At 67.2% G+C, this 115343-nt stretch carries 100 protein-coding genes and 1 tRNA gene (1 of these 101 running past the window's edge); 56 read left to right on the top strand and 45 right to left on the bottom strand.

Annotated features, from left to right (window positions below):
* The 15 genes from ON20_RS00510 to ON20_RS00440 form a co-directional block, all read right to left on the bottom strand.
* Positions 1 to 59 carry the 5' portion of an LLM class F420-dependent oxidoreductase gene (locus ON20_RS00510; protein ID WP_040832782.1) on the bottom strand. The gene continues 961 nt to the left of window position 1, outside the view, so the window shows 59 of its 1020 coding nt (coding positions 1–59); its start codon is at positions 57 to 59; its stop codon lies beyond the left edge, outside the window.
* A 148-nt stretch (positions 60 to 207) separates the two neighbouring features.
* Positions 208 to 1179 carry a cutinase family protein gene (locus tag ON20_RS00505; protein WP_051161309.1) on the bottom strand — a complete coding sequence of 324 codons (972 nt, stop codon included), beginning with the start codon at positions 1177 to 1179 and terminating at the stop codon, positions 208 to 210.
* Positions 1180 to 1193: 14 nt separating this feature from the next.
* Positions 1194 to 1736, bottom strand: coding sequence for a DUF732 domain-containing protein (locus tag ON20_RS00500; protein WP_040832781.1), 543 nt, complete (start codon positions 1734 to 1736; stop codon positions 1194 to 1196).
* A gap of 274 nt (positions 1737 to 2010) precedes the next feature.
* Positions 2011 to 3780 carry an alpha/beta hydrolase-fold protein gene (locus tag ON20_RS00495; protein ID WP_040832780.1) on the bottom strand — a complete coding sequence of 590 codons (1770 nt, stop codon included), beginning with the start codon at positions 3778 to 3780 and terminating at the stop codon, positions 2011 to 2013.
* 257 nt (positions 3781 to 4037) lie between these two features.
* The gene (locus ON20_RS00490) at positions 4038 to 5072 is read right to left on the bottom strand and encodes an alpha/beta hydrolase (RefSeq protein ID WP_083864417.1); all 1035 of its coding nucleotides are present in this window, start codon (positions 5070 to 5072) and stop codon (positions 4038 to 4040) included.
* A 427-nt stretch (positions 5073 to 5499) separates the two neighbouring features.
* Positions 5500 to 6561: an alpha/beta hydrolase gene (locus ON20_RS00485; protein ID WP_040832779.1), complete on the bottom strand. Its 1062-nt coding sequence runs from the start codon at positions 6559 to 6561 to the stop codon at positions 5500 to 5502.
* Between the two features lie 336 nt (positions 6562 to 6897).
* Positions 6898 to 7938: an alpha/beta hydrolase gene (locus ON20_RS00480; protein ID WP_051161293.1), complete on the bottom strand. Its 1041-nt coding sequence runs from the start codon at positions 7936 to 7938 to the stop codon at positions 6898 to 6900.
* A 293-nt stretch (positions 7939 to 8231) separates the two neighbouring features.
* Positions 8232 to 10154, bottom strand: a complete 1923-nt coding sequence (locus ON20_RS00475; protein ID WP_040832824.1) for an arabinofuranosyltransferase AftB family protein — start codon at positions 10152 to 10154, stop codon at positions 8232 to 8234.
* A 7-nt stretch (positions 10155 to 10161) separates the two neighbouring features.
* Entirely contained in the window at positions 10162 to 11088 is a 927-nt protein-coding gene (locus ON20_RS00470) for a decaprenyl-phosphate phosphoribosyltransferase (protein ID WP_040832778.1), read from the bottom strand.
* Position 11089: 1 nt separating this feature from the next.
* Positions 11090 to 11641: a phosphatase PAP2 family protein gene (locus ON20_RS00465; RefSeq protein WP_040832823.1), complete on the bottom strand. Its 552-nt coding sequence runs from the start codon at positions 11639 to 11641 to the stop codon at positions 11090 to 11092.
* 17 nt (positions 11642 to 11658) lie between these two features.
* The gene (locus ON20_RS00460; protein ID WP_051161290.1) at positions 11659 to 13602 is read right to left on the bottom strand and encodes a glycosyltransferase; all 1944 of its coding nucleotides are present in this window, start codon (positions 13600 to 13602) and stop codon (positions 11659 to 11661) included.
* Entirely contained in the window at positions 13599 to 14831 is a 1233-nt protein-coding gene (glf, locus tag ON20_RS00455; protein ID WP_040832777.1) for a UDP-galactopyranose mutase, read from the bottom strand. Before glf ends, ON20_RS00460 begins: the two co-directional genes overlap by 4 nt.
* 334 nt (positions 14832 to 15165) lie before the next feature.
* Entirely contained in the window at positions 15166 to 15489 is a 324-nt protein-coding gene (locus ON20_RS00450; RefSeq protein ID WP_040832776.1) for a hypothetical protein, read from the bottom strand.
* A 318-nt stretch (positions 15490 to 15807) separates the two neighbouring features.
* Positions 15808 to 16578: a MerR family transcriptional regulator gene (locus tag ON20_RS00445; RefSeq protein WP_040832775.1), complete on the bottom strand. Its 771-nt coding sequence runs from the start codon at positions 16576 to 16578 to the stop codon at positions 15808 to 15810.
* 106 nt (positions 16579 to 16684) lie between these two features.
* Positions 16685 to 18331, bottom strand: coding sequence for a SpoIID/LytB domain-containing protein (locus tag ON20_RS00440; protein WP_051161288.1), 1647 nt, complete (start codon positions 18329 to 18331; stop codon positions 16685 to 16687).
* 332 nt (positions 18332 to 18663) lie between these two features.
* Between ON20_RS00440 and ON20_RS00435 the strand changes: the two genes are divergently transcribed.
* Entirely contained in the window at positions 18664 to 20847 is a 2184-nt protein-coding gene (locus tag ON20_RS00435; protein WP_245546910.1) for an N-acetylmuramoyl-L-alanine amidase, read from the top strand.
* 214 nt (positions 20848 to 21061) lie between these two features.
* Here the strand turns inward: ON20_RS00435 and ON20_RS00430 are convergent, their stop codons facing one another.
* Entirely contained in the window at positions 21062 to 21901 is an 840-nt protein-coding gene (locus ON20_RS00430) for a Cof-type HAD-IIB family hydrolase (RefSeq protein WP_040832774.1), read from the bottom strand.
* A 177-nt stretch (positions 21902 to 22078) separates the two neighbouring features.
* Between ON20_RS00430 and ON20_RS00425 the strand changes: the two genes are divergently transcribed.
* The 8 genes from ON20_RS00425 to ON20_RS00390 all read left to right on the top strand — a co-directional run bounded on the left by ON20_RS00425 (position 22079) and on the right by ON20_RS00390 (position 31034).
* Positions 22079 to 23056, top strand: coding sequence for an ABC transporter permease (locus ON20_RS00425; protein ID WP_040832773.1), 978 nt, complete (start codon positions 22079 to 22081; stop codon positions 23054 to 23056).
* Positions 23053 to 23970 carry an ABC transporter permease gene (locus ON20_RS00420; protein WP_040832772.1) on the top strand — a complete coding sequence of 306 codons (918 nt, stop codon included), beginning with the start codon at positions 23053 to 23055 and terminating at the stop codon, positions 23968 to 23970. The genes ON20_RS00425 and ON20_RS00420 overlap by 4 nt, the downstream gene beginning before the upstream one ends.
* Positions 23967 to 25880, top strand: a complete 1914-nt coding sequence (locus tag ON20_RS00415; RefSeq protein ID WP_083864410.1) for an ABC transporter ATP-binding protein — start codon at positions 23967 to 23969, stop codon at positions 25878 to 25880. The genes ON20_RS00420 and ON20_RS00415 overlap by 4 nt, the downstream gene beginning before the upstream one ends.
* Before the next feature lie 41 nt (positions 25881 to 25921).
* Positions 25922 to 27601 (top strand): ABC transporter family substrate-binding protein, encoded by a 1680-nt coding sequence (locus ON20_RS00410; RefSeq protein WP_040832818.1) that lies wholly within the window; start codon positions 25922 to 25924, stop codon positions 27599 to 27601.
* A gap of 130 nt (positions 27602 to 27731) precedes the next feature.
* The gene (locus ON20_RS00405; RefSeq protein ID WP_438803358.1) at positions 27732 to 28385 is read left to right on the top strand and encodes a hypothetical protein; all 654 of its coding nucleotides are present in this window, start codon (positions 27732 to 27734) and stop codon (positions 28383 to 28385) included.
* A 110-nt stretch (positions 28386 to 28495) separates the two neighbouring features.
* On the top strand, positions 28496 to 29227 hold the full coding sequence (locus tag ON20_RS00400; RefSeq protein WP_040832771.1) for a FadR/GntR family transcriptional regulator: 732 nt from the start codon (positions 28496 to 28498) through the stop codon (positions 29225 to 29227).
* A 116-nt stretch (positions 29228 to 29343) separates the two neighbouring features.
* Positions 29344 to 29958, top strand: coding sequence for a sterol desaturase family protein (locus ON20_RS00395; protein WP_245546911.1), 615 nt, complete (start codon positions 29344 to 29346; stop codon positions 29956 to 29958).
* A gap of 95 nt (positions 29959 to 30053) precedes the next feature.
* Positions 30054 to 31034, top strand: coding sequence for a DMT family transporter (locus ON20_RS00390; protein ID WP_040832770.1), 981 nt, complete (start codon positions 30054 to 30056; stop codon positions 31032 to 31034).
* 61 nt (positions 31035 to 31095) lie between these two features.
* Here ON20_RS00390 and ON20_RS00385 read toward each other — a convergent pair whose 3' ends face one another.
* On the bottom strand, positions 31096 to 32655 hold the full coding sequence (locus ON20_RS00385; RefSeq protein ID WP_040832769.1) for a Rieske 2Fe-2S domain-containing protein: 1560 nt from the start codon (positions 32653 to 32655) through the stop codon (positions 31096 to 31098).
* Between the two features lie 44 nt (positions 32656 to 32699).
* Entirely contained in the window at positions 32700 to 33629 is a 930-nt protein-coding gene (locus ON20_RS00380; protein ID WP_051161285.1) for a hypothetical protein, read from the bottom strand.
* A gap of 141 nt (positions 33630 to 33770) precedes the next feature.
* Here ON20_RS00380 and ON20_RS00375 point away from each other — a divergent pair, with 141 nt between their 5' ends.
* Together ON20_RS00375 and ON20_RS00370 are read left to right on the top strand one after the other, a co-directional pair.
* Positions 33771 to 34595: a lysophospholipid acyltransferase family protein gene (locus ON20_RS00375; RefSeq protein ID WP_245546909.1), complete on the top strand. Its 825-nt coding sequence runs from the start codon at positions 33771 to 33773 to the stop codon at positions 34593 to 34595.
* A gap of 12 nt (positions 34596 to 34607) precedes the next feature.
* Positions 34608 to 35372 (top strand): lysophospholipid acyltransferase family protein, encoded by a 765-nt coding sequence (locus ON20_RS00370; protein WP_040832768.1) that lies wholly within the window; start codon positions 34608 to 34610, stop codon positions 35370 to 35372.
* Here the strand turns inward: ON20_RS00370 and ON20_RS00365 are convergent.
* The 6 genes from ON20_RS00365 to serS form a co-directional block, all read right to left on the bottom strand.
* Complete coding sequence (locus tag ON20_RS00365; protein WP_040832767.1) at positions 35362 to 35787, bottom strand: PPOX class F420-dependent oxidoreductase; 426 nt, start codon at positions 35785 to 35787, stop codon at positions 35362 to 35364. The two genes, ON20_RS00370 and ON20_RS00365, sit on opposite strands and share 11 nt — an antisense overlap.
* Positions 35788 to 35884: 97 nt before the next feature.
* The gene (locus ON20_RS00360; RefSeq protein WP_040832766.1) at positions 35885 to 38128 is read right to left on the bottom strand and encodes a heavy metal translocating P-type ATPase; all 2244 of its coding nucleotides are present in this window, start codon (positions 38126 to 38128) and stop codon (positions 35885 to 35887) included.
* A gap of 27 nt (positions 38129 to 38155) precedes the next feature.
* Entirely contained in the window at positions 38156 to 39109 is a 954-nt protein-coding gene (locus ON20_RS00355) for a DUF8832 domain-containing protein (RefSeq protein WP_083864415.1), read from the bottom strand.
* A gap of 70 nt (positions 39110 to 39179) precedes the next feature.
* A complete protein-coding gene (locus ON20_RS00350) occupies positions 39180 to 40478 on the bottom strand; it encodes an MFS transporter (protein WP_051161305.1) in 1299 nt (432 codons plus the stop codon).
* Between the two features lie 155 nt (positions 40479 to 40633).
* Entirely contained in the window at positions 40634 to 42505 is a 1872-nt protein-coding gene (locus tag ON20_RS00345) for a putative bifunctional diguanylate cyclase/phosphodiesterase (RefSeq protein WP_245546908.1), read from the bottom strand.
* A gap of 84 nt (positions 42506 to 42589) precedes the next feature.
* On the bottom strand, positions 42590 to 43873 hold the full coding sequence (gene serS / locus ON20_RS00340) for a serine--tRNA ligase (protein ID WP_040832765.1): 1284 nt from the start codon (positions 43871 to 43873) through the stop codon (positions 42590 to 42592).
* Between the two features lie 435 nt (positions 43874 to 44308).
* On the opposite strand from serS, the gene ON20_RS00335 reads away from it, so the two are divergent.
* The 5 genes from ON20_RS00335 (at position 44309) to ON20_RS00315 (ending at position 48263) form a co-directional block, all read left to right on the top strand.
* Positions 44309 to 45325: a septum formation family protein gene (locus ON20_RS00335; protein ID WP_245546907.1), complete on the top strand. Its 1017-nt coding sequence runs from the start codon at positions 44309 to 44311 to the stop codon at positions 45323 to 45325.
* A gap of 11 nt (positions 45326 to 45336) precedes the next feature.
* Positions 45337 to 45687 (top strand): metallopeptidase family protein, encoded by a 351-nt coding sequence (locus ON20_RS00330; RefSeq protein ID WP_040832763.1) that lies wholly within the window; start codon positions 45337 to 45339, stop codon positions 45685 to 45687.
* Between the two features lie 204 nt (positions 45688 to 45891).
* On the top strand, positions 45892 to 46224 hold the full coding sequence (locus ON20_RS00325) for a PE domain-containing protein (RefSeq protein WP_040832762.1): 333 nt from the start codon (positions 45892 to 45894) through the stop codon (positions 46222 to 46224).
* Between the two features lie 54 nt (positions 46225 to 46278).
* Positions 46279 to 47436 (top strand): PPE domain-containing protein, encoded by a 1158-nt coding sequence (locus ON20_RS00320; protein ID WP_040832760.1) that lies wholly within the window; start codon positions 46279 to 46281, stop codon positions 47434 to 47436.
* On the top strand, positions 47433 to 48263 hold the full coding sequence (locus ON20_RS00315) for an ESX secretion-associated protein EspG (RefSeq protein ID WP_040832759.1): 831 nt from the start codon (positions 47433 to 47435) through the stop codon (positions 48261 to 48263). Before ON20_RS00320 ends, ON20_RS00315 begins: the two co-directional genes overlap by 4 nt.
* Positions 48264 to 48323: 60 nt before the next feature.
* Here ON20_RS00315 and ON20_RS00310 read toward each other — a convergent pair whose 3' ends face one another.
* The 3 genes from ON20_RS00310 to ON20_RS00300 form a co-directional block, all read right to left on the bottom strand.
* The gene (locus ON20_RS00310; protein ID WP_040832758.1) at positions 48324 to 48986 is read right to left on the bottom strand and encodes a histidine phosphatase family protein; all 663 of its coding nucleotides are present in this window, start codon (positions 48984 to 48986) and stop codon (positions 48324 to 48326) included.
* Positions 48983 to 49897 (bottom strand): prephenate dehydratase, encoded by a 915-nt coding sequence (gene pheA, locus ON20_RS00305; RefSeq protein ID WP_040832757.1) that lies wholly within the window; start codon positions 49895 to 49897, stop codon positions 48983 to 48985. The genes ON20_RS00310 and pheA overlap by 4 nt, the downstream gene beginning before the upstream one ends.
* Positions 49898 to 50069: 172 nt before the next feature.
* Positions 50070 to 50531 (bottom strand): hypothetical protein, encoded by a 462-nt coding sequence (locus ON20_RS00300; protein WP_086008883.1) that lies wholly within the window; start codon positions 50529 to 50531, stop codon positions 50070 to 50072.
* A gap of 144 nt (positions 50532 to 50675) precedes the next feature.
* Between ON20_RS00300 and ON20_RS00295 the strand changes: the two genes are divergently transcribed.
* The 5 genes from ON20_RS00295 (at position 50676) to ON20_RS00275 (ending at position 54934) form a co-directional block, all read left to right on the top strand.
* Positions 50676 to 51452: a DUF2470 domain-containing protein gene (locus ON20_RS00295; protein WP_040832756.1), complete on the top strand. Its 777-nt coding sequence runs from the start codon at positions 50676 to 50678 to the stop codon at positions 51450 to 51452.
* Positions 51453 to 51493: 41 nt separating this feature from the next.
* A complete protein-coding gene (locus tag ON20_RS00290; protein ID WP_040832755.1) occupies positions 51494 to 52267 on the top strand; it encodes a CPBP family intramembrane glutamic endopeptidase in 774 nt (257 codons plus the stop codon).
* 137 nt (positions 52268 to 52404) lie between these two features.
* The gene (locus tag ON20_RS00285) at positions 52405 to 53772 is read left to right on the top strand and encodes an LCP family protein (protein WP_083864414.1); all 1368 of its coding nucleotides are present in this window, start codon (positions 52405 to 52407) and stop codon (positions 53770 to 53772) included.
* Positions 53773 to 53800: 28 nt separating this feature from the next.
* Positions 53801 to 54190 (top strand): ferritin-like domain-containing protein, encoded by a 390-nt coding sequence (locus tag ON20_RS33840; protein ID WP_245546905.1) that lies wholly within the window; start codon positions 53801 to 53803, stop codon positions 54188 to 54190.
* Positions 54191 to 54379: 189 nt separating this feature from the next.
* The gene (locus ON20_RS00275) at positions 54380 to 54934 is read left to right on the top strand and encodes a ferritin (RefSeq protein WP_040832754.1); all 555 of its coding nucleotides are present in this window, start codon (positions 54380 to 54382) and stop codon (positions 54932 to 54934) included.
* 126 nt (positions 54935 to 55060) lie between these two features.
* Here the strand turns inward: ON20_RS00275 and ON20_RS00270 are convergent, their stop codons facing one another.
* From ON20_RS00270 to ON20_RS00255, 4 genes are all read right to left on the bottom strand, one after another.
* Complete coding sequence (locus ON20_RS00270; RefSeq protein WP_040832753.1) at positions 55061 to 55981, bottom strand: DUF5926 family protein; 921 nt, start codon at positions 55979 to 55981, stop codon at positions 55061 to 55063.
* 72 nt (positions 55982 to 56053) lie between these two features.
* Complete coding sequence (locus ON20_RS00265) at positions 56054 to 56818, bottom strand: glycerophosphodiester phosphodiesterase (protein ID WP_040832752.1); 765 nt, start codon at positions 56816 to 56818, stop codon at positions 56054 to 56056.
* On the bottom strand, positions 56815 to 57831 hold the full coding sequence (locus ON20_RS00260; protein ID WP_245546904.1) for a DUF4328 domain-containing protein: 1017 nt from the start codon (positions 57829 to 57831) through the stop codon (positions 56815 to 56817). The genes ON20_RS00265 and ON20_RS00260 overlap by 4 nt, the downstream gene beginning before the upstream one ends.
* Positions 57832 to 57942: 111 nt before the next feature.
* Positions 57943 to 58206, bottom strand: a complete 264-nt coding sequence (locus tag ON20_RS00255; RefSeq protein ID WP_306306807.1) for a rhodanese-like domain-containing protein — start codon at positions 58204 to 58206, stop codon at positions 57943 to 57945.
* Positions 58207 to 58897: 691 nt separating this feature from the next.
* On the opposite strand from ON20_RS00255, the gene ON20_RS00250 reads away from it, so the two are divergent.
* From ON20_RS00250 to ON20_RS00230, 5 genes are all read left to right on the top strand, one after another.
* Positions 58898 to 59533, top strand: coding sequence for a hypothetical protein (locus tag ON20_RS00250; RefSeq protein WP_040832751.1), 636 nt, complete (start codon positions 58898 to 58900; stop codon positions 59531 to 59533).
* A gap of 378 nt (positions 59534 to 59911) precedes the next feature.
* On the top strand, positions 59912 to 60535 hold the full coding sequence (locus ON20_RS00245; RefSeq protein ID WP_040832805.1) for a superoxide dismutase: 624 nt from the start codon (positions 59912 to 59914) through the stop codon (positions 60533 to 60535).
* 227 nt (positions 60536 to 60762) lie between these two features.
* Positions 60763 to 61290 carry a hypothetical protein gene (locus ON20_RS00240; protein ID WP_040832750.1) on the top strand — a complete coding sequence of 176 codons (528 nt, stop codon included), beginning with the start codon at positions 60763 to 60765 and terminating at the stop codon, positions 61288 to 61290.
* A 442-nt stretch (positions 61291 to 61732) separates the two neighbouring features.
* Positions 61733 to 62470, top strand: a complete 738-nt coding sequence (locus ON20_RS00235) for a TMEM165/GDT1 family protein (protein ID WP_040832749.1) — start codon at positions 61733 to 61735, stop codon at positions 62468 to 62470.
* A 174-nt stretch (positions 62471 to 62644) separates the two neighbouring features.
* Positions 62645 to 63412, top strand: coding sequence for an SDR family NAD(P)-dependent oxidoreductase (locus tag ON20_RS00230; RefSeq protein WP_040832748.1), 768 nt, complete (start codon positions 62645 to 62647; stop codon positions 63410 to 63412).
* A gap of 112 nt (positions 63413 to 63524) precedes the next feature.
* Here ON20_RS00230 and ON20_RS00225 read toward each other — a convergent pair whose 3' ends face one another.
* From ON20_RS00225 to ON20_RS00215, 3 genes are all read right to left on the bottom strand, one after another.
* Positions 63525 to 64079 (bottom strand): hypothetical protein, encoded by a 555-nt coding sequence (locus tag ON20_RS00225; RefSeq protein ID WP_040832747.1) that lies wholly within the window; start codon positions 64077 to 64079, stop codon positions 63525 to 63527.
* A 187-nt stretch (positions 64080 to 64266) separates the two neighbouring features.
* Entirely contained in the window at positions 64267 to 66273 is a 2007-nt protein-coding gene (gene htpG, locus ON20_RS00220; RefSeq protein ID WP_040832746.1) for a molecular chaperone HtpG, read from the bottom strand.
* A gap of 9 nt (positions 66274 to 66282) precedes the next feature.
* A complete protein-coding gene (locus tag ON20_RS00215) occupies positions 66283 to 68079 on the bottom strand; it encodes a TM0106 family RecB-like putative nuclease (protein WP_438803357.1) in 1797 nt (598 codons plus the stop codon).
* 196 nt (positions 68080 to 68275) lie between these two features.
* Here ON20_RS00215 and ON20_RS00210 point away from each other — a divergent pair, with 196 nt between their 5' ends.
* The 7 genes from ON20_RS00210 (at position 68276) to rraA (ending at position 72819) form a co-directional block, all read left to right on the top strand.
* Positions 68276 to 68914 carry a DUF6474 family protein gene (locus ON20_RS00210; protein WP_040832745.1) on the top strand — a complete coding sequence of 213 codons (639 nt, stop codon included), beginning with the start codon at positions 68276 to 68278 and terminating at the stop codon, positions 68912 to 68914.
* An 18-nt stretch (positions 68915 to 68932) separates the two neighbouring features.
* Positions 68933 to 69553 carry a hypothetical protein gene (locus ON20_RS00205; protein WP_040832744.1) on the top strand — a complete coding sequence of 207 codons (621 nt, stop codon included), beginning with the start codon at positions 68933 to 68935 and terminating at the stop codon, positions 69551 to 69553.
* Between the two features lie 31 nt (positions 69554 to 69584).
* Positions 69585 to 70244 carry a YcnI family copper-binding membrane protein gene (locus ON20_RS00200; RefSeq protein WP_040832743.1) on the top strand — a complete coding sequence of 220 codons (660 nt, stop codon included), beginning with the start codon at positions 69585 to 69587 and terminating at the stop codon, positions 70242 to 70244.
* Positions 70241 to 70831 carry a copper resistance CopC family protein gene (locus ON20_RS00195; protein WP_051161283.1) on the top strand — a complete coding sequence of 197 codons (591 nt, stop codon included), beginning with the start codon at positions 70241 to 70243 and terminating at the stop codon, positions 70829 to 70831. The genes ON20_RS00200 and ON20_RS00195 overlap by 4 nt, the downstream gene beginning before the upstream one ends.
* A complete protein-coding gene (locus ON20_RS00190; protein ID WP_086008884.1) occupies positions 70831 to 71754 on the top strand; it encodes a CopD family protein in 924 nt (307 codons plus the stop codon). Before ON20_RS00195 ends, ON20_RS00190 begins: the two co-directional genes overlap by 1 nt.
* 138 nt (positions 71755 to 71892) lie before the next feature.
* A complete protein-coding gene (locus ON20_RS00185) occupies positions 71893 to 72258 on the top strand; it encodes a DUF5313 family protein (RefSeq protein WP_040832742.1) in 366 nt (121 codons plus the stop codon).
* Positions 72259 to 72330: 72 nt separating this feature from the next.
* Positions 72331 to 72819 (top strand): ribonuclease E activity regulator RraA, encoded by a 489-nt coding sequence (rraA, locus tag ON20_RS00180; RefSeq protein ID WP_040832741.1) that lies wholly within the window; start codon positions 72331 to 72333, stop codon positions 72817 to 72819.
* A gap of 59 nt (positions 72820 to 72878) precedes the next feature.
* Here rraA and ON20_RS00175 read toward each other — a convergent pair whose 3' ends face one another.
* Entirely contained in the window at positions 72879 to 73100 is a 222-nt protein-coding gene (locus ON20_RS00175; RefSeq protein WP_040832740.1) for an RNA-binding S4 domain-containing protein, read from the bottom strand.
* Between the two features lie 314 nt (positions 73101 to 73414).
* Between ON20_RS00175 and lysX the strand changes: the two genes are divergently transcribed.
* From lysX to ON20_RS00155, 3 genes are all read left to right on the top strand, one after another.
* Complete coding sequence (gene lysX / locus ON20_RS00165) at positions 73415 to 76738, top strand: bifunctional lysylphosphatidylglycerol synthetase/lysine--tRNA ligase LysX (RefSeq protein WP_040832738.1); 3324 nt, start codon at positions 73415 to 73417, stop codon at positions 76736 to 76738.
* A 109-nt stretch (positions 76739 to 76847) separates the two neighbouring features.
* Complete coding sequence (locus ON20_RS00160) at positions 76848 to 77225, top strand: DUF6479 family protein (protein WP_040832737.1); 378 nt, start codon at positions 76848 to 76850, stop codon at positions 77223 to 77225.
* A 176-nt stretch (positions 77226 to 77401) separates the two neighbouring features.
* On the top strand, positions 77402 to 78076 hold the full coding sequence (locus ON20_RS00155) for a histidine phosphatase family protein (protein ID WP_245546903.1): 675 nt from the start codon (positions 77402 to 77404) through the stop codon (positions 78074 to 78076).
* 112 nt (positions 78077 to 78188) lie between these two features.
* Here ON20_RS00155 and ON20_RS00150 read toward each other — a convergent pair whose 3' ends face one another.
* The 3 genes from ON20_RS00150 to gltB form a co-directional block, all read right to left on the bottom strand.
* Complete coding sequence (locus ON20_RS00150; protein ID WP_083864406.1) at positions 78189 to 79088, bottom strand: cutinase family protein; 900 nt, start codon at positions 79086 to 79088, stop codon at positions 78189 to 78191.
* 235 nt (positions 79089 to 79323) lie between these two features.
* Positions 79324 to 80793, bottom strand: coding sequence for a glutamate synthase subunit beta (locus ON20_RS00145; protein WP_040832735.1), 1470 nt, complete (start codon positions 80791 to 80793; stop codon positions 79324 to 79326).
* Positions 80786 to 85456, bottom strand: a complete 4671-nt coding sequence (gene gltB, locus ON20_RS00140; protein WP_040832799.1) for a glutamate synthase large subunit — start codon at positions 85454 to 85456, stop codon at positions 80786 to 80788. Before gltB ends, ON20_RS00145 begins: the two co-directional genes overlap by 8 nt.
* 995 nt (positions 85457 to 86451) lie before the next feature.
* Here gltB and ON20_RS00135 point away from each other — a divergent pair.
* The 5 genes from ON20_RS00135 (at position 86452) to ON20_RS00115 (ending at position 92601) form a co-directional block, all read left to right on the top strand.
* Complete coding sequence (locus tag ON20_RS00135) at positions 86452 to 88197, top strand: DUF4407 domain-containing protein (protein WP_051161298.1); 1746 nt, start codon at positions 86452 to 86454, stop codon at positions 88195 to 88197.
* A 78-nt stretch (positions 88198 to 88275) separates the two neighbouring features.
* Positions 88276 to 89247 carry a hypothetical protein gene (locus ON20_RS00130; RefSeq protein ID WP_174361834.1) on the top strand — a complete coding sequence of 324 codons (972 nt, stop codon included), beginning with the start codon at positions 88276 to 88278 and terminating at the stop codon, positions 89245 to 89247.
* The gene (locus tag ON20_RS00125) at positions 89244 to 90317 is read left to right on the top strand and encodes a DUF4129 domain-containing protein (RefSeq protein WP_083864405.1); all 1074 of its coding nucleotides are present in this window, start codon (positions 89244 to 89246) and stop codon (positions 90315 to 90317) included. Before ON20_RS00130 ends, ON20_RS00125 begins: the two co-directional genes overlap by 4 nt.
* Complete coding sequence (locus ON20_RS00120) at positions 90314 to 91303, top strand: AAA family ATPase (protein ID WP_051161279.1); 990 nt, start codon at positions 90314 to 90316, stop codon at positions 91301 to 91303. The genes ON20_RS00125 and ON20_RS00120 overlap by 4 nt, the downstream gene beginning before the upstream one ends.
* 2 nt (positions 91304 to 91305) lie before the next feature.
* Entirely contained in the window at positions 91306 to 92601 is a 1296-nt protein-coding gene (locus tag ON20_RS00115; protein ID WP_040832794.1) for a DUF58 domain-containing protein, read from the top strand.
* A gap of 40 nt (positions 92602 to 92641) precedes the next feature.
* Here ON20_RS00115 and ON20_RS00110 read toward each other — a convergent pair whose 3' ends face one another.
* Positions 92642 to 93478, bottom strand: a complete 837-nt coding sequence (locus ON20_RS00110) for an RDD family protein (RefSeq protein ID WP_083864404.1) — start codon at positions 93476 to 93478, stop codon at positions 92642 to 92644.
* Positions 93479 to 93564: 86 nt separating this feature from the next.
* Here ON20_RS00110 and ON20_RS00105 point away from each other — a divergent pair, with 86 nt between their 5' ends.
* Both ON20_RS00105 and ON20_RS00100 read left to right on the top strand, forming a co-directional pair.
* Complete coding sequence (locus ON20_RS00105) at positions 93565 to 94548, top strand: stage II sporulation protein M (protein ID WP_040832734.1); 984 nt, start codon at positions 93565 to 93567, stop codon at positions 94546 to 94548.
* A 746-nt stretch (positions 94549 to 95294) separates the two neighbouring features.
* Positions 95295 to 95939, top strand: a complete 645-nt coding sequence (locus ON20_RS00100; RefSeq protein WP_040832733.1) for a class I SAM-dependent methyltransferase — start codon at positions 95295 to 95297, stop codon at positions 95937 to 95939.
* Here ON20_RS00100 and ON20_RS00095 read toward each other — a convergent pair.
* The gene (locus ON20_RS00095) at positions 95932 to 96699 is read right to left on the bottom strand and encodes an SDR family NAD(P)-dependent oxidoreductase (protein ID WP_040832732.1); all 768 of its coding nucleotides are present in this window, start codon (positions 96697 to 96699) and stop codon (positions 95932 to 95934) included. The genes ON20_RS00100 and ON20_RS00095 overlap by 8 nt on opposite strands.
* A 94-nt stretch (positions 96700 to 96793) precedes the next feature.
* Between ON20_RS00095 and ON20_RS00090 the strand changes: the two genes are divergently transcribed.
* Together ON20_RS00090 and ON20_RS00085 are read left to right on the top strand one after the other, a co-directional pair.
* Positions 96794 to 97975 (top strand): NADH:flavin oxidoreductase, encoded by a 1182-nt coding sequence (locus ON20_RS00090; protein WP_040832731.1) that lies wholly within the window; start codon positions 96794 to 96796, stop codon positions 97973 to 97975.
* 186 nt (positions 97976 to 98161) lie between these two features.
* Complete coding sequence (locus tag ON20_RS00085; RefSeq protein WP_083864403.1) at positions 98162 to 99010, top strand: MHYT domain-containing protein; 849 nt, start codon at positions 98162 to 98164, stop codon at positions 99008 to 99010.
* A 411-nt stretch (positions 99011 to 99421) separates the two neighbouring features.
* Here ON20_RS00085 and ON20_RS00080 read toward each other — a convergent pair.
* Positions 99422 to 99507, bottom strand: a tRNA-Leu gene (locus tag ON20_RS00080).
* Positions 99508 to 99760: 253 nt separating this feature from the next.
* On the opposite strand from ON20_RS00080, the gene ON20_RS00075 reads away from it, so the two are divergent.
* The 8 genes from ON20_RS00075 to ON20_RS00040 all read left to right on the top strand — a co-directional run bounded on the left by ON20_RS00075 (position 99761) and on the right by ON20_RS00040 (position 110388).
* Complete coding sequence (locus ON20_RS00075; RefSeq protein WP_040832730.1) at positions 99761 to 101113, top strand: FHA domain-containing protein; 1353 nt, start codon at positions 99761 to 99763, stop codon at positions 101111 to 101113.
* 197 nt (positions 101114 to 101310) lie between these two features.
* Positions 101311 to 101778: an FHA domain-containing protein FhaB/FipA gene (locus tag ON20_RS00070; RefSeq protein ID WP_040832729.1), complete on the top strand. Its 468-nt coding sequence runs from the start codon at positions 101311 to 101313 to the stop codon at positions 101776 to 101778.
* Positions 101775 to 103298 (top strand): PP2C family protein-serine/threonine phosphatase, encoded by a 1524-nt coding sequence (locus tag ON20_RS00065; protein ID WP_040832728.1) that lies wholly within the window; start codon positions 101775 to 101777, stop codon positions 103296 to 103298. Before ON20_RS00070 ends, ON20_RS00065 begins: the two co-directional genes overlap by 4 nt.
* Positions 103298 to 104770 (top strand): FtsW/RodA/SpoVE family cell cycle protein, encoded by a 1473-nt coding sequence (locus ON20_RS00060; protein WP_040832727.1) that lies wholly within the window; start codon positions 103298 to 103300, stop codon positions 104768 to 104770. The genes ON20_RS00065 and ON20_RS00060 overlap by 1 nt, the downstream gene beginning before the upstream one ends.
* On the top strand, positions 104767 to 106233 hold the full coding sequence (locus ON20_RS00055) for a peptidoglycan D,D-transpeptidase FtsI family protein (RefSeq protein WP_040832726.1): 1467 nt from the start codon (positions 104767 to 104769) through the stop codon (positions 106231 to 106233). The genes ON20_RS00060 and ON20_RS00055 overlap by 4 nt, the downstream gene beginning before the upstream one ends.
* Positions 106234 to 106270: 37 nt before the next feature.
* Positions 106271 to 107812: a protein kinase domain-containing protein gene (locus ON20_RS00050; protein WP_040832725.1), complete on the top strand. Its 1542-nt coding sequence runs from the start codon at positions 106271 to 106273 to the stop codon at positions 107810 to 107812.
* On the top strand, positions 107809 to 109734 hold the full coding sequence (gene pknB, locus ON20_RS00045) for a Stk1 family PASTA domain-containing Ser/Thr kinase (protein ID WP_040832724.1): 1926 nt from the start codon (positions 107809 to 107811) through the stop codon (positions 109732 to 109734). Before ON20_RS00050 ends, pknB begins: the two co-directional genes overlap by 4 nt.
* Positions 109735 to 109968: 234 nt before the next feature.
* Positions 109969 to 110388, top strand: coding sequence for a CBS domain-containing protein (locus tag ON20_RS00040; RefSeq protein ID WP_040832723.1), 420 nt, complete (start codon positions 109969 to 109971; stop codon positions 110386 to 110388).
* A 66-nt stretch (positions 110389 to 110454) separates the two neighbouring features.
* Here the strand turns inward: ON20_RS00040 and ON20_RS00035 are convergent, their stop codons facing one another.
* A complete protein-coding gene (locus tag ON20_RS00035) occupies positions 110455 to 111096 on the bottom strand; it encodes an aminodeoxychorismate/anthranilate synthase component II (RefSeq protein WP_040832722.1) in 642 nt (213 codons plus the stop codon).
* A gap of 291 nt (positions 111097 to 111387) precedes the next feature.
* Between ON20_RS00035 and crgA the strand changes: the two genes are divergently transcribed.
* Positions 111388 to 111657 (top strand): cell division protein CrgA, encoded by a 270-nt coding sequence (crgA, locus tag ON20_RS00030; RefSeq protein ID WP_040832721.1) that lies wholly within the window; start codon positions 111388 to 111390, stop codon positions 111655 to 111657.
* 175 nt (positions 111658 to 111832) lie between these two features.
* Positions 111833 to 112288, top strand: coding sequence for a PH domain-containing protein (locus tag ON20_RS00025; RefSeq protein ID WP_040832720.1), 456 nt, complete (start codon positions 111833 to 111835; stop codon positions 112286 to 112288).
* Positions 112289 to 112454: 166 nt separating this feature from the next.
* Here ON20_RS00025 and ON20_RS00020 read toward each other — a convergent pair whose 3' ends face one another.
* A complete protein-coding gene (locus ON20_RS00020) occupies positions 112455 to 113345 on the bottom strand; it encodes a rhomboid family intramembrane serine protease (protein ID WP_040832790.1) in 891 nt (296 codons plus the stop codon).
* Between the two features lie 216 nt (positions 113346 to 113561).
* Between ON20_RS00020 and ON20_RS00015 the strand changes: the two genes are divergently transcribed.
* Positions 113562 to 113777: a hypothetical protein gene (locus tag ON20_RS00015; RefSeq protein ID WP_040832719.1), complete on the top strand. Its 216-nt coding sequence runs from the start codon at positions 113562 to 113564 to the stop codon at positions 113775 to 113777.
* Positions 113778 to 113825: 48 nt separating this feature from the next.
* Here the strand turns inward: ON20_RS00015 and ON20_RS00010 are convergent, their stop codons facing one another.
* Both ON20_RS00010 and ON20_RS00005 read right to left on the bottom strand, forming a co-directional pair.
* Positions 113826 to 114620 carry an ABC transporter permease gene (locus ON20_RS00010; RefSeq protein ID WP_040832789.1) on the bottom strand — a complete coding sequence of 265 codons (795 nt, stop codon included), beginning with the start codon at positions 114618 to 114620 and terminating at the stop codon, positions 113826 to 113828.
* Between the two features lie 47 nt (positions 114621 to 114667).
* On the bottom strand, positions 114668 to 115343 hold a 676-nt coding region (locus ON20_RS00005), incomplete at its 5' end, for a DrrA family ABC transporter ATP-binding protein (RefSeq protein WP_157228626.1).

The raw sequence follows: 115343 nt of genomic DNA, 5'->3' as shown, positions 1-115343 counted from the left end.
TTGCGCAGCGGGGTGCCCAGCGCGCTCAACTCACCAACCGGTGCGGCGGCTTCTGTCATGAACTCATGCTCCTGGCTATCGGAAGATTACTGCGCACCCCGGGCGAGGAAAGCGACGGGCGCACGATTATCAGCGCACTTTACCGTCTATCCCGCGCGACCCGGCGCTCCACATACTGTGTCCATTGCCGGTCATAACATCACCCGATCAGGAATGTGGCGGATGGGGCGCCGACTCGATAAGACCGGCCGCCCAATCGGCCGCCCACTGGGTGGCCGTCGTGCCGTTCGAATCGACCACGAAGCCGTTGTAGAGGCTGTGGATCGGATTGCCGACCGCCTGCACCAGGGTGCCGAGACTGCCGAAGATATTGACCGGGTTCAGCGCCTGCCGCGGGGCATCGCAGATCAGGTCGCCCGGCGCGCAGATCGTGTACGTGCGATCGGCCAGCGCCCCGAACCCCCCGCTGCGCGGACCGGTCATGGTGATCCCGGGAACGTTCAGACCGCCGAGCGCGATTTCCGCGCCGATCCCGGCCGGCACCTCACCGATCGGAATCGCCTGTCCCGGCCCCGGCTCGCCGCTGCGGCGACCATCGGCGATCAGGGTCACCCCGAGCACCAGATCCGCCGGCACCGGACCGTTGCCCGTGCCGATCTGGGCCGCGATATCGCCGGCGATCACCGCCCCTTGGGAGAACCCGGCCAGCACGTAGGTGGTCAGCGGACATTCCGCGTGGCGGGCCGCCAAGGCATCGATGGCACGCTGGGTGCCCTCGGATCGGCTGACGTTATAGGAGGCCTGGCCGTCCGGCGGGAACGCGATGGGGTTGGAGAACTGTGCCACATACGGCACGGTGTAGATCTCGAGCCGCCCCTCGGGGAACCGTTCCCGCACCGCATTGGTGACATGCAGCATCAGCGACGCCGGATTCGCGGCCGGGTCGTGCGGATTGTCACCGCTGTTGGATTCCCAGGTACCGGGAATCGACATCAACTGCACATCCGGGCAGCTCGCGGGCTGGCTGGTGGGGCGCTCGGGCGGCGGCTTCGGGCCGGGCTCCGGCTCCCGCAAGCGTCCCGCCAGCAGATACCACAGCAGCAGTATCACGATGACGATCAGCACCGCGGCCGCGAGCAGAATCAGGCATCCCGTCGGTCGCGACCGACGGGATGCCACGAAGCGACGCGCACTCACTGGCAGTAGTGCTGCTTGGCGGTGTCGATGTAGATCTGCCCTGCTTGCTCAACCGGCATCTTGGCCGGGTCGAAAGACGGATCGGAACCGGCCATCGCGTTGACGAAGGTCGCCATACTCTCCTCGGGCTCACCCTGCGCGAGCCCCTGGCAGACATAGTTGCCGATACTCAGGGCGATATCCGGGCTGGACGGGGTCACCCCCTGTTTGCCCAGCTCATCGAGGAATTTCTGCTCCTTGTTGCCGAGTTGACCGCCCTCGGGCGCGGGCACCGCCTGCGGCGGCATGGGGGCCGGACGCTCCGGCGCGACCGACGGTTCCGGAGCCGGTTCCCCCTCGGGGGCACCGGTGGCCTCGCCTTCGGGCGCCGGCGCGGGTGCCTCGGCGTTCGAGCTCGCGGACTGCGGCGCCCTGGTCGCCGAAGACGACAATGTCGGCGTACTCGTCGCCGTTGAATCATTGTCACCACAGGCGGCGAGCAGACCGGAAACGGCAATCGCCGCTACCACGCCGAAAACCTTGCCTCGGGTCCGATACATACACATCCTGTCCGTGTCCTTCGCCGCGCTTTCGGCACGGCCGGTTCGAGGCCCCTCGGATCTCGGCCGCGAACCTCTCGGTTTCACCGTCGGCCGCGGACCGGCAGGGCGCGATCACCGAGGGTAATACCCGAACGGGCTCGATGCCGGGTCGCCCTCCGAAGTGCGTGCTGCCGACAGCGCCGCCCGAGGCGTCGGACAACGGCGGAAGGCCACCCCGCCGACTCACGCGCGCCGCCCCGACAGCACCGCCCGATGTGCGAAAACGGCTTCCTCAGCGTGGAGGGTGAACCTCGGCCCGGTTGTCCCGGATAGTGACGAAACCGCCCTGGAAATTCTGCTGAACGCCCCCGGGAACGGCGAACTCGTCACCCACCGGGTACCCGAGCCTTCCGTTCTCGAACCCGACTTCCCGCCACGCGTCCATGATCGGACCGTTGAGCACCACCCAGGCGCCGGAAAGCGGGGTCCAGTAGATGTTCCCGCCCTCGAAACGGCTGAAGCGGCCGGCGTCCTTCAGCGGTAGTTCCTCGTCGGTGGGAAAACCCAGCCGACTGTTCTCGTAGCCGAGTGCTGCGTATTTGTCCAGGATGAGTCCCTGCACCCGATGGGATCCGGTGGCCGGGGAGAAATACATCGGTCCATGTTCGAAGCCCTGCACGGCGCCGTCGCGGTGCGGTGTTCTCGACTCCGGCCCGATCGGGTAGCCGGCGGGCCCGCCTTCGTAGCCCTGCCTTCCCCATTCGGCCAGGATCTCGCCGCGCACCGGCTGCGTCCCGGTCTGCGGAGTCCAGTACAGCGAACCGTACCGGAACGGCTGGAAACGTCCACGCCCGTCCGGCAGCGGCTGCTCCGGACCGGTCGGCAGCCCCAACGGGCCTCCCGGCCCCGCCGCGGCCTGGTATCCGCCGCCGATCATGCCGGCCACCGGCTGCGCTCCGCTCTCCTCGGAGAAGAACACCCGACCACGGCGGAAGTCCTGGGCAAGGCCCCCCGGCACCGAGTATTCGCCGGTGAGGCAGTCCCCGAGCCAGGAGTTCGCTCCGGCCACCACGCCGATCGAGCCGCCCGGAGCGCAGTGCGGTTCATCGAGGGGCACCCCGAGGGCGGCGGCGGCATAGGGCCAGGATTGACGCATTTCGAAATCCCAGTACGGCCAGGTGTGGGTACCCGCCGGGCGATAGTTCACCTGCACCGGAATCGACAGTTTCCCCAGTTCGGCAACGAAATTCCGGGAAGTGATCAGGGCCAATGTCTCCAGCCCCATACCGGCCATATTGGTGCTGATGCCGGGGATATCGCTGCCCCGGTCGCGGTCGCCGGATGCGCCGGTACCGCTGGAAACATAGAGACCGACGCCCCGCAGCCGTTCCGCCAGCAGAAGCGGATCGTGTTCCCGCCATTCGGGACTATCCGGCGGTCCCCACATGGCCGTGGAATCGAAACCGCCCGCATCGGCCATGGCGAGCTGGATGGCCTGCGGCATTCCCATCGTGGTGGTGGTGAGGAAACCCGAATAGGACGCGGCGTATTTCGCGAAACCGGGATTGCGGGCGGCCAAGAACATGGACGCGGTACCGCCCATCGACAGGCCTGCCAGTCCCCTCACCGCTCCGGCCCGCCACTGGCTTTCCAGCAGCGGCGGCAACTCCTTGGTCAGGAATGTCTCCCACTTGTAGTTCTTGCCGTTGTCGGGCTCCAGCCAATCGGAGTAGAAACTGGACTGGCCGCCGACCGGAAGGACCACCGTGACGTTCTTGTCGGCGAAGAAATCCACGGCGCCGGTATCGGTGACCCAGCCGCTGTCCTCCTCGGTGGCGCGCAGACCGTCGAGCATGTACAGCACCGGGAATTTCGCGTCGGGCCTGGTGTTCCACTCCCGGGCCAGCAGTAGCCGCACCTGGATCGGCGTACCCATGGACGGTGAATCCACCCACAACGCCACATGCCGGTCGGTGAGCCAGATCACATCGCGTATCGTCGCCGCCGCCGCGGCGGCGGACGGCTGGGCGACGGCCGCTGTATGGCTCGTCCCCCACGGCATCACCAGCGCGGTCGCCAGCGCCGCCAGGCATCGACGAATCGACCGCCGCCGGCGTCGACCCGCCCACGGCTCGCCCCCATTCCCGCCTGTTACCCCTGCCACACACCCGTTTGTACCGTGGTGGCACCCGGATGCCGTAGCGACGCGCGGAGGGTTGACCAGGTCGTTGCCAGGTACCGGTGCCCTCGAATACGAAAGGCGCCACCCGCTTCCCGAGGAAGCGGGTGGCGCCTTTCGAGTTGGCTACGGGTTCGAGGTCACCAGCCGTTGGTGGAGTCCAGGAACATCTTCCGGGACGCGGCGAGCTGATCCTGCCAGTACCGCCAGCTGTGCGTACCGACCGCCGGGAACTCGAAGTGGGCCGGGATGCCCAGCGAGCCCAGACGCGCCTGGAAGGCCCGGGTGTTCACCAGCGACAGCGCTTCCAGCGCCATGGCGTTACCGGTGTTGAACGCGCCGACGGCGGAGGCGGGACTGTCGTACGGGCCCGGCAGACCGCTGGCCGCCGAGATGTACATCGGCAGACCGTTCAGCTGGGGAGCGAAGACGAAGGGGTCCATCCGCAGCCACTGCGGGCTCCACGGCGGGGCCATCGAGTCGACGTTGTAGCGGCCCGCGTCCAGCATCGCGATGCGGACCGCCTCACGCATACCCGGCGCGGAGATGTTCAGATAGCCGGAGTACGAGGCGGCCGACTTGAACTGGTCGCGGTGGTATGCGGCCAGGGTCAGGGCGGCACTACCACCCATGGACAGGCCGGCGATCGCGTTGTTGACGGGTGAGACGCCGTAGTTCGCCAGGAAGGCGGGCAGTTCCTTGGAGAGGAACGTCTCCCACTTGTAGGTGAACTTCTGGCCGTTGGTATTGCTCGGGGAATACCAGTCGGCGTAGAAGCTCGACTGGCCACCGACCGGCATGACCAGCGTGATGTTGTCGTTGCGGAACTGCTCCATCGCGTTCGTCTCGAACGACCAGGCATTGCGGTCGTCACGCGCGCGCAGACCGTCGAGCAGGTATAGCGCCGCATCGCCACCGCGCGCGGCCCACTGGACCTGAACCTTGATCGGGCCCATACCGGACGGAACCATCAGTTCCTCGTAGCCACCGGCGGGAGCCCGCAGCACCGGCGCGTGCGCGGGCGCTGCGACCGCGGCGGTCGGGGCCGCGATACCGGCCGCTACCGGTAGTGCGAGTGCCGCGGCGCCGATGGCCAGAATCCGGTTACGCCAACCGCGAGGTGCACCCCGCCGCCCCGTTCTGCTCTTCGGGGCGGCCGCCCTGCCGAAACGCATGAATTCCGCTCTCTTTCTGCTGTCTGTGATGCCATCCGCCACACCGCGTGGACAGCACCCTTTTGTCGGCGAGCGCCATCGGTTCGTTACCGGTTTTCGACCTATCCGATACATCACCGCCGACGCTACAACGATCTGGTCACAGATGTGCTCGCTGGACGATATTCGACCACGCCTGCCTTAGCAAGGCCGAGGCAGCCCGGTGGCCGAAATGCGCCCATGGACACTCTGTGATTGTGTCGTGACACTACCGCCTTCGCCCGTTGATGTCTCGGCGGGATGGATTATTTGTCCGTTATCTCAATTTCCGACGGCACAACCGCGACGTGGGTGCGAACCGCCGGCAAATAGGCGTGGCCCGTTCGGACACGACACCGCCCGCCGGATGCGTTGGCGGACGCATCCGGCGGGCGGTGAGAGCGAGGCGCTAACCGATATGAGCGGACATGTCCGGAACCATCCGGTGGGCCTCGGCCTGCCAATAGGTCCAGGCGTGGATACCCAGGCCCGGGAACGAATAGACGACATTGTTCGCCCCGAGCATCATCATGCGCACTTGGAAGGCTCGGGTATTGGCCAGTGCCAGTGCTTCCAGCCCCATACCGTTGACGGTGGTGAAGTCGAATCCGTCGGCGAGCTCGGGCAGGCCGCTACCGGCCGAAATCCACAGCCGGGTGTTGTTGTCCCGCAGGCGCGGCGCGAATACGAACGGGTCCATGTTCAGCCATTGCGGGCTCCACGGCGCGGCCATCGAGTCGACGTTGTAGCCACCGGCCTCGATCATGGCCATCCGGATCGCCTCGCGCATACCGGGAGCGGAGATGTTCAGATAGCCGGAATAGGAACCGGCGAAGCTGAACTGGTCCGGATAATAGGCCGCCAACTTCAGCGCGGCGCTACCACCCATCGACAACCCGAACACCCCATTGCGGTAGGGATTGAAACCGAGTCGATCGCGCAGCGCCCAACGCAGATTCTGGGTGAGGAACGTTTCCCACTGGTACCGATAGCTCTTGCCCGGGCCACGGGACACGACGTTGAGTGCCCCCGAGCCCGATGACGAACCGGTCGGCGGAGCACCGAAGAACGAACTCGGCGCGGCCCAGTCGGCGTAGAAGCTGGACATACCACCGATCGGCATGACGACATTGATATTCCAGTCCATCAGCATCTGGGCGATATCGGTTTCCATCTCCCAGCCGTTGTGCGTCTCGGGAGCGCGCATACCGTCCAGGGCGTAAACGATCCGATTGGTGTTGCCGTCCTTGGCGCGGAAGACACGCGACCGGATCGGACCCATCGGAGAGTCGACCCAGAAATCGAATCCCGCGGGGTTCGGCGCCGCCGAGGCCGGGGCCGAACCCGTTACCGATATCCCGAGCGACAGGAATACGGCAAGAGCGAGCCCCAGCGAGCCGATTCCCCTCGTCCACCGCTTCAGCCATGAACCGGAGCGCTTCGATCTACCGGCCCTGCGCGCACTTCGCATTCGACTAGACCTTTCGCCTGGACAGCCGGACAGCAAATCTCGAGCTACGTTACCGGCCTGTTGCTCGGCATCCGGGTAGGCGAGACCGCACCGTGACGGAAACCCGAGCCCGGATACACCTTCCTGGTATTTCGATCGACAGAGAACAGCTCTATGTTGCTGGATGGTGATCTCGACCACAACTACTGCCTCTCTCCCTATGCCCATTCGTTGCCGGATCGGCCAGGAGCACCGGGTCGGTCGCGAACCCGCCACGGCGAAACGTCGACGGCGCCGCAGGGGTAGAGCCACCCCTGCGGCGCCGTCCCGGACTTCCGGCGGTCCCGCCCGATACGGCTAACCGATATGGGCCGACAGATCCGGGATCATCCGATACACCTCGGTTTCCCAATACCGCCAGTTGTGCACCCCGATGGCCGGGAAGTCGTAGGTCACATTCGTGGCCCCGAGCGACATCATCCGCACCTGGAACGCACGGGTATTGGCCAGCGCCAGCGCTTCCAGCCCCATGGCGTTGACGGTGGTGAAGTCGAATCCGTCGGCCGGGCCGGGCAGGGCGCTACCGGCCGAAATCCACAGCCGAGTGTTGTTCTGCCGCAACTGCGGCGCGAAGACGAACGGGTCCATTCGCAGCCACTGCGGGCTCCACGGCGGCGCCATGGCGTCGATATTGAAACCGCCCGCGTCGAGCATGGCCACCCGCAACGCCTCCCGCATACCGGGGGCGGAAACATTCAGATAACCCGAATACGAACCGGCATAAACGAACTGGTCGGCGTGATAGGCCGCGAGGGCGAGGGCGGCACTGCCGCCCATCGACAGGCCGAACACGCCATTGCGATTCGGATCGAAACCGAGCCGGTCGCGCAGCGCCCAGCGCAGATTCTTGGTGAGGAATGTTTCCCACTTGTAGGTGTTCGACTTCCCCATTCCACCGGCCGAACCCGAGGCCAGTCCGGACCCCGAGGCCGATCCGGTGGCGCCCTTGGCACTTCCGGTGCCGCTGAGCCCGAAGAAGTTGCTCGGCGCGATCCAGTCGGCGTAGAAACTGGACATACCACCGACCGGCATGACCACGTTGATATTCCATTTGGTCAGCTCGCGGACGACATTCGTGTCGATTTCCCACCCGCTGAGGTCGTTACCGGCCCGCATACCGTCGAGCGCGTACACCACTCGGCGGGTATTGCCGTCGGCGGCACGGAAGATCCGGGATTTGATCGGGCCCATCTCCGAATCGACCCAGAAGTCGAAACCACCCGGATCGTAGGCCGCCGACGCGGGCGCCGACGGCCCTACCACCGACACCCCGAGCGGTAGCAGAGCGGTCAGCGCCAATAGCGCCGAGCGGCGCAGCCGGCCGCGGATACCGCCCATCGCCCGTCGGCCCGGACGCGCACGGCGTCCGTTCTCACTGTGGTCATCGGAGCATGCGCGGACGCCTTCCGTGGATGCGTGCGCCACCCCCTCCAGGTGATGACCGCTCATGCTGGACATCTGTTCTCGGCCTTCCCTCATGCGGCCCGCGGCCGCGATGCATGACGAGGCGCCCCCTCGGAACAGCGGGGGCACCGACACCACGGCAGCCTAACCCGGCCGCTGTGCCCACGCGCGCCCCGAATTCCTCCTCCACCCCGGCGATTACCATGCCGGGGCGGAGGAACCGCAGGTCAGCGTATCGGCGCCGGGTGCGGATCGATCAGGCCACAACGCTGGATCTCATACTTGGGAACGCGATCGATGCGATAGGCGGCAAACCGCAGGGCATTGCGCAGATTGTGCACGAAACGGTCCCGGTCGAGGGGATCCCGATAGGACAGCTGCAAGGCGATGGTGTCCGGGCAGGACATGGCGACCCGGGCCTGGTCGACCCATTTCTCGTCCAGATACCAGGGCATCCACGGTTTGCGGTCCACCATCCCGGTGTCCACGATCACCCAGTCCGAGTACAGGCTCTTGTCATGGCCGATTCGGCCGTCGGTGAGCCGGTCGGTATGCGCGGCCAGCGGGTAGGCCAACCCCATCGGGTCCAGGACCCGAACGTCCAGGGGGACATTCATACTGGTCATCCCCAGATTCAGGAAGTAGACCGTATGACCGGCGCCGCCTTCGGGGATCGGCAGCGGCGGCGGCGCCAGATACCAGAACATGAATGACGGCGAGTTCATCAGCAGGCCCCCGTTGGGGCTCTGCTCGATGGCCTCGACCATGGGACGTATCCGGGCGTAGTCGAGATAATCCTCGGCACGGATGGGGTGGTCGTGGCCGGTATTGAGCACGTAGTAGACGCGCTCGTCGACAATCCCGGACCTGCTGATCTTGGTGCCGGTCGTGATGGCGGTGGTACCCATCGCCAGCAGCGCCCAGACGACCACCGCGGTCAGTGCGAGCGCGGGCACCCCGACCGTTGTCCCGAGTCCGCGCCCCCGAGCCGGCGCGGAGACACGGACCGGAAACACCATCACCGGAAGCAGCAGCAGGAACAACTGCGGCAGCAGCATCCGGCCGTGCATGAAATCGCCGCCCACTCGCAGCGCGTAGACGGTGAGCAGAGCACCGGCGAACAGCACCAGCGTGACCACCGCACCCGGTGACCGCAGCCGCTCCCGAACCCGGCGCAGCCGGCCACGACCGTCGCCGGCGCCGGTGACCACGCTCGACCGGTCGGCCCGCGCCGCGACGACACCCGCGGCGAGCAATACCAACAGCGGCACCCACAGGAAGTACGGGCCGACCAGGTCCCACAGATAGGTGAAACCCTGACCCCATTTGGCGCCGCCCGCGTCCTTGGCCACCGCCGTATTCGGATAGGGCAGACCGTAATAGCCCATCCGCCAGACCTGATACACCAGCGGCACCAGCCCGGCGACGGCCACGATCACCAGTCGCAGCACCGCCGGCCGCAACCGGGACTCCGGCATCGGCGCCACCCAGATCAGCAGCAGCGCCAGACCGCCCACCACGGTCATCTCCGGCCGGACCAGCGGCGCCAGTCCGGCGAGGAAGACCAATCCGAGCAGGGCCGGTACCCGGGGCCGCGCGGCCCGGCTCCAGCGCATCAGCAGCCACCACAGCAGGCCGATCCAACAGATGACCAGGCAGTTCTCCAAGCCCGAGGTGGCGTAGTCGCGGGCGGGCGGAAGCGCGATGTAGACCAGCGCGCCCGCGGGCAGCAGCAGTGCCGAGGACGTACCGCCCCACAGTCGAGCGGCACCGAGCATGGCGAACGTCACGGCCAGCACCGACAGCACCAGCGCGATCCCGAGCACCACGTACTCCAGCCGCGCCTGGGTCACCCAGCTGAAGAACCAGACGACATAGGTCCACGCGGTGCTGGTGTTGGTTTCCACTCGCTCGCCGGCATTGAACACCGGACCGTTGCCCGCCAGCAGATTGCGGACGGTGCGCAGCACGATGAGCCCGTCGTCGGCAATCCACCGACGCTGCCAACCGCCGAGGGCGAACAGGGCGGCGACGAGCACGATCCCACCGACGAAGGTGGTGCGGGATAGTCGCGCGAACCGCGACGGACGCTCCCGTTCGTCCGCGGAGCGCTCATGCGCGGGTTCGATTCGCTCTGATTCCGCTACCAGCTTTTCGTCAGGTGAGGTAGACAGCGACACCTACCGCTCCGATCCAGGCTACGGCGAGGAACTGCAGGACACGGTCCTGGAAGGCGATCTCTTCGGGCTCACCGGCCTCGCCGCCATCGACATCGACCGCATACCGCAGAATCGCGATGGTGAAGGGGATCATCGAGATCGCGAACCACTGCGTGTCGTTGATCTGGTTCTGCTCGAAGGCCCACAGACCGTAGAACACCACCACCGCGGTCGCCGCCAGGGTCCAGATGAACCGCAGGTAGGTGGGTGTGTAGTACTCCAGCGATTTGCGGATCTTGGCACCGGTCGCCAGGGCGATCTGCAGTTCGGCGTAGCGTTTGCCGGCCGCCATGAACAGCGAGCCGAACGCCATGATCAGCAGGAACCACTGCGACAGCGGTATACCCGCCGCGGCGCCGCCGGCCACCGCGCGCAGCAGGAAGCCCGAGGACACGATGGAGATGTCCAGCACCGCCTGATGCTTGAGCCCGAAGCAGTAGCCCAGCTGGATACCGATGTAGACGGCCATCACCACGGCCAGCTGCCAGGCGGCCAGGAACGAGACCAGCAGCGATCCGCCCAGCAGCACCACCGCCAGCGCATATGCCAGGTTCACCGGCACCACACCGGCCGCAATCGGGCGGTTCCGCTTGGTCGGATGCGCCCGATCGGCCTCCACGTCCATGGCGTCGTTGACCAGGTAGATACCCGAGGCGGCCATACAGAAGACCACGAAGGCGATACCGACATGGGCGAGCACGTCGATATCGGTGACCGTGCCCGCCGCCAGCGGAGCCGCCAGCACCAGGACGTTCTTCACCCACTGCCGCGGACGGACGGCCTTGACCAGGCCGCCGACCAGTGTCTTCGGCGGTCCCTTGACAACGGCTTCGGCCAGGTCGGCGCCGGTGGGTTCTTCGCTCATATCAGTCAGCGCCTTTTCTTCTTGTTCGGTCACTGTCGAGTCTCTTTTCGGCGACGAGCAGGGCTGCGGCGGACGCGGCACCGAGCGCCGAACCGGCGAGTACATCGGAGGGATAGTGGACCCCGAGCACGACCCTGGAGAGCAACATCGGTGGTACGAGCACCGCAGGCAAGGGTAGCCCGGTCAATTTTCCGAGCAACACCGCCGCCGCGGTCGTGGATGTGGCATGCGAGGAAGGGAAGCTCAATTTACTCGGCGTCGACACGTTGACCTGCACCGATGGCGCATGTGGCCGGGGCCTGCGGACAATCCTCTTGATCACGATCGAGGCCGCGTGGGCGCCGACCGCGCCGACCGCCACCCCGGCCCAGCGCCGCCGGCGCGGTCTGTCGAGCAGCGCGCCGACCGCGGCGATACCGACCCAGCCGAGCGCGTGTTCACCGAAATGCGACATACCGCGGGCCGCGGAGATCACCGCCGGGGTGCCGATCGCGCCCTGCACGGCCTCGATCACCGCCACCTCGGGTGGGGTGCCGCTGCTGCCGGCGTTCAATGCCGTGTTCACCGAGGTCACCGGTTACCGTCCTTGTTCTCGTCTGCCGCGGTGATGCCGAAGACCCGTTCCCAGGCGGCGGTGCCGGTCAGTTTCGGATGCGCGGCACGATAGCGCTGCTGCATCTCGGGGAAGCGCGCGGCCAACTCCTTACGCAGCCGCATGGCCTCCCTGAACAGGCCGTACGCCTGCCGCGGATCGCGTTTGCGGTACACCACACCGCGCCCGTCGGCGGTGGTGACGGTGACGCCGTCGACCTGGGAGAGCAGGAACCAACGGGCGTCCAACGTCGGCACGTTCAACTGCGGGCGCTCATGGTGTTCCGCTTTCGCCGGCCGCAGATTGTGCAGGAGGCCCTTGCCCAGCCGGGCGACCTTGGCGATCGGATTGGGCGGTTCGCCGACCGCGCCGACACCGGACCCACTGGCCTGCGGCAATGCGGTCGACGACGGCAGGATCACCGCGTCGGGATACTGTTTGCGCAGGTCGTGCACGGCGCCGAGGGCGCTGGGCAACAGTTCGAACAAGCGGTCCGGTCCGGCCAGGAAATCGTGGATCGCCAGGTTCTGGATGGCGACCGTCGAGTACTCCAGGCAGAGCAGGTGTTTGATCGTGGCCTTGACCGTGTTGACGATCATGCGCCGGCCGTTGCCCGGCTGGTGCAGCGCCGCGACCACCAGGCGGTTGCGCAGGTGGAAATAGGCCTGCCAGTCGATGGCGTCGTCCTTGTCGCTCCAGGCCATATGCCAGACCGCGGCGCCCGGGAGGGTGACGGTCGGATAGCCGGCGGCGCGGGCCCGCAGCCCGTACTCGGCGTCGTCCCATTTCAGGAACAGCGGCAGGGGCTGGCCGAGTTCCTGGGCGACCCGACGCGGGATCACACAGGTCCACCAGCCGTTGAAGTCCACGTCGATGCGCCGGTGCAGCAGTTTGGAGTTGTCCCGGTCGCGCAGTGGATATTTGGCGAAATCGTGGTCGTATTCCACGTTCGGCGCGGCGGTCCACATGAAGATATTGCGGTCGACCACCTCCCCCATCACGTGCAGATGCGAACGTTCCTGCAGGTTGAGCATCTGGCCGCCGACCAGGACCGGCGATTTCGCGAAACGGGAGAACGCCAGGGCACGCAGGATGGAATCGGGTTCGATCTCGATATCGTCGTCCATATAGACGATGTATTCGGCCTCGGTGGTCTTCAGCGCCTCGTACATGACGCGGCTGTAGCCACCGGACCCGCCCAGGTTGGGCTGGTCGTGGATGGCCAGTCGATCGCCGAGTACCGCGGCGGCCTCCTCGAACCCCGGTTCGTCGACCACCTTGCGGGTGCCCTGATCGGGGATGATGACGGCCTCGATCTTCGCCAGCACCAGTGGATCGGCGCCCAGCGCCCGCAGAGTGGCGACGGCGTCGGTGGGGCGGTTGAAGGTGGGCATACCGACCGCGATGGTGCCTTCACCGGGCGCCTCGATCGGCGCGTACCAGCCACCCGCGACCAAGGTGACCGCGGTGTCGGTGGTGATGTCGAACCACAGCCAGCCGCCGTCCTCGAATGGGCCCAGATCGGCTTCCATTTCGACAAATACCGTTTCGGCGCCCGGTTCGACCGCGAATTCCCGTCCCTGGACGTGGATCCGGGATCCATCGGCCTTGGAGCGGTACAGGTCGACACGACCGTGCCCGGCCAGCTCCAGCCGCAGCACCACCGAGCCGAGAACGGACCATCGGCGCCAGTAGCCGGCGGGTAGGGCATTGAAGTAGGTGCAGAACGACACCTCCGATTCCGCGCCTACCGACAGGGAGGTGCGGGTGCCGGCATGCGCGCGACGCGCATTGGTCGCCGATTCCTCCAGGTAGAGGGCGCGCACATCCAGCGGTTCGCCCGGTCTGGGCAGGATGATGCGCTGCATCAGCGACTTCGCGCGAGTTTCGGTGTCGGTATGCGCCAGTGATGCGGAGGTCATGCGTCTCCGTTCTCCTGGGCCAGCGGCGCACCCGATTCCAGGTGCGGACGCAAAGCGTTGTCGAACATATTCAGCGCGCTCGCGATCGCCATATGCATATCCAGGTATTGATAGGTGCCCAGGCGGCCGCCGAACAGAACTTTCGACGTGGCGGTCTCCCGCTTGGCCAAAGCGCGATACGCGGTCAGCTTGGCCCGGTCCTCGGGAGTGTTGATCGGGTAGTACGGTTCGTCGCCGGTCTTGGCGAAACGCGAGTATTCGCGCATGATGACCGTTTTGTCCGTCGGGTAGTGGTCGCGCTCGGGGTGGAAATGGCGCGGTTCGATGATGCGGGTGTAGGGCACATCCGAGTCGTTGTAGTTCATCACCGAAGTGCCCTGGAAGTCACCGGTGGGAAGCACCTCGGTCTCGAAGTCGATGGTGCGCCAGCCCAGCTCGCCCTCGCGATAGTCGAAATAACGGTCCAGCGGGCCGGTGTAGACGACCGGCGCGTCCGGGTTCTGCGCGCGCAGTTCCTCGCGCACATCGAACCAGTCGGTGTCCAGCCGGACCTCGATCAATTCACTGGCCGCCATATTCTCCAGCCACTTGGTGTAGCCGTGAGCCGGCAGGCCCTCGTAGGTGTCGTTGAAGTAGCGGTTGTCGAAGGTGTAGCGGACCGGCAGGCGGGTGATATTGCTCGCGGGCAGGTCCTTGGGGTCGGTCTGCCACTGTTTGGCGGTGTAGTCGCGGACGAACGCCTCATACAGCGGACGGCCGATCAACGAGATGGCCTTTTCCTCGAGGTTCTGCGCGTCCTTGGTCTCGATCTCGGATGCCTGCTCGGCGATCAGCGCACGCGCTTCGTCAGGGGCGAAATAACGGCCGAAGAATTGCGAGACCAAACCCAGCCCCATCGGGAACTGGTACGCCTGTCCCTTGTGCATGGCGAAAACCCGGTGCTGGTAACCGGTGAACTCGGTGAACTGCGTGACATAGTCCCAGACCCGCTTGTTCGAGGTGTGGAACAGATGTGCGCCATATTTGTGCACCTCGATACCGGTTTCCGGTTCCGGCTCCGAATAGGCGTTACCGCCGATATGCGGCCGGCGATCCAATACGAGGACTCTCTTGCCCAGTAGGTTGGCGGTGCGCTCGGCAATGGTCAGCCCGAAAAAACCCGAGCCGACGACGATCAGGTCGAACTGTGCGTTGTTATCTGAGTTACCCGGAGACGATGCGGCGGTCACGGGAGCCCAGAGTATCGGAAGCTGTTCGGACCGCCAGTCCGAGCCGGAGGGTCCGACCTATTCCCAGGTCCGCCGGGGGAGACGGGATGCAGGGGTGAGGCAGGCGGCATCCGAACGAACCGGACCGTCGAACGACGATGCCTGCCCCCGGTTCCCGGGGATGGGCACCGAATGGCAGGTCGGTACCGTCAGCCGTAGGTCGGATAGGGCGGTTGACCGTACCCACCGCCGACCGGAACCGGCATCCGACCCGCGTCGATCCACCGCTTGGTGGGCCCGACCAGGGCCAGTATCAGAGTGATCACCGCGAAGAGCCAAGTGACCAGGCCGATGTTCACCCGGCCAGGACGCCGCCGAGCACCGCCACGGGCAGATACGCCGCGCTGCCCATGATGACCAGAGTTCGCCCGGTACCGCTGCGGCGGACGAGCATGAACCCACCGAGCAGCAAAAGCAGGGCCACGAGGCCGTAGAGGACGGCCACGAAGAGGTCCGAGCCGTCGACCCCGGTGAGGTCGATATCGATATCGCTGCCGCTCGAACCGCTGCTTCCGCGCCTGCGCGCGCCGGTCGCCAGGGAGCTGTCCGTTCGATCGAACGCGGAGAAGACCGTGCCGACGGCGAGCAGTGCGCTTGCCAACCCACCGAGGATCGCCATGATCCCGGACGTGATCCCCGTCCCGCCGTACGGCGACCGCTACGGATATCCGTACCATCCCGACGCCGGCGGGTAGCCCGGCGAGAGGTTTCTCGGCGGTGCGGGATATCCGGGGTGATGTGGACGGCCGGGACCGCCATATGGATGACTCATCGGAATTCCTCCCCCGGCGAATGCAACCTCCACACTCTGCCACAGGGGAACGCGCGGACACAGCACGCTACGGCGAAGGCGCCCGCACCCCGGCGGGAGTGCGAGCGCCTTCGCGCTCATCGCGAGTGACCGGCATCATCACGTGCCACCGGCCTTCCACGGGGACTACGAGAGATTGCTCTCGGCGTAGACCCGCATGGCGTCACGGACGAACTCCGTGGTCCCGGCGCCGTGGACCTCGTAGTTCGCCGCGAAACGCTCATCGGCCACATACATTTCGCCCAGCCCGGCGAATGCCTGCGCGTCGGGCCGCTTACCGTGCCACCCCTTCCCGACCCACTCGTAGTGACGAGCCGCGATGGCCTGTACCTCGGCGCTGTCCGGTGCCAGCCCGGCGGTATGGGCCCGGCCGTAATCGGCCGCGATATCGAGATGGGTCTGCTGGAACGCCTGCTTGTCCGCCGCGCTCAGCGAACGCCACCAGCGGTCGCCGGTCTCGTATGCCTCCTTTCCCCAGCGCTCGATGACCTCGTCCTTGTATCGGCTGTGGTCGAACCCGTCGAAAACCTCTGCAGCCACGAGTCGTTCACCTCTTTCCATCTTGTTCAGCGTGGTGTGCACCGACTCGATCCGGCGGCGGATCCGATCCTGCTCCTGCCGTAGCAATCCCAGGTGGGTGTGCAGCGCGGCGGCGGTATCCTGCTCTCCGGCAAGGACTTCGGCGATGACCGACAGTCCGAGCCCGAGGTCGCGCAACAGCAGAATGCGTTGCAGCCGCACCAGCGAGTCCTGGTCGTAGTAGCGGTACCCGTTGGCGCCGATCCGGCTGGGCGGCAACAGCCCCAACTGCCCGTAGTGGCGCAGTGTGCGGCTGGTGGTACCGGCCGCCTTGGCCAGATCCTGGATGGACCATTCGTTCCGGGACCGCGCTCCCACGACCTGTTCCCCTTTCCGTTCGCGTCGGTACCACCAGCGTGCAAGTTGACGCTACGTCAAGGTCAAGTCCGAATTCCGAAGAGTTCTCGGTCACCCTCGCGGAGGTTCATCGAGGACCGGTGCCGCCGGGCACCCCCGATTCGGGTGGACTCGCGGGCTCCTGGGGAGCCGGGACGGTCCTGGGCGGGCCCGCTGCACCCGGTTCGATCCCTTCCATTCCGGGAACCATCCGCATCAGGGTGTCGAAATCGACGACCTGAGTGCCGAGCGTGGGCGTATCGACGATCACGCCCTTCTTGAACAGCTGGTAGGTGCCCCGGTTTCCGGGCAGCCGCATCTCCGGGCCGAGCGGTTCCCCGACGACACTGGTGGCGCCGCCCAGGCGGGCGTATTCGGTTTCGATCGCTGTCGGTTGCCGCCTGGGCGCATCGGACGCACCCCCCGATTCGGCGGGCGAACCGTTCCCGGACGCACCGGGATCGCGGTTCGCCGATGTGTTCGGTTCGACCGCCGCGGGAGCATCCGGCTGGGCCCCCGCGGGAGCACCCGGTGGAGGACCGGCAGGAGCACCCGGCAGAGAACCGGCAGGAGCACCCGGTGGAGAACCGGCAGGAGCACCCGGCAGAGGGCCCGCGGGAGCACCCGGTGGAGAACCGGCAGGAGCACCCGGCAGAGGGCCCGCGGGAGCACCGGGTGGGGAATTGCTCGGAACCGGATCGACCCGTTCGTGATCGACCGGCTCGGTTTCGGCGGGCTTGGCATTCGGGTTGACGGGGACCCCGAGATCGGCCCGGAACCGCGGCGCACCCGGCACCGGGGTACCTATGGTGAGCTCGGCCGGGGTCGGCCCCACCTCGAAGACCTGGATATCGACCGGGGTACCTCCGTCGGATGCGGCGGAGTACTCCGCTCGCAGAATTCGACCCTCCCGGAGCAGAACCGTGCCCGTGGTCGAATCCACCGCGGTGTTGGTGCGCCGATCCTCCTTGGCGGTCCCGGGATAGGTCTGACAGTCAGTGGTATCGCAGGTCTGGGCGAACGGATAGCGGTGCTCGGCCAGGGCGTAGGAGCGGGAGGCGATGGCCTGCGCGCGCAGGGCCTCGGCTGCGCCGGAGTCCGCCCAGTTCGCCTGGACCTCGGCCGGGAGCACACCGAGCAGGTAGTCCTCGACATCGACCCGGTTCACCGTGTGGACGGCGCCGCCGGAGTCCGCCACCCCCAGGGAGCCGCGATAGGAGCCACCGCCGCACAGCGTCAGATGCTCGGTCGCCGGACGGTTCGGCGAGGGATCGAGGGGATAGATCCAAGGGTCGGCGGTCTCGGCCTGCCAGACCACCTCGCCCTCGCAGCCGGTCGTCACCTTGACATCGGCCCGACCGTTCGGGCGCGGGGTCAGATGGGCCACTTGCCCCGGTTTCACCAGCCGACCGGCCGCGCGCGCGCCCATATCGGAATAGGCGCTCAGATCGACGCCCTCGCGGCTCATGAGCCAGACCGATATCGAGGCGGGGCCGACGCTGCCCAGGGTGGCACCCGGATAGTAGTGCCCCAGAATGCGTTCGGCCGTCCATCCGTCACGCGCGTTGTGCATGGCGCTCAACTGGCTCAGCCCGCGTCCGTGCACGGGTTCGGCGACCGTACGGTACGCCGGGTCCGTGCTGTCGCCGGGCCAGAACAGGGATTCGGCGAGCAAACCGGCCGCGACTCCGATAGCGAGTGCCGAGCCGGCCTGGATGGTCCGCCGCCATGTCAAGCGGGATAACCAAGCCCCTACCGGCGTGTTTCGCCTACCTCGGCCCGACTGGGGGCGGTTGTTGCGGTTTTGTTGTGGCATCCGTGCACTCCCTCGTTCATCCCTACGCGGCGCGTCCGGCATGTCGTTTCGACGGGTCACGATCCGAGAGCTACATTCGAGCGATCAGGTAAAGACTCAACCACAGGTTTAGAGATGTGACGTTTGTGACTAGTGTGGTCTGTGAGACGTCTGTATGCAAGAGCGAAACATCTCACCGATCAATGGTTCGAAAACCCTGATTGGAGACGCTCGTGCTCTACCGCAAATCGAAGCGTTCCTATGTTCTCCCCGTGGCCGCGATTCTCGCGGTTGCAACTCCGGCGCTCATGCCCGGAGATTCCAACGACTACCGATCCGCCAATAACAGCGAGCCCGCGACCATCGGGACGCGACTGGTCGAGGTGGGCCTGGACAACGCTCCCGATACCGTGCTGCCGTTGCGCGAACTCGGCGGACCCGACCTCCCCGAACTGAGGCTTTCCGATCTGTATTCAGCGTCTCCGATCGAGACCGCTCCCGGCCGAACGCCCGCCGGTATCCAATTCGTCGCCGAACGGAACGCCCCGGCCGCCGACCCGAACGCCCCCGCGCCGGCTCCGGGTGTGGTCCCGCCCGAGCTCATGAACGAGGTGGGCGCGCACGTCAAGGAGCTCATCCGGGACACTCCGTTCAGCGTGGTCGCCCTCACCGCCGAAGACCTGACGAACACCACGGCCATGATCCGCGCTCGCCGGCCCGACGGCACCTGGGGTCCGTGGTACCAGGCCGAACCCATCGAGGAACAGGGCACCGCCGCGGCCGGCGGCACCCAGGGCACCGAACCGATCTACGTCGGCAACACCGAAGCGGTGCAGATCTTGGTGACCCGGAAGAAAACCGATCCGCCGGCCGACCCCGCGGTCCAACCCGTCACCACGGTCCACCCGGTGGACAAGGCCGCCTCGGGTCTCACCGCGGTGCTCATCGACCCGGGCCGCGGCGCCGGCGACGCCGATCTCGACAGCATCGCGGCCGAGTTGCCGAACGGTGGACCCCGCGTGATCACCCGCGGCCAATGGGGCGCGGACGAATCCCTCCGCTGCCAGGCACCCACCTACGACGACGGCCTGGGCGGGGTCACCATTCACCACACCGCCGGCCGCAACGACTATTCCAAGGCCGAGTCGGCCGGTATCGTCCGCGCGATCTACACGTATCACGCGCAGACCCTCGGGTGGTGCGATATCGGCTACCACGCCCTGATCGATAAATACGGGCAGATCTTCGAGGGCCGTTACGGCGGTCTGGACCAGCCGGTACAAGGGGCCCACGCGGGAGGTTTCAACCAGAACACCTCCGGAGTGGCGCTCATGGGCAACTACCAGAGCGAGACCCCGTCCGAGGCGAGTATCGAGGCCGCCGGACGGTTCGTCGGATGGCGGACCAAGATAGCCGGGCTCGACCCGCAGGGCCACACCACCATGTACTCCGAGGGCACCCAATTCACCCCGTACGCCCAAGGCGAGGAGGTGAAGCTGCCGATCGTCTTCGCCCACCGCGACGTCGGCAACACCAGCTGTCCCGGTGATGCCGCCTACGCCCAGATGGACCGAATCCGCGCTATCGCCGCGGAAACGGCCGGCAGCGGCCGACCCGAACAACACAGACGCCCCAGCCGACCGGAGATAGCGGCCCTCGCGGCACTCACCGCCAAACTGCTCGCCATGGCACGCGACAACCTCGTCGCCGAATACTGGGTTTCCACCGGCGGACCGGACGGTCCGCTCGGTCAGGCGGCATCCGAGCCGATGCCCGCGGCGCAGGGCCAGCAGTACGCCAAATTCGTCAACGGCTACGTCTACACAGCACCGGACGGCTCGGCCCACGAGGTGGCCGGCAAAATCCTGGATCGTTTCCTGGAACTGGGCGCCGACACCGGCGCGCTCGGCCTGCCGCTCAGCAATACCTACCCCGTACCCGACGGACAGCGCCTCGACTTCCAGAACGGTTCGCTGATACTCAACGAACTCACGGGCATCGTCACCACGGCGTGGAAGACCTATAACGAGACGCATCCACATCAGACGCAGGGCGATACCGCCGCGGACCTGGGCGGGGCGCCCGCCCCGGGCCCCGGATCGCCGGTACAGGACACCGCACCGGCACCCGAAACACCGGCACCCGCGACCCTGCCGCCGAGCGTGCCGGAACCAGACCGGGCTGCCGGGACCACACCTGATCCGGGGAACGGCACCGCGCCGAATGCCGCCCCCGGTAGCGCCTCGGCACCCGAAACCGACCCCACGCCGAATCAGGCACCGGCGTTCGCCCACGAACCCGGCTTCTCGGCACCCGCCGCACCCGAGACCACACAGGAACCACTCGGCGACGGGTCAGGGCAGGGCCTATCCACGTCCGAGCAGGCACCTGCCGCAGAACCATCACCCACCGGCGTGCCCGCACAGGCGGAACCCGAACCGGCCCCGGCGGGTTGAAAAATCCGGTCACGGACGCTTCGGGACGGATGACAACCGACACCTCCCGTCCCGAAGCGCTGTCATGGGCACCACACCCGGCTCGGGCGCAGGCACCGCGATTCCCCGGTTTCTCCGACCACCTCCCAACCAACAGTCGAGGTCGCGACTCCGGCGCGGGTGTCGGCCGTCACTTCGGCCGACACCCGCGCCGCTCGCCGTCGATGGACAGAGCTCAGTTCCACCAGCGTTCGAGCACTCGGGCGACCCCGTCGTCGGTATTCGACGTGGTCACCTCTTTCGCAGCGGCCATGGCCTCGGGGTGGGCGTTGGCCATGGCGACACCGTGCCCGGCCATGACGAGCATCGGCACATCGTTGGGCATATCCCCGAACGCGATCATGGTTTCGGGATGGATTCCGAGCCGCTCGGTGATCACCGTCAGCCCTGATGCCTTGGTGACACCCGGCGCGGACAGTTCGATGAGGCCGTGCTCCGTGGAGTAGGTGATATCGGCCCGGTCGCCGACCAGCGGAGCCAGCGTGGCGCGCATATTCCCGCTGTGTGCGCCCGGCAGCCGGATCAGCATTTTGATCGCGGGGGTATCGATCACCTCGTCCCGGGCGACCGCGGTGTCGTCGGGGTTGAGCCAGGCGTGTTCGTATTGGGGTGAGCTGACGAATTGCGGAGTCGCCGCGTCATGGGCACTGGCGCCCACCCGTTCGGCGGCCAGCCCGCAGCCGGGAAGTTCCTTCTCGGCGATATCGGCCAACCAGCCGAGGGTGTCCACGTCCAGTGCACGGGCCGCCAGTACCCGGTCGGCGGCGCTGTCATAGATGACCGCCCCGTTTCCGCAGACGCACAGCGGTGCGAAACCGAGTCCGTCGACCACCGGCGCGATCCAACGCGGCGGCCGGCCGGTGGCCAGTACGAACGGCACACCGTCGGCGACCAGCGCCCCGACGGCGGCCTTGGTGCGGGCGCTCACCCGTTCCGCGGGGTCGATGAGAGTGCCGTCCACATCCGTGGCGACCAGCTTCGGTTTGGGCAGTTGCAGACGTGTCACCTCTTCCATTCTGCTGTGTCCCGCGCGCGGCGCCGGCACGGTCGTCCACCGGACGGTGCGGCGGTGCCGCCGACGCGGCCGCACAGAAGCGGGCGGGCGGGGCAAACACGCAGCACAGCCGTTGCATGCGCATGCTCGGCATCCGCTCCCTATGATCGGGTGCTACACCAGCACACGAGGGGACGCATGACCGGCTTTCTGCTACGACGCGCGCTCAATTACGTCGTTCTGTTGCTGTTGGCATCGTTCCTCACGTTCAGCCTCGCCTCACTGACATTTCGCCCACTGGACAGTCTGGAGCAGCGCAATCCACGCCCTCCGCAGTCGGTGATCGACGCCAAGGCCGAGGAACTGCACCTCAACGAGCCGATCCCGCAGCGCTACCTGACCTGGGTGCGGGGGGTGACGCACGGCGACTTCGGTACCACGCTCTCCGGGCAGCCGGTGAGCGAGGAACTGCCCCGCCGGGTGGGGGTGAGCCTGCGGCTGCTGATCATCGGTTCGATCGTCGGCACCGTGCTCGGGGTACTGATCGGCGCGGCCGGGGCGATCCGCCAATACAGATTCAGCGACTATTTCACGACGGTCGTTTCACTGCTCATCCTGTCAACCCCGGTCTTCCTGCTCGCGACCGTGTTGAAATACGGGGCGCTGGAGATCAATTTCCTGACCGGTCAGCAGATCTTCCTCTACACCGGCGAAACCTCGGCCCACCGTATCGAGGGCGCCGGCGCGCAGCTGCTCGACCGCCTGCAGCACCTCGTGCTGCCCACCCTGACGCTGGCACTGGGCGGGATGGCCGGCTACAGCCGCTATCAGCGCAACGCCATGCTCGACGTACTGCAGAGCGATTTCATCCGCACCGCCCGCGCCAAGGGCCTCACCCGCGGCAAGGCACTGTACAGACACGGCCTGCGCACCGCGCTCATCCCGATGGCGACCCTGTTCGCATACAGTCTGGGCGGCCTGATCACCGGCGCGACGTTCACCGAGAAGATCTTCGGCTGGCACGGCGTCGGGGAATGGCTGGTCGATTCGATCAACGCCCAGGATGTGTACGTAGTGGTCACCGTGACCGCCTTCGCCGGGCTGGTGATCCTGGTGTCCGGCCTGCTCTCCGATATCGTGTACGCGATTCTCGACCCGAGGGTGCGTGTGGGATGACCGAAGCCGAGATCATCGTTCAGGGCGCGCCCGAGGTCGCCGCGTCGGGCAGGCGCAAGCTGGTACTGCGACGGTTCCTGCGCAACAAACCTGCCGTGGTCGGGGGCGCGATACTGATCCTGCTGTTCGTCGCGAGCTTCGCGCTGCCGCCGTTTCTGCCCTACGACTATCAGGAACTCGACTACACGGCGCTGCTGCAACCGCCCAGTCCGGAGCATCCGTTCGGCACCACGGCCATCGGCCAGGACGTTCTCGCGCAGACTCTGCGCGGATTGCAGAAATCGCTGATCATCGGCCTGTGCGTCGCCATCTTCTCCACGACCATCGCCGCGCTGACCGGTTCCATCGCCGGACTGCTCGGCGGCCGGCTCGACCGCGTTCTCATGTGGCTGGTCGATCTGCTGTTGGTGGTGCCCAGCTTCATCATCATCGCCCTGTTCGCGCCGCGCACCAAGGGCAGCGGCTCGCTGGTGCTGCTGATCATCCTGCTCAGCGTGTTCGGTTGGATGATCAGCGCGCGGATCGTACGCGGACTGACGATGAGTCTGCGGGAGCGGGAATTCGTGCGGGCGGCACGGTATATGGGTGCGCCGACGCACACCATCATCCTCAGCCATATCGTGCCGAATATCGCGTCGATCCTGATCATCGACACCACGCTCACTGTCGGCGCCGCCATCATGGCCGAAACCGGGCTCAGCTTTCTCGGGTTCGGCGTGCAACCGCCGGATGTGTCACTGGGCTCGCTGATCGCGTCGGGAACCAAATCGGCGTTGACCTACCCGTGGCTGTTCCTGTTCGCCGGTGGACTGCTGATCATCACCGTGCTCTGCGCGAACCTGGTGGGTGACGGTTTGCGCGATGCCTTCGACCCCGGGGCGACGCGGGCACGGTCGCGGAAGGCGCGGAAATGACCGAAAAGACCGTGGCAGGCTCGTCCGACAAGGCCGAGGTCGCCCTCGACACATCCGGCTCGGCGGGCAGGACAGGTTCCGCGCCGCTGCTCGAAGTCTCCGACCTGCGGGTCTCGTTCCCCAGCGAGGAGGGGCGAGTCGACGCGGTGCGCGGTGTGAACTACACGGTTTCCGACGGCGAGGTGCTCGCGATCGTCGGCGAATCCGGCTCCGGCAAGTCGGTGTCGTCGCTGGCGGTGATGGGGCTGTTGCCCGACCAGGCCCGGGTGAGCGGTTCCATCCGGCTGCGTGGCCGGGAGCTGCTCGGCCTCGACGACAAACGACTGTCGAAACTGCGCGGCAGTTCGGTGAGCATGGTGTTCCAGGATCCGCTGTCGGCGCTGACTCCGGTGTACCGGGTCGGCGACCAGGTGGCCGAGGCACTGCTGGCGCACGGCACCATGGGTAAGGCCGAGGCCGCGCAGCGCGCGGTGGAGTTGTTGGATCTGGTCGGTATCCCCGAACCGGAGTTGCGCGCCAAGGCGTTTCCGCACGAATTCTCCGGCGGTATGCGCCAGCGGGTGGTGATCGCCATGGCGATCGCCAACGATCCGGCGCTCATCATCTGTGACGAGCCGACCACCGCGCTGGACGTAACCGTGCAGAAGCAGATCCTCGACCTGCTGCGCAAGGCGCGCGATATCACCGGCGCCGGGGTCATCATGATCACCCACGATATGGGCATCGCGGCCACCCTGGCCGACCGGGTGGCCGTCATGTACGCAGGTCGGATCGTCGAAACCGCGAGTACCGGCGAACTGTTCAACACTCCTCGGATGCCGTATACGGTGGGGCTGCTCGGTTCCATTCCCCGGATGGACGGCCCCGCCCGGGCACCGCTGATCCCGATCGCCGGCGCGCCGCCCGCCATGCACGCACTGCCGCCCGGATGCTCCTTCGCGCCCCGCTGCCCGGTCTCGGTGCAGGCCTGCCGCGCCGCGGAACCGCCACTGGACGAGATCGGCCACGGCCGGCGGGCCGCGTGTATCCGCACCGGCGAACTGGGTTCGGCCGACCTGTTCGACGCCTACCGCCGGGAGATCGGCGAACCCGAGGCCTCCGCCGAAACCGACTCCCGGGTGGTGCTGAAGGTCACCGGCCTGGTGAAAACCTTCCCCATCACCTCCGGTGTGATCCTGCGCCGCCACAAGGGCGAGGTACGTGCGGTCGACGGCATCGGCTTCGAGATCCGGGCGGGCCGCACCCTGGCGCTGGTCGGGGAATCCGGTTCCGGTAAATCCACCACCCTCACCCAGATCCTGGATCTGGTTCCACCACAGTCGGGCACCATCGAGATCATGGGCCGCGATGTGGCCACGCTGAGCCGCGCCGAGCGCCGCGAATTGCGCCGCAAACTGCAGATCGTCTTCCAGGACCCCACCGCCTCTCTGGACCCGCGACTACCCGTTTTCGACGCCATCGCCGAACCGCTGCGCGTCAACGGCCGCCCGCACGCCGAAATCTCCCGTCGGGTACCGGAGCTGCTGAAACAGGTGGGACTGCGTCCGGAGCACGCCGACCGCTATCCGACCGATTTCTCCGGCGGCCAGAAACAGCGCATCAGCATCGCCCGGGCCCTGGCGCTCGATCCGGAACTGCTGGTGCTGGACGAGCCGGTGTCCTCGCTGGACGTTTCCATCCAGGCCGGTGTGCTGAACCTGCTGCGCGACCTGCAGGCCGAACGCGGTCTGTCGTATTTGTTCGTCTCGCACGATCTGTCCGTGGTCCGCAATCTGGCCCACGATATCGCCGTGATGTACCGCGGCAAGATCGTGGAATCCGGACCTGCGGAGCAGATCTTCGGCGATCCGCGGCACGAGTACACCCGGGCGCTGATAGATGCGGTACCGGAACCGGTCGTGCATCGTTGACCGTGCGCGTGGTGCTCACCCAGCAGGAAGGATGTTCGACCATGAGTAACCGAACACTGCGGAGATTGTTCGCGGTGCCACTGTTCGCCGCGGCCCTGGTCGCGGCGGGCTGTGGCGCGAACGACTCCGGCGCACCGGAGGGCGCTGTCGCCGCTCTCGGCACCACCAACGACATCAACCCGCGCGATGTCGGTGAACTGCGCGACGGCGGGAACCTGCGGCTGGCCGTAACGTCGTATCCGGCCAACTGGAACGCGCTGTCCAATGACGGCAACGATGCCGAAACCGGCGGCATCATGCGGGTCATGTTGCCGCGTGCCTTCCGGACCGATGCGGCGGGCAAGCTCTCGGTGAACACCGACTACTTCACGAATGTCGAACTGACCGACACCAACCCGCAAAAGGTCACCTACACCATCAACCCGAAAGCGGTGTGGTCCGACGGCACTCCCATCACCTGGGAGGACATCGCGTCGCAGGCCAATGCGCTCAGCGGTCGCGACAAGCGTTTCCTGATCGCCAACACCATCGGTTTCGACCGGGTGGAGAAGGTCGAACGCGGGGGCGACGACCGGCAGGCGGTTATCACGTTCAACAAGCACTACGCGGATTGGGCGGGCCAGTTCGCGGGCAACTCCATGCTGTACCCCAAGTCGGTGACCGCGACCCCGGAGGCGTTCAACGACAGCCTGGTCAATGGCCCCGCCCTGACCGCCGGGCCGTTCACGGTGCAGTCCACCGACCGCACCCAGGGGCGGATCGTGCTGGGTCGGAACCCGAAGTGGTGGGGCGACACCCCGAAACTGGACACCATCACCTACACGGTGCTGGCCAGTGAGGCCATGGTGCCCGCGCTGGCGAACAACGAACTCGACGCGGTCGGGCTCGGCACGCGCGAGGACATGGAGACCGCCCGTAACACCGCGGGTATCGCTATTCGCCGGGCGCCGGGTAACAGCTGGTCCCATCTGACGTTCAACGGCGCACCGGGTTCGATCCTCGCCGACGCGCAGGTGCGGACCGCCATCATCAAGGCCATCGACCGTGCGGGTATCGCCAAGGCGATGCAGAACGGCCTGGTGCAGAACCCGGTTCCGCTGAACAACCACATCTACCTGCAAGGCCAGGAGGGCTACCAGGACAACAGCCTGCCTTTCGACCCCGACGCCGCGGCCCGGGAGCTCGACGAGCTCGGCTGGAAGCTCAACGGCGATGTCCGCGTGAAGGACGGCCGCCCGCTGGAGATCCGCGACGTCATGTACAACGACGACACCTGGGTGCAGGTCGCGCAGATCATCCAGCAGAATCTCGCCCGCATCGGGGTGAAACTGCTTATCGAGACCAAGCCCGGCGCCGGGTTCTTCACCGATGTGATCCAGCCCGGCAATTTCGATGTCGGACAGTGGTCCTGGGTCGGCGATCCGTTCCCGCTCAGCAGCATCCCGCAGATCTACGCGTACAACCCGAACGACCTGCAGGGCAATTACGGTCGGATCGGCACCCCCGAGTTGAACGGCCTCATCGAGCAGACCCTGTCCGAACTGGACCCGAAGAAGGCCGTCGAGCTGGCCAATCGGGTGGACCGCGAGGTGTTCGAGTCGGGGCATTCGATTCCGCTGGTGCAGTCGGCCGGCAATGTGGGTGTGCGCGCCGACCTGGCCAATTACGGCGCGGCCGGTCTCGCCTCGCTCGACTACACCAAGATCGGTTTCCTGAAGTAGTTCGCGCATCAGGGTTTCCGGTCCGGTACCCGTGACGTTCGGCGTCCCGGCGGTTGTTACCGCCGAGGGCGCCTTTCGTCGTTATCCACCGCGAGCGGCCGCCTTCCTCGGCCCGTGAGAGGCTGGAACGATGGCGGTTCCGGCAGCGCTGACCTATCCGATGGGCGTGACGTTCGCTGCTCTGGCCGCCTGCCTTGTCTGGGTTCCGTTCGCCGATCTGGACCAACTCGGTGCGCTGGTGACGGTGGCCGTGGGAATTGTGGGCTACACGATCTATCGCCTGGCCGTCGCGTCGGGGTGGGTGCGCAACGGGCTGGGTGAGCGGCGCACGGTGGCGGTGCGGCGGGTGCGGCAGGAGTATCGGCTGCTCGCCCGCTCGTGGCTGGAATTCGACGATGGGGGGCGCGCGCGCTGGGTGCCGGTGTATTTCGATCCCGCGCTGATCGGGCTGGTCGAATCCGAGGCCGAGGTGAGCGGGCGTCGGCTCGCGGTGGGTGCGCTGCGGCTGTTCCCCGCCGGACGGGTGCGGGATACCGAACCCGTGGGCCGTCTTGTCGACAATCCGTCCCGCCGGGCGCCCGACGCGGCGCACCGGGCCGCGACGGTAGCACGGCCGCGACGGCGACTACTGCTGGACGCGCAGGCCGCGGTGGTCGCGCCGTTCGCCGGGCTGATGTGGGTGTACGTGGTGGGTGGAGGGGTGCCGGCGTTCGCCGGGGCGAGTTGTGTGGCGGCGGCAGCGGCGGTGTGGCTGTCGGCGGTCCGCGGCTCGGATCCCAGCTGACCGAACAGCGCGGTCCCCAGCGGTCCTCGGTGCCGAAGCAGCGGGCCGAGCTGCGGATAGAATTGGTCTGACCACTTGACCTTATTACCAATGTGGACCACAGTAGGCCTATGGCATTGCAACCGGTGGTGCGGCGATCGGTCTCGGCGGAGGTTTTCGAGCAGATTGCGGCCGATGTGCTCAGCGGCGAACTGGCGCCGGGAACGACTCTGCCGAGCGAACGGCAGTTGGCCGAAGCGCTGGGTGTCTCCCGTCCGGCGGTGCGGGAGGCTTTACAGCGGCTGGCCGCGGCCGGGCTGGTATCGGTACGGCAGGGCGATGCCACGACGGTTCTGGACTATCGCCGTGGCGCCGGGCTCGAGATACTGCCTCGGCTGCTCGTCCGTGGCGGTGCGCTCGACCCGGCGGTGGCGCGCAGCATCCTGGAGGCGCGCCTGCACAACGGGCCGAAGATCGCCGAACTGGCCGCCACCCGATGCGCGTCGACCGGCGAACCCGGTGCCTCCGATCCGGCGACCGCACTGCTCGAGTGTGTCGACCGACTGGCGGCCGAACAGGATCCGATCGGCCGACAACGGATCGCCCTCGAATTCTGGGACCACCTGGTCGACGCCGCCGATTCGATCGTCTTCCGCCTCATGTACAACATGCTGCGCGCGGCCTACGAACCCGCGCTCGAGGCATTGGCCCCCCTCATGTCCGCCGAGGTCGGCAATGCGGCGGGATACCGCGATGTGGCCGACGCCGTGCTGGCGGGTCGGCCGGAACAGGCCGCCGAGAACGCCAGAGCCCTCCTGGAACCGGCGACCACCGCACTGCTCGGCGTCTTCGCCCGGACCTGAGCGCGAGATCGGAAACCACGATGGCCACAGCACACTCGAACAAACCGACCGATACGGACGCCAGGGCCGAGGTCCGACGGGACGAACGCGCCCTGCGACGCGGGTTCACCCTGCGGATGGCCCTGCGTGAGTTTCTGCGCCACCCCTCCCCGTGGCTGATCGGGACCGCTGCGGTGGTCTCGCTCACCGGACGGCTACCGATCGGCGACTGGCGGATCACCGATGCACTGCTTCCCCTGGTGATGCTGACGCTGTTCCCGTTCTTCGAATGGACCGTGCACGTCACGGTGCTGCACTGGCGGCCCCGCCGGCTCGGCCCGATCGCCATCGACAGTGAACTGGCACGCAAACACCGCGAACACCATATCGATCCGCGCGATATCCCGTTGATCTTCATCCCCACCAGGAGCCTGCTGCTGGTGATCGCCGCCCTGGCGGCGATCGGCCTGTTGGCCTTCCCCCGGCTCGGGCTCGGACTCACCTTCCTGGTCACCTTCACCCTGATCGGCCTGGTCTACGAGTGGACCCACTATCTGATCCACTCCGACTACAAGCCGAAGCACGCCTTCTACCGTGCCATCTGGCGCAACCACCGGCACCACCACTACAAGAACGAGCACTACTGGTTCGCGGTGACCACCGTCGGGACCGCCGACCGCCTGCTGGGTACCTTCCCCGATCCGGCCGCGGTCGCTGCCTCGCCCACCGCACGCAACCTGCACTCGGTGTAGTTCGCGCCGTCTCGGCCGAACCGACGTGGTTATCCGGTGGACCCGGCCCTGCTCTCGGACGGCCCACCGGATAACCACGTCGGTAGGGTGCGGACATGCTGTCGCGACGGGTGGGACTGACGCTCGGGATGGGGATCGGCGCGGGGGTGGCGGTCCAGGGCCGGATCAACGGCGCATTGGGGGCGCGGCTGCAGGACGGGGTCGCGGCGGCGGTGGTGAGTTTCGGGACAGGACTGGTCCTGCTGGTCATCGCGTTCCTGTTCAGCGCGCGGTTACGCGCCGAGCTGGGGCGGGTACACGGTGCCCTCGCCGAGGGAACACTGCGGCCCTGGCAGCTGCTCGGTGGGCTCTTCGGCGCCGGATTCGTCGCGAGTCAGGGACTCACGGTGGCCGCGCTCGGCGTGACCGCGTTCACGGTGGCCGTGGTGGCGGGACAGCTGTTGAGCAGTCTGGTGGTGGACCGTCTCGGTCTGGCGCCCAATGGGCGCACACCCATTACCGCGATGCGTATCGCCGGGGCCGTACTGGCAGTGGGGGCCGTGCTGTTGGCCGGCTCGGGCGGTTCCGAACCAGGGCCGTTCACCACCATGGCGGTGCTGTCCGAGGTGCCCGCGCCGCTGCTCATCGCGCTGCCCGCCCTGGCCGGTATCGGACTGGCCTGGCAGCAGGCCGTGAACGGACGGGTCGGCGCGGCCGGGGGGCCGATCGCGGCGACACTGATCAACTTCACCGTCGGGCTCGGCGTCCTGCTCGCCGCCGAAACCGCGGTGCTGGCCTACGTCGGCCGGCCCACCCACTTCCCCGACGAGCCGTGGCTCTACCTCGGTGGACCGATCGGTGTCGTATTCATCGCCGCCGGGGTCCTGGTGGTGCGCTGGATCGGGGTACTGCTGCTCGGGCTCACCTCGATCGCCGGACAGCTGGTCGCCTCGGCGCTACTCGACTGGGCGCTGCCCACCGGCGCGGGGCTCTCGCCCACGGCGCTGCTCGGCTGTGCCCTCACCCTGGTCGCGGTGACGGTCGGGGCCTCGCGGCGTGGCGATCCTGTACGAGCCGATTCCCACCGAACCGAATAGCCGACACCGACCGCCGGCACCCCGGTGCCGGCCTACGGCCGGGCAGGCCGGCTCGGACGGGCTACTGCTCGACCGCCTGGTCGGTGAGTTCGCGGGACCGCAGTTCGTGTCCCTTGGAGGTCTTGCACCGGCCCGACTCCAGATCCCACTGCCAGCCGTGCAGATTGCAGGTGAGCGTGGTGCCCTCCACCACCCCGAATTTGGACAGGTCCGCCTTCAGATGCGGGCAGCGGCGCTGTACTTCCCAGCCATCGAGTTCCACCGAGGCCGAATCGTCGTGCGCCTCGGCGAACCAGCCGTCGGCGTAGGCGATGCGCTCGTCGGTGAGGCATTTGAAGAAGGTGTAGAGGAATTCGTTGTAGCCGCCGATGCGCCACGCCTGGAAGCGGGTGGACAGGAAGATGGTGTTCACCCAGTCGGGTTCGTTGTCGCGCAGCACCGTACGCACCAGTTCAGGGGCGATTCGGAAGCCGTAGCGGTATCGACCCTCGCCGTCGATGGGGGCGCGCACGGTTCGCTTGGGGAAGTCCAGCACCACGGTCTCGTCACCCATCACCAGGCCCACCGGATAGCCGATACCGTCGCAGATCAGGTCGCTTTGCGCCATGAGCGGTTCGAACAGCTCCTGAAGCGGCCGCAGCAGCGGCTCGCCCTCGGCGGGCGCCCACGACCGCTTCTCCCGTTCCAGCACCGGCGCCATCTTCTGGGCCATCTTCTCGATGAAGGCGGCCTTGTCGTTCCAGATCTCGGTGGGATCGTAGGGGTGGATGAGTTTCAGCTCGGCACCGTGGACCTCGGCCACCGACCCCGGGATCATCAGCACACCGCCGGAATTACCGTGGACGCGCATCTGCTCCAGGAAAACCATCTGGTCGGGGAAGATATTGCCCTCGTCACCGTGATCGTCGTTGAGATAGCGCAGTTCCTCGTCCAGGAAGACCGGTGGACCGGCCGACGGGACCACCCAGGTGGCGCCGACCTGTTCGATATAGCTGCGGGCCCGGTCCATACCACGCTGCCGTTTCTGCTTGCCGAAATTCGATTTCGTGCGCGTCGGGATGTCGTAGACCATCGGATACCAGATGGCGCCCGAGTACTGCAGCAGGTGGATATCGATCCGGCCGAACGCCTCGTGCAGGACGTCCATATCCACCGGGCGGGCATCATTCATGTTGAAGCAGGTGGTTTCGCCGTCGGAGACCACCAAACCGGAATCGCCGATCGGACCGTCGGCCGGCGCGCGCAGCGCGATGATCATGATGTCCAGCTCGCCGCCCGGGCCCTCGACGGTGTGCTTGACCGAATCCTCGGTTTCGAAGAACTTGTGGAAGCCCAGTTTCTCCAGTTCGCGCCGCAGATCCGGGACCGGATAGTTGGGCAGCAGAACGGTGGCGTCCTTGTTGACGTGATCGGCCAGCGTTTTCGCGTCGAAATGGTCGCGGTGCAGATGGGAGACATACAGGAAATCGCAATTGCCCAGTTCGTCCCAGTCCAACTCGGTGTTGTCGGGAAATGGGAACCACGAACCGAAGTAGGCGGGGTTGACCCAGGGATCGCAGAGGATCGTCCCGGCCGCGGTTCGGATATGGAAACCTGCGTGTCCGACGCTGGTGATCTGCACGAGCTTGCTCCTCTTGACCGTTGCCGGCCATCCAGGGTAGTGGGTCAGGGCGTCACGTCACCGATGCAGTGGCCATCGGTGGTCTCGGTCACGGTGAATACTCGGCTCCGGGTCACCCCGGAAGCGTTCGTCACGGGCACCCGCACTGCGATATAGCCGGGGCCGATCTGCTCGGAGCTGATCTCCTGATCGGCGAACGCGGTGGTCCCGGTCAGCGCGCTCGGCTTGTTCGCCAGCGGCGCGGGAACCGGGCTGCCGGTGCCCGCCGGGTCCCAGTTCGCCGGGGTCGCGCGGCAGACCAGCGGATAGGTGTCCTCCCGGTCGGCGGGATCGAGCGGTTCCCCGACGAGTCGGGCCAGGTAGCGACGCACGGCGTGTCGGGCGTCGGCGGTGTCGTAGGCGGGTTCCGTACCGGCCGCGTGGACCCGCGGGCAGGCGTAACCGGACTCGACGGTGGTTGTCTCGACGGTGAGCGTATAGGTGTCGTCGGACCAAGTGATCCTGTCGTCCGCGAGAGTGCCGGGCCCGGACAGGGTGGCCAGTACCCCCGTGCTGTCGGCGTACATATCGGCCGAGGTCAGCGGCGGGATCATCCAGCAGCGCGCCTGCAGGGCGGTGGTATCACCGGCCGCCAGGTCGGCGGCGAAACGCCGGAGGGCCGGCCCGGCCTCCGGCATCCCGGCGACAGCGCCGACCTCGGGGGCGTCCGCGGGCACGGGGGGCAGGTCGGCGGTTTCCGGCCCGACGACCGGGAGGCCGGATAGCGCGGTGGTCGGTGCGACGGTCTCTGCCGGGGCTTCGGCCGCGGCCCGCGGATCCGCGTACTCGTCCTGGATACCGGAGACGGAATCGCATCCGGTGCCGAGCAGGGCGCCGGCCACGGCGATTCCCGCGCTCACGGCGCGCGTCGTCCAACGACGCCGGTCGCGACCGGTCGCCGATAGCCGTTGGGCGAGTTCCACTTCGACGATCACCTTTCATTACGACTCGAGCCGGGACGAGCGGGTTTTGCGGTCCCGGACGTTGACGGTCCGCGCCGGCGACGATGTACGTGAGTATCGCGCTGCGGGCAGGCCGCTGCCGGACGAAACGGCAGCGACTACGCTAGCGAACTTGTGGAACCCGTCTACCGGACGATCATCGGCCTGGCCCGGACCGTCTTCTTCGTCCAGGGCCTGAAGTTCACCGTCACCGGTGATGAACATATCCCGACCACGGGTGGCGCCGTGATCGCGGTCAACCACACCGGCTATATGGACTTCACCTACGCGGGTCTACCGGTTCGCACATCGAAACGCTATATCCGGTTCATGGCCAAGAAAGAGGTCTTCGACAACAAGATCTCCGGTCCGATTATGCGCGCACTCAAGCATATTCCGGTGGACCGCACCGCGGGCGCGGATTCCTACAAGGCCGCCGTGGAATATCTGCGCCGCGGGAAACTCGTGGGTGTGTACCCCGAAGCGACCATCAGCCGCAGCTTCGAGATCAAGGAATTCAAATCCGGTGCCGCGCGTATGGCCCTGCAAGCGGACGTACCGATCATCCCGATGGTGATCTGGGGCGCTCAGCGGGTGTGGACGAAGGGCCACCCGAAAAGGCTGGGCCGTACCAACACCCCCATTTCCATCGCCGTCGGCGCCCCGATCCGGCCCTACGAGCCCATCGCCGAGCTCACCGCCGAACTGCGCTCCACCATGCAGCGGCTACTGCGCGAAATCCAGCAGGACTACGTGCACGAGCCCGGCGCGTATTGGGTGCCGGCCCGTCTCGGCGGCAGCGCGCCTACCCTGGAAGAAGCCGATGCCATGGACGCCGCCGAAGCCGCGGAAAGGCTCGCCCGCATACGGACGAGGGGCAAACCCGAGGCCGACGACGCGAACGGCGACCGGTCCGGGCACGAGAAGACCGATGCGGGCGAGGAGACCGCACAGCAATAACAGGAGTTCGTAATGGCCCGTGAACCGGTTTTCGATATTCTCACCGGACTGGCTCGGACCGTGGTCGCCGTGCAGGGACTGCGCGTCGATATCGACGGCCAGGAGAATATGCCACGCTCCGGCGGCGCCGTCCTCGCCGTGAACCACACCTCATACCTGGACTTCATCGAGGTCGGCCTGGTCGGTCACCGGTCCGGACGCAATGTCCGATTCATGATGAAGGCCGAACTCGAGCACGGCATCGTCGGTTTTCTCATGAAGCACTGTAAGGCGATCGGTGTCGATCGCACCGCGGGCGCGGAATCCTATGACCGCGCGGTCACCGCTCTGCGCGCGGGCGAAGTGGTCGTGGTGTATCCCGAGGCGACCATCAGCCGCAGTTTCGAGCTGAAGGAATTCAAATCAGGTGCCGCGCGTATGGCCCTGGAAGCGGATGTCCCGATCGTCCCGATGGCCATTTGGGGCGCCCACCGCATCTGGACCAAGGGATTCCCGAGGCAGTTGGGCCGCCACAGCTTTCCGGTGAACATCCGCATCGGGTCCCCCCTGGCCCCTGGCGGCAACACCGGTGAACTGACCACGACCCTGCGCGCACGCATGGACGATCTGCTCACCGCCGCCCAGGACGGATACCCGATGCCACCGGGCCAACCGTGGGTACCCGCCCGGTTCGGGGGCAGCGCACCCACCCCTGCCGAAGCCGCTGTCCTCGAACAGGAGGAATGGGCGCGCCGCCGCGCCCGAGACCTGGCGCGGGATCGGCCGGTCAGCCGGTGACCCAGGGGCCCACACCGCCGACCTTGTCGATTCGTATCCGGGTGAGGTATCCGGGCGGTGCGTCCGGGGGCGGGAACTCGACACCGGGACTCGCCAGGGTCTTCGCCAGATCGGCGAGGAGCTCGGGTGCCCCGCCCTCGACGATCCGGGCGGTCCCGGTGATCGAGAGGTAGGGGCGCATCACCTCGCCGCGTTCCGGCGAGACGATGGTGAGGGCCACTCGCCCGTCGCGGCGGACATTGCGTACCTTCCTGTGTTCGCTCAGATGCGCCACGACCAATTCATCGCCCTCGGGTGTCGATCGGAGAGCCACCCATACCAGGCTGACCTGAGGACTTCCGTCCGAATTGAGGGTGACCAGAGTGGCATCGGCACCCGAACCGATGAGCGCGCGGGCCGAATCGTCGAGTTTCATGTGTTCTTCTACCGTTCGGCGACAAGATTAATTCCTCGGCGTGTCCGGGCAGGAGGTACGGCACGCTGTCCGGTGGTATCTCCGGCCCGACGCCGGCTCAGCGCGCGGTGGAGCGGAACCGGCGCAGTCGCAGGCTGTTACTGACCACGAACACCGAGGAGAAGGCCATGGCTGCCCCGGCGAGCATGGGATTCAGCAGGCCCGCCATGGCCAACGGGATGGCGGCGACGTTGTAGGCGAAGGCCCAGAACAGGTTGCCCTTGATGGTCCCGAGGGTGCGGCGGGACAGGCGGATGGCGTCGACGGCGGCCCGCAGATCGCCGCGAACCAGGGTCAGATCGCTCGCCTCGATAGCGATATCGGTGCCGGTGCCCATGGCCAGGCCCAGATCGGCGCGGGCCAGGGCGGCCGCGTCGTTGACACCGTCGCCGACCATGGCGACAACCTTGCCCTCGTTCTGGAGGCGTTCGATCACGGCCGCCTTGTCCTGCGGCAGCACCTCCGCGATCACCTCGTCGATACCGACCTGCGCCGCGATCGCCCGGGCCGACGCCTCGTTGTCGCCGGTGAGCATGATCGGCGTCAGGCCGAGGCCGCGCAGCTGTGCCACCGCTTCGGCGGAGGTCGGTTTCACCGTGTCGGAGACGACCAGCACACCGCGGACCCGGCCGTCCCAGCCGATCGCCACGGCGGTGCGGCCTTCGGCCTCCGCCGCGCGCATCGCCCGCTCCAGCTCGGTGTCCAAGTGCAGCGACCAGTCCGCGAGCAGGCCGGTGCGGCCGATGACCACGGCGTGCCCGTCCACCACGCCGTGTACGCCGAGTCCGGCGACATTGGCGAAGCCCTCGACCGGTTTCGGCTCGCCGACCCGCTCCCGGGCGCCCTTGGCGATGGCCTGGGCGACGGGGTGTTCGGAGGCGTTTTCCAGCGCTCCCGCCAGTTCGAGAACGCGTTCGGCCCGCTCGCCGTCGGCGGCGATCACCTCGTGCAGGGTCATCTTGCCCGCGGTGACGGTGCCGGTCTTGTCCAGCACCACCGTGTCCACCCGCCGGGTCGATTCCAGGACCTCGGGGCCCTTGATGAGGATGCCGAGCTGGGCGCCGCGGCCGGTGCCGACCATCAGCGCGGTCGGGGTGGCCAGACCCAGCGCGCACGGGCAGGCGATGATCAACACCGCCACGGCGGCGGTGAAGGCCGCGGCCACCGCGCCGCCGGTACCCAGCCAGTAGCCGAGGGTGGCCACCGCCAGGGCGATGACGATCGGGACGAAGATCCCGGCGATGCGGTCCGCCAGACGCTGCGCCCGCGCCTTGCCGGTCTGGGCGTCCTCCACCAGTTTCGCCATCTGCGCCAGCTGAGTGTCCGAGCCGACCCGGGTGGCACGCACCACGATCCGACCGCCGACATTGACCGTCGCCCCGACCACCGAATCGTCCGGGCCGACCTCCACCGGGATGGATTCCCCGGTCAGCATGGACGCGTCCACGGCCGAGGAGCCGTCCTCAACCACCCCGTCGGTGGCGATCTTCTCGCCGGGACGCACCACGAAACGGTCGCCGACCGCGAGCTGATCCACCGGTATCCGCTGTTCGGTTCCGCCCCGCAGTACCGACACCTCTTTGGCGCCGAGTTCCAGCAGTGCCCGCAGTGCCGCTCCGGCTCGACGCTTGGACCTGGCCTCGAAGTAGCGCCCGGCCAGGATGAAGGTGGTGACACCGGCGGCGGCCTCCAGGTAGATATTGCCGGTGCCGTCCATGCGGGCGATGGTGAGTTCGAACGGGTGGGTCATCCCGGGAATACCGGCGGTACCCCAGAACAGGGCGTAGACCGACCAGGCGAAGGCGGCCAGGGTACCCATGGAGACCAGCGTGTCCATGGTCGCCGTGCCGTGCCGCAGATTCGTCCACGCCGCACGGTGGAACGGCAGTGCACCCCACACCACCACCGGCGCGGCCAGCGTCAGCGACAGCCACTGCCAGTTGGTGAACTGCAACACCGGGACCATCGCCATGGCGATCACCGGAACGGTCAGCACCAACGACACCAGCAACCGGGTCCGCAGCGACGCTGTCGGGTCCGGCTCGTCGGCCGTCTCGGTGTCGGCGTCGGCCGGTCGCGGCAGGGTGGCGGTGTAGCCGGCCTGCTCGACCACGGCCACCAGATCCTCCGGGGCTATATCCCCGGTGAAGTCGACGCGCGCCTTCTCCGTCGCGTAGTTCACGCTCGCGACGACACCGTCGAGCCGGTTCAGTTTCTTCTCGATACGACTCGCGCAGGACGCGCAGGTCATCCCGCCGATCACCAGTTCGACCTGGCCGGTGGGCTGCTGGGCCGTGGTCATGATGCGCTCCGTTCGGTATTCGGCCGGTCAGTTTCCGTGGCCCGAGTGACCCGGGTGGGGGGTGTGCTCGGTGCCACCTGTCGGGGGCTCGGGGTGGGCGCCGATCACCGAGGTGCCAGATGCGGCGGTCACAGTGAATTCGGCCGTGTGGACTACCCCGCGGTGCTGGAAGTCGAGGAACAGCCGGTAGTCTCCGGCGCTCGGCGCGTTCACCGCGAAGGCGATACCGGGCCCGGCCTTCGTCACTCCGTCACCGGGGTGCCCTTCCGGGTGGACGTGCAGGTAACCGAGGTCGGTAGCCCGCAGCGCCACCAAGTGTCCGTATGCCCCCAGGTAGGGCTCCAGATCGGTGACAGGCCTCCCGTCGCGGGAGACGGTGAGTGTCACGGTCGAGGTCCGTCCCTGGACGAGTGTGCCGTCGAGTGTGACGGTGTACCCGTCGACGGTAGTACCGGTGGTCGCCTTCGGCAGCGATTGTGGATGGTAGTCGCCCGCCACTCGCAGCTCCGAGCCCAGGGTGAACGCCTGTCCGTCGGCGGTGACGAAATCGGCGAAGACGCGGTAGTCCCCGGCGTGGCTCAGGTCCACCGGTGCGCTCCAGGTGCCCTGCTCGTCGAGCACCGGGTGAAGGTGCCGGAACGCGGCCATGTCCCGCCGCACCACGATCAGATGCAGGTCTTTCTCGTGGTTCGGGGTGTAACGGGTGACCGGCACCCCCTCGGCGTCCAGGATCCGGAACCGCACCGGCACCTGCGGACCCGCGTCCACGGTCGGATCCTCCAGAGCCAGCGTGTAGCCGCCCTTGGTACTCGTCAGCCCTCCCGCCTCCTCACCATCGGACGGGGTGGGTTCGTGCGGTCCGTTTCCGTGCGCGCTCGCGTCCTCGCCGGTGGGACCGACCAGGGCTCCGATCCCCAGCGCGATCCCGAAGACCGCGACCAAGCCGGCCGCGAAACCGGCGAATTTCATGGGGGTTTTCATCGGGTGCTCCATTCAGGGTTGGCCTGTACGGCGACGTCCGCACCGTCGCCCTTGGCCCTACCATACCCCCCTAGGGTATTTTGTCAACCAGCTGTTCCGCGGCGTGACCTCCCGGTTCACCACGGCGCGGCAACCAGGAACGGGTCAATACGGCGATACCCAGGATCGCGACTCCGAGCAGGGCGACGGTCGACGCCATCGACAACCACAGCGTCGCCGACGCGACGAACCCGAACACCACCAGAGCGACCACCTCCTCCAGCAGACCGGCCACCGAGGTGACAGTGGCTCGGGCCCGACCTTCGATGGCGTCCTGCAATCGGGCCTCGGCGAGGACAGCCGCGTTGTAGACGATGCCGTAGGAGGCGGCAATAGCCGTGAACCCGAGACCGGTGAACACATACACCGCATCCGGTCGGCGCACCGCCAACCCCGCGACGACCGCACCCACCAGGAACAGCACACCCCCGATACCGAGCGCGACCGCCAAGGCCCGGGCGCCGACCTCCGCCGTGCGGCCCGCCAGGCTCGATCCGAGCAGCGATCCGAGCACCGTCACGCCGACCAGCACCGGAACCACCGCCGTCGCGGCGCCGGCTTCCGCGGCGACCAGGGCGAAATACTCGTCGAACGCGGTGATCCCGGCCAACAGCGCGGCGAGCACCACACCGCGCCGGACCACCCGTACCCGCACCGCCTCCGTCACTCCCGTGCGCAACATCGCGAGATAGCGGGAGACCGATCCCGAAGCGGCCGGTGCGGCGGTGGGCTCGACCGGTCGCGGCTCGCTCGGCACGCCGGCGGCGTCTGCGAGCTCGTCCACATCCGTCGTCGAAACGCTTTTCGGTGCCGCGGGCAGCGTGCCGGCCAGGGCCGTGTGCCCGGCCGCGAACGCGACACTGACCCAACCGACGAGCGCGTAACCGCCCCACAGATACAACGGAGTGGCCGCGAGAATGCCGAGGAGGGCCGCGACCTCGGTCGCGGCCCTGGCATATCCGAGAATGCGCGGGTAGGCCCACCCCGAGCCGTACGCGGTGAGTTCATCGTACAGCAACGCCTCGAAGGTGCCGGAGCGCAGCGCGCTCGACACACCCCACAGCACGAAACCGAGCGCGAAACCGAGATAGGACGGTACCACCGTCCACAGCACGAAACCCGTGGTCAGCAGCACCCCGCTGAGCACCAGCAGACCACGCCGCGAGACGGTGTCGGCCCAGGCACCGGAGGGCACCTCGAGCAAGAAGGTCGTCATGGACCAGACGGCGAGCAGCAGCGAGATCTGTCCGGGGCCGAGTCCGTGGTCGGCGAACAACAGCGCGTAGAGCGCGTAATAGGGGATCAGGTCACCGGTACCGGTGAACAACACCGCGCGCACGGTGAGCGCGCGGAGTCCGGCCCGCCGGTCGGCACCCGTCCGACCGGGTCAACGGTGGTAGAAGAGCAGACGCATGCCCACAAGCATGTGCACCGGTCCACGGGCCGTCAAGCGAATAAACCGACCACCGGCGCGTCCCGGCACCCTCAGTCGAGCGGCACCCAGCCGTTGGCATCCGCCGGTGCGGCACCGTCGAGCTCGCGGGCGGAACCCGCGCCGATCCTGCCCTGTTTCTCGTTCAAGTCGTCGATCAACGCGGCGACCGGATGCGATTCGCTGTAGTGATAGCCCTGCGCCAGCGCGAATCCCAGTTCGGTGAGCACCGCGGCCTGGTGTTCGGTCTCCACGCCCTCCGCGATGACCTGCAGATCGAGCGATTTGCTCAGGGCGGCGATAACCCCGAGCAACGGCGGCGCGGGCGAATCGGAGCGGATCGCGGCCACGAAGGACTGGTCGACCTTGATGATGTCGCTGGGCAGGGTGGCCAACCGGCTCAACGACGAATAGCCGGTACCGAAATCGTCGATGGCTATCCGGACGCCCCGTTCGCGCAGAATGTGCAGATTCGCGATGGCGGTCTCGGATTCGGCGGCCAACTCGCTTTCGGTGACCTCGAGGACCAACTGGTGTGCCGGCCACCCGGTATCGGTGAGGATTTTCGCCACCCGGTCCGCATAGCCGGTCTCGGCCAGTTCCAGACCGCTGACGTTCACGTTCAGCGTGAGGTCCAGCTGGGCGAAGGTCTGCCGCAGTTCGGCGGCGTCGGTGCAGGCGCGGCGCAGCACCAACTCGTCCAGATCGGAGATGAGGTCGTATTCCTCGGCGACCCGGATCAGCCCTTCGGTGGTGACATCCGGCTGGGCGTTGGACGACCAGCGCAGCAGTGCCTCCACGCCGACAGCCTTGCCGCTGTCGCCTTCACCGAGGCTGACGATCGGCTGATAGTGCACGTCCAGGGTGCCCTGTTCGATCGCTTCCCGCAGTTCCACGGCCAACGGCGTCTGCCGCGAGGACTCCAATACCGACCGGTTGCGGCCCGACTGCTTGGCCCGGTACAGGCCGACATCGGCGCGGCTCACCAACAGCGAACCGGATTCACCCCGCTGCCATGAGGTGACACCCGCCGAGCAACCGGTGGTAATCGCCGCCCGTAGCTTCTCGGTGAGCAGGATCGCGGCCTGTTCGGTGGTACCGGGCAGCAGCACGGCGAAGACGTCGCCGCCGTAGCGGGCCAGGGTCTGGCCGGGTTCCAGCAGGCCCGCCCAGGTATCGGCGATCTTCTGCAGGACGGCGTCCCCGGCTCGATGCCCGAGGTGGTCGTTGACCTTCTGGAACCGGTCCAGGTCGACCAGCACAAGGGCCAGGCTCTCACCGGACCGGGTCGAGTTCTCGATCGCGGTGTTGACCGCGCGGTCGAATCCCCGCCGGTTGAGCAGACCGGTCAGCACATCGATATCGGCTTCCGACGCCATCCGGGTCAGGATGCCGACCACCACGCCGACACCGAACGTCACCCCCGCCGGGACGATGCCGGACCACCACGGCAGCCCGGCCCGGGAGGGCATCACGAGCAGACACAGCACGATCGCGAAGGCGATATGCGCGAACGCCTGCGTCCAGGCGAAGAACAGCGCGGCGTCACAGGCGACGAAGGCATAGAATCCGGCCAGGGTTATCGCCCCGACGGTATTCGGGAACGAATGTACGGCAATGGTGACCAGCACCGTGGCCACCGCGACATAGCCGTGGTGCAGCCAGTGCGGCAGCCGCGGCCCCCACCCCAGCAGGCTGATACCCAGCAGCAGCGCCACCACGGCCGCGGAACCGACCAGCACCCGGTTGCCGACATCGGCCGGGCTCAGCACGCGCGTGGGCGCGACAGCGGTCACCAGAAGACCAAGAGCGCCGCCCATGACATAGAACGCCCCGGTCGTTCGGGACATCACCATGGCCGTCGCCAACGCAGACGCGGCCCGCACCCGGGTTCGGGTATCGCCGCGAGACCCGATTCCTCGCACGACCACAGCCTAGACAACAGCGTCTGTCGAGGTTGCCACAACGGGGCATGAAGGGTACCCCGTATCACATACGGCGAACCCTTGCTATACCCCGGCGGGGCGCGAATTACCGGCGGCCGTCAGCATCTCGGTGCCCACGAACGGCACCAGAGCGGTGGGCACACGGACCGAGCCGTCGGCCCGCTGATGGTTCTCCAACAGCGCCACGAGCCAGCGAGTGGTCGCCAGGGTCCCGTTCAAGGTGGCGGCGACCTGTGGTTTCCCGTTCTCGTCCCGGTAGCGTACGGACAGCCTGCGGGCCTGGAAGGTGGTGCAGTTCGACGTCGAGGTGAGCTCGCGATAGGTGCCCTGGCTGGGCACCCAGGCCTCGCAGTCGAATTTCCGGGCCGCCGAGGAGCCCAGATCACCCGCCGCGACATCGATGATCCGATACGGCACCTCGATGGCGGCGAGCATATCCCGCTCCCACCCCAGCAGCCGCTGATGTTCGGCCTCGGCATCCTCGGGACGGCAGTAGACGAACATCTCGACCTTGTCGAACTGGTGCACCCGGATGATGCCCCGGGTGTCCTTGCCGTAGCTGCCGGCCTCCCGGCGGAAGCACGACGACCAGCCCGCGTAGCGTTTCGGGCCGTCACTCAGGTCCAGGATCTCGTCGGCGTGGTAGCCGGCCATCGGCACCTCCGAGGTGCCGACCAGGTACAGATCGTCGTCGGCCAGGTGGTAGACCTCGGCCGAATGCCGCCCGAGAAAGCCCGTGCCCGCCATGATCTCCGGTCGAACCAGCACCGGGGGGATCATCATGGTGAAACCATGTGCCACCGCTCGCTGCGCCGCCAGCTGCAGCAATCCCAACTGCAGCAGTGCGCCGTAGCCGGTGAGGAAGTAGAAGCGGGCGCCGGACACCTTCGCCCCGCGCTCGGTGTCGATCAGGCCGAGCGATTCGCCCAGCTCCAGATGGTCCTGAGGGGTGAAATCGAATTCCGGTGCGGTTCCGACGGTCTCCAATACGACGAAATCGTCCTCACCACCGGCGGGCACCCCCTCGATGACGATATTGGAGATGGCGCGGTGCGCGGCATCCAGCTCCCGGTCGGCGGCGTGCTGCGCGACCTCGGCCTCCTTGACCTTGACCGACATCTCCTGCGCCTGCGCCAGCAGCGTGGGGCGCTCCTCCTTGGCCGCCCTGCCGATCTGCTTGCCCATGGCCTTGTGCTCGGCGCGCAGTCGATCGGCGGTGGCGACCGCGGCCCGACGCGCGACGTCCGCCTCGAGCAACGCGTCGACGAGCGTGGGGTCCTCACCCCGGGCCCGCTGTGAAGCACGGACCAGGTCGGGATCTTCGCGCAGAAGTCGGAGATCGATCATGGCCGACCAGCCTAGTTGCCGCCGTTTCGGGCACTCAACCGAGTATCGGTCCGACACGACGGCCGAGCGTCGGCGCCGAAGGAGGCAGCGCAGCGTCACCACGCAGGCACAGCACGGCCGCCCATCCGATACAGCGGTCGATCCGTGACACCACTCGGCGGGGTCGTGGCATGTTTGTGCCCCACACTGCCATGATGGATCGCGATGTCCTCCGATGATGCGCCCATGTTCCCGTCCGAAACCCGGTACGGCGAATCGTCGCGCTCGCGCGCCGGTCGCCCGGCCCGCCGCCGCGCGACCGGTCGGTCTTCCGGTCGACGGTCTCTCTCCACCCGATCACTGGGCTCGGCGTTGGGCCGATCCGGCCCGTGGCGCCGGTCGGCCGGGCCGAAGCGGAACGGGTCGAGTGCGACCGGAACGAATGAACAGCTGCGGTTGTCCGCGCGTCAAATGCGTTGGGGCCTGCTCGCCGTCGCGGTGGGCGCCGTGTCCGCGGCACTGGTGACGATGTTCGTCACCGGCTACGACAACTCTGGTCTGCAGGCGAGCAGCCCCATCGCCGCGGGCCGGGCCGAGAAGATCTTCGCCTCCGTCGGCCCCGGTGACTGCCTCACCTGGACCGCCCCCGACCACTCCGACCTGGTCGAATTGGATTGCGCGAACGGGCATCTGTTCGAGGTCACCGACACGATAGATCTGAGCCGGTACCCGGGTGCGGAGTTCGGGCCGAACTCGCGCTGGCCGGATTCGCTGCGGCTCAACGAACTCCGGGAAGAGCACTGCGTACCCGCCGCGCAGCGCTATCTGACCGGGAAATTCGATCCGCGCGGGCGCTACGCCGTCGGACTGATGTATCCCAGCAACGACGGCTGGACCCGGTCCGGCGACCGGATCCTGCGCTGCGGCCTGCAGGTTCCCGGGCTCAGTGGGAACCCACTGCCGAAGACCGGACGCGTCGCCGAGGGAGACCAGTCGAAGGTCTACCGGCCCGGGGTCTGTCTCGGTATCAACCAGAACCTGCCGACCGATCAGGTGGATTGCGCGCAGGAGCACTCCGTCGAGATGTCGTCCGTGGTCGATCTGGGCGCCCGGTTCTCCGGCGGACCACCGTCGAAGGAGGAGCAGGAGAAGTTCCTCGAGGAGGAGTGCGGGCGTGCCTCCAATGATTACCTCGGCGGTCCGGATGTGCTGCGCAACAAGACCTTGACGGTGTTCTTCGACTATATCGATGTGCGCAGTTGGCTGGCGGGAAGCCGCAAGCTGAACTGCATGATCGGAAAGGGCACCGACCAGGAGGGTTTTGCGCCGATCGTCGGGTCGGCCCGCGGCGATATCCTCGTCAACGGGCAGGCGCCGGTGCCGCCGCCGAACTCCGGGCGCTTCACTCCCCCACCGCTGCCGGGCGCGGCGCCGCTGCCTCCGCAGCCGGAACCACATCCCGCACCGAGGTAGATCAATCGACCATGCCGGTCTCCATGTCCGAGGAGCGCTTCGAGGAGTTGGTCGCCGACGCGCTCGACCTGATTCCGCCGGAGCTGACACGCGCCATCGAGAACGTGGTCGTGCTGATCGAGTCACGCCATCCCGAGGATCCACATCTGCTCGGCCTCTATCACGGGATCGCGCTCACCGAACGCGACAGCCATTACGGCGGTTCGCTTCCCGACACCATCACCATCTACCGAGATGCGCTGCTGGCGATCTGCGCGGACGAGGCCGAGGTCGTCGACGAGGTGGCGGTCACCGTGATCCACGAAATCGCACACTATTTCGGGATTGACGAAGAGCGGCTGCATCAGCTGGGATGGGGATAGGCTATTAGCCCGAGACATTCGCACCCGGGCCGCTTGTATGTGGGAACCTGCAGGGGGATCGCGCACACCGGTCGGGGGCACTGAGAACAACCGGAAGAAAGTTCGGATTCGATGGAACCGCAGCCGCGGCCGTTGCGTCCAATCTACTCGTAGGGGGAATTCTCGTGGTTCCGCCCAACAGCCACGACAAGAAGGAGTCGAGACTTGATTGGCAACCTTGACGTCACTCCCGAAGCCATCCTCCTCGCCGCCACGGAACTGGATCTGTTGGCCGATCGGCTCGCCGCGGCGGGCGCGCTGGCCGTACCCGCGACCTACGTCGCCGCGTCCGGTTCCGACGAGGCCTCGCTGGTCGGGGCGTGGCATATGAACACGGGCGCGCACACCCACCAGGGCGCGCTCGCACAGGCCGTACTCGAACTGCACCACACCGCTGCGATCCTGCGCACCCATCTCGCGCACTACCTGGCTCAAGATATCGCGTCGGCCGGTGTGCTGACGCTCACCGGCGCTCCGTTCGGTTCGATCAGCGTCTAGCGCCCGGCGACCGCCGCGACAAACAGGGACAACCACACAAGGGGAGAAACACGCATGACCGCAGGTATCACCGGAGTGTTCTGGCTGCCCAGATTGGCAGAGGGCAATTCGATCGCGTTGAACGCTGGTACCCACGCCATCCCGATGTCCGCCGCCGCCACCGCCTGGGGAACGCTCACCGGCGCCTGGGCCGACGCCACGTTCACCGTCACCCGGGTGATGGCCGAACTGGGTGTCGGTATGCAGGGCTTCAACGGTCTCGGCGCTCTCGCCCGCCTCGTCGGCTTCACGGGGTGGAGCGAACAGCAGAGCACGATGGCCGCCGCCCTGGGTACCAAGGCCGCGTCCCAGGCCACCGCCTACACCGTGGCCTCGATCGCGATGCCGAGCCTTCCGGAGATCGCCGCCGTCAACGCGGCCCGGGTCGCGGCGCACTCCACCGGAGGCGTGCTCAACGGCACCTCGGAGGCCGCCGAGGCCGCCAAGGCGGCGCTCGACCTGCGCGCCGCGCTCACCATGGAGACCTATGAGGCCGCGGTCACCGCTACCGTGGTGACCCCTGGCGAGTTCGTCCCTCCGCCGCCGATCGCCAACGGCGCGGGACGCGCCGACACCCCGTCGCTCGAGGAGGGGGTCCGGAATGCCAACGGTGACCCAGTGCAGATGGCCGCCGCGGCGGCCGGCGCACTCGCCAACAACCCCGGCATCGTGAGCGGCGTGACGCAGTCGGCGAACATCGCCGGTTCGGTCGCCACCACCGGTGTGACCACGGTCGGCAATATCGGCGCCAACGCGATCGCCGCCGCGGTGACCACGAGCGCACCGACGACCACGATCGCCCCGGGCGCGCTCACCGGGCCGGCAGCCGCGGCCGCCGCGGCCACCCGCTCGGCCGGTATGACCGGCGGCACCGCCACGGGTCTGCACAACGGTTCGCTGAAACTGCCGGAAGGCTGGGGTGCACCGCCCGCCGCGGGCTCGCCCGCCACTCCGCTCGCCGAGGGCCTCGGTGCCGCCCGCACCGAGAGCATGGCGGTCCGACCGGTCGCCACCGGCGGGCCCGGCAACCCGCTGCTCGGGCACACGGCTCGCGACAACGAGGAGGAGACCGAGCACAAGGCCCCCGAGTACCTGCAGGACGATCTCTTCACCGATGGCCGCTACGTGGCCGACGGCGTGATCGGTGCCGAGCCTCCTCGAACGGGCAAATGACGGTGCTGGGCGCCGGCCGCGGCCCGTCCATGCTCGCGGCGGTGATGTTATCGCTCGACGAAATGCAGTTCCTCCTGGAGAAGCTGGAGATCGACGAGGTGCCTGTCGTTCTCGACGCGATGGGCCGCTACGACAATCAGGCCGACCACGACGCGGCGATGGACCTGGCTGCCCGGTCACTCGTCGAACGGGGACTCCTGGACGGTGAGCAGGTTCATCCCGAGCTCGAAGACCGGCTGCGTGGGCTGTACCGCCCCCACTGGGTGGTCGCCCTCCGGCTGATCGTCGACGGGCAGGTGAGCCGGATGTGTCTGGCGAAGGGCGACGACCTGGTCACTGTCACCCTTCGTGGACCGGACGCCTATGTGATCGACGAGGCCACCGATGATCTGCCGGGCCCGGTCATCTCGGCGCTCGGCCCGGCCGAACCGCTCGAGCTCAGCGGTATGAACGCGCCGACCGAGCAGCTGGTCCCCATCTTCGACGATGTCGGCGATGCCGCGGCCACCGCGGCACGATTGGGTAAGGTGGGTAATCCGGCGCGGGACGCGCAGGTACTCGCCTCGGCAATGGTGCGTTGCTATTCGCATGCCGAGATCGTCGGTGTGGTGTACCGCGACGGTGGCCGCGATATCGCCGACAACCACATCGCGGTGTTCAATACGCGCGCGGGACGGTTCATCGCCACCGCGAGCCTCGCGGACGACGGCACCAAGTGGACATCGTTCAGCAGCGGCACCACGGCGCGGCTGCGCACCGCGCTGCAGGATCTGATCAACTCGCTGCCCGAACGCGAAGAGTTCCCGCTCGAGCCCTCTTCCTCCTAGCACCCGCGTCCGATACTCGGCGCTTCGGCCCGGCCAGAACCGGTGTCGCCGCCGATCGTTTCAGCCCATCGGGTCGTCGCCGGTCGGCGGTACCGGAACGTCGAACGGCGGGGTGAAACGGCCCCAACGCGTGCATTCCCAGCCCCCGTCGGGGCGCGGCGCGAGTTCGATGGTTTCGGTGTTGTCCAAATGGTTGTTCGTGGTGAACGGCGGTGCCACTTCGGCCAAGATCCGGCCCACCAATCGCATCGCCGCACCGTGCGATACCAACAGGATGTCGCCGACGCTGTGGGGTGTCAGGTATTCGGCACGCAGCTGCTCGACCACCGGCAGATACCGGTCCAACACCTCTTGCCCCGATTCCCCGCCCGGTATCCGCCGGGTCAGTTCGCCTTCGTGCCAGGAGCGGTAGATCCGCTGGAAGAGCTTGTGCGCCTCCGCACTGCCCGCTCCTTCCAGGTCTCCTACCTGCACCTCGTGTACGCCCTCACGCACTTCGGCCGGCACTCCGACCACGGACTCGATATATCCGGCCGTCTGTTGGGCCCGCAACGCCGGCGAGCCCAACAGCACCCGGGGCGGAGCGGCCAGCGCCGTCCCGAATGCCTTCGCCTGCGCCACACCGCGTTCGGTCAGCGGTAGGCCGGGCAGGCGGGTGTCGAGGATTTTGGCGACATTGCCTTCGGTTTCGCCGTGTCGCACCAAGATGAGCTTGCCGGTCACAGGTCGGTAACCCCCTTCCGCAATCGGGTGAGCCACAGCGCCGGTTCCTCATCGGAGGGGGGTGGTGTTCCGACCGCCGAGGCCGCGGGCCAGGATCCGAGAAAGCGGACACGGGCGGTGCGATGCAGCGCCTTCAACGCTTCTGCCACCGCCGTGTCCTCGATATGACCCACACAGTCCAGGTAGAACCGGTAGGTACCCATACCCGTCCGGGTAGGACGCGACTCGATTCGGGTCAGGTCGACACCACGGGTGGCGAATTCGGCGAATGCGCGCATCAGCGAACCCGGGACGTTCGGCAGTTCGAAAACGATCGAGGTACGGTCGGCACCGGTCGGCGGGGGTGCCACCCGCGGCCGGGTCACCAGCACGAACCTTGTCACCGCCTGGTCGTGGTCGGCGATACCGGTGGCCAGCGGGGTCAGGCCCAGCCGTTCCCCGGCCAGCGCGGTGGACACCGCGGCATCCGCCAACCCGGCGCATACGTCCTCGGCGGCCGCGGCGTTGGAGTCCGAGGTGTGGACCCGTACCTGCGGAAGGGCACAGTCGACCCACTGACGCACCTGCGCGAGCGCCACGGGGTACGCGGCCAGGGTCGCGATATCGCCGAAACCGGTACCCGGTCGGCCGAGGATCGTGAAGCTCACCTCGAGCTCGTGCTCGGCGATGATCTGCAACCGAGACCCCACCGCCAGCGAATCCAAGGTCGCCGAGATCGAGCCCTCCACCGAACTCTCGATCGGCACCACCGCGCCTTCGACATCTTTCGCACGGACCATGCCCAGTGCCGCGGGCTGGCTGGACGCGGCTATTCGCTCCACGGGCCCGTCGAAGGAACCCGCGGCTTCGAATTCGGCGAGAGCCATCTCGGTGAATGTTCCGGATGGTCCGAAGTAGGCGATACGCGGCACGCCTACGAGACTACTGCTCGGCCAACGGACACAGCCGGCGTCCATCCGTCCGTCGGCGACCCGCTCCCGGCGCGAACGCAAAGGTACGCGCGGCACGCATGGGCGCATGCGAATGCGAAGGGACGAGAACGCGCACGCCGGAGCGAACGCGGAGATACGCCTGGTCGTCTGTTCACGTTCCGAGTCGTGCCCGCAGCACTTCCTCGACTTCGGTCGGGGCATCGGATTCGATGGCCCGCAACACATCGCGCACGGCCGCCACGGCCGCATCGGACAAACCGGTGAGGAACGGGATATCGGGGGTTACCAGGGCAGTTCGAATGTTGTCCCCGCACAGTGCGGCGGTGGCGGCGATAATGGCGAGCGCGCGCTCACCGTCGGCCGTGCGGGCCACGAAACCGCCCTCACCATGCGCGACCTCGGCGAGCACATCGGCGATGTGTTCGTCGGCCAAGGCCAGGTCGACCGCCCGGGCGGCTTCCCCTGTTCCGGTGGGCACGACCAGACCTTCGATCAGGCCCATCTCCGCTGTGTCCGCACCCGCGCCGTCGACGGACCGTTGTCCGGCAGCGTCGAACGGGCCACGCCGAGCGGGCATTGGCAGCGGTACGAACACCGGTTCACCGTCAACCATCTTTTCACGGTAGCCCGTGCCCCGCGATGGGGTGCGGCGGCGTAGGGGCGACGAAGCCCTTGCACAGAGCCGGCCGTTCGCTTAGCTTAGGGTAACCTAACTGATCACCGTGAAGTCGGGCACACCCGGCAGTGGAGGTCCCTGATGCCACCTACGACCCTCGCCCCCTCGAGCGCCGAACGGGTGCGCAGCGCCTGCGCGCACGCCGACAACGCGGTGCTCGCCCTGCCCGGTATGGACCCGATTCCGACCTCGATGCACCATCTGCGTCAATGCGGCGATACGGTGATCGCCGTCCCCCGCGATTGCGCGACGGTCCACCCGACCACCGTGGGCGGCCCCGGGACGGGCGAGGCGATCACCGCGCACGCGGTACTCGAACTCACCGATCATGCGCCACTACCGCTGCGGGAACCCGTACGCGCCCTGGTCTGGCTGCGCGGGCGGCTCCGAGTGGTACCGGAACGGGCCCAGCGCGCGCTCGCCGCCGAGGTGGCCGAGGAACACCCGGATCCGACCCTGCTGGATATCGGTCACACCTCGACTCTGCTGCGGCTCGTTCTCGATTCCGCCGTGGTCGCCGACGCCACCGGCGCCGAATCGGTATCCGTCGACGACCTGCGAACGGCCCGACCCGACCCGTTCTGCGCCATGGAATCGGCGTGGATCCACCATATGGACACCGATCACGCCGATCTCGTCGCCCGGATGGCACGCCACCTGCCCGCCCGGCTACAGCGCGGCCGAATCCACCTGTTGGCCCTCGACCGCTATGGCCTCACCTTGCGTATCGAGGGCCTCGACGGCGACCACGACTTCCGACTCCCATTCGCCACCCCCGCCGAGGACATCGAATCCCTCGGCCGCGCCGTCCGCGCCCTCGCGGGTTGCCCCTTCCTCAACGGCCTACGCCGCGGCTGACACCACCACAGTCCATACGGAAGTGCGCCTAGATTCGGCATATGCGCGATATCAACCCGGACACCACGGAACGAGAACGGACGGCGATCCGCCTCGAAATACCCGTGGTGCTCTGTGTCACCTTCGGACTCAGCGGGCTGAACGCGATACTCTCGCTGATCGACAGCGCCGCGGCGCCGGGTGGTTTCCGGGATCGGACCGTCGCGCTCAATGCGTCACGTTCGGCGCAGCCCACCCTCGACCTGCTGTTCCAGCTGCTCGGGGTGCTGCGGTTGGCCGCCTGGGCGGCGCTGGCACTGTATCTGCTCTGGCGCAGCGGAATCGGGCCGCGGGCCATCGGGCTCGCGCGGGCGCGGCTACGTCCGGACGGGTTGCCCGGCCTGGCGCTGGCCACGGTGATCGGGCTGCCCGGGTTGGCTCTTTACCTCATCGCACACACGCTGGGGTTCAGCGTGACGATCGTACCGGACGCACTGGCCGAACACTGGTGGCGACTGCCCGCTCTGGTGCTGTCGGCCTGCGCCAATTCCGTGGCGGAAGAGATCGTGGTGGTGGCCTATCTGATAACTCGACTGCGCGCGCTGGGGTGGTCGGCGAACTCTGCCCTGTTGGCCTCGGCACTGCTGCGCGGCAGCTACCACTTGTACCAGGGTCTGGGTGGTGGGCTCGGCAATATCGTGATGGGCCTGGTCTTCGGCCGCTACTGGCAGCGTAGCGGCCGCCTGTGGCCGTTGATCATCGCGCACGCCGTGATCGATACCATCGCCTATATCGGATACAGCGCGTTGCACGGACGGGTTTCCTGGCTACCCTGATCGGGGTAGTACTCCCGTGTATCGCTCGGCACCGCCCCGAACTCGGGTATGCCCGGGATCCGGATTCCACCGGAGCCGGACGAACAAGGCTCGTTCGCGATGAACCGTGGCGACCGGATAAGTAGAGTCTGAAGATGATGTACGGCGACGACCCTAGGATTCGCCGGGTCCCGCCTCCCGATGGACCCGGCCGCCCCGGCGCGCGACGGCCCGCCCCGCAACCTCCCCCCGCCGGTCCTCCGCCCGTCGAACCGACACAGGTCATGCGCCGTGGGCCCGCACCGGGATACTCGCCACCCCAGGCCTGGTCCCAGGTTCCCGAGGCTCCGCCCGGTCGTCCCCGTCCCGGCGCCATACCCCGGCAGCCCGGCCCCTACCGCGACGGCAAACCCGGCCGCCCGCCGCGCACTCATGCGCCCACGCAGCGACCGGTCCCCCACCGGGAGACCGCGCACGCACCCGCCCAGCGACCGGTTCCTAACCGCGACAATCGCCGACGCCCGCCGGCGCCGCCACCCGGGCCGCCCCGGTCCGGCCGCGCGCCCCGCCCCGCGGGTCGACGTCGAAAGCGCCACCCGGGCCGCTGGTTGCTGGTATTGCTGCTGGTCTTCGTGCTCGGCATGGTCGCCGCGGTAATCCAACTGGACAATTCCCTCACCCGAATCGACGCCCTCACCGACTACACCGACCGAGGAGGCGATACGGCCGGCACGAACTGGCTGCTGGTCGGATCCGACAGTCGAGCGGGACTCTCCGACGAACAGGAACAGGGCCTGGCGACCGGTGGGGAGGTCGGGTCCGAACGCACCGACACCATCATCCTGGTGCATATTCCACCGTCCGGCCGCACCACCATGGTCAGCCTGCCGCGCGACTCCTACGTCAGCATTCCCGGTTACGGCCAGGACAAGCTCAATGCCGCCTTCGCGTTCGGCGGCGCACCCCTGCTGGTGCAAACCGTGGAGATCGCCACCGGGCTGCGTATCGACCACTACGGGCAGATCGGCTTCGCCGGGTTCGCCGGTGTCGTGGACGCGCTCGGCGGTATCGAGGTCTGCGTACCGCAGGCCATCGACGATCCGCTCGCCGGTATCAATCTGCCCCCTGGCTGTCAGGTTCTGGACGGGCCGCGGGCACTGGGTTTCGTTCGCAGTCGGGCCACCGCGATGGCCGATATCGATCGGATGAACAATCAGCGCCTGTTTCTGTCCGCGCTGCTGAAGAAGGCCACCAGTGTGGGCACCCTGGTCAATCCGTTCGCGCTGTGGCCGATGGCCCGGGATACCGCGAAGTCACTGACCGTGGACGAGGGCGACCATATCTGGGATCTGGCGCGCCTGGCCTGGGCGCTGCGCGGGGATACGCTGGCGACAAGCGTTCCGGTGGGCGGTTTCACCGATACCGCGGGCGGCAATGTGCTGTTGTGGGCCAAACCCGACGCGAGCCGTTTCTTCGAGGCGCTGGCCGATGGACAACCCATTCCGGAGGATCTGCGCGGCGACTGAGCGTCAGCGCCGGAGGAGGTAGCGCAGTGTGACCACGCAGGCGCATGCCCTCACCGCCGGACAGCAGTATCCGGCCGCCGCCGTATATTTCGAGGTGCAGTGTTTGCCACAATTGTCCGCTCACTGCTGTCGGCGTGGTGAGGAGCACCGCGGACACACATTGCGTATTGTGCAGTATCTGCTCGACCGAGAACTGGAAGTCACCGTCGGGGGACTCGACGAGGTCCGTCCCGCCTTCGAATCACCGTATACCGCAGTGGCTTTCCTGTCGGCCGGGGAGGAGACGTTGGCGGAGCAGGTCGGTGGACTGGCGCGGCTCGCCCGGGAATGTGGGACTACCTCGACGAACAATTCGTGCGGTGGCTGCCGGAACTCCAACTGCGGGATGTTGCCGGAATGTCGACGTTGCCGGCGGTGACCGAACGTGCGGCGGGAAATCTGTTCGATGTGGAGGAGTCCGTCGCATGAGAACCGATTTCCGCTTCGACGCGCTCCGGCAATTCCGGACCGAAAACGGCGGGGACAGTGAGAAATTAATTAGGCAATACTATCCTCAATAAGGGTGTACTTGGATGACACAATCCTTTTTCGGCGTTAATGTCGGGTTATGTCAAATCATCCGGAGAGCCCTCGCAGCAAATTCCATGCACTGCTGCACGATCAGATCCGGCAGGAATTCAATGCCGAGCATCAGTACATCGCGATCGCGGTGTGGTACGACAATGCCGACCTGCCGCAACTCGCCAAACGCTTCTATGCCCAGTCGGTGGAAGAGCGCAATCACGCGATGATGATCGTGCGGTACTTCCTCGACCGAGATATCAGCATCGAACTGACCGGCGTCGACTCGGCGAAGTCGCACTTCGAAAATGCCCGCGAGCCGATCGCGCTGGCGCTCGAACAGGAGAAGACGGTCACCGACCAGATCGTCCAGCTGGCCAGTACCGCTCGCGAAGAAGGCGATTATCTGGGCGAACAGTTCATGCAGTGGTTCCTGAAGGAACAGGTGGAGGAAGTCGCCAGGATGACCACCCTGCTCACGGTCGCCGACCGCGCCGGATCCAACCTGTTCGACCTCGAGGAATTCATCGCCCGGGAGATGAGCGCCCCCAGTGACGCTTCCGGTGCCCCGAAAGTCGCGGGCGGCCACGCCACCGTCTAGGTGATACCTCCGCTTCCGCTCCGACCTGTGCCTCTGCACGGTCGAACGCTCGGCATATGCCCCGTTTCACCGGAAAACGGGGCATCGCGCCCTTCGTGCGGTGTGCCGTGATCCGTCCGCCGACGTTCAGCGCAAAGTGACCTGGCGTGACCGCAGCCCGTCCCGGGACCGGCGCTGCTCCGAGGTCAGCGGGGCGTCCACGGCCAATGCCTCGGCCAAGCGCTCACCGAGGGCGAGGGCCGGATCCCGCCATTCACCGGCATGCCGTTCGGGGTCCAGATCGAATACCGGCACCAGCAGCCCATGGGTGCGGAATGATCCCGCGAAACGCGACCCCTCGCCCAGGTTCAGCCCGCCCGCCGCATGCAGCCGGGCCAGGGCCAGCATGAGATCGTCCTCGGATTCCGGCCGCACCCAACGTAGATGCGCCTTTTCCCCGGCATCCACCCACCATGCCGCACCGATCCCCTCGGGCCCCAGATCCAGCCGGTCCGACGGCATGATCGCTTGTTTGGCCTGTTCTATGGTCGCCGTGACCTGCGGATCCGGTTGCGCCCCCTCGGGCACCCACCAGTTGAAGTCCTGATGCACGGTCAATTCCAGCGGCGCGTCCGCGACGATGACATCGGCCAGCCCCGGCCCACCGTCCACCGCCACGGCGGTGGCCAGCGAATCACCCGGTTCGGCGGACTGCGTCCACAGAATGGCGGCGGCCAGGTCGGCCGACGGGTCCGCTCCCTGCGTCTGCACCTGTGCCCCGACGTATCCGGTCGGCTCGTCGCCCGCCCGCACCAGGGCCGCCACCGCGCCGGGCAGCACGGTGGCGAGCACCACCGGCCGCTCGGCCCCGGTGTTCGGCGACAGCGGCAGTGTCGCGGTGGCCGACGGCACGAACTCGCGCAAGGCGACCAGATCGCATTCGGCGGCCAACCCCTGGAACGGCCGCTTCACGGCTTGTTCCGCCTGCGCCAAGGCGGCGCGCCGTTCGGCCAGACGCTGGGCCCGGTTTCCGCCGGGCTTCGGACTATTGCGCTTGCTCTTTCCCACGGCTGGTCAAATTACACCGGCCGAGATGGAGTACGGGATCGCGCCACACCGCACCGACCGACGGAGTCGAAGTCAGGACGCGAGAAGCGCTTTGGTGCGCCTGGGATGGTTGGTCGCCACCCAGCTCACACCGAGATCGGCACACAGCCGGACATCGTCGGGTTCGTCGACGGTCCAGCAGTACGTCGCCCGACCCGCCGCGGCGGCCTTGTCCACCAGGTCGGGATGGTCACGCAGCGTTTTCACCGAGGGGCCGACCGCCGTCGCCCCCACCGTGGTGGCCGCGCTGCCGCCCAGGTACCGCGAGGATTCCCCGAGCAGTACCGTCGGCAACAACGGCGCAGCCCGACGGATACGCCATACCGCGGTGGCCGCGAACGACATCACCACCGCCCGTGAGTGATCGGCCGAGGCGGGGGTGGCGATACCGAAACGCTGGAGTTCGGCCAGTACCTTGCTTTCCACGAGAGAGCCGTAGCGGACCGGATGTTTGGTCTCGATGAACAGCTTCGTGGGCCGACTGCGCCAGTCCAGGACCAGGCCGATCAACTCGCCGAGGGTGAGCACCGAGGCCGGTTCGCCGTCGGCGCCGAAATCGTAGCCCCGCAACTCGTCCAAGGTCATCTCACTGACCAGACCGCTTCCGGAGGAAGTGCGATCGATGGTGCGGTCGTGGACACAGACCAGATGCCCGTCGCGGGTGAGCCGAACATCGCATTCGACGCCATCGGCTCCCTCCTGTAGGGCCAGTTCGTAGGCGGCCAGGGTGTGTTCCGGGCGGGCCGCCGACGCGCCCCGGTGTGCGACGACGAACGGCGCACGATCACTCTGGCTCACTTGGTGACAACCTCCTCCGGTGCGTGGCCGGCCTCGACCCGCGCACCCTCCGCATCAACCAGCTCCGCGTCGACCGCTTCGGCATCGCCGGATCCGGTTCGACGACCATCGGGAACGGCTGCGGTACCGGCGGGCTCCGCTGTGCTCACCGTAGCGGCCGACCCCGGCCGGACCGGTTCGATCACCGGTACGGCCGGATCGGTGGCGACCACCCAGCGCTGCGCGGTCCGCGACCGGCCGCGCAGATCCCTGCCCTCGACCACCCGGACGACCCACAACGTCAGCACGGCCACCGCCACCGCCACCGCATCGGTGAGCGCAGTGAACAGTACCCCGTCGGCCTCGGCCTGCAACGAGCCCGCGGGCCGCCACATCAGCGCGGCCGCGGACAGCATCCCGCCGACCACCCAGGCCGACCACCAGATCCGGACCGCCTGGGCCGCGCGGGGCTCGGATACCACTTCGGTGAGGAATACACCCGGCCAGAGCAGATTCACCACCGGGACCAGGCAGCCGAGGGCCAGCATGCGCACCGAACGCGGATCGCTGCGCTCGCGGCGCGCGTATTCCGCCCGGCGGACTTCGATCAGCCACCCCAGTGCCCCCACCGCGGCCGGCAGCGCAAGAATCAGCGCGATCAGCGACGTACCGATCACCAGCGTGTCGGACACGGCCAACAGCATCGGTTCTATGAGTTGGGTGCGGTTGCGCAACAGGATCAGATACCGGCCCAGTTCGGCACTCGCGGCGAGGGCGAAGACCACGGCCGTCGCGATCAGTAGTCCGTACACCCGGTCGGCCAGGGCATGTAGCGGCCGGCGCCGAGCGGTACGCGGCCGCGGCGGTTCGTCGCGAAGTCCCCAGCGCGGGATCTCGGTATAGCGCGGCGTCGGGGTGGCCGGCCGACGCTTGGGCACGATGGGGCGGCGGCCGAGTTGTCCCGGCCGGCGCGCAACCCAGCGATAATTGCGTCGCTCGGGGGGCGCGTCGATCGGGCCGGGCGACAACAACACGCCCCGACAACGCGGACACCAGTGCATGGGGGCTCCCTGCACGGCCCAGCGCGTGCCGCAGCGCGCACAAGGTTGCACCACCGTACTCACCCGCGCACCTCGCTCTTTCCGTCAGTAGATCTTCGCCGCCCGATCACCCTCGGCGGTCAGCGGACGACCGAGGCGCTGCCGAGCCACCATGCCGCCCTCGACGTGCACCGCCCCGAAGCCGATCCGGTTCAGGTGCTTCACCGCCTCGAGCGACCGCCCGCCCTGCCGGCAGACGACATACGGCTGCCGGCAGGGCGGCTCGTCGGTACGGGCGGGGATATGGGACAGCGGGATATGGACAGTGTCCCGGGCGTGGCCGAGCCGCCATTCGTCATCCCCACGCACAGCCGGCAGGATGGCCGAATTCGACCGGTAAGGGATATCGAAACTCTTGACCTCTTCCCCTCTCGGAAAAGAGGGGATTCCAACCCTCGCGGGTCGGGTTTCCTGTTTCACGGCAGACAGCCGGCAGGGTGAGCCCTGCACAGTCTTATGTCCGCTCCGCAGGCATTTCATGTCTCCACCGGCCCGGCGGTGACAGTCCCGGAGCGTACCGGATACGCCGACCTCCGCCTGCACGCGAAGGCCTGCGCTACGTTCCTTGGTCACGTATTCGATCCTGCCATGGGCGCGGCACCGTCGCGCGATCGGCGACTCCCATCTCCCGGCGACACGCCGAGCCGGCGATTCGGCGACTCGGAGAACGCGCCCGAACGAAGTCGGGAGCGGTCACCTGCGGAAGCGGGTTATACACATTATCCACAGATCGATCCACAGATAACGGTTATCACACCGCTCCGATGTAAGAGAATTTCGCTATGACTCCTGAGCGCAACTGTTGCAACGGACGGAGCGGACGGCCGATCCGGGACTCCCCTCCACCTATTCCGGAGCGACCGCCCGCTCGCCACGCCGGCACCCGCACCGTCGAAGGTGCCGACATCTACTTGGACGCACCCTCCGCGGTTTCGGTTCCGCTGAAATGAAAAAAATCCAAATACCCCGATCCGAGCAGGCGGCTCGGTAGCCTGTCGCTATGACATCGAGCAGGGGGCTTCTTGACGGATTGGATACGACCGGTCTGAACATCGCGTTGTCCGAGGCGACCTGCCTCGGGGCAACCGTCGATATACCGGCGAAACTTCTACACCTCGACATCGAGGTACCGACCCTGTCGGAACCCGACGGCATCTCGTCAACCGGAGACTCGATCACGGAGTACCTGCGGGTCCGGCTCACATTCGAAGGCGTCACGCGGGTCGCGGCCTCGCTGCGGTCACAGCGCTGGGACGATATCGACCCGCGGGTTCTGCCGCTGGAACTGTCCGGCCTGGGCGAGGCGATCACCAGTTTCGGCGGTGGCCGCCTGCACGGCTGGGAGTTCATCGACCTCGACGACAGCGGGTGGGCGCTGTGGAGCGAACTGCTCAGCTTCGACACCGTGATCGACAGCCGGCGAATCGCCCGCCATGTCCTGGAGTTCTCCCAGGAAGAGGGCGTCAGCCCGCGGGAGCTCGACATCCGGGTCTGGTTCGACACCGTCGAGGTGCACCGGACCGACGGGCGGGCGGTGCCGCTGCGGAAGCTGGTCTCGGCCACCCGCCGCTGGTGGGCGGCACATGATGCCGGGGATCCGCGGGCCTTCCACCCCGGTATCGCGCCCGCTCTCTGACAAGCGGCGCATCGATCCCCATACATCGGTACCACCTGCCGCCACGGGTGGTACCGACCGCCCGGCCTCGAGGCCCACCGCGCGGCAACCGTGGGACCCTTCACCACCTACCGCCGGCGGTAGGCCTCGGCGTAGCAGAACGCCGAGAGACCGGTCGGCGCGAACTCCGGCTATACCATCTCGGGTGCGAGAAGGCGGGCCCGTCCGACTAGTTCGTCGTACCACGACATGATTCGATGCTACGCATGGTTCGGTCCCGACACGGCAGGCGCGGGAATGGCGGGGCGTCGGGACGAGTTCGATCCATCGGGTGTACGAATGATGGTCGAGGGCACCCACGACACCGGGAAGCACTCGACCCGACAAGGAAGGGACATCGTGGCTGAGTACACGCTGCCAGATCTGGATTACGACTACGGCGCCCTGGAGCCGCATATCTCGGGGCAGATCAACGAGATTCACCATTCCAAGCACCACGCCACCTACGTCGCCGGTGCGAACACCGCGCTGGAGAAGCTGGAAGCCGCCCGCGAATCAGGTGATCACTCCGCCATCTTCCTGCACGAGAAGAACCTCGCCTTCCACCTCGGCGGTCACGTCAACCACTCCATCTGGTGGAAGAACCTCTCCCCCAGCGGCGGCGACAAGCCGACCGGCGAGCTGGCCGCGGCCATCGACGACCAGTTCGGTTCGTTCGACAAGTTCCGTGCGCAGTTCACCGCGGCGGCGAACGGTCTGCAGGGTTCGGGCTGGGCGGTGCTCGGCTACGACACTCTGGGCCAGAAGCTGCTGACCTTCCAGCTGTACGACCAGCAGGCCAATGTGCCGCTGGGGATCATCCCACTGCTGCAGGTCGATATGTGGGAGCACGCCTTCTACCTGCAGTACAAGAACGTCAAGGCCGATTACGTGAAGGCATTCTGGAACGTGGTCAACTGGGCCGACGTTCAGGAGCGTTTCGCCAAGGCCACCAGCCAGGCCAAGGGCCTCATCTTCGGCTGAGCGTCTTCGGCCGAACGCTCGACGCAACGGCTTTGCACCAGGCCCGCGGACCGTATGTCCGCGGGCCTGGTTCGTTTCCTCTCCGCTTCCCGTGGGCAACCGGGTGGTCTCAACCGGGGAACTAGCACTCTCTGGTACTTGTGTGCCGGATAACTCTCGAGTAATCCTCGTCTTCCAGAAGTTCGAGGACGGGCAAGGCCGCCGCCCCGGCATATGCGGGAGGCATCATGCGCAGTAGTAGTTCGATCGGTATCACACCGTTCCACGCGAAAGGTTCACTGCGGGGGTTCGTCATCTCCGGCCGCTGGCCGGAAACCACCAAGGAGTGGGCACAGGTCCTGGTACTCGCGGTGCGGGTGGCCACCCTGCCCGGACTGCTTCCCACCTCCACGGTATTCGGGGTACGCGAGGAACTTCCCGACGAGCCCGAACCGGGTACGGTCGGCCTGGTGATGGCCGAGGGGCCGGTACTCGGCAGGGAAGCGGTGGAGCCCGGCCGGTTCGCCGAGCAGATACCGCCCGCCCTGCTCATGCTGCATCCGCCCTCGGAAACCAGCCCTTCCCTACCCGAATGTACCGGGGCCGCCTCCGGGTGCGTGCTGTTGCCCGGCCTGCCTCACCTGGGTCTGGAACATCGCGCCGCGTGGGCCGAAGCCGAGGCGGACGGCACCATCATCTCACTGGTCAGCCGGGTCGGGCTGGATCCGATCAGCGACCCCGATACCGCCGTCCTCGCGATGCTGCTGGCGGCCTGACGGGCATGTCGGACGTTCGCCCGATCCGGGTGTGAGGCTCCCGGAATCCGGCGCTCATCAGTGGTGATCGCCGTACCGAACCATGCCCTTTCCGTGTCCGAATATGTTTGCCGGGTACATGCCGGCTCGCGATAAGGCCGCCCCGGAACAGTTTTGAGGCTACCCTCAATATCCACCAAGCATAGCCAAACTTATTGTGCCAATTGGTTTTTCGAAGGAGGCTCGTTGCCGGTGCCGATACGGTGCGGTACAGTTGCCAACAGCGAAGGGGAGTAGCCCCCAATCGCGCAGTCGACATACTGACCCCCACTCAACGGAGGGTCCGGTTGCGTGAACCGACAGCGTTCGGTGGGCGAGACCTTCGGCCAGACAGCTGTACGTTGTTGGCCGGAGGCGTACCCATCTCCGGCCGACCGGCCGAAGAAAACGGGAGCACCACCACATGTATGCCACTATCGGACTCGCCATCGGCATCGTGTTCTTGGCCGAACTGGGCGACAAATCCCAACTGATGGCGTTGACTTTCGCCCTGCGCTACCGCTGGTGGGTCGTACTCGGCGGGATCGCCACGGCCACCGCGGTGGTCCATATCATCTCGGTAGCGGTCGGCCACTTCCTCGGTACGGCGCTACCCACCCGCACGATCGCATTCCTCGCCGCGTTCACCTTCCTCGCCGTCGGGCTCTGGACGCTGCGTGAACTCGCCACGGCCGACCCCGACGACGAACAGTCACCACCGTCCCGGTTCACCACAGCCGCCCCGTTCTTCGTGGTGGTATCGGCCTTCCTGCTGGCCGAACTCGGTGACCGCACCATGTTCGCCACCGCGGCGCTGGCCACCGAGAAGGAATGGGCCGGGGTCTGGCTCGGTTCCACCATCGGCATGGTGGCCGCCGACGCGCTCGCCATCGCCATCGGCATCCTGGTCGGCAAGCACCTGCCCGAACGCGCCATCGGTATCGGCTCCGGCCTGCTGTTCCTCTTCATCGGCGCACTCACCGCCCTCGACACCGGCCTGCCGGCCCTCGGAATCCTGCCCGCCGCCGCCATCGCGCTGGTCGTACCCCTCGCCGCGGGTGCGGTGCTGTGGGCGATCCTCGGCCATCGGGCGCGCGAACTGCCTGCCACATCGGCGAGCCCCGCCGAGATCTCGGCCCGCCGGGCGGATGATCTTCGGTAACGGTTCCCGCCCGCTCCGCGCGGGTCATGAGCCGATATGCGGCCGTGTCCGTCGGACGTACCTCCATCTGCGCTTCGACCGAGCTGAGGCCGGCCACGGAACCGCGTTCCACCGGGTCGGTTAGGGTGCAATTGACGTAATGCCAACTGGCTTGTCACGAACGAGAGGACCATCGTGGAGATTTCGGGTTCCGCCGCCATCATCACCGGAGGCGCGTCCGGGCTGGGCGCCGCCACCGCCAAGCGCTTCGCTGAACTGGGCGCCACTGTCTTCGGGCTCGATGTACCGCAGTCGATCGAGCGGGCCGGCGACAATGTGCCCGACGGGGTCACCCTCCTCGCCGCCGATGTCACCAGCCACGAAGAGGTCGGGGCCGCCGTCGCCAAGGTGCTCGAGTCGGGCTCGCCGCTGCGCATCGTGGTCAACTGCGCCGGTGTCGGCTGGGCCGGCCGCATCCTGTCCAAGAACGGCCCGCACGACCTGGAGCTGTTCCGCACGGTGATCACCGTGAACCTGCTCGGCACCTTCAATGTCATGCGGCTGGCCGCCGACGCCATCGCCAAGACCGAGCCCGTCGACGACCTCGGTCAGCGCGGTGTCATCATCAACACCGCCTCGGTCGCCGCGTTCGAGGGCCAGATCGGCCAGATCGCCTACTCGGCCTCCAAGGGCGGTGTGCACGGTATGACCGTGCCGGCCGCCCGTGACCTGGCACAGTTCGGTATCCGGGTCAACACCATCGCCCCCGGCATCATCGACACCCCCATGCTGGCCGGCGTCACCGAGGAGTACCGCAAGGGACTGGAGGCCGGTGTGCCGTTCCCCTCGCGCCTGGGCCGTCCCGATGAATACGCGCAGCTATCGCAGTACATCGTCGAACACGACTATCTGAACGGCGAAACCATTCGGATGGACGGCGCCCTGCGCATGGCGCCGCGGTAATTCCTGCCGCGAGATTTCGCGACGCGTCCTTCCGGTTCCCCCACCGGAAGGGCGGACGCCTCGTTTGTGCGACCGCCACATGCCGCGAAAATCGGCGGGTCCGCACTACCGATCAACCGGCGCTACCACTCGACGGAAGGGATCGCCGCCGGTTCTCACACGCCTGTCGGTCGGCATCCGGACGATCCACACCGTCTCGACCGCATCCCTGGACGGTAAAGCCCTCGCGGTCGTAACCGAACCGATCGAACCCCCAGCGGTCGAATCCGGACCGGTCATACCCGAAACGGTCGTACCCGGACCGATCGAACCCGTGCAGATCGTAACCGGAACGGTCGTACCCCCAGCGGTCACGGCCCCACCGGTCGTATCCGAAAGAGTCGTAACCATCCGGGCCATAGGTGTCGTCCGGCTTCGGAGCGGGACAACCGGCACCGTTGTCGGACCGGACGCCCGAGCAGGAGCGCGGCGGCTCCGGATCGGGCGTCGGCACCGACGGAGTCTCGGGACGAGTGCTCGGCGCCGGCTGTGCACTCGGCGCCGAATCGGGCGGTTCGGCGAACGCGGGGGCCTGCAGCACCGCGGGTGTGAGCAGTATGACCGTCGGCGCGGCGATCCGCACCAATGCCCGACGCACACCGTGAGCACACAGGGTCGAAATCGACATGTTCGATCTCCTGTCCGGGGCGTGACTTCCACGCTCCGGACGCCCTATCGATCCGAAAGGCGAAGCCATTACAAACCGCAGCTCGGTACGAGCGGTAAACGCCTTTGCCACGCAAGGCGACCGGGTCCCGTGGAGTCCGCGATCTGTTCGAACGGGTCGCGGACTCCACGGGTGAACGGCTCGGCGGTTACAGCGTGCGAGTGAGCCGGTCGGTGAGGATATGCGCGAAGCGCGCGGGATCCTTCAACTCCCCGCCCTCGGCCAGCACCGCCGTGCCGAACAGCAGTTCGGCGGTTTCGGTGAGCTCGGGCACCTTACCCGCGTCGGCGTCCTGCTTTCGGCTGTCGTAGGCGTCGCGCAACCCGGTCACCAGCGGATGGGTCGGGTTGAGCTCCAGGATCCGCTTGGTCTCCGGCAGGAGCTGTCCGGAGGCGCGATACATCCGCTCCAACATCGGGGTGAAGTCGAAGACATCACCGACCAGGCAGGCGGGCGAGGTGGTGAGCCGGTTGGTCAGACGCACCTCCTTGACGTTCTCCTCGAGCGTCTTCCCCAACCAGGACAGCAGTTCGGCGAACTCCTTGTCCTGCTGCTCCCGCAGCTGTTCGGATTCCTTCTTCTCTTCCTCGGTCTCCAGGTCCACTTCGCCCTTGGCGATGGACTGGAACTGTTTGCCGTCGAATTCCGTCACCGAGCCGACCCACATCTCGTCGACCGGGTCGGTCAGGACCAGCACCTCGAGACCCTTGGCCTTGAAGGCCTCCATATGCGGTGAGCTCTCGACCTGCTGTCGGGACTCGCCGGTCATGTAGTAGATCTTGTCCTGACCGTCCTTCATCCGCTCCACATACTGGGCGAGCGTGGTCGGCTCGGTCTCGGAGTGCGTGGACGCGAACGACGACACCTGCAGAATGGTCTCGCGGTTGTCGAAGTCCGACAGCAGACCCTCCTTGAGGACGCGGCCGAACTCCCGCCAGAAGACCTGGTACTTGTCCTGCTCGGTTTTCACCGAGTCGTCGCCGGTGTCCTCGGTGCTCTCGGCCTCGAGCGACGCCGTCTGCATGTCCTTGACGGTGGACAGCACCTTCTTGACCAGACGCTTGCGGATCATCTGGATCTGCCGGTCCTGCTGCAGGATCTCGCGCGAGACGTTCAGCGACAGGTCCTGCGCGTCCACCACACCCTTGACGAACCGCAGATATTCCGGCATCAGCTCTTCGCAGTTGTCCATGATGAACACCCGCTTGACGTAGAGCTGAACCCCACGCTTGTGCTCACGGGTGAACAGGTCGAACGGCGCCTGCGACGGCAGAAACAGCAGCGCCTGGTATTCGAAGGTGCCCTCGGCCTTGAGCGGGATGATCTCCAGCGGATCGTCCCAGGCGTGCGAGATGTGCTTGTAGAACTCCTTGTATTCGTCGTCGGAGACCTCGCCGCGGGGACGGGTCCACAACGCCTTCATAGAGTTGAGGGTCTGTTCCTCGGTGACCGTCTTCTCCTGTTTATCCTCGCCCTCCCCCTCGGTGACGGTCCGCTCCACCTTCATACGGATCGGCCAGGCGATGAAATCGGAGTATTTCTTGACGATCTCGCGGAGCTTCCACTCCTGGGTGTAGTCGAAGAGATGATCCTCGGTATCCGCCGGTTTGAGATGCAGCGATACCGCCGTACCCTGCGGGGCCTCCTCGAGGGTTTCGATGGTGTAGCCGGAGCTGCCCGCGGTGGACTCCCAGCGGGTGCCCGCGGTCTCACCGGCATGGCGGGTGGTCAGCGTGACCTTGTCCGCCACCATGAATGCCGAGTAGAAGCCGATACCGAACTGGCCGATCAATTCCTCGGTCGCCGCCTCGGACTTGGCCTCGTTCAGTTTTTTGCGGACCTCGGCGGTTCCGGATTTGGCCAGGGTGCCGATGAGATCTACCACTTCGGCACGTGACATGCCGATACCGTTGTCCTTGACCGTCAGGGTCCGCTGGTTCTTGTCGACCTCCAACTCGATATGCAGGTCGGTGGTGTCGACGTGCAGATCCTTGTCCCGGTAGGACTCCAGCCGCAGCCTGTCCAGCGCGTCGGAAGCATTGGAGATCAGCTCCCTCAGGAAGGTGTCTTTGTTGGAATAGACCGAGTGGATCATCAGCTCGAGCAGCTGATGGGTCTCGGCTTGAAACTCGAGGTGTTCGACGTGATCGGTCACGTCGAAATATTACGACTCCGCCGGGGACAGAATCTCGCCGCCCGAGTGTGTGAAATCGGCCAAGGCGGGCACCTCACGCTCGGCACAGTGTTCACCGGGGGTCCGGGGGGCCATCCACTCCCGCAGCGTGGCGGTGGCGCGCACATCGTCCTCGTTGTATTCCAGCAGCCGGACACGCTGGGTGAGATCGGGTGCACCGTCGTAGCCGACCGCGCGCCGATACCAGTTCATCGACGCCTCCCCGTTGGCCTCCGGATCGCGCCAGGCGAAACCGGCGACCGGGGCGATCTTCTTCAGCCCCTTACCGCTCGGGCAGATGAACTGGTCGGTCACCGCCTGAAACATATCCACCCACTGCGGCGAGTTCACGAACTCCGTGACCTGTTCGACCGTGGGAACACCGGGGCGTCCGGCGAACCGGCGGGCCGATTCGAAGAGCCATTTGTCCTCGGCGGTGCGGGAGTAGCAGTAGGCGGCGAAGGTCTTCCCGGCCGCGGCGGCGGCCGCGCGCACCCGCATCAGCCAGGTCCAGAACTCGCCGAAGGAACGGCCCTCGTCCTCGGTGGGGAGCGGGTCCCAGGTGACGAACGGACGGTACCGCCCATCGAGCAGGGTCCCCCACAGATAGGCGCCTTCTTCCTGGTAGCTCTCCAGGTCGACATCCACCTCGACATCGGCGCGGCGCACCCGCACCCGGTCGAATCGGCGGACCAGCGGCGCACCCGCGATCCAGGCCCGCGCGGTGACCACGGCCTCGTCGAACGGACCGTACTGCCAGTCGTCGGGTTCGGGCCCCGACCAGGCGGCGAGCTCGTCGACGGTCCGGACACCGTGCGCGCGCAACACCTCGGCACGCGAGCCGGGCGCCACCACACTGATATCGCGCCGCGCGGTCAGCCACCCCTGGCAACCGCCGGATTCACCGCGGGTCCACCAGGGACACTGCCGGCATTCGGGCACCTTGGACGGCACCGTCGGCAGCTCACCGCGCAATACCGCGATCCGGTCCGCGTAACGGCGATCGTAGTCGTCCAGGACCGCGGTGAGATCGTGCACCAGGATCCGGTCGAAGTGGTAGCCGATCACCCCGCCCACCACCGCCGGGCTCGCCAGACCGTGCCGCTGCAACATGCGGTACAAATGGGCCAGACGCTGTTGGTTGCGCGGCTGCTGGCGCAGTTTGCGGTGCGGATCGGGCCGCGGGTCCCAGCGGTAGAGGTCGGAGGTCGTCGGATGGAAGTCGGCCGGTTCCGGGCGGCGGGGGTCGGTCACCTTGTGATTGACCACGATCACCGGGATATATCCGCCCCGGCCCAGATCGCGCAGCAGAATCTCCGCGCCGCCGCGCCTACCGGTATCGGATTCCTGCGGCAACAACCCGCCCCAGATCCGCGACACCCCGGCGGCGCAGGCCCGCACGGTGGCCTCCGCCCGCGCGCTCGCGGGCAATGTCGGATCGATGACCGCCCAGCTCTCCGGATCGGCCCCCACCAAAGCGTCGCGCACGCGGGCGCGATGCTCCGCGGCGGCGACGCGGCGCTGCTGGACACCCGGGTCCTCCCGGGCCGTGGTCAGTATCTCCGGATACGCCGCATCCAATCCGAGCCGATGCCGACAGCCGATCAGCCCACGGGCGTCGAGGAACACCGGCCTCAAACCACGACGCGCGACGGGATCGGAGCCGGAAATATCGCCGCCTTCCCCACCGACGCGAACGCCGTTTTCCCGCACGGCACCGTTGGCGTCCATACGACCCCCACGGTCGAAATCCTCGTGACCTTTGCGGTCGGCACTGCCCGGCTGCACCTATGCAGTATGGTCCCTCCCCCCGACACTTCCGCGAATCGCACATATCGCCCACCCGCCCGCACCCGCGTGCAAACCCACCACTCGCAGGAGCGACGGTCGACCCGATAGGGTGTCGACAGACCGTGTGACATGGGCGGACGACGTCGTTCCCGCGTCGTATCGCCGTGGCGAACCAGCATGACGGAGGCCTTCGATGGGGTTGTTCAAGCGCAAGCGGCGGCCGAGCCGCCGGGCCGAGGCGAAAGCCCTCAAGCACAAGGCCGCGCTGGAAGCCAAATTGAGCGCGAAGAACGACCGCAGACGCCACCGGGCCCAGACCCGCACCCAGCGCAAGGTCGCCAAGGCCCAGATCGCGACGCTGCAGGCGGAGGAGAAGGCCGCGCTCAAGCTTGCCGCCAAGGCCGAACGCGATCCGTTCGGTCCGGGACAGGTCAAGAAATACCTCGGTGTAGCGCGGGTGTTGATACCCGTGCTCGCGCCGCTGGCCTACCGTGGCGCCACCTACCTGCGCGGGCAGCTCGACGCCCGACGCGCCGCACAGCTCGGGGTCGGTATGGACCGGCTCGGCGATTTCACCGGTCACGGTGGTCGGCTGAAGGCGCGTATCGCCAATGCCGAATCGGCACTGGACAAGGTCACCTCGGGTGACAAGGACGCCGACGGGGCACAGCGGTTCGTCGCTGCGACCCGTGAGCGCCTCGACTCGCTGTCCACGGCGATCCGCACTGCCGAGCAGTTGCCCCCGACGCGCCGCCGGGCGGTGCACGCCTCCGTCGATACCGAACTGGCCGCCATCGAAGCCGATGTGCTGGCCCGTCTCGGCGTATCCTGATCCGCCCGACACCACGCCGTGCCCACCCGGTCGACCGGCTGTCCGCCCCGCGGTTGCGCGGTCGGCGCGGCGACGGGTGCAGCGGCCCTCGCCGCGCACGGTATATCCGGCGGCGGCTACCCTTCCACCGCCGGTGCCGCGCTCTTGATCCTGGCGGCGGCACTCACGGGATTCGCCGCCGGATCGATCGATTCCGTGGCGCTCGAACGTGATCTGTCGTGGCGCGGCCGCGGCGGATCCGGTTCGACAACATTCTTCGCGCTGCTCGCCCCCCTGGCCGTGGGTCAGCTCGTCGGACACATCGCACTGACCGGGCTGATCGGTCACGCTTCCGCGGCGGACCACCGGCTTGCCGGCACCGTCGTATTCGACGGCATGTCGTTCGGTGGTCGGCCGTCACCCGTCCGCCCGGCGATCGTGCATATGCTCGCGACCCTGCTGTGCGCCGCCGCCATCGCCGCCGCGGAACGGCTGTACCGGCTGCTCTCCCGGGTGCTGCGCATACTTCTCACCGCGCCGACACCACCACCCGGCGAGGAACACCGCGCATGCCGCGGATACCCCGCAGCACCGCTTCGCCTCTCTCCGAACGGGTCCTGTGGACCGCGCGCACCACCGGTGCGCCTCCGCGCCCCTTGACCATTCCCTTCGGAGAGAAAGCGATCAGTTCATGCACAGTCCGATTCCGCATGCCCTGGCTCGGTGGACCGCCGCCGCGGCGCTGGGCACGGGCCTGGCCGTACTCGGCGCCGGACCCGCCGCCGCGCATGTCACCGTCGATGCCCCGGACGCGGCACAGGGGCAGATGACCATCGCGACCTTCCGGGTGCCCACCGAATCCGAGACAGCGGACACCACCGCGGTCACCGTCGCCGTCCCGCAACTGCAGGTGGCCCTCACCGAGCCGCTGCCGGGCTGGACGGCCGAGGTGGAGCGCAATGACAAATCCCAGGTCACCGCGATTATCTGGAAGACCGCGGCGGGGAACCCGGGTATCGCGCCCGGACAGTTCCAACGTTTCGCGGTGACGCTCGGCCCGCTGCCGCAGCAGGAGACCGTGAGCTTCCCGGCCACTCAGACCTATAGCGACGGCAAGGTCGTGCGATGGGCTCAGGCCGATGAGGACGGTTCGGCATCCCACCCGGCCCCCTCGCTCATTCTCGCCGCCGGTGCGAATACCGGACATCACGGCGAGAACACGAATACGGCCGCGGCGTCCGGCGACACGGGTACCGACACCACAGCCCGTTGGCTCGGCGGTGCCGGGCTGGCGGTGGGGGTGCTCGGCCTCGGACTCGGGGTCGGCTCGATGATTCGGGGACGCCGATGAACCGCTACCGCACCCGGACGCTCGCTCTGCCCGCATCCACCCCGCGGTCTCTCGCCGTGCTGTTCGCCTTCGTCACCGCTGCGCTGTTTCTCGCGGTGGGTCCGGCCGCCGGTCCGGCCGCGGCGCATTCCACGGTGGTCGGCAGCTCACCGGAGGACGGCGCCACCGTGGACAGCGGTCCGGCACGGGTGACGATCACCTTCAACGAACCCCTGCAGCCGAACTTTCCGGCCATGACCGTCGTCGGGCCGGACGGGAACCTGTGGTCGAAGGGCGTCCCGGTCGTCGAGGGCAAAATGATCAGCGTCCCGGTCGGGGAGCTCGGTCCGGCCGGAGTCTACCGGGTGGCCTACCGCGTGACCTCGGCGGACGGACATGTGGTCAAGGGTGAGCGCACCTTCACCCTGAGCACCCCGGGCAAGGGCACGCCCGGCCCCAAGGCGGGCGCGGAGAAAGGCGGCGACGGATCCGGCGGTATCCCGGCCTGGGTGTATGTGGTCGGCGTCGTGGTGCTGTTCGGCGCCGGGCTGGCCTTCGCCCTGTTCGGAACCAAACTGCTCGGTGGTAAGGGCAAGTCGAACCGGTGATCGGCACCACCACCCGATGGCACGATCGTCCGACCGCATTGCTGCTGATCGTGCCGTCGGGTCTGCTCGGAGTAGTGCTCGCCTGGGCACTGACCACGGTCACCGGGGCGGCCGCCGTTCGGTTCGGTGCCGACGGAATCGGCGCCGCGGTGCTCGGCCTGGCCGCACTGCCCCGGCTGCACGACCGGCTCCGAGTGCCCTGGCGGCTGCTCGCCGTGTTGGCCGGCCTCTGGTGTGGCGCCGAGTTCACGGTGCTGGTATTCGAGGCGGCCGATGTGGTGGGCGTGGTGCCGACCGCGTTGGGCGCCGACGACTTCGGTACCTACCTGGGGGAAATCAGCGGTGGCCAGGTGGGAGTAGTCATCCTGGTGGCCACCGCCGCTATCGCCGGGTATGCGGCGTTCGCCTTCCGGCGACCGGATCACGCCGCGCCCGACCTGGTGTTGGTCTTCGCCGCGGTGCCCCTGGCGCTGCGGCCCATCACCGGACATATGTCGCAGCAGCCATTGGGGTCTGTCCTCGCCGCGGTCCATACGCTGGCGGCGGCCGTCTGGTTCGGCCTGTTGATCGGGTTGGCGCTGGTGGTACGCGGCCGTGGCGAATGGGCCGTGACCCTGCCCCGGTATTCGGCGGTCGCACTGCCCCTGGTGCCGGTGATCGCGGCAACCGGACTGGTCAACGGCCTGGTGCGGGTCGGCGGTATCGAACCGCTCGTGAGCACCGGATACGGGCGAATCCTACTGGCGAAAACCTTGATCTTGGCGATCCTGTCGGTACTGGGCTGGTGGTGGCGGCGCACCTGGGTGGCGCGGGCCGCCGGGCACCGGATGAACGCCGAGGCGTCACTGCACCGGGCGGTGTTGGAGTTGGTGGTGATGGCACCGGCGTTCGGGTTGGCGGCGTCTTTGGCGGTCACCGCTTGAGTGCCCATCGGCTCGCCCGCGCAGCGCGGCCGAGCGACTTGCCCGCGAGCGTCGATCCGGCCGGATCTGACCACGAACCGCTGGTCGGAGTCGTAATCGACCCTGGTATGACGCACACTACCGGAATAGCCTATAGCTATGAAAAAGCCCACTATCAAGCAACGGATCGCCTATGATGTGGGCCGCGAACTTCCCGCGGAACTGCACGAGTGGGTGGTCCACGACCTCGTCGACCACGGGGCCATGGAACGGTACCTCGTTCGCTTCGTCGGGCCGATCATTCCGTTGTTCGCGCTGATCCTGCTGTTCCCCGGGCCGATGACACTCAAGCTGGGACTCATTGTGATGATGATCATCCCGCTGGTCATCTTCACGGTCGCGCTGAGCTATGTGTGGCGGCGGTTCCGGTTGGTCCAGCACGGACTCGACCCCGAACTGGTCGACCACGGCAAGGTCTCCGACCGTGACCGACAGCTGTACAACCTGCACTACCGGCACGGATAGCATATTGCGATAACTCGATTGTCGCCCGGGCCGGCCGGACACCCGGCCCGGCGGGGCGGCACAATCCGGTATGTGACCGAATCAGCGCATGATGTGGCGACAGCGGATCTGGCCGACGAGATCGGCCCGGACATCCGCAGTTGCGATACCCAGTTCATCCAATTCGGCGGCCGGGCGGTTTTCGCCGGCCGGATCACCACCATCCGCTGCTTCCAGGACAACCTGCTGGTCAAGCAGACGTTGAGTGAACCGGGCGAAGGCAAGGTCCTGGTGGTCGACGGTGACGCCAGTGTGCACACCGCGCTGGTGGGCGATATCATCGCCGGCCGCGGCGTGGACAACGGCTGGGCCGGGGTCGTGGTCAACGGCGCGGTACGCGACTCCGCCATCCTGCGCACGCTGGACATCGGTATCAAGGCCCTGGGCACCAATCCGCGCAAAAGTACCCAGACCGGCTCCGGAGAAAAGGATGTACCCGTCGAATTCGGCGGGGTCACCTTCGTACCGGGCGAGATGCTCTACAGCGACCACGACGGCATAGTGGTACGCGCGCAGGGCTGAACCCCGACCTGCCCGTGGGAACCCGAAAAGCCCGGCGCCACCGCGCGCCGGGCTTTTCGTTATCCAGCGGTGACCCGTGCCTTGTGACCGGCCAGGGCAACCACATCACCCACCTGTAGCTGCCGCCCACGCCGCAACTCGACCTCCTCGTTCACCCGCACCAGTCCCGCGGCGATCACCGTTTTGGCCTCCGATCCGGAGTCGATCAGATTGGCCAGTTTCAGAAATTGGCCGAGCCGGATGATTTCGTCATCGATCAGCACATCGACTGGTTCTGACATGGGGTAAATACATACTCCTCTATCCGGACCCACCGAACACCGCCCCATCCCGCCGGCGATCCCGGAGCGGCCATGTGCCGCGTCCGGACGCGCCGCGCGTACTCGGGCAGACCCACCCCGCACGCACCGAATTCACATCGCCCCGCGCCATCGCTCCCCGCAGGACACCCGGGGAAAACTCCGGCCCCTCCGTTTACGGTGACCGGGCCGCGACCTTCGGCAACGGCGACGAAGTAGCGGTGAATACGAACCGCGAACACGCCGCATCGTAGGCGTGGCATATCCGACACCCCTGTGTACAGACTGGTCTCGTGATGTCCACGCAAGCTCAGCAACACCTCGACGCCAAGGCGCCGTCGGAGAGACCGACACCGCCGATTCCGCATAGGGGACACGGGCGATTTTCGGAAGTGCCGCATATCGCGGGATTAGCGCTCGGCGTGTTCGCGGTGCTGTGCTTCCTGTGGAGTCTGTCTCCGACATTACGTTTCCTGACACGAGTGCCGCGTCACTATATCGATAGCTATTACTTCGACGCGCCGGACACCAACCTGATGTGGGCGCTGGTCGTCGGCCTGCTCGCAGGTGCGATCACCAGCCGCAAACGAATCGCCTGGTGGTTGCTGCTGGGCTATATCGGGGTCTACACGGTGGTCAACGTCGTCACCTTCACCCATCGCGCCGATATGCACGCGCTGGTCGCCTTGGTGGTGCATCTGCTGGTGCTCGTCGTCCTCGTCGCGGCCTGGCCGGAGTTCTACACGAAGGTGCGCCGCGGTGCGGGGTGGGAAGCGGCCGGCGTGCTGGTCGGCGGCCTGGCACTCAGCGCACTGCTGGGCTGGGGATTGGTGGAGTTGTTTCCCGGCACGCTACCGCCAGGAGTGCAGCGACCCGCTTGGGCGCTCTACCGCGTGACCGCGGCGGTACTGGCGGACAACGAGCACTTCGATGGGCAGCCGCGCCCGTTCATCAACCTCATGCTCGGCCTGTTCGGCGCCATCGCACTGCTCACGGCGGTCGTCATTCTGCTGCGCTCGCAGCGGGCGGCAAACGCGATGACTCGCACCGACGAGTCGGCGATCCGGGGCTTGCTGAAGCGTTCCGACGTGGAGGATTCACTCGGTTACTTCGCCACTCGGCGGGACAAGGCGGTGGTGTTCGCGCCCAGCGGCAAAGCGGCGGTCACCTATCGTGTCGAGCTGGGTGTCTGCTTGGCCAGCGGCGACCCGATCGGCATCAGAGAGGCGTGGCCGCAGGCTATTGACGCGTGGCTGCGTCTGGCCGACCGATTCGGCTGGGCTCCGGCGGTGATGGGCGCGAGCGAGCTCGGCGCGACGGCGTATCGGCGGGCAGGCCTTTCGGTGTTGCGCCTCGGCGACGAAGCCATCCTGGACACCAGGAATTTCTCACTGGCCGGGGCCGAGATGAAACCGATGCGCCAGGCCGCGAACCGGCTGCGTGCGCACGGTGTCGTCGTACGTATTCGCAGGCACCGCGATATCCCGGCCGAGGAGTTCCCCTGGATCAGCGCCCGTGCCGACAACTGGCGCACTACCGAGACCGAGCGCGGGTTCTCCATGGCACTCGGCAGGTTGGGCGATCCGCTGGACGCGGACTGCCTGCTGGTCGAGGCGGTCGACTCACAGGGCGGGGTACTGGGCATGCTGTCGCTGGTTCCGTGGGGCCGCACCGGCGTGTCGTTGGATCTGATGCGCCGCGACCCAGGTGGCCCGAACGGCGTGATGGAGCTGATGATCTCCCAGCTCGCACTGAACTCCGAACTGTACGGCATCACCAAGGTGTCGTTGAACTTCGCGGTCTTCCGCTCGGTATTCGAGGAAGGCGGTCGGATCGGGGCCGGTCCCGTGCTGCGGCTATGGCGCGGCGTACTGCTGTTCTTCTCCCGCTGGTGGCAGCTCGAGGCGCTGTATCGCTCGAACGTGAAATACCAGCCGCGCTGGGTACCCCGGTTCTTTCTGTTCGAAGATCGCAGGCAGCTGCTACGGGTCGCGGTGGCCGGCGCGCTGGCCGAAGGCTTCCTGCCGCGGTTCGGCAAGGAGCCGGATATGGTGACCCACACCGGTGTGCACACAGCGGTGCCCGCGACCGTCACGGGGTTGCACGCCGACGGCAGCGCGTCCGACGACCTCACCGACGTGGCGGACGAAACGCAGGGACCACGCAGGCCGGAGCAGGTCAAGGTGCGCATGGACAAGCTCGCGCGCCTCACCGCCGCGGAGATCGACCCCTACCCGGTCGCCTACCCGCCGACGCACACCATTGCCGAGGCGCGGCGTTCCCCGCGCGGCACCACGGTCCGGATCTGCGGCCGGCTGCTGCGCATCCGCGACCACGGTGGCGTGGTCTTCGCGCTGGTTCGCGACTGGACCGGCGACATCCAGCTGCTCATCGATCGCGACCGGGTCGGGGCCGAGCACAGCGCCGGATTCGGCGAGTTCTTCGATCTCGGCGACCTGATCGAAGTGAGCGGCCGGATCGGGCACAGCAGGCGCGGTGAACTGTCGCTGCTCGCGGCGGATTGGCGGATGCTGGGCAAATGCCTGCATCCGCTGCCGGACAAATGGAAGGGATTGGCCGATCCCGAGGCCAGAGTGCGGCAGCGCTACATCGACATGGCGATCAATACCGAGATCCGGGAGGTGCTGGCCAAGCGCAGTGCCGTGCTGCGTTCGCTGCGCGACTCACTGAACTCGCTGGGATATCTGGAGGTGGAGACGCCGATCCTGCAACAGGTGCACGGCGGCGCGAACGCGGCGCCATTCGCCACCCATATCAATGCCTACGATCTCGACCTCTGTCTGCGTATAGCGCCGGAGTTATATCTCAAGCGCCTGTGCGTGGGCGGTATGGAAAAAGTGTTCGAGATCGGACGGACCTTCCGCAACGAGGGCGTCGACTACAGCCATAATCCCGAATTCACCATTCTCGAGGCGTATGAGGCGCACAGCGATTACGAGCGCATGATGCACACCTGCCGTCGGCTCATCCAGAACGCCGCGATCGCGGCAAACGGTGCGATGGTGGTGTTGCGACCGGGCAGCGACGGCGCGTTCGAGGAGGTGGACATCTCTGGTGAGTGGCGGGTGAAGACGGTGCACGGCGCGGTGTCCGAGGCGATCGACGCCGAGATCACCCCGGCGACGCCGGTGGATGAATTACGCGCGCTGTGCGACAAGGCCGAGGTGCCCTACCAACACGGCTGGGATGCCGGCCAGGTGGTGCTGGAGATGTACGAGCACCTGGTCGAGTCACGCACCGAGGAACCGACCTTCTACATCGATTTCCCCACCTCGGTGTCGCCGCTGACCAGGCAGCATCGCAGCGTTCCCGGCGTCACCGAGCGCTGGGATCTGGTCGCGTGGGGCGTAGAACTCGGCACCGCCTACAGCGAGCTCACCGACCCGGTGGAACAACGGCGCAGGCTCATCGAGCAGTCGATGCTCGCGGCCCACGGCGACCCGGATGCGATGGAACTCGACGAGGACTTCCTGCTGGCACTCGAGCACGCTATGCCGCCGACCGGTGGGCTCGGGATGGGCGTGGACCGACTCGTCATGCTGATCACCGGCCGCAGCATCCGCGAAACTCTCCCATTTCCACTGGTAAAACCACGCTGAATCCAGAGAGTGCCGGAAATGGTTCCACCGCCGTGGCGACGCCAGTAAGGTGGGAGCGATCCGGCGCGCAGGAGGAGGCGCCCGGACATCATCGAGATCGGGGTTTCCTTTGCACCATCTTGACCTGCTCACCAATGCGAGCCTGCTGGACCATTCGACCTGGGCGAGTCCGGATGTTCTGACATCCGCGCTGGAATACGAGGCCCGTAAACGGAGTAGGAGTAAGGGTCGTGGCGGCTTCGGGCTATTCGGCCTGATCTGTTGCGTGGTCGTCGTCCTCCTGATCGTCGGCGTGATCTTCCTGATGAGGCGGAAGAAGAACGACAATCGGCAGCCTCCCGGCCAATTCTCGCAACAGCCCTACCCTCCGCAGGGCGGCTACCCCCAGGACCCCAACAACCCTTACCCTCCGCAGGGCGGCTACCCCCAGGACCCGAACAACCCCTATCCCCCGCAGGGCGGCGGTCAGTATCCACCGCCCCGGTAACACCGACCGCCGAAGCGAAAACACGCCGAACCGCCCGGCTCGCATACCCCCGCGAGCCGGGCCGACTGCTGTCCGGCTCGCATTCGGGGCCGCCCCGGAGCACACGCCGATATTCCCCGCGGCGCCCGTCGGCGCCCGGATGGTGACCTGTCGGCGGGATGGGGCAGAGTAATCGAGTGCAGTTGATACTCGTTCGTCATGCGCAGCCCCAGCGGATCGAGCAGGCCGCTATCGAATCGGGAGCGCCGCTGCCCGATGACGCGGGACCGTCCCCGTCGGGAACGACGCCGGCCGCCGATCCGGCACTGGCTCCGATCGGGGTGGAACAGGCCGAGCGGGTGCCGACCGCGCTGAGCCACCATCGGATCGGCCGGGTGATCAGCAGCCCGCAACGGCGTGCCCGGGAAACGGCCGCACCGATGGCCGCGAAGCTGGGATCGACCATCGATATCGTCGAGGATCTGGCCGAATACGACCGGGATCTCCCGTTCTACATACCGATCGAGGATGCCAAGGCCGACTTCCGGGAATCCTACGATCGGATCAAGGCCGGTTTCCTGCCCACGCAGATCGACGCGGACGCGTTCCGCATGCGGGTACACGATGCGATAACCGAGATCGCCTCGACCACCGATCCGGCCGATACCGTGGTTGCCTTCACCCACGGCGGGGTCATCAATGTCACTCTGCAGGAATTGCTCGGTCTCGCCCGCCCGCTGACCTTTCCGATCGACTACTGCTCGATCACCCGAATCCTGTTCTCCCGGACCGGTCGACGTACCGCGGCAACGGTGAACGAGAACGGTCATGTCTGGGATTTGTTGCCCCGCAATATCGCCTCGCGTTCCTGAACGCGATACCGAGTTCCGGCTCGGGCCACCGATACCCCTCGGCAGACAAACGGCCACCCGACCCTATAGCGGGTCGGGTGGCCGTTCGGGTCGGGAGATCCGCGGTTTCGGATCAGGCCATACCGGCGATCCAGTTGTGCATCCAGGAAATAGCGGTCTGACCGCCACCCACCCGATAACTGCTGTAGCCGTTGTGGGCCTGGGACTTGTAGAACTGCTCCAGGTCCTTGGCCCGCTGTTCGTTCGCGTTCTCACTGAGCTGCTGATTCAGCGTCAGCACCCCGCCGTGCGTCATCAGATCGTTGACGATTGCCGCCGCCTCCAGCTGATAGCGCCACAGGTTCGCCGGATTGGCGTCGGAGGCCTGTACGAGAAAACCGGCGAAGCGGGTGACGAAATCATCGGTGGCCGTCGAGCAGTAGAGGTCGTCCACGGCGCAGACGGTCCGGACACGGTCGCTGACCCAGCCGAAACCGCCGACCCGCGGACCGCTGGCCCCGGCGCCGGGAGCGGGCGGGCCGACCTGGACATCGGTCGGCGAGCGACGCGGATCGGAGATGAGCCCCACACCGGCGACCCGGTCGGGAGGAACGACACCGAGCCCGGTACCGATTTCGGCGGCGAGATCACCGGCGGCGTCGGCCCCCTGGCTGTAGCCGACCAGGGCGATCTTGGTCGCCCCGCAGCGCTGTGCCATGGCCGAGACCATACCGCGCGCATTGTCCACGGCCTCCTTCTTGGACCTGCCGTAGACATCGCCCTCCCAAGGGAAAGCGGTCGCCGCGTAGGTCACATAATCGACCTTCGCCGAGGACGGCAGGCCACGAGTGACCCCGGCCAGCATGCCGGGCTGCGGCGTCCGATCGTGGCCGGTTTCCCAGGTGCCCGGGATCGCCACCACATACAGACCGGGGCAGCCGGGCGCCGCCGACGCCGCGCCGCTGCCGAATACCAGTCCGGATGCGACCGTCGCACACGCACCCAAAGCCGCGGCAATCTTTTTCAACTGCATACCGCTCCAGTTCCCTATTGCCTCTACTGGGAGGCACCCCGATATCGCCACGTCCGTGACCCGACGGATACATCGAGAACTGCGCCGTTCACATCCGTATTTCCGGACCACTCCGGGAGATAACAATAAGGCCCCCCGCCCCGGCGCGCCATCCAAGAGACCAGCGCGTCCTGTTTCGGTCATATAAAAGGCGCCTGCCGGAAGGAATCCGGCAGGCGCCCTGGTCGAGCGTAATTCAGCGCTGGGCGACCATGGTGGGGGTGATGGGAGACGGCAAAGCGGTCTCGCCTTCCAGATAACGGTCGACCGCGGACGCGGCGGCACGCCCTTCGGCAATGGCCCAGACGATCAGCGACTGACCGCGGCCCATATCGCCGGCGACGAAAACACCGGGCACATTGGTGGCCCAATTCTTGTCGCGCTGAACATTTCCGCGTTGGTCGTAACCGACGCCCAGATCGGTGAGCAGTCCCGGCTTCTCGGGGCCGACGAAGCCCATCGCCAGCAGCACCAGATCGGCCTCGAGCGTGAAGTCGGTGCCCTCCACCTTCTCGAAGCGGCCGTTGACCATCGTCACCTCGTGCGCCTCCAGGCCGGTGACCTTGCCGTCCGCGCCGACGAACCGCGCGGTGTTCACCGAGAACACCCGCTCGCCGCCCTCTTCGTGCGCCGAGGACACGCGATACATCAGCGGGTAGGTCGGCCACGGGGTGGAGCCGGCGCGCTCGGCCGGCGGACGCGGCATGATCTCGAACTGGTGCACGCCGGCCGCGCCCTGGCGGTGCGCGGTGCCCAGGCAGTCGGCGCCGGTGTCGCCACCGCCGATGATGACGACCTTCTTACCGCGCGCGTGGATCGGCGGCAGCCCCTCGGCATCGGTGACCGGATCTCCGTGCTGCACCCGGTTGGACCACGGCAGGTACTCCATGGCCTGGTGGATACCGTCCAGGTCACGGCCGGGGATCGGCAGATCCCGGGCCTGGGTGGCGCCACCGGCCAGCACGACCGCGTCGAACTGTTCGCGCAACTCCTCGGCGGTGATGTCGACACCGACGTTCACCCCGGTCTTGAAGATGGTGCCCTCGGCCTCCATCTGCGCCAGCCGGCGGTCGATGAAGCGCTTCTCCATCTTGAATTCTGGAATGCCGTAGCGCAGCAGCCCGCCGAATCGGTCGGCCCGCTCGAACACGGTCACGGTGTGCCCGGCACGGGTCAACTGCTGTGCGGCGGCCAGACCCGCCGGCCCGGAGCCGACGACGGCGATCTTCTTACCGGTCAGCCGGGTCGGGTACACCGGCGCGACCCAGCCCTCGTCGAAGGCGTTCTCGATGATCTCGACCTCGACCTGTTTGATGGTCACCGGATCCTGGTTGATACCGAGTACACAGGACGCCTCGCACGGCGCCGGGCACAGCCGCCCGGTGAATTCCGGGAAGTTGTTGGTCGCGTGCAGCCGGTCGATGGAATCGCGCCAGCGGTCGGAGTAGACCAGGTCGTTCCACTCCGGGATGAGGTTGCCCAGCGGGCACCCGTTGTGGCAGAACGGGATACCGCAGTCCATGCACCGACTGGCCTGACGCTGCAGGGTCTCGTGCGGGAAACCCTGCTCGTAGACCTCTTTCCAGTCCATCAGGCGCAGCGGCACCGGGCGGCGGGCGGGCAGCTCCCGCTGTGTGTATTTCAGAAATCCTTGGGTGTCACCCACGAGCGGCCTCCATGATCGCCTCGTCGACGTCCTTGCCACTCTTCTCAGCTTCGGAGATAGCGAGAAGTACCTTCTTGTACTCGCGTGGCATAACTTTCACGAAGTGGTTCACCTGCTGCGACCAGTCACTCAGAATCCGCTCGGCGACAGTCGACGCGGTCTGGTCGCGATGCTCGGTGACGATGTCGTGCAACCAGCCGAAGTCGTCCCCGGACAGCGGTTCGATGGCATCGCCCTGTTCGGGGTTGACCTGGGCCGGGAACACACCGTCGGGGTCGTAGACGAACGCGATACCGCCGGACATACCGGCGCCGAAGTTGCGTCCGCTCTCACCGAGGATGACGACCCGACCGCCGGTCATGTACTCGCAGCCGTGGTCACCCACGCCCTCGACCACCGCGACGGCGCCCGAGTTGCGGACCGCGAACCGTTCTCCGACCACACCGCTGATGAACGCCTTGCCGCTGGTCGCGCCGAACAGGATCACGTTGCCCGCGATGATGTTGCGCTCCGCGGCGAAATCCGCCGGCGCGTTCGGCGCCGGGCGCACCACCAGGTGGCCACCCGAAAGCCCCTTGCCGACATAGTCGTTCGCATCGCCGCGCACCCGCAGGGTGATACCCGCCGGGACGAACGCGCCGAAGCTGTTGCCCGCGGAACCGGTGAAGGTGATGTCGATGGTGTCGTCGGGCAGGCCGGCACCGCCGTAGAGCTTGGTCACCTCGTGGCCGAGCATGGTGCCGACCGTCCGGTTCACGTTCGTGATCTTGGTTTCGATCTTCACCGGCTTGCCGAATTCGAGCGCGTCGCGGCTCTGCGCGATGAGCTCGTTGTCCAGCGCCCGGTCCAACCCGTGGTCCTGCTTCTTGGTGCAGCGGCGGTCCTGGTACATGAACGCCGTCTCGACATCGTCGAGGATTGGCGACAGATCCAGTTTGCTCGCCTTCCAGTGCTGTTTGGCCTTGGTGGTGTCGAGCAGATCGACCCGGCCGATAGCCTCGTCCAGGGTGCGGAAGCCCAGCCGGGCCAACAGTTCCCGGACCTCTTCGGCGATGAACACGAAGAAGTTCTCGACGAATTCCGGCTTACCGGTGAACCGCTGTCGCAGAATCGGGTTCTGCGTGGCCACGCCCACCGGGCAGGTGTCCAGGTGACAGACCCGCATCATGATGCAGCCGGACACCACCAGCGGAGCGGTCGCGAAACCGTATTCCTCGGCACCGAGCAACGCGGCGATCATAACGTCGCGACCGGTCTTCATCTGGCCGTCGACCTGCACCACGATCCGGTCGCGCAGACCGTTGAGCAGCAGTGTCTGCTGGGTTTCGGCCAGGCCGAGCTCCCAGGGACCGCCCGCGTGCTTGAGCGAGGTCAGCGGCGACGCGCCGGTACCGCCGTCGTGGCCGGAGATCAGCACCACGTCGGCGTGCGCCTTGGACACACCCGCCGCGACGGTGCCCACGCCGGGCTCCGCGACGAGTTTCACGTGAATCCGCGCCTGCGGGTTCGCGTTCTTCAGATCGTGGATGAGCTGCGCCAGGTCCTCGATCGAGTAGATGTCGTGGTGCGGCGGCGGCGAGATCAGGCCGACGCCCGGTGTCGAATGCCGCACTTCGGCCACCCACGGATACACCTTGTGCGCGGGCAGCTGACCGCCCTCGCCCGGCTTGGCGCCCTGGGCCATCTTGATCTGGATATCGGTGCAGTTGGTCAGGTAGTGCGCGGTCACGCCGAACCGACCCGAGGCGACCTGCTTGATCGCGCTGCGCCGCCAGTCGCCGTTCTCCTCCGGCTCGAAACGGGCCGGCGATTCGCCGCCCTCGCCGGAGTTGGAACGGCCCCCGAGACGGTTCATGGCGATGGCGAGCGTCTCGTGCGCCTCCGCGGAGATGGAGCCGTAGCTCATCGCGCCGGTGGAGAACCGCTTGACGATCTCGCTCGCCGGCTCGACCTCCTCGATCGGGATCGGGGAGCGCGCGCCGGTCTTGAACTTGAACAGACCGCGCAGCGAGGCCAGCCGCTCGGACTGATCGTCCACCAGCTTGGTGTACTCCTTGAAGATCGAGTACTGCCCGCTGCGGGTGGCGTGCTGCAGCTTGAAGACGGTGTCCGGGTTGAACAGGTGGTGTTCACCCTCGCGCCGCCACTGGTATTCACCGCCCACCTCGAGCTCGCGGTGCGCGCGCTCGTTGCGGTTCTCCAGGAAGGCGACCCGGTGCCGGGCCGCCACCTCCGCGGCGATCTCGTCCAGCCCGATACCGCCCAGATGCGAACGCAGACCGGTGAAGTACTCGTCCACCAGCTCCTGCGACAGACCGATCACCTGGAACAGTTGGGCGCCGTTGTAGGAGGCCATGGTGGAGATGCCCATTTTGGACATCACCTTCAGCACACCCTTGCCGGCGGCCTTGTTGTAGTTGGCGACCGCTTTGCGGTAGTCGGCGGCCAACCCGGCCTTGCCGTCGGTGCTCGCGGTGCTGTTCGGCATGTGCAGCGCACCGCGTTCGAGCATGTCCTCGATGGATTCGAACGCCATATAGGGGTTGATCGCGGCGGCGCCGAAGCCGACCAGCATGGCCATATGGTGCACCTCGCGGGCGTCACCGGCCTCCACCACCAGGCCGACCATGGTCCGGGTGCGCTCGCGTACCAGGTGATGGTGTACCGACGAGGTGAGCAGCAGCGACGGGATCGGCGCCAGCTTCTCGTTGGACTCGCGGTCGGAGAGCACGATGATCCGGGCCCCGCCGTCGATCGCGGCCGAGACCTGGGTGTTGATCGCCCGCAGCGCCTTGCGCAGCCCCTCGCCGCCCTCGGCGACCGGGTACAGACCACGCACCACCACCGAACGCAGTTCGGGATGGCTGCCGTCGTCGTTGATGTGGAGGAGCTTGGCCAGCTCGTCGTTGTCCAGGAGCGGCTGCTCGATGGCGATCTGCTTACACGAGTCCGGGGTGGGGTTCAGCAGATCGCCCTCCGGACCGACATGCCGGAGCAGGCTGGTCACTACTTCTTCCCGGATAGCGTCCAGCGGCGGGTTGGTGACCTGCGCGAACAGCTGAGAGAAGTAGTCGAAGAGCAGCCGCGGGCGCGCCGAGAGCACCGCGATCGGGGTGTCGGTGCCCATCGAACCGAGCGCCTCGGCACCGGTACGGGCCATCGGCGAGATCAGCAGGTTCAGTTCCTCGTTGGTGTAGCCGAAGATCTGCTGCCGAATCAGCACCCGGTCGTGCGACATGTGCACATGCGGACGGTCGGGCAGGTCGGTCAGATGCTTCACCCCGGCGTCGAGCCATTCTCGGTAGGGGTGCTCGGCGGCCAGTTTCGCCTTGATCTCCTCGTCTCCGACGATCCGCCCCTGCTCGGTGTCGACCAGGAACATCCGGCCCGGCTGCAAGCGGACCTTCTTGATCACCTTGGACTGGTCGATATCGAGCACACCGACCTCGGAGGCCATCACGACCAGGCCATCCTCGGTCACCCAGATCCGGCTGGGGCGCAGGCCGTTGCGGTCGAGCACGGCGCCGATCACGGTGCCGTCGGTGAAGCACACCGAGGCCGGACCGTCCCACGGCTCCATCAGCATCGAGTGGTACTCGTAGAACGCCCGCCGGGCGGGGTCCATGTTCTCGTTGCGTTCCCAGGCCTCGGGAATCATCATCAGCACCGCATGGGGCAGACTGCGCCCGCCCAGGTGCAGCAGTTCCAGGACCTCGTCGAAGCGGGCGGTGTCACTGGCGCCGGGGGTGCAGACCGGGAAGATCTTCTCCAGCCGGTTCTTGCCCGCCGAGTCGTAGCCGAACACCTCCGAACGCAGCAGCGCCTCCCGCGCGCGCATCCAGTTCTCGTTACCGGTGACGGTGTTGATCTCACCGTTGTGCGCCACCCGACGGAACGGGTGGGCCAGCGGCCAGGAGGGGAAGGTGTTGGTGGAGAACCGGGAGTGCACGATGCCCAGGGCGCTTTCCACCCGGTCGTCCTGCAGGTCCGGGTAGAACGCCCGCAGCTGCGGCGTGGTGAGCATGCCCTTGTAGACGAATGTCTGTCCGGACAGGCTCGGGAAGTAGACCGTCTCCCTGCCGACCGCACCCTCCCCCGGGCCGGATTTACCCAGTTCGCGTTCCACCCGCTTGCGGATCACGTAGGCGCGCCGCTCCAGGTCCATCCCGGACAGCTGCTCGGCGGCCCCGGCGGGAGAGCCGATGAAGATCTGCCGGAAGGTGGGCATGGCGTCGCGGGCGAGCGCTCCCAGCGACGATTCATCGATCGGCACCTCGCGCCAGCCCAGCACCGCCAGGCCCTCTTCTTTGACGATCTTGTCCACGCGATAGGCGGCGCGGGCCGCTTCTCGGCGGGCCTGCGGCAGGAAGACAATGCCGGTGGCGTAGGAGCCTTCGGGGGGCAACTCGAAATCGACCACGGCCCGGAAGAAGCGGTCCGGGACCTGGATCAGGATGCCCGCACCGTCGCCGGAGTTCTGCTCGGCGCCGGCGGCACCGCGGTGCTCCAGGTTCAACAGAGCCGTAATAGCCTTGTCGACGATGTCACGGCTGCGACGGCCGTGCATATCGACAACGAATGCGACGCCGCAGGCGTCGTGCTCGTTCGCCGGGTCGTAGAGCCCGATGGGGCCAGGCGACCTGTGGCCAGGAAGTTGCGTCATGCCTCTGCCTTCGAGAAAGTCGACATTCGACGTGGTACGGCCCATCGGATGGCCCGTCGAACGCCTGAGCTGTCGAACGCTTTCGTCTCCGACTGCGTCCGTACGTTCCGGAAACCAGCCGCGCTGATGGTCTTCGGCGTGCAGTCACGTCTGAAGTTGTCCACCCGCCTGTTCTGCGGGTGCCCGGGGTAACAGAACGCTTACGTGTCCCTACCTCCGAGCGGGGTTCGCCCGCTTGGCTCGGCCACCACAGCGGTTTGTCCGAGCGTGCGCTCACCGCCGGACATTCCTGTTCGACGTAAGAGCAAACGATAAGTCAGGTCCGGAGCCCAACCAACCAAGGTTCCCCTAAGAAACAGAACTAGCTGGGCTTCTTCATCCGATCCTCCACATATGCGTGTTATTCAGTGTAAAGCAGCGGGCGGGCGCGGACGGAACCCGATCGGCCCCTTCCGAGCAGCATCGATCCGCCGGGCGGAGCCGTTCCGGGGCGCCACGTCGCGCTCCCGGACCCACGCTCACCTGCGTCGAAGATGAATTCCCGGCAATGGGACCGAGCAAACACGCCCGCGCGCGGCTAATCGGCCACCGCCGGAACGAGACGTTGGCGGCAGCGGCGTGACAAGCGCGTAACATGATCCGACCGTCCGGCCTGTTTTAAACATTATGGGGCTGGGCACACATCCAGCAAACCGTCTCTCAGTGGTATTGGACACACTTTCCGCACCCATTGACGAACCCTGGATCCACCGGCCACCCAAGGGGAATACGGGTGCGCGGAAACGCCCGATTTTTCCACTGTGACACCGACCACAGACCCCCGTTCGCACTCGGTATCCCGGGCGCGGCCTGTCACGCTGGAACAACGAATCAGTGACAGTTCGAGCCCCACGTCCACCCACAGTTCGGACCGAAGGCTTCCGCCCGCGCCGACACACGACGCGGCGAACTGGCACGTGCCCGAGAAATCCTGGGACATAGAGGATGTGGCTCCCATGACCATCACCGGCATATTCCTCTGGCTCGGCGGAGGCCAACCGGCCGAGCCGACCAACGGGTACGAACGCACCGGCTACCTCGTCACCGGTGCGAGCGTTACGGTCTTCGCGCTGGTCGCCGCCGGAATCACCCTGATGGCACTGGGCCTCTCCGGTGGTTGGCCGATACCAACCGCCATGGCGGTCGCACTGGTGATCGGATTCGTCGCCGGGTTGATCGGTCGCGCGCTGGCCGGAGCCGAACAGACCGGACGCCCCGATCTGCCCGCCGGCGCACCGAACCGTCCGGCCGTGGCGGGCCGGATCGCAGTAGCGGCACTGACGGGAGTCCTGCTCGCCGAACTCGCCGCCACGGTGCTGTTCGACGGCACGATCGACCGAGCACTCGACGAACGCGCCGCCGCCTCCGCCTCCGCCGCCCCGGAAGTCCGCGCCGCCCGTACCCAACTCGACCGCGCTGTCGCCGACCGGGACGCGCTCGACCGGACCATCGCCGAGGCCGAGACCGCCATCGACAATGCCCTGGTCACCGCCCGATGCGAGTACAACCCGACGCCGCAGTGCCCGCAGACCAAGATCACCGGTGTACCGGGACGCGGCCCGGAGGCACAGACGGCCGAAACCATGCTCGACGACGCCCGCGCCCGGCTACGGACCGCCCAGGCGCGAATCGCCCCACTGGACCAGCGGATCACGGACACACGACGCGAGCTGGACGAGGCCGAAGCCGCCGCGATCGCCACTTCCGACCGTGGCTTCGGTGCCCGCTGGACGGCCATGCACGACCACACCACATCCTCTCCGGGCGTGCTCTTCCTGCGTCTGCTCGGGACCGTCGCATTCGTCCTGCTCGCCCTGCTGCCGCTCATTCTGCGGTGGTGGCGCGGTGAGACCGCACAGGAGCGACGCCGAGCCGCCGCCGCGGTACGCGACCGGGCCGAACGCGCCGCGGATGCGACAATCGCCGAGAAACAGGCCCAGATCAGGACCGAGACCGAAACCCTGCGCGCGGAGCAACAACTGACCGCGGCCCGCCTGGCCGCCGAGGCCGATACCGCCATCGCCCGGGAACAGCAGCGGACCCGCGTCATCGCCGCCATCGGCGGACTCGAGATCGGGGTCACCGAGTCGCTTCGCCGCTCTGCCGCGCCGGCCGGCCGAGAACCGGCCACGCGGAACCGCCCCCTGCCCGAAAGCTCCCCCGATATGACCCCACCCCATCCCGACGGACCGGCCGCACTCCCGGCATCCGTCGGCCCGCAGTCCGACCGGCTCCCCGCCGTGCGGGCGGAGCGGGAGGCCGGCTCGGGTGGACTGGAACTGCCACTGATCGGCACCGTTCCGTTCACCGATATCGCGGCCCGCCGGCTCCGACCGCTGGTCCCCTCGTTCGTCACCGCCGCCATCGATACCGCGATCGACACCGCGACCCAGCCGCTGCGCACCGCCCGCCAGGTGTGGGAGGAGGCCGAGGAGATCACCTTCACCCTGCGCCGAACACGCAAGGTCACCGTGGATACCGGCACCGAACAGGTACCACCGCGTTCCCCCGAGCCCACCCGGGGCCGGCACATCGCGGCCACGGTCGTCGATGTCGGCTACACCGATCCGGAGACGGTCACGGTGCATACCGCCTCGATCGAAGGCGAACCGAGCACCGTCGATCACGATGAACTCTCGGCGCCTCGCGCAATCGCCCTGCCGAACCGACCGAGCCCGCCTCAACTCCCTCCCGGCCGCTGACCCGGACCGCTCCGCTCGCACCCACCGGTCATACCGCCCGCCGAAGCCCGTCATCGGGGGGCTATCGACGGACCGACGGTGGCCGCACCCACTAGACTCGGCCGCGTGCTGCCGGCCGCCGACGCGGGCGGCGCCGTCGGGGCGGGAACGGATCCGCGATCGCGACCCCGCGATACGACGGTGCCGGTCCGCCCCCTGACCTTCCGCGAGCTGCTCGACGTTCCGTTCGCACTCATCCAGCCCGATATCGGCCGGCTGGCCGGATTCGCGGGCATCCTGCTGCTGGTCGGCGAGTTGGCGGTGGTCGGAGCCACCGGCGGGATATCCCATCTGACCGACGGCTCGGATGGTGGAACCACGCTCGCGGCGATTCTGGCGACGATGTGCTGCGCCTGGCTGCTCCGCTTCGTGCTGCGCGGGGTGAGCACCGCCGTCGGACTGGCTCGTGTCTTCGCCGAACCGATCGGATGGCGGACCGCCCTGTCCCGGTTCGGGACGCGGTGGCGGCCACTGCTGCTGTTCCAGGCGCTGTTCACTCTCGTGGGGGTGGGCGTCCTGCTCATCAGCACTCCGCTGTCGTTCATCGGGCCGATCGGACTGGTCTGGCTCGGCCGGCTACGCGCGAAGCGGTTCGTGGCGGTACCGATCATCATGGCGGAGGGACTGCCCGCCCGGGCCGCGATGGACCGCGCGCATATGCTGGCCCGGAGTGTGCTGTGGCCACGAGCGGGTCTGTGGATCTGTCAACGGCTCCTGTTCGGGCTGCTGGCGATCCCGCTGCTGGCGATCCCGCTGTTCATCAGCGATATCTCCGGCACCCACCGTTGGGCGTTCATCGTGTTGCTCTCCTCGGCCGCGCTGTTGCTCGTCGCCTTCGGTGAGATCGTGGAGGCGAGCAGCCGGGTGGTGTGCTACGTCGATCTACGGTGCCGCCGAGAGGGTTTGGACATCCCGGTTCCCGGCTCCCCGTCGGGTACCCGACCGGTCGCCGTGGGCGCGCCGATGCCGGCCGGGTACCCGGGCACCGAACCGTTCGGAGGCCGGCGATGATCAATATGGACAAGACACCACCGTCCGACCCCGATCGCCCACGCTCCGAGCTCGACCCGGTGCCCGGCACACCGCGCCTGGAGGCCGCCGAGGTGCACCGCGCGGCAGCGGAAGCAGCCGCCGCGCGCCGGGATTTCGATACCGCCTTACGGGAACGATTCCGGGCGATGCTGCGGGGTCTGGAACAGCACGGCATCCTGAAGGCGCGGCGTTCCCGGACCGCCCGGGAAACCGTCGACGAGGCAGCCGCGGCGTTGCCGCTGCAGCAGTACGCCGAGTTGCCGCCCGCCGCCTTCGGTTTCGACGAAGTCGTCTACGGCGGCCGTCCCGCCGGCGAGAACGAATATCGCAGGCTGGAAGCCGCCGATGTCTTCTCCGCCGCGGCGCCCCCACCCGCCACCGAACCGATCGAGGTGGACTCCGAGAAAAGGAAAGACCGCGTCCGCCGGTCCCTGCCGCTGCCGGAACTACTCCGTGATCACCGGTTCTGGATCGCGCTGATGGCGCTCGTCCTACTCACCCTACTGCTGTGGGCCGGTCTGCACTCGTGCGCCGCACCGTCCGCGCCGCCTCCGCCACCCGACTCGCCTCCACCGCCGGACCTTCCCCCGCCTCGGGATGGCGATATCGACCCGCCAGAGCTCGTGGGCTCCGATTCCATCTTCGGCCGGTTGCCGGCGCCGGTGGCCTTCGGCGGTCTGCAGTTTCTCGTCGCCGCCGTGCTCTTGGTCTGGTGGCGGGCCCGTCGTCGCGGTGCGCTGGTCGGCGAACCACGCCCGGTGGAGGTCGCAGCCGATGAACTGCTCACCGGCCAGGCCGGGCTCTACCGCCGGTCCGGTGACCACGAACATATCGCGGCCGTTCTGCGCGCCGCTACCCTGCGCCGCGTCCGCCGCACGCTCGGCGCTACCGCAGGTGACACACCGGATGCACTGGTCGCGGCGATCGCGACCTGTATCAACGCCGATCCGCGGCTGATCGGCACTGTTCTCTACGGCCCGGTTCCCGACGCATCCACCGTGGAACTGATTGCCGCCCAACTCGAATGGATCGAAGCGGAGATCGGATGACCAGCATCGACACCAGTAAGACCACCGCCCCGACCGCGGCCGAGGCCGGGACCGCGTTGGCCACGCTGCGCACCGAGATCGGCAAGGCGGTGGTGGGCAACGACGACGCCGTCATGTACCTTGTACTCGCCCTGCTGTGCCGCGGCCATGTCCTGCTGGAAGGTGTTCCCGGCGTGGCGAAGACGCTGCTGGTCCGCGCCTCGGCCACCGCTCTCGACCTGGAGCACGCCCGGGTGCAGTTCACGCCCGACCTGATGCCGGCAGATGTCACGGGTTCGCAGGTCTACGATCCGCATTCGGCGGAGTTCACCTTCCGCCAGGGTCCGGTGTTCACCAACCTGCTACTGGCCGACGAGATCAACCGCACGCCACCGAAAACCCAGTCCGCCCTGCTGGAATCGATGGAAGAACGGCAGGTCTCCGTCGACGGGCACCCCCGCCCGCTGCCCGATCCGTTCATGGTGGTCGCCACCCAGAATCCGATCGAGCAGGAGGGGACCTACCCACTGCCGGAAGCACAGCTGGACCGATTCCTGTTCAAGGTCGATATCCGACTTCCCGGCCGCGACGAGGAGTTCCACATCCTGCAACGGCATGCCGCCGGGTTCGATCCGCGGGACCTGGACGCCGCTGGTCTGCGTCCGGTCGCCGGTCCGGCGCATATCGCCGCCGCCCGGGCCGCCATCGCCCAGGTCGCCATCAAACCGGAGGTACTCGCCTATATCGTCGATGTCTGCCGGGCCACCCGGACCGCGGCGGCCGTCCAGCACGGTGCGTCCACCCGTGGCGCCACCGCGCTCATGGCCGCCGCCCGCGCCCTGGCCTGGTTGAACGGCCGCGGGTTCGTCACCCCCGATGATGTGAAGGCGGTGGCCGTGGCGGTGCTGCGGCACCGGCTGCAACTGAAGCCCGAAGCAGAGCTGGACGGGGTGACCAGCGAGCAGGTGATGTCGTCCCTGCTGCTGTCGGTTCCGGTTCCGGTGTGATCATGGTTGTCACGGGTCGGTTGGTCGCCGCGGCGGCACTGGCGGCCGCGCTGGTCACCTTCGCGGTCCCGTCGTGGTTCGGTGTCGTCCTCGCGAGCCTGGCGATAGTCGCGCTGACGGCGATCGACCTCGTCATGACCGGTCGGGCCGGCGATCTGCTATTGGAACGGACGCCGCTGTCGGTGGTGCGTCTGGGCCGGAGTATCGAGATCGAGCTGGTGGTGACGAATACCGGTGGCCGGCGAATCCGCGGACTTCTGTGGGATGACTGGCCGGACAGCACCCGCCCGGCACAGCGCGAGCACCGTCTCGATCTCGCGCCCGGTACCCGTACCCGCCTCCGTACGTCACTCACCCCCACCCGACGCGGGGACCGCACGGCGGGCCCGATCACCCTGCGGCTACTGGGCCCACTGGGTATGGCCGGCCGGCAGACCCGCCATACGGTCACCGCGCGGGTCCGGGCGCTGCCGCCGTTTCGCAGTGAGCGGCTGCTCGCGTCGAAGGCGAAACAGCTTCAGCACCTCGAGGGGCGCAACCTGGCCATACTGCGCGGCCAGGGCACCGAATTCGATTCGTTCCGGGAATACGTTCCGGGCGACGACGTCCGTGCCATCGATTGGCGCGCCACCGCCCGGGCCACCGATGTGCTGGTGCGCACCTGGCGGCCGGAACGCAACCGACACGTGTTGATGCTGCTGGATACCGGCCGGATCAGCGCGGGCCGCGCCGGTGACGGTACCCGGCTGGACGCCGCGATCGAAGCGGCCCTACTGCTCGGCGGACTCGCCGCCGCGGCGGGCGATATGGTCGGCCTGCTCGCCTATGACCGCAGCGTCCGGTGTGAAGTGCGTGCCGAAGGCGGGCGGGGGCTGCAGCCGAAACTGATGCACGCCCTTGCCGGTGTCACACCCGCCCTGGTCGACACCGATATGAACGGCCTGGTGCGTGCGGCCGTCCAGCGGTCCCGCAGGCGCGGACTGATCGTCTGGTTCACCGGTCTCGACGGTGCCGCCGTCACGGAAAACCTGGTGCCCGTGCTCCCGGTGCCGGCCCGTCGGCATCGGGTGATGATCGTTTCGGTCACCGACCCCGAGATCGCCGCCGCGGCCGGCCACCGCACCGGCCTCGACGCCGTCTACCGCGCGGCCGCCGCCGAAACCCGGATCGCCGAGCAGTCGCTCGTTCGGGAGTCGCTGCGCCGGATGGGTATATCCGTGGTCGCCGCCGCGCCGGAACGGCTGCCCGAGGCTCTGGCCGACGCATACCTGGAACTCAAGCAATCCGGCACCGTGTAGGGCTCGTCCGTCCCGCGGGTCGCCGAGCGTCGACGAGGATCTACGAGCCGAACCCCACGCCTGGGGCCGGCACCCCACCATGCCCCGTACCGGGCGGCGGTACCACGCCGGGAACCGGCATCGTGAACGGCGCCGGTGATGGCAGCGCGCGTCGCTGGCGTTCCGCGATCACGCTGCCCAGGATCTGCACCGGCGGGTAGCCCTCGGGCGGCGCGACCCGGAGCCGCGCGCAGACCGCCTCCACCAGTGCTCGACCGAGTTCGTACTGCGCGGCCGGAGTCAGAGAGTGGACCCGGGTCAGATAGCGACGCACCGACAGCGCCAAATCATCCGGCAGCGCGGCCAAGTCGAGTTTCGCCGACCAGCCGGTGAGCCAGTGCGGCGGCACGGCCAGCGCCGGCGGCGGCAACTGCTCCCGGACGTATACGACAACGGTGCCCGCGAGCACATCACCCACCCGTCGGGCGTACGGCGAACACATCGAGGTGACCACCGCGATGACACCGAACCCACCCAACATCCAGAAGTCCACGATGGCACCGGCCAGACCGCGGGTGAGAGCGTGCCGGAAGTCCACCGGCCCGCCGTCGGTGCGGATCACGCGCAATCCGAAAACCAGTTTGCCCAGGGTACTGCCCCGCAGCAGGGTTTCGCAGGCCACCGGGTATCCGACGAGCACCGTGACGATGACGACCAGTGACGCGGTGGCGATCCACGCCTCGTCGGCGGACGAGAACAGGCCCAGCACACCGAACGTCAGCAGCCAGCCCAGCATCAGTTGGATCACGACGTCGATCAGAAACGCGGCGGCTCTGGACGGGATGCGGGCCACCGGCAGTTGCAGTGCCACCGCTTCGCCGGTCGTGAATTCAGCCATGTCGAATAGCATTCTTCCACGGCAACGGCGCCGCCGCCGGAACAGCGGAGCGGCCGGGCGCACGACCGGGAGTGGGAGGCAACCGTATGGACGTGGACGCGTACAGCTACGCACATCGCGGCGCCTGGATCCGCTTGGACGCACTGGCCCGCAAACGCAGGCTCAGCGGTGCGGAGACCGACGAACTCGTCACGCTCTACCGGCGTGCCTCACAGCAGTTGGCCCGGCTGCAGACGCACAGTCCCGAACCGGAGCTGGTGGCCGGCCTCAGCGCGGTGCTGACCAGGGCGCGCGGCCGGATCGTCGGTAGCCGAACCGGTACCCGGGCCGAGGTCGGCCGCTTCTTCACGCACCGTTTCCCGGCGGCGGTGTATCGCGCCGGTCCGTGGGGCTTGGCGGTGGCGGTGGTGTTCCTGGCGGTTTCCGCGGGCCTGGCCGGCTGGATCGCCGGGTCGGATTCGGCACGCGAGGCGCTGGGGATCCCGTCGAATACCGCGGCCCTGACGGCTCCCGGTGGTCGGTTCGAGTCCTACTACTCCGAGCACTCCAATGAGGCGTTCGCGGCGCAGGTCTGGACCAATAACGCATGGGTCTCGGCGATCGCTCTGTTCACCGGCGTGCTGATTCTGCCCGCGCTGTACCTGCTGGTGATGAACGCGGTCAATCTGGGGGTGACGGCCGGGCTGATGACGGACGCGGGCCGACTCGACGCCTTCTTCGGCTTCATCCTGCCGCACGGGATTCTCGAGCTGACGGCGGTATTCCTCGCGGGCGGCGCCGGGCTGAAGCTCGGCTGGACGCTGGTGGACCCGGGGCGGCTGAGCCGAATGGAGGCGGTCGCCCGCCAGGGACGGGCTACTGCGACGATCGCGTTGGGACTGGTGCCGGTATTGCTGGTGGCCGGTTTGTTGGAGGGATTCGTGACGCCGAGTGGTCTACCGGCACCGATACGGGTCGCGCTCGGGGTGTTCGCCGAGGCGGTCTTCCTCGGTTACGTCTTTCTCGCGGGGCGGGAAGCGACGCGCGAGCCGAAATCCGGGGGTACAACGGCGGCAGCGCCAGGGCGGTAGACAACACCGAGCACACAGCGGCCGAACACGGCTCGAACGCCGGCAGCAACGCTCTGCGGATACCAGGTGAACGATTCCCCCATGTGAATTCCGCTGGCCGCAACGAGTCGCTGCTCAGCTGCGGCCAGCGTTACCGTCAACTGTACACAATCGTTATTCGTACGCAACCCACTACGGCGCAGGTCACACGTATAAGCAGCCGGCCGGCAAACCCTTTCGAAACCTCATGTTTTCACCTCGTTGGCAAACTTTCGGCATACTCCGAGGATCCGGCAACCGTACTTTCATCTGCAATTGCATCTCGTAGCTCCAGGTCACGGACGCGTCCCGAAGAGACCGGCATCGATACCCCGCGGCCGGTTCGCCGAAACCGCCGCACCGGCCCGTTCGAACCGCCTACTACCTGCGGATTCGGCAGAGAAAACGGACGTTAACCAGGAGTTCGGTCGCAATAATGCGACCGCAAGTATGTTTATAGCACTGAAACCGGGGAAATCCCCCTGAGAGCAGCCACAGGAGAACCTGCACACAGTTAACCAGCGCTATAACAGGACGTGAACCAGTTCACTCAGACCCTGCGATCCTCGGCCACCCCAGGGAAACTCAGCAGCGCCACCGCAACCGAAATCAACCGTGTGATCTTCAACTCATTAGCAAGTGAGCATATGTTTCCGGAGGTGTACCAGCGCCTCGGATTTCGGGCCGCTCGGCGCACCCGGGCCCCCCTCCCACCGTAGGATGGCCGCATGAGTGGCCCGCGTACTCGACTACTGTCGAGCGTTGCCGATCAACTCGCCCGACCGCACGGTCTGCTCGGAAAGGGCTTCGCACGCCTGCTGAACCGGGGCAACCGGCGCGGTATCACAGCGGCCGTCGACGCTGCCCTGACCCCGCGGACCCGGACCGCGGCCGATATCGGATTCGGGGGCGGCATCGGGCTGTCACTGCTGTTGAACCGGCTCGGCCCCGACGCAACGGTGCACGGAATCGAACTGTCCACCGATATGCTCACGCGAGCCCGTTCGTCCTTCTCGGCAGAGATCACCGCGGGGCGGCTCCGGCTTACCGAGGGCTCGCTCACCTCGCTACCGCTCCCGGACGCGAGTCTGGACGCCGCCATCACCGTCAACACGATCTACTTCGTGGACGACCTGGACGCGGTCTGCGCCGAACTGGTCCGGGTACTCCGCCCCGAAGGGCGGGCGGTGGTCGCCATCGGCGATCCGGATGCCATGGCCAAGATGCCGTTCACCGCGTACCGCTTCACCCTGCGGCCGGTCGCCGAGGTCATCGCGGCGTTGGAGCGGGCCGGGTGCACGGTGGAACACCGCGAGGAGGCCCGCCCGCCGATACCCGGCCACCTGTTCATCGCACAGCGGTGGGCTACATGAGCGCGCCCCCGTCGACGCGGATCTCGGTACCGGTTATATAGCGGCCGTCCTCGGAACCGACCATGGCGACGACGCCGGCGATATCCTCGGGCGTACCGAGCGCTCCATTGTCCATCCAGCCGGTCAGCCGGGCGAACAGACTCCCGTCGGCGCCCTCGGGCTGATCGACGATGGATTTGGTGGTGATCCCACTGGTGATTCCCGCCGGCACGATATTGACCGCGCGCAGCCCCTGCTTGACGTACTCCAGCGCGATCGCATGGGTGAAGGCGTTAACTCCGGCCTTGGACGCGGCATAGGCCGCCAGATACGGCGCGGCACTGAAAGCGGAGGTCGAGGACAGGTTCACCACCACACCACGGCCGGAGTCCACCAACGCGGGCAACAGCGCCTGCGTCACCAGGAAGGTTCCGGTGAGGTTCACCGTGATGATCTGGTTCCAGGCTTCCAGCGGCATTTCGTGGGTACGCGCCGGCCGTAGGATGCCCGCGGCATTCACCAGCATGTCCAGCCCGGCCAGAGTCTCGAGGGCCGCATCGGCGGTGGCGCGTACCGACTCCCGGTCGGCGACGTCCAGCCGCACGGTGCTCAGCCGGTCGGCGGTGTCACCGGCCTTCTCGGCCGTGACCGCCAGCCCTTCGGCGCTGATATCGGCGGCCACCAGCCGGGCTCCCTCGTCCAGCAGTCGCAGGGCGATGCCCTGGCCGATCCCCGATCCCGCACCTGTTACCACCACTCGACGGCCGTCATATCTGCGCATAGGTTGAATTAGAACAGGTTCTGATAACGAGTCAACTGGTATGCCAACTTTCCTGGCGAATTACTATAACGGGTTCTAGTGTGTATTCATGGTAATGGACCTCCCCGATCCGTTCAGTCCCGCGACGCTCGGCCCGATACGCCTGCGCAACCGCATCATCAAGGCCGCGACCTTCGAGAGTCGCACACCCGACGCACTGGTCACCGACGATCTGATCGACTTCCACCGACAGGTCGCCGCGGGCGGTGTGGGCATGACCACCGTCGCGTACTGCGCCGTCGCCCCCGAGGGACGGACCGACCGGCACCAGATCTGCATGCGCCCGGAGGCCCTACCCGGGCTGCGAAAGCTCACGGATGCCGTACACGCCGAAGGCGCCGCCATCTCGGCGCAATTGGGACATGCAGGACCGGTTGCCAACGCGAAATCGAATCGACTGCCCGCCCTCGCTCCGACCAAGCATTTCAGTCCGCTCGGTATGCGAATGACCCGATCGGCGACGCGAGACGATATCGATCGCATTGTCGAGGCGCACGCCCGGGCCGCCCGGCTCGCCGTCGAAGCCGGATTCGACGCGGTGGAACTGCACTTCGGCCACAACTACCTGATCAGCTCCTTCCTCAGCCCGCTGCTCAACCGGCGATCCGACGACTACGGCGGCTCGTTGGCCAATCGTGCGCGGTTCGCCCGGGCCACGGCCGAGGCGGTGCGTGCGGAAGTGGGGACGGAAATCGCGGTACTGGCCAAATTCAATATGGACGACGGCATACGCGGTGGATTCGCCCCCGATGAGAGCCTGACCGTCGCGCAGTGGCTTGCCGCCGACGGCCACCTGGACGCACTCGAACTCACCTGCGGCAGTTCGCTGCTCAATCCCATGTATCTGTTCCGCGGCGACGTTCCGCTCCGGGAATTCGCCGCGCAGTTCCCTGTTCCACTGCGCTGGGGGATGCGGATGACGGGCAACAAGTTCCTGCGGCGGTACCCGTATCGGGAAACCTATCTGCTCGACTTGGCGCGGCGCTTCCGCGAGTCCGTCGATCTGCCGCTGGTCCTGCTCGGCGGTATCGCCTCCCGAGAGGCGGTCGATACCGCCATGGCCGAGGGCTTCGATTTCGTCGCCATGGCCCGCGCCCTGCTCTACGACCCGTCCATCGTGCGGCAGATGGAGGCCCCGTCCGCCTCGGTCTCACCGTGTACGCACTGCAACCGCTGTATGCCGACCATCTACGAGCGCACCCGCTGCGTACTCACCGCGGAATCGGTGGATGCCTGATCGGCCCCCGGGAGGGTGACCGGGTACACAGCGCCGACGAGTCGCCCGCCCTGCCACCGGTCTCACCCCATCCGTGCAGGTGGCGTAGTTGCGCCAGTCATCCCACGATTTTCGGATCCGCACCATAGATTGGCCTATTGTCCAGTCCCGTAGCGGTCCGCAACCGGCACCAGCAACGGAGCGTGCGTGTTAGAACTGGAACATTTCAACTATGGATGGGTGACGCCCGTCCTCGCCTACGTCATCTCGGTCATCGGGTCGGTCCTCGGGCTGCGCTGCGCCGTGCACGGTCGCGCCTCGTCCCGGCCGGCCGGGTGGCTCATCGCGGCGGCCGTCGCGCTCGGTGGGGCCGGTATCTGGGTCATGCACTTCACCGCGATGCTCGGTTTCTCCATCCACTCGGTGACCATCAGCTACGACGTGCCGATGACCCTGCTCAGCGCCGTGGTGGCGATCGTGGTGGTGTGGCTGGGTCTGTCCATAGTGGTGCGCGGCGGGCGCGAGACCATCTCGCTCCCGTTGGGCGGCACGATCACCGGCCTCGGCGTCGCCACCATGCACTACATGGGCATGTTCGCGATGAAATCCGATGCGAAGGTGTCCTACGCCACCATCCCGGTCGTGGCATCGATCCTGATAGCGGTGGTCGCGGCGACGGCCGCGCTGTGGTTCATGCTGCACATCCGGGGGCGGCTGACCACCATCGGCGCCGCCCTGATCATGGGTGTCGCGGTCTGCGGTATGCACTACGTCGGTATGGCCGCGATGCGTGCCGAGCACTCCGGCCACCACAGTGCCACTCCGGCCGGTGTCGATCCCCTCGAACTGCTGACCCCTCTGATCACGGTGGTCACCCTTGTGCTGGCGATGCTGATCATGATGGTCGGTGTTGCCGAATTCGACGAGCGCGCGGTTGTCGCGGCCACGCCGACACCCGTACCCGTTCGCGAGCGGAACGGCGCCGTCGCCTCGGTGCACAACCCCGATGTCGCCGAGGACGGTCGGCTGCTGCAACGACAGCGCAACCGGAAGTAGCCGGGTATGCATCCGCACCGTCCGGCGCCGGAGCCGCGCCCTCAGGAGTCGCGCCGCGATCCCTGAGGGGGCGGCCTATCGGCGCGCCCCCGCCATTCGGTCTCTCCGGTGTTGCGCACAGCCCACCGAGAACGCAGGCCGGGATCCACACATGGGCCGGTGCATTCCCCACCCTGCCGAGGCAGGTGATCTTTACCACTCGAAGGGACGGCGGCGGTGCGCCACAGCGGTATGGCACGGGTGAACACCGACACTGCCACCGGTCGATCCAGGCCACGGCGGATTTCCTCCATGGACCGCTCGCCGTTGTCGTTCCCGGCCCGGCGATACCCGACCGCACCGGCCGGGGAGAGGTTCCCCGAAACGGCTCAGGGCCGACCGGGAACTGTTCCCGGTCGGCCCTGAGCTTTCTGGTGGGCGAAGGGGGACTTGAACCCCCACGTCCCGAAGGACACTGGCACCTGAAGCCAGCGCGTCTGCCATTCCGCCACTCGCCCGAGCGACGCGTCAGACAGTAGCACGGAGGTGGGCAAGAGGTGAAATCGCGGCGGCATTCGAAGGCCGGCGAGCCCCCTACCTGCTGTGACCTCGACCGTATCGGAGGCAGCGCGGAACTCTCGAACGCCTTCGATAGTTACAGGGGTGGGCGAACGCGGATATCATGCAGAGAACGTGCTCGTAGAACGACACGCCATGTCTGTGCGCCGTCGTTGCGAAAGAGGAGACCACCTCACCGAAGGGAGGGCCACGATGGGCATTGTATCGAGATTCGAACGCCGTCTGCAGGGCGCCGTCGGTGATGTGTTCGCCAGGGCCTTCGGCGGGAGTGTGGTGCCCCAGGAGGTGGAGGCGGCGCTGCAGCGCGAGGCCGCCGATCGACTCCAGGACCTCGGCGACGGGCTTATGCTCGCGCCGAACAGTTATGTGATTACGATCAATTCTTCCGACCATCGACAGCTCGATGCCGATCACGACCTCACGACACGCGCATTCGCCAAACATCTCCAGGACTACATCCGTGATCAAGGATGGCAGACCTACGGCGAAGTACACGTGACATTCGAGGCATCCCCTACGCTGCACACCGGAATGTTCAGGACGAGCGGTCGGGTCGATCCCGATGTCGGCCGCGGAGCTCCCGCAGCTCCTCGCCCGGAACCCCTGCCACAACGACACGCACACCCGCAATCAGGAGCTGGCCCCATGACGCAGAACTCTGGCTACGACCCGAGCCGTGAGCACGCGGAGTCCGATCCACGCAACCGCGGGTACGCCTCCCCGCCCCCCGGGCGCGGACCGCAGAACGGCGCGTACCCCGACGACTACGGCTCCGGTGCGCCGTACGGCGGTGGCTCCGATTACCGGGCACCCGATTCTCAGGGTTACGGCGACTATCAGAACGGCTACGACTACCAACAGGGCGGCGCCGGCTACGACCAGCAGGGCTACGACCAGGGCTACGGCCGACAGGGCTACGACCAGCAGGCCTACAGCCAGGGGTACGCGGACCAGCAGGGCTATGCCCAGCAGGGCTACGACCAGGGGTACGCCCAGCAAGGCTACGACCAGGGCTATGCCCAGCAGGGCTACGACCAGGGGTACGCCCAGCAAGGCTACGACCAGGGGTACGACCAGCAGGGCTACGACCAGGGCTACGGCCGACAACAGGGCTACGACCAGGGGTACGCCGATCAGGGCGGCTACGCCGACGACCAGGGCTACGCCCAGCCGAACCAGGCGGCGTACTCACAGCAGGGCGGCTACGGCGCCCAGGGCGGCTACGCGGCCGCTGGTTACGCACCGGCGGCCGGCGGCACCCTCTCGGCGACCCTCTCGCTCGACGACGGCAGCGGCCGCACGTATCAGCTGCGGGAGGGCAGCAATATCATCGGCCGCGGTCAGGACGCGCATTTCCGACTGCCCGATACCGGTGTCTCACGTCGTCATATCGAGGTGCGCTGGGACGGCCAGACCGCGATGCTGTCGGATCTCGGCTCCACCAACGGCACCCTGGTCAACGGTTCGCCGGTGCAGGACTGGCAGCTCGCCGACGGCGATGTGATCCGTGCCGGACACTCCGAGATCCTCATTCGCATCGTCTGATCGCGTAGGCTCGCCGTGCGGATCACGAGACGCCTCTCACATAATGGAGCGGCTTATCGTGATCGAGATCGGCCGACGGTCCTATGATGTGCCAACACACGCGCGGCACCCATCGGGGGCCGCGCCAGAACACAGCGGTGGGGTGGGTCGCACCACACTACGGCACCGACACACGGTCGAACAGGAGGTGGAGCGCCGTGCAGGGACTGATTCTGCAGCTGACCCGTGCGGGGTTCCTCCTGCTGCTATGGGTTTTCGTATGGACGGTGCTGCGGACGCTGCGCAGCGATATCTACGCGGCATCCGGCATGCGGATACAGCCCCGAGCCCCCCGGGGGTCCGCGGTGCTGCCATCCTTGCGCCGAGGCCAGAAGGGCGCCAAATATCTTGTGGTGACTCAAGGTTCCCTCGCCGGCACCCGCATAACCCTCGGCACCCAACCGGTGCTGATCGGCCGTGCGGACGATTCAACGCTGGTGCTCACCGATGACTACGCCTCCACCCGGCATGCGCGACTATCCCCACGCGGTGACGACTGGTACGTCGAAGACCTCGGCTCGACGAACGGTACCTATCTCGACCGCGCGAAAGTCACCACCGCCGTCCGCGTTCCACTCGGCACACCTGTCCGGGTCGGCAAGACAGTGATCGAGCTCCGATCGTGACACTTGTTCTCCGCTACGCAGCGCGCAGCGACCGCGGCCTGGTCCGCGCAAACAACGAAGATTCCGTCTATGCGGGGGCCCGGCTGCTCGCGCTCGCCGATGGTATGGGTGGCCATGCCGCGGGCGAGGTGGCGTCGCAGCTGATGATCGCCGCGTTGGCGCACCTCGACGACGACGAACCCGGCGACGATCTGCTCGGCAAACTCGACCGCGCCACCCGTGCGGGCAATGCCGCGATCGCCGATCAGGTCGAGGAAGAACCGGAACTGGACGGTATGGGCACCACGCTCACCGCCATCCTGTTCGCGGGCAAGAAGCTCGGCCTGGTGCATATCGGCGACTCCCGCGCCTATATGCTCCGCGACGGTGAGCTCGCCCAGATCACCCGGGACGACACCTTCGTCCAGTCCCTGGTCGACGAGGGCCGGATCACTGCCGAGCAGGCGCATACCCATCCGCAGCGTTCGCTCATCATGCGCGCCCTCACCGGCAACGAGATCGAGCCGACGCTGATCATGCGGGAAGCCCGGGCGGGTGACCGCTACCTGCTGTGCTCGGACGGGCTCTCCGATGTGGTGAGCGACGAGACCATCGCGAACACGATGCGCGAGGGCACCGCCGACGAATGCGCCGACCGCCTCATCGAACTGGCCCTGCGCAGCGGCGGCCCGGACAATGTCACCGTCGTTGTCGCCGATGTCATCGATCTCGACTACGGGCAGAGCCATCCGATCGTGGCGGGTGCCGCCTCCGGCGAGGACCAGGACACCCCGCCGCCGAATACCGCCGCCGGGCGTGCCGCCGCCATGCGACCCCCGCCCGCTACTCCGCGCCGTGCCGCCTCGGCCCCCGAACCGCCGCCGTCCACCTCGCACAAACTGCGCTGGATACTGCTCGCGATGGCTCTGGTGCTGGCCGTCGGGATCGGGCTGGTGGTCGGGTACAAGATGATCCGCGACAACTACTATGTGGGCGCCGACAACGAGAGCGTGGTCATCCTGCGCGGCCTGCCCGGTTCGATTCTCGGCTACTCCATCCACGAGGTGAACCTCATCGGCTGCGTCGATCGTCAGGGCGCGCTCACCCTGGTCGAAAGCGGCGCCGCATTGCCGCCGGGCTGCCGGGAACTGAAGATGAGCGATCTCGAGCAGACCGGTCGTGACCAAGTGGACAAGGGACTGCCGCCCGGTTCGCTGGAGAAGGCCAAGGACCAGATGAAGGTCCTCGCCGAACGTGAACTGCTGCCGCCGTGCCGGAAGACCTCCTCCACCCCGCAGCCGGGTGTCGTCCCGAACACGGGCGCGACTCCGGCACCGGCCCCCGCACCGGCACCGGCCCCCGCACCGACGACCATCCCCGCACCCGGCGCGCCGCAGCCGCCCGCACCCGTTCCAGGATTGGACGGTGAGCCGCAGGCTCCGGCACCGGCTACCGCTCCCGCACCGACAACAGCCCCCGCACCGACGACAGCCCCCGCCAAACCGCAGGTCGCCGGGGAGAACTGCCGGGTGACGGACTGATGTCCGCGCCGGCACCACCGTCCGCCGGGGCTTTTCCGAGCCCCCCGGGCGGGTTCGCCCAGGTACCGCCGAGCACCAGGCGCAACACCGAGTTGCTGCTGCTCGGCTTCGCGGCGTTCATCACCACCGCCGCACTCTTCCTGGTGGAGGCGAATCAGGAACAGTCGATCACCTGGGACATCGCCAAATACGGTTTGGCCTACCTGGGACTACTCGCGGTCGCGCACCTGGCCGTCCGACGGTTCGCGCCGTACAGCGACCCGCTGCTGTTGCCGATCGTCGCCCTGCTCAATGGCATCGGTCTGGTGCTGATCCACCGCTTGGACCTGGCCGATCAGGAGAGCGCGGCATTCCTGTCCGAGGAAATCCCCTCCCCCGACGCCAACCAGCAGATTCTGTGGACGGCGCTGGGCATCGTGGTATTCGTCACACTGCTGCTCGCGCTGCCCGACTACCGCACCCTGGCCCGCTACAGCTACACCCTGGGCCTGGTCGGGCTGGTCGCACTGGCCATCCCCGCCCTGCTGCCGAGCCGGTTCTCCGAAACCAACGGTGCAAAGATCTGGATCAGGCTGCCCGGTATCAGCATTCAGCCCGGTGAATTCGCCAAGATCCTGCTGATCATCTTCTTCGCCTCGGTACTGGTGGCCAAGCGCGAACTGTTCACCGCGGCGGGTCGGCACGTCCTCGGGATGGAATTCCCGCGTGGCCGGGACCTGGGCCCCATCCTCGCGGTATGGGTGCTCTGCATCGGTGTGCTGGTGCTCGAGAAGGATCTCGGCACCTCGCTGCTGATCTTCGGAACCGTGCTGGTGATGCTCTATGTCGCTACCGAACGGGTCGGCTGGCTGGTCATCGGCGGCGGACTGCTCGCGCTCGGCTTCGTTTTCGCCTATCAACTCTTCGGACACGTCCGGGTGCGGGTGGCAACCTGGCTGCACCCGTTCGACGACTACAACAACACCGGCTACCAGATCGTCCAGTCGCTGTTCGGACTTGCCACCGGCGGCCTGGCCGGCACCGGCCTGGGCAGCGGACGGCCCTCGCAGGTGCCCTTCGCCAAAACCGACTTCATCGTCACCACCATCGGCGAGGAACTCGGACTCATCGGGCTCACCGCGATACTCATCCTGTTCCTGATGTTCATTCTGCGCGGTATGCGCACCGCTCTCGCCGTCCGCGACAGCTTCGGCAAACTGCTGGCCGCCGGGCTGTCGTTCACCATCGCCATCCAGGTCTTCGTGGTTGTCGGCGGGGTTACCAAGCTCATCCCGCTCACCGGTCTCACCACGCCGTTCGTGTCGTACGGCGGATCCTCGCTGCTGGCCAACTACGCACTGCTCGCCCTGATCATCAAGATCTCCGATGCCGCGCGGGCCCCCGCCCCGCCCCGCAAACGCGAACCGGTCGCGCCGCTCGCGGAAATGCAGACCCAGATGGTGCGTCGCCGGGAAGGGGGTCGGGCAATATGAACACCCCCCTGCGCCGGGTAGCGATGGCCGTTATGGTGATGATCGTCGCACTGCTGCTCAACGCCACCTACGTCCAGGTCATCAAGGCCGACGACTACCGTGCCGACCCGCGCAACTCCCGGATCCTGTTGGACGAGTACTCACGCCAGCGCGGACAGATCTCCGCCGGCGGCACCGTGCTCGCCAGTTCGGTCGCCACCGACGACCGGTACAAGTACCTGCGCGTCTATCCCAGCAATCCATCCGCGTTCGCCCCGGTCACCGGCTTCTATTCGATGCAGTACGGCAGCACGGGCCTGGAGCGGGCCGAGGACCCGGTGCTCAACGGCTCCGACAGTCAACTGTTCGGCAGCCGCCTGGTGGATCTCGTCTCCGGTCGCGACCCGCGAGGCGGCAATGTTGTCACCACCATCGACCCGGCGATGCAGGAAGTCGCCTACCAGGAGCTCACCAGCAAGGGCTATACCGGCTCGGTGGTGGCGATCGAACCCAGCACCGGCAAGATCCTCACCATGGCCTCCACCCCCGGCTACGACCCCAACCAGTTGGCGGGCCACGACGGGGCCAGTGGCACCCAGGCCTGGGAGGCCCTGCACACCGATCCGGACCAGCCGATGCTCAACCGCGCCGTCTCGCAGACCTACCCGCCCGGCTCCACGTTCAAGGTCGTGGTCACCGCGGCGGCGCTGGCCCGCGGCATCACCTCACCGCAGGACCAGTTCACCGCGGCCCCGAACATCACCCTGCCGGGCACCAGCACCACCCTGGAGAACTACAACGGCAGCACCTGCGGTTCCGGGCCCACGGCTTCGCTGTACGACGCGTTCCGCAAGTCCTGCAACACCGCGTTCGTCGAACTCGGGATCAAGGTGGGTGCGCCCGCTCTCGAGGACACCGCCGCGGCCTTCGGTATCGGCCCCCACCGCGGTATCCCGATTCCGGTCGCCGAGAGCACCGTGGGCGATATTCCCGACAACGCCGCGCTCGGTCAGAGCAGTATCGGACAGCGTGATGTGGCGTTGACCCCCCTCGACAACGCGGTGATCGCGGCGACAATCGCCAATGGCGGCGTCCGGATGGAGCCGTACCTGGTCGACCGGATACAGGGACCGGATCTGAGCGAGATCGACAGCACCGAGCCGGTCTCCGTGGGCCAGACGGTCAGCGCCGAGGTAGCGTCGACCCTGACCAACCTGATGATCGCGTCGGAGGAGAACACCACGGGCGGCGGCCGGTCGGCGTACCAGATCGCGTCCAAGACCGGCACGGCCGAACACGGCTCCGACCCACGCAATACACCGCCACACGCCTGGTACATAGCATTCGCGCCCGCGCAGAATCCGAAGATCGCCATCGCGGTGATCGTGGAGAACGGGGGCGATCGAGCGCTGGCGGCGACCGGTGGATCGGTCGCGGCGCCGGTCGCTCGGGCAGTGTTGGACGCGGGTCTGCGAGGGCGCTGAACAAGATGGATGTGCGAGTGAATCTGCGGGGAACCCGATGCTGAACAACGGTGCGATGATCGCGGACCGGTACCGGCTGCAGCGGCTGATCGCTACCGGCGGGATGGGCCAGGTATGGGAGGCCCTGGACACCCGGCTCGACCGGCGCGTCGCGGTCAAGGTGCTCAAGTCCGAGTTCTCGGCCGATCCCACCTTCCGGCACCGGTTCCGCACCGAGGCCAAGACCACCGCCCAGCTGAACCACCCCGGTATCGCCGGAATCTATGACTACGGCGAGACCTATGACCCGCAGGGCGGCGAAACGGCCTATCTGGTGATGGAGTTGGTTCAGGGCGAGCCACTGAACGCCGTGCTGAACCGCCTCGGCCGACTGTCCGTGGTGCAGGGCCTGGACCTGCTGGAACAGACGGGACGGGCGCTGCAGGTGGCGCATGCCGTGGGCGTGGTGCACCGGGACGTGAAACCGGGAAATATCCTGGTCACCCCGACCGGCCAGGTGAAGATCACCGATTTCGGCATCGCCAAGGCGGTGGACGCCTCGCCGGTGACCAAAACCGGCATGGTGATGGGGACCGCGCAATACATCGCGCCCGAGCAGGCGGTCGGCGAGGACGCCACCGCCGCCAGCGATGTGTACGCCCTCGGCATCGTGGGTTACGAGGTATTGGCCGGGCAACGCCCGTTCAGCGGGGACGGCGCCATTACCGTCGCGATGAAACACGTCCGCGAGGCGCCGCCGCCGATGCCGTCGGATCTACCCCCCAATGTGCGGGAACTGATCGAGATCACCATCGGCAAGGACCCGGCCCAGCGCTACGCGGACGGCGGCGAGTTCGCCGACGCCGTCGCCGCGGTTCGCGCCGGTCGCAGGCCACCGCCGCCGCGGAACATGCCGGCCGAGCCGATCAACGAAGGCGCCACCCAGGTGCTGCCTCCCAATCCCACGGTGGTCCTGCCGCCGTCGCGGCAGGGCTTCGACAACAGCGCGACGGCCCGCTACGCCCACGGCGGGGGCGCCGGCGCCCCGAGCCGTCCGACCACCGTCGCGAACCGTCCGGCCACCAACAGGCCCGCATCGGATGGGCGGCGCGGGGGCCTACCCGGTCAGAGCCAGAAGTTGCTGGTCGGTCTCGGTATCGGCGCGGTACTGCTGGGCGGCGCGGTGCTGTGGTTGCTGTTCGGTGGCGACACCAACCCGGATCCCAACCGCCCGACCACCCCGGCCGTGGTCACCAGCACCCAACGACCGGTGCCGCCACCGCCGGCGAATACCGGCTACATGGAACCGGAGCCACCGGCCGTGCAGCCGACCGCCGCGCCGCAGACGACCGTGGAGCCGACCACCACCGCACCACCCGGTACCAGCGCGCCGCCGAGCACCACCGCACCACCGTCGACGACCACCGAGCCGCCGACCACCACGAACGATAAGACCACCACTCGCCGGCCGTTCCCGACGATCCAGATACCCATGCCGTCGTTCCCCGGTATCGAGGACGACGAGGGCGCCTTCGGCGACGCTCCCAGCGGGGGCGACACCCCTGGTGCGTCGGCTACCTATCCGCAAGGACTGCCATGACGACCCCGAAGAATCTCTCCTCCCGCTACGAGCTGGGCGAGATCATCGGATTCGGCGGGATGTCCGAGGTCCACCGGGCGTGCGACCTCCGGTTGAACCGCGATGTCGCGATCAAGGTACTGCGCGCCGATCTGGCCCGCGATCCGACGTTCTATCTGCGGTTCAAACGCGAGGCGCAGAATGCCGCCGCGCTGAACCACCCCGCCATCGTGGCCGTGTACGACACCGGTGAGGCGGAGCTCGACGGCGGCCCGCTGCCCTACATCGTGATGGAGTACGTGGCCGGCGATACGTTGCGCGATATCGTGCGCAACGAGGGGCCGCTGCCGCCGCGCCGGGCGATGGAAGTCGTGGCGGACGTCTGCGCCGCGCTGGACTTCAGTCACAAGGCGGGCATCGTGCACCGCGATATGAAGCCGGCCAACATCATGATCAACCAGTCCGGCGCGGTGAAGGTGATGGACTTCGGTATCGCGCGCGCGATCGCCGATGCCGCCAACCCGATGACGCAGACCGCCGCGGTAATCGGCACCGCGCAGTATCTTTCGCCGGAACAGGCCCGCGGCGAGACGGTGGATGCTCGATCGGATGTCTATTCGGTCGGCTGCGTACTGTTCGAGATCCTCACCGGCGAGCCCCCGTTCACCGGCGATTCCCCGATCGCGGTGGCATACCAGCATGTGCGGGAGGACCCGAGGCTGCCGTCGCTCGTACACGAGGGAGTACCGCGAGAGCTGGATTCGGTCGTCCTGAAGGCGATGAGCAAGAATCCCGCCAACCGCTATCAGACCGCGGCCGAGATGCGCGCGGATCTGATCCGGGTGCTCGGCGGACAGCGACCGAGCGCACCGATGGTGATGACCGACGAGGACCGCACCACCTTCCTCGACTCCACCGGTCCGTCCTCGCACGGGTACCACCGCGCCGCCGATCACGGCGACGAGGATCTGGACGACTACGACTACGAGTCCGACGGAGGCCGGGGATCGCGGCGCATCGTCTACCTCGTGCTCGGCGCTGCTGCCGCGGTCGCGGTGACCTTCGGTCTGTTCTGGGTGCTGCTCGGTCCGGGCAGTAAGCCCGATCAGGTCGCCGTCCCGGATCTGTCGAACGCTTCTGTCGACGAGGCCCAGAAGACCCTGGAGGGTCTGGGGTTCAGCGTCGCCATCCAGCAGAAGCCGGACGGCAAGGTCGACACCGGCAATGTCATCTCGACCCAGCCGTTGGGTGGGTCCCGCGCCGATGAGGGCAGCGTCATCACGGTGCAGGTATCGACCGGCCCACAGCAGGTGCCGGTACCTCGACTGGCCGGTCTCACTCGTCAGGAGGCCGAGCGGAAACTCGACGAGACCGGCCTGCAGCTCAACCCGGATGTACGGCCGGGCCCGTCCAGTGCGCAGGACAAGGACAAGATCATCGATCAGGAACCTGCTCCGGGGTCCAAGATAGACGCCGGCACCCAGGTCACGGTCACGATCGGATCCGGACCGGAACAGGTCTGGGTGCCGAATGTAGTGGGTCAGCAGATCGATGTGGCCCGCCCCAATCTCGTGAACGGTGCCCAGTTCCAGATCGTGATCCAAGAGGTGCCTTCGCAGCGGCCCCGCGGCGAGGTGCTGGCCACCGAGCCGGCCGGCGGAACCATGGCGGACAAGGGCTCCACCATCACGGTGCAGATCGCCGACAGCAACCGCATACTCATGCCGAACCTCACCGGTCTGACCGTGGACGAGGCCGCGAACACCCTACGAGAGGCCGGCTGGGCGGGCAGCGTCAATCAGATCCGGCAGATCACGCAGATGACCCTCGACTCCCGCCAGAGCGGCAAGATCATCGGCCAGAGTCCTGCCCCCGGCACTACGATCTTGACTACCTCCGCGGTCACCGTCAATGTTGGCGTGGCGCCGCTCGGGCCGCCGTGACGCGCCCGAGGGGCAACCGCGACAGGCGGCTGCTTTCCGAGGGGTCGGTATGACGGCCGGTGGTCCCGGTACACCCGTTGTGGTCGGCTGAGAAGCCGACCGGCGCGGTATGGCGAAGCCTTGGCTTCGCGGCGCCGCTCAACGCCCGCCTGGGCATACCGACCGGTGCGATTTGGTGGGAAGATGGATTTGCTCCATCCGAACCAGCATCGCTGAGGAACGAGGAGGTATGCCGTGACCACTGCCAAGGACATCATGAAGCCCGGCGCTCAGTGGATTTCCAAGGAACAATCGGTCGCACAAGCGGCGCGCGCTATGGCCGAGCTCGGCGTCGGCGCACTGGTCGTCGCCGATGAGGACGAACGGATGTGCGGCATCATCACCGACCGCGACATCGTGATCAAATGCGTGGCCCAGGGGATGTCGCCCTCGGGGACCCGCGCCGCCGAACTCTGCGAGGCGACGCCCCGATGGGTGGCCGCCGATGCCGACGTCGACCAGGTTCTCGACGAGATGGAGGGGCATCAGGTCAAACGGATACCGGTTATCGAGAACAAGCGCCTCGTCGGCATGATCAGCGAGTCCGACCTGGCCCGGCATCTGGACGACAACCAACTCGGCGAATTCGTCACCGCGGTCTACGGACGGCCTTGACCCCCGGCACGGACAGGCCTGGGCGGCGACCGGGCAACCGCCGCCCGGACCGATTCCGGTAGCGGATCACACCGCCAGCGCGGCCACTTCCGCTTCCAACATTTCGATAAGCCCCTCCGCGGGGCGTTCACCACAGCTTTCGAGCCAGTTCGCCAGCATCCGGTGCCCACCCTGGGTGAGCACCGACTCCGGGTGGAACTGGACCCCGTGGATGGGCAGGTCACGATGGCGCATGGCCATGACGATGCCGCTCTCGGTCCGGCCGAGCACCTCGAAATCGTCGGGCAGGGTCTCTTCCAGCACGGTAAGCGAGTGATAGCGGGTGGCAATGAACGGATCGGGCAATCCCGCCAGCACACCGGCGCCGATATGGAACACCGAGCTGGTCTTGCCGTGCAGCAATTCCGGAGCCCGGGTCACGGTCGCGCCGAAGGCGGCGCCGATGGCCTGGTGACCGAGGCAGACCCCGAGCAACGGCGTCCGCTGCCGAGCGCAGGCATGCACCAGGTCGATACTGGCTCCCGCACGATCGGGGGTACCGGGGCCGGGGCTTATCAGAACACCGTCGAAACCGGCCGCGACAGCGTCGCGGTCGGAGAGGTGCGGGTCATCGTTACGCCAGACCACGGCTTCCACGCCCAGCTGGCCCAGATACTGGACCAGGTTGAACACGAAGCTGTCGTAGTTGTCGACGACCAAAACACGCATGATGAGAGCCTACGTCCTCGGCCGACGAGCCGTCGCATCGATTACACTCCCCTGACCATGCGCCCGCCGTCGGCGCCCACGTTCGGGCGACGCCGAACGACCGCCCGAACTACACCACCCCGATCACACCGGGCCGTCTCCTACGCCGACTACGCTCGGCCAGGGCCGGGCGAGCGCTCGCGCCACACCCGCGTGACCACACCTCGCTATCGCCTTCGGCGCCGACACTCGAACGCGGTACCAGGTGAGATAGCCTGAAGGCAGGATCTGCACGCCGAACACGAGGACGTCATGCCGAAGTCGAAGGTCCGGAAGAAGACCGACTACACGATCAACCCCGCCGCCAACCGGACGCCGGTGAAGGTGAGGGCAGCCGGCCCCTCGCCGGTCTGGTACGTCGCCATCATGCTCGGCTTCATGCTGGCCGGACTGCTGTGGCTGCTGGTCTACTATCTCGCGGCGGAGCAGATCGGCTGGATGAACGATCTCCACGCCTGGAACTTCCTGATCGGGTTCGGCCTGATGGTGGTCGGCCTGATCATGACCATGCGGTGGCGTTGACCACGTCATGTGGATTACACACATGTCATTCATACACACCTGTGGATGAATCTGTGGACAACCCACAGTACCCCGAGTATCGACACCGGAGAAGGCGGCGCGGCATGACTACGCAGACGCGCCCCGGCCGCTCATCCACGAGGATCGATGGGGGACGACCGCCCACGTGCAGCCCGTGAACCCGGCGCCACGCCTGGCGTGGACCACACCCATCCCCGCGCTGGTCGCGGTCGCTCTCGGCGGCGTGGTGATGACCGTCGCCGCCGTCCTCTCCCCCGACGCCCCCAGCCGGCTGCTGGTCGGCGTGGCCGCGGTGGGCCTGCTGGGGATGGCCGTGCTCGGCTTCCGACAGCGGCCCCGGCTGGCCCTCGTTCCCGGTGCCGAACCCCGCCTGGTGGTGCGCACCCTCACGGGACCGACGAGTTATACCCGAGATCAGATCCTGCGGGCGCGCACAGTGCACTATCGCCGCCTCGGTCGCAAAACGCCCATGCTGGAGATCGACGTGACCTCCGACGGCACGGAGCGACTGCTGATCTTCGGCCGGTGGGACCTGGGAACCCACCCCGAGGAGGTCTACCACACGCTGCGCATCGAACTGAACCTGCGCGGTGAGGCCGCAGGACGTTGATTCCATCGCCGCTCTGTACACCGGTCTCGGCAGACGCAGCCCGACGTCCGACATCCGACCACCTCACCAACGGCGCGGCATGGGGCGGGTCACACAACCCACATGACGATGCGAAGGCGGAAAGCGCACACGTATGACCGGAACGTAGGCGGAGGTAGGCCTACGCCTACGCCGTGAGCGACGCCGAAACCACAGCGATCACCGACAATGCCGCCACGGCCAGTACCCCGAGTGCTGTCCAGCCCACCACTCGGGCGTTTTCCGGGGTGCGGGCCCGTAGCCACCCGGGCAGGAACAACACGCCGAGCGTGGCCAGAGTGCCCGCCGCCAGTCCGCCGAGATGGCCCCACAGTGAGATACCGGGCAGCGAGAAGCTGATGAAGACATTGATACCGATCAGGATCAACATGCTGTTGGGATTCTGCCGCAGCCGGACCAGAATCACGGTGATCGAGCCGAACAGCCCGTATACCGCGCCGGACGCGCCGGCGGTGAGGTTCTCCTGAGCGAGCGCCATCACAGCGGCCGAACCTCCGAGCAGCGAGATCAGGTAGACCGCCAGATAACGTGCACGGCCGAGGACCAGTTCGATATCCCGTCCGACGATGTACAACGCGAACATATTGAGCAGCAGGTGAACCGGTCCATAGTGCAGGAATCCGGACCCGATCACCCTGACCCAGTCGCCCGTGGCGACCGCGGGCGGGTACATGACCCATTGCAGGAAGAGCCCGGAACCGGCGTAGTTGTCCAACAGACTGTGCGACTGTGCGGCGGTGATCCCGAAGATCACCACGTTCACCGCGATCAGGGCGTAGGTCACGAATGGGATCGCCGTTCGGGGTGCTGCTCCCGCGGCCACCGTCCGCATCCGCGGTGCAGCACGCCGATCGGCCCGCAGACAGTCCACGCAATGTTGGCCGACGGAGGCCGGACGCAGACATTCGGGGCAGGCGGGCCTACCGCACCGGGTACAGGACAGGCCGGTCGAGCGGTCCGGATGACGCACGCAGACCTGCGCAGGCTGCTGCGGATACTCGGGATGCTGTGGGGTCATCAGAACATCCGGTTCGCATGGTGACGGCTCGAATCCGGACAGGTCGCGGGGCCGGCACCGTGGCTGGTACTCACGAGCCCATCGTGCCATGACACCGTCGGACACCCGCGCCCGAGTATCGGCGCCGGAAGTAGCGCAGGGCAACCCGGACGCGCCCCGAGCATGGTCGCTACCTGGGATTCTGCATATTTTTCCGGGCTGTGTAAGAGTTGACGGATGAGCTTGGGCCCATTGCGTCTGTCCGGTCGTTCGCGTAATCGGCTACTGGCCGCCGCCGCGGTCGCGGCGGCCGGTGGTACCGCACTGGTGGTACGCGGCAAACGCCCGCAACCACCCGAACCCGCCCCCGCGCCGCCGCGGATCGGCTACACCCGCGGTAGCGCCGCGCCGGCCCCCGAAACGGAAGCCGGCGCACAAGGCGGTGTCGACTGAGCGGGGAGAGCCGCGCCACCTGCTCCGACGCCGACGCTCGCCCGCCGGTCAGCGGCTGACGGTCCTGCGGTACTGACGCAGCGCCAGCGGCACGAACACCGCGAGAATGAGCACCACCCAGAGCAGGGTGGTGGCCACCGGATGCCGCATCGACCAGGCGGTCGAGGTGTCCGCAAGCGGTGAGGTGTTGCCGAACAGTTCGCGGGTCGCCTGTGTGAGGGCGGACACCGGGTTCCATTCGGCGAATATCCGCAGCACGGTCGGCAGATCGTTCAACGGCACGAAGGTGTTGGCCAAGAAGGTGAGCGGGAAGATCACCATGAAGCCGGCGTTGTTGAACACCTCGGGCGTGCGGACGATCAGGCCGACCACCGCCATGATCCAGGAGATCGCATAGGCGAACAGCAACAGCAGCGCGTAGGCCAGGACGGCGTCCAAGAACGAACCGCGGATACGCCAGCCGACCACCAGACCGGTCAGCGACATCACCACCAGGCTGACGATATTGATCACCACATCGCCGGCGGTGCGGCCGATCAGCACCGATGACGGTGCCATGGGCAGAGAGCGAAACCGGTCGATGATTCCCCTCTGCATATCCTCGGCCAGGCTCAAACCGGTGAAGGTGGAACCGAACACCACGGTCTGCGCGAAGATACCCGCGATCAGATATTCGCGGTAACCACCCTCCAGCCCCTGCACCTTGATCGCGGTCCCGAAGATATACGCGAAGAGCAGCACGAACATAATCGGCGAGAGCGTGCTGAAGATCAGCACATCGGGCACCCGTTTGATCTTTATGACATTGCGTTTGGTGACGGTGAGGCTGTCGCCGGCCACCATGGACAGTCGTTCGACCAGAGTGAGGTTCTCCCCCGCTGCCACTGGGGTCATCGGGCCTTTCCTTCCGTTGCCGCCGGCTTCGCCGGGGTGTGCTCGGGACCGGCACCGTTGGCCGCTACCGAGGTTTCGCTCCTTGTCGCGCCGGCACCGGCGACCGCACGGGCACCATCGGTCTCGTCGGTATTGCCAGTGGGCTCCTCTTCCGCCTCGTGACCGGTGAGGGTCAGGAAGACATCGTCGAGCGAGGGCCGCCGCAGCCCGACATCATGGATCTCGACCCGGTACTCGGCCAGCCTGCCGACAGCGGATACCAGCGCCTGCGAACCGTCGCTGACCGGAACGATGATCCGGCGCAGCGCGGGCTCCAGACGGATTTCACCGTCGGCCAGCGGAGCCAGCGCCTGCTGCGCCACCGCCAGATCGTCGGCATGGCCGACCGTGAGCTCGATCCGATCGCCGCCGACCATGGTCTTCAGCTCGTCGGCTGTGCCGCGGGCGATCACCCGACCGTGATCGATCACCGCGATGGCGTCGGCGAGCCGGTCGGCCTCCTCCATGTACTGGGTGGTCAGCAGCAGGGTGGTACCGCCTGCGACCAGTTCCTCGATCACGTCCCACAGATCCAGCCGGGCCCGCGGGTCCAGGCCCGTGGTCGGCTCGTCCAGGAACAGGACCGGCGGATTGGCGACCAGGGCGCCGGCGAGGTCGAGCCGCCGGCGCATA

This window comes from Nocardia brevicatena NBRC 12119, from assembly GCF_000308495.1.
Lineage (GTDB): Bacteria > Actinomycetota > Actinomycetes > Mycobacteriales > Mycobacteriaceae > Nocardia > Nocardia brevicatena.
The sequence above is the reverse complement of the archived record's forward strand: the minus strand, read 5'-3'. Positions and strand labels throughout refer to the sequence as shown.

Excerpts from the sequence above, each read along its gene's own strand:
- ON20_RS00500 (WP_040832781.1), bottom strand. The coding sequence starts at position 1,736 with ATGTATCGGACCCGAGGCAAGGTTTTCGGCGTGGTAGCGGCGATTGCC.
- ON20_RS00495 (WP_040832780.1), bottom strand. The coding sequence starts at position 3,780 with ATGCCGTGGGGGACGAGCCATACAGCGGCCGTCGCCCAGCCGTCCGCC.
- ON20_RS00490 (WP_083864417.1), bottom strand. The coding sequence starts at position 5,072 with ATGCGTTTCGGCAGGGCGGCCGCCCCGAAGAGCAGAACGGGGCGGCGG.
- ON20_RS00485 (WP_040832779.1), bottom strand. The coding sequence starts at position 6,561 with ATGCGAAGTGCGCGCAGGGCCGGTAGATCGAAGCGCTCCGGTTCATGG.
- ON20_RS00480 (WP_051161293.1), bottom strand. The coding sequence starts at position 7,938 with ATGGGCGGTATCCGCGGCCGGCTGCGCCGCTCGGCGCTATTGGCGCTG.
- ON20_RS00470 (WP_040832778.1), bottom strand. The coding sequence starts at position 11,088 with ATGAGCGAAGAACCCACCGGCGCCGACCTGGCCGAAGCCGTTGTCAAG.
- ON20_RS00460 (WP_051161290.1), bottom strand. The coding sequence starts at position 13,602 with ATGACCTCCGCATCACTGGCGCATACCGACACCGAAACTCGCGCGAAG.
- ON20_RS00450 (WP_040832776.1), bottom strand. The coding sequence starts at position 15,489 with ATGGCGATCCTCGGTGGGTTGGCAAGCGCACTGCTCGCCGTCGGCACG.
- ON20_RS00430 (WP_040832774.1), bottom strand. The coding sequence starts at position 21,901 with ATGGAAGAGGTGACACGTCTGCAACTGCCCAAACCGAAGCTGGTCGCC.
- ON20_RS00425 (WP_040832773.1), top strand. The coding sequence starts at position 22,079 with ATGACCGGCTTTCTGCTACGACGCGCGCTCAATTACGTCGTTCTGTTG.
- ON20_RS00420 (WP_040832772.1), top strand. The coding sequence starts at position 23,053 with ATGACCGAAGCCGAGATCATCGTTCAGGGCGCGCCCGAGGTCGCCGCG.
- ON20_RS00415 (WP_083864410.1), top strand. The coding sequence starts at position 23,967 with ATGACCGAAAAGACCGTGGCAGGCTCGTCCGACAAGGCCGAGGTCGCC.
- ON20_RS00410 (WP_040832818.1), top strand. The coding sequence starts at position 25,922 with ATGAGTAACCGAACACTGCGGAGATTGTTCGCGGTGCCACTGTTCGCC.
- ON20_RS00405 (WP_438803358.1), top strand. The coding sequence starts at position 27,732 with ATGGCGGTTCCGGCAGCGCTGACCTATCCGATGGGCGTGACGTTCGCT.
- ON20_RS00400 (WP_040832771.1), top strand. The coding sequence starts at position 28,496 with ATGGCATTGCAACCGGTGGTGCGGCGATCGGTCTCGGCGGAGGTTTTC.
- ON20_RS00395 (WP_245546911.1), top strand. The coding sequence starts at position 29,344 with ATGGCCCTGCGTGAGTTTCTGCGCCACCCCTCCCCGTGGCTGATCGGG.
- ON20_RS00390 (WP_040832770.1), top strand. The coding sequence starts at position 30,054 with ATGCTGTCGCGACGGGTGGGACTGACGCTCGGGATGGGGATCGGCGCG.
- ON20_RS00370 (WP_040832768.1), top strand. The coding sequence starts at position 34,608 with ATGGCCCGTGAACCGGTTTTCGATATTCTCACCGGACTGGCTCGGACC.
- ON20_RS00365 (WP_040832767.1), bottom strand. The coding sequence starts at position 35,787 with ATGAAACTCGACGATTCGGCCCGCGCGCTCATCGGTTCGGGTGCCGAT.
- ON20_RS00360 (WP_040832766.1), bottom strand. The coding sequence starts at position 38,128 with ATGACCACGGCCCAGCAGCCCACCGGCCAGGTCGAACTGGTGATCGGC.
- ON20_RS00355 (WP_083864415.1), bottom strand. The coding sequence starts at position 39,109 with ATGAAAACCCCCATGAAATTCGCCGGTTTCGCGGCCGGCTTGGTCGCG.
- serS (WP_040832765.1), bottom strand. The coding sequence starts at position 43,873 with ATGATCGATCTCCGACTTCTGCGCGAAGATCCCGACCTGGTCCGTGCT.
- ON20_RS00330 (WP_040832763.1), top strand. The coding sequence starts at position 45,337 with ATGCCGGTCTCCATGTCCGAGGAGCGCTTCGAGGAGTTGGTCGCCGAC.
- ON20_RS00320 (WP_040832760.1), top strand. The coding sequence starts at position 46,279 with ATGACCGCAGGTATCACCGGAGTGTTCTGGCTGCCCAGATTGGCAGAG.
- ON20_RS00315 (WP_040832759.1), top strand. The coding sequence starts at position 47,433 with ATGACGGTGCTGGGCGCCGGCCGCGGCCCGTCCATGCTCGCGGCGGTG.
- ON20_RS00300 (WP_086008883.1), bottom strand. The coding sequence starts at position 50,531 with ATGGTTGACGGTGAACCGGTGTTCGTACCGCTGCCAATGCCCGCTCGG.
- ON20_RS00295 (WP_040832756.1), top strand. The coding sequence starts at position 50,676 with ATGCCACCTACGACCCTCGCCCCCTCGAGCGCCGAACGGGTGCGCAGC.
- ON20_RS00290 (WP_040832755.1), top strand. The coding sequence starts at position 51,494 with ATGCGCGATATCAACCCGGACACCACGGAACGAGAACGGACGGCGATC.
- ON20_RS00285 (WP_083864414.1), top strand. The coding sequence starts at position 52,405 with ATGTACGGCGACGACCCTAGGATTCGCCGGGTCCCGCCTCCCGATGGA.
- ON20_RS00275 (WP_040832754.1), top strand. The coding sequence starts at position 54,380 with ATGTCAAATCATCCGGAGAGCCCTCGCAGCAAATTCCATGCACTGCTG.
- ON20_RS00250 (WP_040832751.1), top strand. The coding sequence starts at position 58,898 with ATGACATCGAGCAGGGGGCTTCTTGACGGATTGGATACGACCGGTCTG.
- ON20_RS00240 (WP_040832750.1), top strand. The coding sequence starts at position 60,763 with ATGCGCAGTAGTAGTTCGATCGGTATCACACCGTTCCACGCGAAAGGT.
- ON20_RS00235 (WP_040832749.1), top strand. The coding sequence starts at position 61,733 with ATGTATGCCACTATCGGACTCGCCATCGGCATCGTGTTCTTGGCCGAA.
- ON20_RS00225 (WP_040832747.1), bottom strand. The coding sequence starts at position 64,079 with ATGTCGATTTCGACCCTGTGTGCTCACGGTGTGCGTCGGGCATTGGTG.
- ON20_RS00210 (WP_040832745.1), top strand. The coding sequence starts at position 68,276 with ATGGGGTTGTTCAAGCGCAAGCGGCGGCCGAGCCGCCGGGCCGAGGCG.
- ON20_RS00200 (WP_040832743.1), top strand. The coding sequence starts at position 69,585 with ATGCACAGTCCGATTCCGCATGCCCTGGCTCGGTGGACCGCCGCCGCG.
- ON20_RS00195 (WP_051161283.1), top strand. The coding sequence starts at position 70,241 with ATGAACCGCTACCGCACCCGGACGCTCGCTCTGCCCGCATCCACCCCG.
- ON20_RS00185 (WP_040832742.1), top strand. The coding sequence starts at position 71,893 with ATGAAAAAGCCCACTATCAAGCAACGGATCGCCTATGATGTGGGCCGC.
- ON20_RS00175 (WP_040832740.1), bottom strand. The coding sequence starts at position 73,100 with ATGTCAGAACCAGTCGATGTGCTGATCGATGACGAAATCATCCGGCTC.
- lysX (WP_040832738.1), top strand. The coding sequence starts at position 73,415 with ATGTCCACGCAAGCTCAGCAACACCTCGACGCCAAGGCGCCGTCGGAG.
- ON20_RS00150 (WP_083864406.1), bottom strand. The coding sequence starts at position 79,088 with ATGCAGTTGAAAAAGATTGCCGCGGCTTTGGGTGCGTGTGCGACGGTC.
- gltB (WP_040832799.1), bottom strand. The coding sequence starts at position 85,456 with ATGACGCAACTTCCTGGCCACAGGTCGCCTGGCCCCATCGGGCTCTAC.
- ON20_RS00135 (WP_051161298.1), top strand. The coding sequence starts at position 86,452 with ATGACCATCACCGGCATATTCCTCTGGCTCGGCGGAGGCCAACCGGCC.
- ON20_RS00125 (WP_083864405.1), top strand. The coding sequence starts at position 89,244 with ATGATCAATATGGACAAGACACCACCGTCCGACCCCGATCGCCCACGC.
- ON20_RS00120 (WP_051161279.1), top strand. The coding sequence starts at position 90,314 with ATGACCAGCATCGACACCAGTAAGACCACCGCCCCGACCGCGGCCGAG.
- ON20_RS00115 (WP_040832794.1), top strand. The coding sequence starts at position 91,306 with ATGGTTGTCACGGGTCGGTTGGTCGCCGCGGCGGCACTGGCGGCCGCG.
- ON20_RS00110 (WP_083864404.1), bottom strand. The coding sequence starts at position 93,478 with ATGGCTGAATTCACGACCGGCGAAGCGGTGGCACTGCAACTGCCGGTG.
- ON20_RS00105 (WP_040832734.1), top strand. The coding sequence starts at position 93,565 with ATGGACGTGGACGCGTACAGCTACGCACATCGCGGCGCCTGGATCCGC.
- ON20_RS00100 (WP_040832733.1), top strand. The coding sequence starts at position 95,295 with ATGAGTGGCCCGCGTACTCGACTACTGTCGAGCGTTGCCGATCAACTC.
- ON20_RS00095 (WP_040832732.1), bottom strand. The coding sequence starts at position 96,699 with ATGCGCAGATATGACGGCCGTCGAGTGGTGGTAACAGGTGCGGGATCG.
- ON20_RS00090 (WP_040832731.1), top strand. The coding sequence starts at position 96,794 with ATGGACCTCCCCGATCCGTTCAGTCCCGCGACGCTCGGCCCGATACGC.
- ON20_RS00075 (WP_040832730.1), top strand. The coding sequence starts at position 99,761 with ATGGGCATTGTATCGAGATTCGAACGCCGTCTGCAGGGCGCCGTCGGT.
- ON20_RS00060 (WP_040832727.1), top strand. The coding sequence starts at position 103,298 with ATGTCCGCGCCGGCACCACCGTCCGCCGGGGCTTTTCCGAGCCCCCCG.
- ON20_RS00055 (WP_040832726.1), top strand. The coding sequence starts at position 104,767 with ATGAACACCCCCCTGCGCCGGGTAGCGATGGCCGTTATGGTGATGATC.
- ON20_RS00050 (WP_040832725.1), top strand. The coding sequence starts at position 106,271 with ATGCTGAACAACGGTGCGATGATCGCGGACCGGTACCGGCTGCAGCGG.
- pknB (WP_040832724.1), top strand. The coding sequence starts at position 107,809 with ATGACGACCCCGAAGAATCTCTCCTCCCGCTACGAGCTGGGCGAGATC.
- ON20_RS00035 (WP_040832722.1), bottom strand. The coding sequence starts at position 111,096 with ATGCGTGTTTTGGTCGTCGACAACTACGACAGCTTCGTGTTCAACCTG.
- crgA (WP_040832721.1), top strand. The coding sequence starts at position 111,388 with ATGCCGAAGTCGAAGGTCCGGAAGAAGACCGACTACACGATCAACCCC.
- ON20_RS00020 (WP_040832790.1), bottom strand. The coding sequence starts at position 113,345 with ATGACCCCACAGCATCCCGAGTATCCGCAGCAGCCTGCGCAGGTCTGC.
- ON20_RS00015 (WP_040832719.1), top strand. The coding sequence starts at position 113,562 with ATGAGCTTGGGCCCATTGCGTCTGTCCGGTCGTTCGCGTAATCGGCTA.
- ON20_RS00010 (WP_040832789.1), bottom strand. The coding sequence starts at position 114,620 with ATGGTGGCCGGCGACAGCCTCACCGTCACCAAACGCAATGTCATAAAG.